The organism is Streptomyces sp. NPDC028928, assembly GCF_055564915.1.
Genome location: NZ_JBVHVI010000011.1, coordinates 57,672 through 159,019, shown reverse-complemented (window position 1 = coordinate 159,019; position 101,348 = coordinate 57,672). Strand labels below are relative to the sequence as shown.

The 101,348-nt window shown below is 71.6% G+C and carries 89 protein-coding genes (1 of these 89 only partly in view); 30 read left to right on the top strand and 59 right to left on the bottom strand.

Translation table 11 applies throughout. From position 1 onward, the window contains the following. Window positions 1-136: 136 nt before the first annotated feature. Entirely contained in the window at window positions 137-331 is a 195-nt protein-coding gene (locus ACZ4U1_RS26075; protein ID WP_467906422.1) for a hypothetical protein, read from the bottom strand. A gap of 569 nt (window positions 332-900) precedes the next feature. Here ACZ4U1_RS26075 and ACZ4U1_RS26070 point away from each other — a divergent pair. The 10 genes from ACZ4U1_RS26070 to ACZ4U1_RS26025 all read left to right on the top strand — a co-directional run bounded on the left by ACZ4U1_RS26070 (window position 901) and on the right by ACZ4U1_RS26025 (window position 14,625). Beyond that, window positions 901-4,692 (top strand): sensor histidine kinase, encoded by a 3,792-nt coding sequence (locus ACZ4U1_RS26070; protein WP_467906421.1) that lies wholly within the window; start codon window positions 901-903, stop codon window positions 4,690-4,692. 9 nt (window positions 4,693-4,701) lie between these two features. Continuing rightward, window positions 4,702-5,115: a roadblock/LC7 domain-containing protein gene (locus ACZ4U1_RS26065; RefSeq protein WP_014675212.1), complete on the top strand. Its 414-nt coding sequence runs from the start codon at window positions 4,702-4,704 to the stop codon at window positions 5,113-5,115. A 111-nt stretch (window positions 5,116-5,226) separates the two neighbouring features. Next, window positions 5,227-5,625, top strand: a complete 399-nt coding sequence (locus ACZ4U1_RS26060) for a DUF742 domain-containing protein (RefSeq protein WP_009190816.1) — start codon at window positions 5,227-5,229, stop codon at window positions 5,623-5,625. Continuing rightward, window positions 5,606-6,181: a GTP-binding protein gene (locus tag ACZ4U1_RS26055; RefSeq protein WP_184970470.1), complete on the top strand. Its 576-nt coding sequence runs from the start codon at window positions 5,606-5,608 to the stop codon at window positions 6,179-6,181. Before ACZ4U1_RS26060 ends, ACZ4U1_RS26055 begins: the two co-directional genes overlap by 20 nt. Window positions 6,182-6,580: 399 nt before the next feature. Beyond that, complete coding sequence (locus ACZ4U1_RS26050) at window positions 6,581-9,793, top strand: nitrate- and nitrite sensing domain-containing protein (protein ID WP_467906419.1); 3,213 nt, start codon at window positions 6,581-6,583, stop codon at window positions 9,791-9,793. A 10-nt stretch (window positions 9,794-9,803) separates the two neighbouring features. After that, a complete protein-coding gene (locus tag ACZ4U1_RS26045) occupies window positions 9,804-10,217 on the top strand; it encodes a roadblock/LC7 domain-containing protein (protein ID WP_004983065.1) in 414 nt (137 codons plus the stop codon). A gap of 94 nt (window positions 10,218-10,311) precedes the next feature. Further along, on the top strand, window positions 10,312-10,881 hold the full coding sequence (locus ACZ4U1_RS26040) for a DUF742 domain-containing protein (protein WP_467906417.1): 570 nt from the start codon (window positions 10,312-10,314) through the stop codon (window positions 10,879-10,881). Further along, complete coding sequence (locus tag ACZ4U1_RS26035; protein ID WP_093769009.1) at window positions 10,862-11,443, top strand: GTP-binding protein; 582 nt, start codon at window positions 10,862-10,864, stop codon at window positions 11,441-11,443. Before ACZ4U1_RS26040 ends, ACZ4U1_RS26035 begins: the two co-directional genes overlap by 20 nt. A 99-nt stretch (window positions 11,444-11,542) precedes the next feature. After that, window positions 11,543-12,031 (top strand): NACHT N-terminal Helical domain 1-containing protein, encoded by a 489-nt coding sequence (locus tag ACZ4U1_RS26030; protein ID WP_467906415.1) that lies wholly within the window; start codon window positions 11,543-11,545, stop codon window positions 12,029-12,031. A 26-nt stretch (window positions 12,032-12,057) separates the two neighbouring features. Then, entirely contained in the window at window positions 12,058-14,625 is a 2,568-nt protein-coding gene (locus tag ACZ4U1_RS26025) for an NACHT domain-containing protein (protein ID WP_467906413.1), read from the top strand. A 60-nt stretch (window positions 14,626-14,685) separates the two neighbouring features. On the opposite strand, the gene ACZ4U1_RS26020 is transcribed toward ACZ4U1_RS26025, so the two are convergent. From ACZ4U1_RS26020 to ACZ4U1_RS26010, 3 genes are all read right to left on the bottom strand, one after another. After that, a complete protein-coding gene (locus ACZ4U1_RS26020; protein WP_030346572.1) occupies window positions 14,686-14,877 on the bottom strand; it encodes an acyl-CoA carboxylase subunit epsilon in 192 nt (63 codons plus the stop codon). Window positions 14,878-14,934: 57 nt separating this feature from the next. Beyond that, entirely contained in the window at window positions 14,935-16,530 is a 1,596-nt protein-coding gene (locus ACZ4U1_RS26015; RefSeq protein WP_467906411.1) for an acyl-CoA carboxylase subunit beta, read from the bottom strand. 154 nt (window positions 16,531-16,684) lie between these two features. Beyond that, the gene (locus ACZ4U1_RS26010) at window positions 16,685-18,985 is read right to left on the bottom strand and encodes a polysaccharide lyase 8 family protein (RefSeq protein WP_467906409.1); all 2,301 of its coding nucleotides are present in this window, start codon (window positions 18,983-18,985) and stop codon (window positions 16,685-16,687) included. Window positions 18,986-19,155: 170 nt separating this feature from the next. Between ACZ4U1_RS26010 and ACZ4U1_RS26005 the strand changes: the two genes are divergently transcribed. Continuing rightward, window positions 19,156-19,764: a YceI family protein gene (locus tag ACZ4U1_RS26005; protein ID WP_467906408.1), complete on the top strand. Its 609-nt coding sequence runs from the start codon at window positions 19,156-19,158 to the stop codon at window positions 19,762-19,764. 726 nt (window positions 19,765-20,490) lie between these two features. On the opposite strand, the gene ACZ4U1_RS26000 is transcribed toward ACZ4U1_RS26005, so the two are convergent. Further along, window positions 20,491-20,928, bottom strand: coding sequence for an ATP-binding protein (locus ACZ4U1_RS26000; RefSeq protein WP_467906406.1), 438 nt, complete (start codon window positions 20,926-20,928; stop codon window positions 20,491-20,493). A 112-nt stretch (window positions 20,929-21,040) separates the two neighbouring features. On the opposite strand from ACZ4U1_RS26000, the gene ACZ4U1_RS25995 reads away from it, so the two are divergent. The 3 genes from ACZ4U1_RS25995 to ACZ4U1_RS25985 all read left to right on the top strand — a co-directional run bounded on the left by ACZ4U1_RS25995 (window position 21,041) and on the right by ACZ4U1_RS25985 (window position 22,417). Beyond that, on the top strand, window positions 21,041-21,862 hold the full coding sequence (locus tag ACZ4U1_RS25995; RefSeq protein ID WP_467906404.1) for a helix-turn-helix domain-containing protein: 822 nt from the start codon (window positions 21,041-21,043) through the stop codon (window positions 21,860-21,862). Beyond that, window positions 21,859-22,104, top strand: a complete 246-nt coding sequence (locus ACZ4U1_RS25990) for a DUF397 domain-containing protein (RefSeq protein ID WP_467906402.1) — start codon at window positions 21,859-21,861, stop codon at window positions 22,102-22,104. The genes ACZ4U1_RS25995 and ACZ4U1_RS25990 overlap by 4 nt, the downstream gene beginning before the upstream one ends. A 100-nt stretch (window positions 22,105-22,204) precedes the next feature. Further along, complete coding sequence (locus ACZ4U1_RS25985; RefSeq protein ID WP_388322356.1) at window positions 22,205-22,417, top strand: hypothetical protein; 213 nt, start codon at window positions 22,205-22,207, stop codon at window positions 22,415-22,417. Between the two features lie 18 nt (window positions 22,418-22,435). Here the strand turns inward: ACZ4U1_RS25985 and ACZ4U1_RS25980 are convergent, their stop codons facing one another. Then, window positions 22,436-23,818, bottom strand: coding sequence for a hypothetical protein (locus ACZ4U1_RS25980; protein WP_467906400.1), 1,383 nt, complete (start codon window positions 23,816-23,818; stop codon window positions 22,436-22,438). A 70-nt stretch (window positions 23,819-23,888) separates the two neighbouring features. Next, window positions 23,889-26,903 carry a glycoside hydrolase family 3 protein gene (locus tag ACZ4U1_RS25975; protein ID WP_467906398.1) on the bottom strand — a complete coding sequence of 1,005 codons (3,015 nt, stop codon included), beginning with the start codon at window positions 26,901-26,903 and terminating at the stop codon, window positions 23,889-23,891. Window positions 26,904-27,047: 144 nt separating this feature from the next. On the opposite strand from ACZ4U1_RS25975, the gene ACZ4U1_RS25970 reads away from it, so the two are divergent. The 3 genes from ACZ4U1_RS25970 to ACZ4U1_RS25960 are packed head-to-tail and all read left to right on the top strand — an operon-like array spanning window position 27,048 to window position 30,080. Further along, window positions 27,048-28,913 (top strand): ricin-type beta-trefoil lectin domain protein, encoded by a 1,866-nt coding sequence (locus tag ACZ4U1_RS25970; RefSeq protein WP_467906397.1) that lies wholly within the window; start codon window positions 27,048-27,050, stop codon window positions 28,911-28,913. A gap of 8 nt (window positions 28,914-28,921) precedes the next feature. Beyond that, entirely contained in the window at window positions 28,922-29,410 is a 489-nt protein-coding gene (locus ACZ4U1_RS25965; protein WP_467906395.1) for a hypothetical protein, read from the top strand. Window positions 29,411-29,465: 55 nt separating this feature from the next. Next, window positions 29,466-30,080 (top strand): GPP34 family phosphoprotein, encoded by a 615-nt coding sequence (locus ACZ4U1_RS25960; protein WP_467906393.1) that lies wholly within the window; start codon window positions 29,466-29,468, stop codon window positions 30,078-30,080. Window positions 30,081-30,137: 57 nt separating this feature from the next. Here the strand turns inward: ACZ4U1_RS25960 and ACZ4U1_RS25955 are convergent, their stop codons facing one another. The 7 genes from ACZ4U1_RS25955 to ureA all read right to left on the bottom strand — a co-directional run bounded on the left by ACZ4U1_RS25955 (window position 30,138) and on the right by ureA (window position 37,896). Next, a complete protein-coding gene (locus ACZ4U1_RS25955) occupies window positions 30,138-30,563 on the bottom strand; it encodes a VOC family protein (protein WP_467906392.1) in 426 nt (141 codons plus the stop codon). 13 nt (window positions 30,564-30,576) lie between these two features. Beyond that, window positions 30,577-32,187, bottom strand: coding sequence for a citramalate synthase (gene cimA, locus ACZ4U1_RS25950; protein ID WP_467906390.1), 1,611 nt, complete (start codon window positions 32,185-32,187; stop codon window positions 30,577-30,579). A gap of 287 nt (window positions 32,188-32,474) precedes the next feature. Then, window positions 32,475-33,785, bottom strand: coding sequence for an MFS transporter (locus ACZ4U1_RS25945; RefSeq protein WP_467906389.1), 1,311 nt, complete (start codon window positions 33,783-33,785; stop codon window positions 32,475-32,477). Window positions 33,786-33,791: 6 nt separating this feature from the next. Next, the gene (locus tag ACZ4U1_RS25940; RefSeq protein ID WP_467906388.1) at window positions 33,792-34,409 is read right to left on the bottom strand and encodes a TetR/AcrR family transcriptional regulator; all 618 of its coding nucleotides are present in this window, start codon (window positions 34,407-34,409) and stop codon (window positions 33,792-33,794) included. A gap of 18 nt (window positions 34,410-34,427) precedes the next feature. After that, window positions 34,428-35,465 carry an agmatine deiminase family protein gene (locus ACZ4U1_RS25935; protein WP_467906387.1) on the bottom strand — a complete coding sequence of 346 codons (1,038 nt, stop codon included), beginning with the start codon at window positions 35,463-35,465 and terminating at the stop codon, window positions 34,428-34,430. Window positions 35,466-35,482: 17 nt separating this feature from the next. After that, a complete protein-coding gene (locus ACZ4U1_RS25930; RefSeq protein WP_467906386.1) occupies window positions 35,483-37,204 on the bottom strand; it encodes an urease subunit alpha in 1,722 nt (573 codons plus the stop codon). Further along, entirely contained in the window at window positions 37,201-37,896 is a 696-nt protein-coding gene (gene ureA / locus ACZ4U1_RS25925) for an urease subunit gamma (protein ID WP_467906384.1), read from the bottom strand. The genes ACZ4U1_RS25930 and ureA overlap by 4 nt, the downstream gene beginning before the upstream one ends. Before the next feature lie 146 nt (window positions 37,897-38,042). On the opposite strand from ureA, the gene ACZ4U1_RS25920 reads away from it, so the two are divergent. Continuing rightward, the gene (locus ACZ4U1_RS25920; protein ID WP_467906382.1) at window positions 38,043-39,506 is read left to right on the top strand and encodes a cytosine permease; all 1,464 of its coding nucleotides are present in this window, start codon (window positions 38,043-38,045) and stop codon (window positions 39,504-39,506) included. Window positions 39,507-39,510: 4 nt separating this feature from the next. Here ACZ4U1_RS25920 and ACZ4U1_RS25915 read toward each other — a convergent pair whose 3' ends face one another. The 4 genes from ACZ4U1_RS25915 to ACZ4U1_RS25900 form a co-directional block, all read right to left on the bottom strand. Beyond that, window positions 39,511-40,599, bottom strand: a complete 1,089-nt coding sequence (locus ACZ4U1_RS25915; RefSeq protein ID WP_467906381.1) for a branched-chain amino acid aminotransferase — start codon at window positions 40,597-40,599, stop codon at window positions 39,511-39,513. Between the two features lie 238 nt (window positions 40,600-40,837). Continuing rightward, entirely contained in the window at window positions 40,838-41,881 is a 1,044-nt protein-coding gene (locus tag ACZ4U1_RS25910) for a 3-isopropylmalate dehydrogenase (protein WP_467906379.1), read from the bottom strand. Window positions 41,882-42,018: 137 nt separating this feature from the next. Next, the gene (locus tag ACZ4U1_RS25905) at window positions 42,019-42,150 is read right to left on the bottom strand and encodes a hypothetical protein (RefSeq protein ID WP_103782913.1); all 132 of its coding nucleotides are present in this window, start codon (window positions 42,148-42,150) and stop codon (window positions 42,019-42,021) included. A gap of 225 nt (window positions 42,151-42,375) precedes the next feature. After that, entirely contained in the window at window positions 42,376-43,290 is a 915-nt protein-coding gene (locus tag ACZ4U1_RS25900) for a LysR family transcriptional regulator (RefSeq protein ID WP_467906377.1), read from the bottom strand. Window positions 43,291-43,394: 104 nt separating this feature from the next. Here ACZ4U1_RS25900 and ACZ4U1_RS25895 point away from each other — a divergent pair, with 104 nt between their 5' ends. After that, window positions 43,395-44,387: an NADP-dependent oxidoreductase gene (locus tag ACZ4U1_RS25895; protein WP_467906376.1), complete on the top strand. Its 993-nt coding sequence runs from the start codon at window positions 43,395-43,397 to the stop codon at window positions 44,385-44,387. Window positions 44,388-44,394: 7 nt separating this feature from the next. On the opposite strand, the gene ACZ4U1_RS25890 is transcribed toward ACZ4U1_RS25895, so the two are convergent. The 3 genes from ACZ4U1_RS25890 to ACZ4U1_RS25880 all read right to left on the bottom strand — a co-directional run bounded on the left by ACZ4U1_RS25890 (window position 44,395) and on the right by ACZ4U1_RS25880 (window position 47,651). Then, entirely contained in the window at window positions 44,395-44,922 is a 528-nt protein-coding gene (locus ACZ4U1_RS25890; RefSeq protein WP_467906374.1) for a GNAT family N-acetyltransferase, read from the bottom strand. Between the two features lie 131 nt (window positions 44,923-45,053). Beyond that, window positions 45,054-46,685, bottom strand: coding sequence for an L-glutamate gamma-semialdehyde dehydrogenase (pruA, locus tag ACZ4U1_RS25885; protein WP_467906373.1), 1,632 nt, complete (start codon window positions 46,683-46,685; stop codon window positions 45,054-45,056). Between the two features lie 39 nt (window positions 46,686-46,724). After that, window positions 46,725-47,651 carry a proline dehydrogenase family protein gene (locus ACZ4U1_RS25880; RefSeq protein ID WP_467906372.1) on the bottom strand — a complete coding sequence of 309 codons (927 nt, stop codon included), beginning with the start codon at window positions 47,649-47,651 and terminating at the stop codon, window positions 46,725-46,727. Window positions 47,652-47,795: 144 nt separating this feature from the next. Between ACZ4U1_RS25880 and ACZ4U1_RS25875 the strand changes: the two genes are divergently transcribed. After that, window positions 47,796-49,097, top strand: coding sequence for a PucR family transcriptional regulator (locus tag ACZ4U1_RS25875; RefSeq protein ID WP_467906370.1), 1,302 nt, complete (start codon window positions 47,796-47,798; stop codon window positions 49,095-49,097). A 208-nt stretch (window positions 49,098-49,305) separates the two neighbouring features. Here ACZ4U1_RS25875 and ACZ4U1_RS25870 read toward each other — a convergent pair whose 3' ends face one another. After that, complete coding sequence (locus ACZ4U1_RS25870; RefSeq protein WP_467906368.1) at window positions 49,306-49,890, bottom strand: TetR/AcrR family transcriptional regulator; 585 nt, start codon at window positions 49,888-49,890, stop codon at window positions 49,306-49,308. A gap of 97 nt (window positions 49,891-49,987) precedes the next feature. Between ACZ4U1_RS25870 and ACZ4U1_RS25865 the strand changes: the two genes are divergently transcribed. Then, window positions 49,988-51,502 carry an MFS transporter gene (locus tag ACZ4U1_RS25865; RefSeq protein ID WP_467906366.1) on the top strand — a complete coding sequence of 505 codons (1,515 nt, stop codon included), beginning with the start codon at window positions 49,988-49,990 and terminating at the stop codon, window positions 51,500-51,502. A gap of 71 nt (window positions 51,503-51,573) precedes the next feature. Here the strand turns inward: ACZ4U1_RS25865 and serA are convergent, their stop codons facing one another. The 6 genes from serA to ACZ4U1_RS25835 form a co-directional block, all read right to left on the bottom strand. Continuing rightward, window positions 51,574-53,163, bottom strand: coding sequence for a phosphoglycerate dehydrogenase (gene serA / locus ACZ4U1_RS25860; protein WP_467906365.1), 1,590 nt, complete (start codon window positions 53,161-53,163; stop codon window positions 51,574-51,576). A gap of 227 nt (window positions 53,164-53,390) precedes the next feature. Beyond that, window positions 53,391-54,389: a ketol-acid reductoisomerase gene (ilvC, locus tag ACZ4U1_RS25855; RefSeq protein WP_059252752.1), complete on the bottom strand. Its 999-nt coding sequence runs from the start codon at window positions 54,387-54,389 to the stop codon at window positions 53,391-53,393. 118 nt (window positions 54,390-54,507) lie between these two features. Beyond that, window positions 54,508-55,032, bottom strand: a complete 525-nt coding sequence (gene ilvN, locus ACZ4U1_RS25850; protein ID WP_030654216.1) for an acetolactate synthase small subunit — start codon at window positions 55,030-55,032, stop codon at window positions 54,508-54,510. 19 nt (window positions 55,033-55,051) lie between these two features. After that, window positions 55,052-56,902, bottom strand: coding sequence for an acetolactate synthase large subunit (locus ACZ4U1_RS25845; RefSeq protein WP_467906363.1), 1,851 nt, complete (start codon window positions 56,900-56,902; stop codon window positions 55,052-55,054). Between the two features lie 243 nt (window positions 56,903-57,145). Further along, window positions 57,146-60,160 (bottom strand): putative bifunctional diguanylate cyclase/phosphodiesterase, encoded by a 3,015-nt coding sequence (locus tag ACZ4U1_RS25840; RefSeq protein WP_467906362.1) that lies wholly within the window; start codon window positions 60,158-60,160, stop codon window positions 57,146-57,148. 386 nt (window positions 60,161-60,546) lie between these two features. Beyond that, window positions 60,547-61,524: a 2-hydroxyacid dehydrogenase gene (locus ACZ4U1_RS25835; protein WP_467906360.1), complete on the bottom strand. Its 978-nt coding sequence runs from the start codon at window positions 61,522-61,524 to the stop codon at window positions 60,547-60,549. 75 nt (window positions 61,525-61,599) lie between these two features. On the opposite strand from ACZ4U1_RS25835, the gene ACZ4U1_RS25830 reads away from it, so the two are divergent. After that, entirely contained in the window at window positions 61,600-62,598 is a 999-nt protein-coding gene (locus ACZ4U1_RS25830; protein ID WP_467906359.1) for an aldo/keto reductase, read from the top strand. A gap of 100 nt (window positions 62,599-62,698) precedes the next feature. After that, on the top strand, window positions 62,699-63,862 hold the full coding sequence (locus ACZ4U1_RS25825) for a PQQ-dependent sugar dehydrogenase (protein WP_467906676.1): 1,164 nt from the start codon (window positions 62,699-62,701) through the stop codon (window positions 63,860-63,862). A 15-nt stretch (window positions 63,863-63,877) separates the two neighbouring features. Here the strand turns inward: ACZ4U1_RS25825 and ACZ4U1_RS25820 are convergent, their stop codons facing one another. From ACZ4U1_RS25820 to ACZ4U1_RS25790, 7 genes are all read right to left on the bottom strand, one after another. Beyond that, window positions 63,878-64,096, bottom strand: coding sequence for a DUF6191 domain-containing protein (locus ACZ4U1_RS25820; protein ID WP_467906358.1), 219 nt, complete (start codon window positions 64,094-64,096; stop codon window positions 63,878-63,880). Between the two features lie 37 nt (window positions 64,097-64,133). Beyond that, window positions 64,134-67,172, bottom strand: coding sequence for a helix-turn-helix transcriptional regulator (locus ACZ4U1_RS25815; RefSeq protein WP_467906674.1), 3,039 nt, complete (start codon window positions 67,170-67,172; stop codon window positions 64,134-64,136). 197 nt (window positions 67,173-67,369) lie between these two features. Further along, window positions 67,370-67,558, bottom strand: coding sequence for a hypothetical protein (locus ACZ4U1_RS25810; protein ID WP_467906357.1), 189 nt, complete (start codon window positions 67,556-67,558; stop codon window positions 67,370-67,372). Between the two features lie 242 nt (window positions 67,559-67,800). Next, window positions 67,801-68,358, bottom strand: coding sequence for a hypothetical protein (locus ACZ4U1_RS25805; protein WP_467906356.1), 558 nt, complete (start codon window positions 68,356-68,358; stop codon window positions 67,801-67,803). A gap of 35 nt (window positions 68,359-68,393) precedes the next feature. Continuing rightward, complete coding sequence (locus ACZ4U1_RS25800) at window positions 68,394-68,969, bottom strand: GNAT family N-acetyltransferase (RefSeq protein ID WP_467906354.1); 576 nt, start codon at window positions 68,967-68,969, stop codon at window positions 68,394-68,396. Then, entirely contained in the window at window positions 68,947-71,178 is a 2,232-nt protein-coding gene (locus ACZ4U1_RS25795; protein WP_467906672.1) for an MMPL family transporter, read from the bottom strand. Before ACZ4U1_RS25795 ends, ACZ4U1_RS25800 begins: the two co-directional genes overlap by 23 nt. A gap of 112 nt (window positions 71,179-71,290) precedes the next feature. Then, window positions 71,291-71,644 carry a hypothetical protein gene (locus ACZ4U1_RS25790; RefSeq protein WP_467906352.1) on the bottom strand — a complete coding sequence of 118 codons (354 nt, stop codon included), beginning with the start codon at window positions 71,642-71,644 and terminating at the stop codon, window positions 71,291-71,293. A gap of 75 nt (window positions 71,645-71,719) precedes the next feature. On the opposite strand from ACZ4U1_RS25790, the gene ACZ4U1_RS25785 reads away from it, so the two are divergent. Beyond that, window positions 71,720-72,517, top strand: a complete 798-nt coding sequence (locus tag ACZ4U1_RS25785; RefSeq protein ID WP_467906350.1) for an SAM-dependent methyltransferase — start codon at window positions 71,720-71,722, stop codon at window positions 72,515-72,517. A 54-nt stretch (window positions 72,518-72,571) separates the two neighbouring features. On the opposite strand, the gene gatB is transcribed toward ACZ4U1_RS25785, so the two are convergent. The 11 genes from gatB to ACZ4U1_RS25730 form a co-directional block, all read right to left on the bottom strand. Continuing rightward, complete coding sequence (gene gatB, locus ACZ4U1_RS25780; RefSeq protein WP_467906348.1) at window positions 72,572-74,086, bottom strand: Asp-tRNA(Asn)/Glu-tRNA(Gln) amidotransferase subunit GatB; 1,515 nt, start codon at window positions 74,084-74,086, stop codon at window positions 72,572-72,574. A 16-nt stretch (window positions 74,087-74,102) separates the two neighbouring features. Further along, window positions 74,103-74,342 carry a hypothetical protein gene (locus ACZ4U1_RS25775; protein ID WP_467906346.1) on the bottom strand — a complete coding sequence of 80 codons (240 nt, stop codon included), beginning with the start codon at window positions 74,340-74,342 and terminating at the stop codon, window positions 74,103-74,105. Then, entirely contained in the window at window positions 74,339-75,832 is a 1,494-nt protein-coding gene (gene gatA, locus ACZ4U1_RS25770) for an Asp-tRNA(Asn)/Glu-tRNA(Gln) amidotransferase subunit GatA (protein WP_467906344.1), read from the bottom strand. Before gatA ends, ACZ4U1_RS25775 begins: the two co-directional genes overlap by 4 nt. A 4-nt stretch (window positions 75,833-75,836) precedes the next feature. Then, window positions 75,837-76,133 carry an Asp-tRNA(Asn)/Glu-tRNA(Gln) amidotransferase subunit GatC gene (gatC, locus tag ACZ4U1_RS25765; protein WP_031117542.1) on the bottom strand — a complete coding sequence of 99 codons (297 nt, stop codon included), beginning with the start codon at window positions 76,131-76,133 and terminating at the stop codon, window positions 75,837-75,839. Between the two features lie 94 nt (window positions 76,134-76,227). Next, window positions 76,228-76,722 (bottom strand): cupin domain-containing protein, encoded by a 495-nt coding sequence (locus ACZ4U1_RS25760; RefSeq protein WP_467906342.1) that lies wholly within the window; start codon window positions 76,720-76,722, stop codon window positions 76,228-76,230. Between the two features lie 39 nt (window positions 76,723-76,761). Beyond that, window positions 76,762-78,999, bottom strand: coding sequence for a putative bifunctional diguanylate cyclase/phosphodiesterase (locus tag ACZ4U1_RS25755; RefSeq protein ID WP_467906340.1), 2,238 nt, complete (start codon window positions 78,997-78,999; stop codon window positions 76,762-76,764). 283 nt (window positions 79,000-79,282) lie between these two features. Continuing rightward, window positions 79,283-81,478, bottom strand: a complete 2,196-nt coding sequence (gene ligA, locus ACZ4U1_RS25750) for an NAD-dependent DNA ligase LigA (protein ID WP_467906338.1) — start codon at window positions 81,476-81,478, stop codon at window positions 79,283-79,285. A gap of 15 nt (window positions 81,479-81,493) precedes the next feature. Continuing rightward, window positions 81,494-82,501: a methionine synthase gene (locus ACZ4U1_RS25745; protein ID WP_467906336.1), complete on the bottom strand. Its 1,008-nt coding sequence runs from the start codon at window positions 82,499-82,501 to the stop codon at window positions 81,494-81,496. A gap of 32 nt (window positions 82,502-82,533) precedes the next feature. After that, window positions 82,534-82,917 carry a hypothetical protein gene (locus ACZ4U1_RS25740; protein WP_467906335.1) on the bottom strand — a complete coding sequence of 128 codons (384 nt, stop codon included), beginning with the start codon at window positions 82,915-82,917 and terminating at the stop codon, window positions 82,534-82,536. Further along, the gene (locus ACZ4U1_RS25735) at window positions 82,914-83,612 is read right to left on the bottom strand and encodes an SDR family oxidoreductase (RefSeq protein ID WP_467906333.1); all 699 of its coding nucleotides are present in this window, start codon (window positions 83,610-83,612) and stop codon (window positions 82,914-82,916) included. Before ACZ4U1_RS25735 ends, ACZ4U1_RS25740 begins: the two co-directional genes overlap by 4 nt. A 7-nt stretch (window positions 83,613-83,619) precedes the next feature. Further along, window positions 83,620-84,159: an LOG family protein gene (locus tag ACZ4U1_RS25730; RefSeq protein WP_467906332.1), complete on the bottom strand. Its 540-nt coding sequence runs from the start codon at window positions 84,157-84,159 to the stop codon at window positions 83,620-83,622. Between the two features lie 67 nt (window positions 84,160-84,226). Here ACZ4U1_RS25730 and ACZ4U1_RS25725 point away from each other — a divergent pair, with 67 nt between their 5' ends. Then, entirely contained in the window at window positions 84,227-84,550 is a 324-nt protein-coding gene (locus tag ACZ4U1_RS25725; protein ID WP_467906331.1) for a DUF427 domain-containing protein, read from the top strand. A gap of 37 nt (window positions 84,551-84,587) precedes the next feature. Then, window positions 84,588-85,370, top strand: coding sequence for an alpha/beta fold hydrolase (locus tag ACZ4U1_RS25720; RefSeq protein WP_467906329.1), 783 nt, complete (start codon window positions 84,588-84,590; stop codon window positions 85,368-85,370). Window positions 85,371-85,410: 40 nt separating this feature from the next. On the opposite strand, the gene mnmA is transcribed toward ACZ4U1_RS25720, so the two are convergent. Then, on the bottom strand, window positions 85,411-86,538 hold the full coding sequence (mnmA, locus tag ACZ4U1_RS25715) for a tRNA 2-thiouridine(34) synthase MnmA (protein WP_467906327.1): 1,128 nt from the start codon (window positions 86,536-86,538) through the stop codon (window positions 85,411-85,413). A gap of 60 nt (window positions 86,539-86,598) precedes the next feature. On the opposite strand from mnmA, the gene ACZ4U1_RS25710 reads away from it, so the two are divergent. Next, window positions 86,599-87,291: an N-acetylmuramoyl-L-alanine amidase gene (locus ACZ4U1_RS25710; protein WP_467906326.1), complete on the top strand. Its 693-nt coding sequence runs from the start codon at window positions 86,599-86,601 to the stop codon at window positions 87,289-87,291. Here ACZ4U1_RS25710 and ACZ4U1_RS25705 read toward each other — a convergent pair. The 3 genes from ACZ4U1_RS25705 to ACZ4U1_RS25695 form a co-directional block, all read right to left on the bottom strand. Continuing rightward, entirely contained in the window at window positions 87,284-88,453 is a 1,170-nt protein-coding gene (locus ACZ4U1_RS25705) for a cysteine desulfurase family protein (protein ID WP_467906325.1), read from the bottom strand. The two genes, ACZ4U1_RS25710 and ACZ4U1_RS25705, sit on opposite strands and share 8 nt — an antisense overlap. Window positions 88,454-88,625: 172 nt before the next feature. Beyond that, window positions 88,626-88,904, bottom strand: a complete 279-nt coding sequence (locus ACZ4U1_RS25700; protein ID WP_467906323.1) for a DUF4190 domain-containing protein — start codon at window positions 88,902-88,904, stop codon at window positions 88,626-88,628. Window positions 88,905-88,950: 46 nt separating this feature from the next. Further along, window positions 88,951-89,118 carry a hypothetical protein gene (locus tag ACZ4U1_RS25695; protein ID WP_014675136.1) on the bottom strand — a complete coding sequence of 56 codons (168 nt, stop codon included), beginning with the start codon at window positions 89,116-89,118 and terminating at the stop codon, window positions 88,951-88,953. Between the two features lie 146 nt (window positions 89,119-89,264). On the opposite strand from ACZ4U1_RS25695, the gene ACZ4U1_RS25690 reads away from it, so the two are divergent. Next, window positions 89,265-89,891, top strand: coding sequence for a TetR family transcriptional regulator (locus ACZ4U1_RS25690; RefSeq protein ID WP_467906322.1), 627 nt, complete (start codon window positions 89,265-89,267; stop codon window positions 89,889-89,891). Window positions 89,892-89,898: 7 nt separating this feature from the next. On the opposite strand, the gene ACZ4U1_RS25685 is transcribed toward ACZ4U1_RS25690, so the two are convergent. Both ACZ4U1_RS25685 and ACZ4U1_RS25680 read right to left on the bottom strand, forming a co-directional pair. Then, window positions 89,899-90,213, bottom strand: a complete 315-nt coding sequence (locus ACZ4U1_RS25685; RefSeq protein WP_467906321.1) for a hypothetical protein — start codon at window positions 90,211-90,213, stop codon at window positions 89,899-89,901. A gap of 87 nt (window positions 90,214-90,300) precedes the next feature. Further along, complete coding sequence (locus ACZ4U1_RS25680) at window positions 90,301-91,281, bottom strand: helix-turn-helix transcriptional regulator (protein WP_467906319.1); 981 nt, start codon at window positions 91,279-91,281, stop codon at window positions 90,301-90,303. Window positions 91,282-91,393: 112 nt separating this feature from the next. Here ACZ4U1_RS25680 and ACZ4U1_RS25675 point away from each other — a divergent pair, with 112 nt between their 5' ends. Next, window positions 91,394-91,993 carry a TIGR03086 family metal-binding protein gene (locus ACZ4U1_RS25675; protein ID WP_467906317.1) on the top strand — a complete coding sequence of 200 codons (600 nt, stop codon included), beginning with the start codon at window positions 91,394-91,396 and terminating at the stop codon, window positions 91,991-91,993. Here the strand turns inward: ACZ4U1_RS25675 and ACZ4U1_RS25670 are convergent. Next, window positions 91,980-92,840 carry a thioesterase family protein gene (locus ACZ4U1_RS25670; protein ID WP_467906316.1) on the bottom strand — a complete coding sequence of 287 codons (861 nt, stop codon included), beginning with the start codon at window positions 92,838-92,840 and terminating at the stop codon, window positions 91,980-91,982. The two genes, ACZ4U1_RS25675 and ACZ4U1_RS25670, sit on opposite strands and share 14 nt — an antisense overlap. Window positions 92,841-92,992: 152 nt before the next feature. On the opposite strand from ACZ4U1_RS25670, the gene ACZ4U1_RS25665 reads away from it, so the two are divergent. Further along, window positions 92,993-94,252: an alpha/beta hydrolase gene (locus ACZ4U1_RS25665; RefSeq protein WP_467906671.1), complete on the top strand. Its 1,260-nt coding sequence runs from the start codon at window positions 92,993-92,995 to the stop codon at window positions 94,250-94,252. Here ACZ4U1_RS25665 and ACZ4U1_RS25660 read toward each other — a convergent pair. From ACZ4U1_RS25660 to ACZ4U1_RS25635, 6 genes are all read right to left on the bottom strand, one after another. Beyond that, window positions 94,161-94,820: a trimeric intracellular cation channel family protein gene (locus ACZ4U1_RS25660; protein ID WP_467906315.1), complete on the bottom strand. Its 660-nt coding sequence runs from the start codon at window positions 94,818-94,820 to the stop codon at window positions 94,161-94,163. The two genes, ACZ4U1_RS25665 and ACZ4U1_RS25660, sit on opposite strands and share 92 nt — an antisense overlap. Window positions 94,821-94,867: 47 nt before the next feature. Beyond that, complete coding sequence (locus ACZ4U1_RS25655) at window positions 94,868-96,259, bottom strand: M1 family metallopeptidase (RefSeq protein WP_467906313.1); 1,392 nt, start codon at window positions 96,257-96,259, stop codon at window positions 94,868-94,870. A 98-nt stretch (window positions 96,260-96,357) separates the two neighbouring features. Beyond that, window positions 96,358-97,863: an ABC transporter ATP-binding protein gene (locus tag ACZ4U1_RS25650; protein ID WP_467906312.1), complete on the bottom strand. Its 1,506-nt coding sequence runs from the start codon at window positions 97,861-97,863 to the stop codon at window positions 96,358-96,360. Continuing rightward, on the bottom strand, window positions 97,860-98,954 hold the full coding sequence (locus ACZ4U1_RS25645) for an ABC transporter ATP-binding protein (protein WP_467906310.1): 1,095 nt from the start codon (window positions 98,952-98,954) through the stop codon (window positions 97,860-97,862). Before ACZ4U1_RS25645 ends, ACZ4U1_RS25650 begins: the two co-directional genes overlap by 4 nt. Next, window positions 98,951-99,958 carry an ABC transporter permease gene (locus tag ACZ4U1_RS25640; RefSeq protein WP_467906308.1) on the bottom strand — a complete coding sequence of 336 codons (1,008 nt, stop codon included), beginning with the start codon at window positions 99,956-99,958 and terminating at the stop codon, window positions 98,951-98,953. The genes ACZ4U1_RS25645 and ACZ4U1_RS25640 overlap by 4 nt, the downstream gene beginning before the upstream one ends. 72 nt (window positions 99,959-100,030) lie before the next feature. Further along, a protein-coding gene (locus ACZ4U1_RS25635; RefSeq protein ID WP_467906306.1) for an ABC transporter substrate-binding protein crosses the window boundary here: on the bottom strand, window positions 100,031-101,348 show its 3' portion. Its footprint extends 434 nt past the window's final position; only the last 1,318 of its 1,752 coding nucleotides appear in the window; its start codon lies beyond the right edge, outside the window; the stop codon is at window positions 100,031-100,033.

Below are 101,348 nucleotides of genomic sequence, written 5' to 3'. Positions count from 1 at the left end.
TTTCTTGGGGGGGCGTAGCGGGGGTGGGGGTTGGGTCGCCTTGTGTTGGTGTTTTTTTTGGGGGGAGGGGGGGGAGTGGAGCAGCCGGACGCCCCCCCCCCCCCCCCCCCCCCCCCCCCCCCGCGGGAAGCGTCGGTCACTCGCCGGCCGCGGCACCCACGCCGGCCGGGACGTCCACGAGGATGGTGCGCCGGGGGTTGGCCGTCTGGGCGGGGAGGTCGACGGAGTGCTCCGGCAGCTCGGGCGTGTGCAGCTCGCCGGCGTCCTTGAGGTGCGCCAGGGTCGTGCGTCGCGGGTTGGCTATCTTGCGGAACATCATCGTCGTCTTCACGGTTGTACGAGTCCTCAGGTCTGTGTCGGCGGGTCGACAGATACGACGACCTTGTAAAGCGTCAGGCTAAACATCCGATTCCCCGACGAAGTCGCCAACTCCTCACGATGAGCGTGTGAGTTTGCTCACGAACTCACGGGCAAACCGGTCAATTCCGGCCGACAACCCGCCTCAGGGAAACGGACATTGACCCCCTGAAGCCATCATTCCGCTCCTGATCATGGCGACTGGGACACCGAGCACCGAGGGGCGACTCGCCGGGATGTGCCCGTTATGCCCCGGAACCGGCTCCACGGCCGGTAACTCACCCCTCACACCCCGTCACCTAGGTCACAGCTCGGCGCACTGGCCTTGTTGGAGATCCTGCACTGTGCTGGAATTCCACGGACCGCCGCAGGATCGAGCCGGCGCGCAGGGGGCGCAACAGCGCCGAGTGGCGGCGAGATAGGGGGGAACCAGCGCCGGTCACTCCAGACCACGGGGGGCGTATTCAGGGCGCTCTCCACGACGCCGACACCGTGTCCCTCCGTTTGCGCGGAGGGGCGCCTGGTCCAGAGGTTGCGACGCTAGTGCAGGGACGTTTCAAGAGGGATGGCAGCGCTTCGGCGGAGCCGGAGCCGCACGGCGGGACTGGCCCCATGGCCGTCAGCTCCTCGCCCCAGCACGCCCAGAACCCGGGGCAGGCCCCGGCCGGGGACGGCGGTGAGCGCGGCGGTCGTCCGGGCGCGTCCGGCGCGACGGCCTCCACGACCGCGGCCCCCTCGGGCAACCCCAAGCCGACGGTGAAGCCCTCCCAGGCGCCGACCGGCACGGGCTCGCGGCTGGCCCTGCGCAACTGGCGCATCTCCACCCGTCTGGTCTCGCTGCTCGCGCTGCCCGTGGTCGCGGCGACCTCGCTGGGCGCGCTGCGCATCAACGAGAACATGGACGACATCCAGCAGCTCGACAACATGAAGCTGCTGACGGACATGACCAAGCAGGCCACCGAGCTGGCCCACGCGCTCCAGGACGAGCGCGACCAGTCGGCCGGTCCCATGGCGCACGGCCTGAAGGCCAGCGACTACACGATCAAGGGCTACCAGGACAAGACCGACCGGGCCCGCGACAACTTCCTCGACGCCTCCGAGCAGATCGACGCGGCCAGCAAGGACGGCAACCTCCAGGGTGTCCGCGACGCGCTGGTCGGTCTCGCCAACCAGCTGGACGACCTGGCCAAGATCCGGAAGTCCGCGTACACGTCCAAGGACAACTCGACCCAGACGGTCGAGTCGTACCACCGACTCATCACCCAGCTCATCGGCCTCTCCCAGGACATGGCCGAGGCGTCCAGCAACCCGGAGATGATCTCCCGCACCCGCGCCCTGGCGGCCTTCTCCACCGCCAAGGAGTACGCGTCCGAGCAGCGCGCCCTGATCGCCGCCGCTCTGCCCGCGACCACCGACACCAAGGGCGACCTCTCCGAGAACGACCGCCTCTACGGCCAGTCGGCGTACGAGAGCGAAGGCTCCGAGCTGGCGATCTTCCGGAAGATCTACGCCAACCACGACGCCGAGGACCTGCTCAAGCCGATCTCCGAGGGCAACGCGACGATCCAGTCCGCGGACACCTACGCCAAGCGCTCCTTCGACTCCCCGGACGGCCTGCAGCAGCTGCCCGCGCGGTCGTACAAGGACTGGATGGACGACAGCTCGACCAAGATCGAGCAGATGAAGAAGATCGAGCGCACGCTGCTCGAAGAGATGGAGCAGAAGGCGCGCGAGCTGAAGAGCGAGACGCAGCGCGACGCCATCATCTCCGGTGCGCTGATCCTCCTCGTGCTCGGTGTGTCGCTGGTCGGCGCGTTCGTCGTGGCCCGGTCCATGATCCGCTCGCTGCGCCGGCTCCAGGAGACCGCGACCAAGGTCGCCCAGGACCGTCTGCCCGAGCTGGTCAAGCAGCTGTCGGAGTCGGACCCGCAGGACGTCGACACCTCCGTGGAGTCGGTCGGTGTGCACTCCCGGGACGAGATCGGCCAGGTGGCCGCGGCCTTCGATGACGTGCACCGCGAGGCGGTCCGCCTCGCCGCCGAGCAGGCCCTGCTGCGGGGCAACGTCAACGCGATGTTCACCAACCTCTCGCGCCGCTCCCAGGGTCTGATCCAGCGCCAGCTGTCGCTGATCTCGGAGCTGGAGTCCCGCGAGGCCGACCCGGACCAGCTGTCCTCGCTGTTCAAGCTCGACCACCTCGCGACGCGTATGCGCCGTAACGGTGAGAACCTCCTCGTCCTCGCCGGTGAAGAGCCCGGCCGCCGCTGGACCCGCCCGGTCCCGCTGGTCGACGTGCTCCGCGCCGCCGCGTCCGAGGTGGAGCAGTACGAGCGCATCGAGCTGGCCGCCGTGCCGACCACCGAAGTGGCCGGCCGTGTGGTCAACGACCTCGTGCACCTGCTCGCCGAGTTGCTGGAGAACGCGACCTCGTTCTCCTCGCCGCAGACCAAGGTCAAGGTCACCGGTCACGCGCTGCCCGACGGCCGTGTGCTGATCGAGATCCACGACACCGGTATCGGCCTCTCCCCCGAGGACCTCGCGGCGATCAACGAGCGGCTCGCCTCGCCGCCCACCGTGGACGTCTCCGTCTCCCGCCGCATGGGCCTCTTCGTGGTCGGCCGGCTGTCCCAGCGGCACGGCATCCGCATCCAGCTGCGCCCCTCCGACTCCGGTGGTACGACTGCGCTGGTCATGCTGCCCGTCGACGTCGCCCAGGGCGGCAAGAAGCCCGCTCCGGGCAAGCCCGGCGGGCCCGGCATGACCGGTGGCCCCGCCGCCGCGCAGGCCGCCGCCGGTGCGGCCGCGGCCAGGCGGCAGAACGGCAACAACGGCGGTGGCCTCGGTGCCGGTCCGGCCGGCGGCGGTCTGCTCGGCTCCGGTCCGGGCCCGCGCGGCCAGGTCGGCTCCGGCCAGGGCCCCCGGGCCGCGCTGCCCGGTGCGGGCCAGGGCGGCCGTCCCGGTGCGCCGGGCGGAGCACGTGGTCCGCAGGGCGGCCTCGGCGGTCTCCAGCAGAACCGTCCCGCACCGGCCGGTTTCGGCGGTCAGGCGCCCGGCGCCCCGCAGGGCCTGCAGGCCGCCCAGCCGGGCGGGCCGCAGCAGGACGCCTTCGGCGGCCGTGCCCCGAAGCACTCCGGCGCCTCCTCGGACCAGGGCCGCCAGCCCCAGCTGCCGCCGCGCGGCGGCCCGCGGGCCGAGCTGCCCGGCGGTGACCCGCAGTCCCGCACCCCCGACTGGAGCGACGACCGGTCCCCGCTGTCGCGCGCCTCGCTGGACACCCCGCGCGGCCACGACGAGCAGGACCCGGCGCGGACCGCGCACATGCCGCGCGTGGACGACCGGCAGGGTCCGGGCTCGACCGCGGAGATACCCCGGATCGACGCCCAGGGACCGGCCGCGACCGGCGAGTTCCCGCGCGCGGAGCTGAACGGCGCCTCGCACACGGGCCAGTTCGCCCGCCCGGACGACGCCCAGCACACAGGCCAGTTCGCGCGCCCCGACAACGCCCAGCAGACCGGCCAGTTCGCGCGCCCCGACCACGACCAGCAGCAGGGCCGCTTCGACGGTCCCGGCGGCCGGCAGGACACCGGCTCCTTCGTCCGCCCCGACGTGTTCGGCACGCAGGCGCCCGGGCGGCAGGACAACGGCGCCCAGAACACGGGCCAGTTCCCGGCCCCGCAGGCCCCGCAGGCGTACGACAACAACGGTTACGACGGCGGTTACGACGGCGGCTCCACCGGGCAGCACGCCCTGCCCGGCCGCCAGAACCCCGGCCACACCGGCCAGTTCGAGCGCCCGCAGCCGCCCGCCCGTGACGACTTCGGCGCCCCGCGTCAGCCCGCGCCGCAGCAGCAGCGCCCCACCCGCCAGCAGCCGGAGGCCCTGCCGCCGGCCAGCGGCCCGGGTGACGGCCGTACCCCGCTGTACGACACACTGGAGACCAACTGGTTCCACGGCAGTCAGCAGCAGGAGAACGCACCCGCGCCGCAGCAGCCCCAGGCGCCCGCGCCGGCTGCTCCGCAGCGGTCCGCGTCGAACAACACCGGCTCCTGGCGCACCTCGCCGAACGACGAACTCGTCCGGCAGGCGGAGCGCGTCCGGCAGCCCGCGGCGGGCGGGGTCACCACCTCCGGCCTGCCGCGCCGGGTGCCCCGGGCCAACCTCGTGCCCGGCACCGCCCAGCAGCAACAGCACCAAACCGGTCCGCAGGTCTCGCGTGCGCCTGACGACGTGCGCGGACGGCTGACCAATCTCCGTCGGGGCATCGCTCAGGGCCGTCAGGCCGGCAGCGGCCAGACCGGCAGCTTCCCGAGCCCCACTCACCAGCAGGAGCGTTAGTTGAGTCCGATGAGCCAGGCGGCACAGAACCTGAACTGGTTGATCACCAACTTTGTGGACAACACCCCCGGGGTGTCCCACACCGTGGTGGTCTCCGCCGACGGCCTTCTGCTGGCGATGTCCGAAGGTTTCCCGCGGGACCGCGCCGACCAGCTGGCGGCCGTCGCGTCCGGGCTGACCTCCCTGACGGCCGGGGCATCCCGGATCTTCGAGGGTGGCACGGTGGCGCAGACGGTCGTGGAGATGGAGCGCGGGTTCCTCTTCCTGATGTCCATCTCGGACGGGTCGTCCCTCGCGGTCCTGGCCCATCCCGAGGCGGACATCGGCCTCGTCGGCTACGAGATGGCACTGCTCGTCGACCGCGCAGGGGCGGTACTCACCCCGGACCTGCGCGCCGAACTCCAGGGCAGTCTGCTGCACTGACCGCCCCCGGCACCACCCACCTCACGAAAACACCGTCCGGCCGCCACAATCCCCCCACCGGCCCCGTCAGACGGCTTGACTGACCGACTTGCTGTCCCGCCCGGAGGATTCATGACCCCGCCCACCGCCCATCATGATCCGTACGCGGAGCCGTACGGGGACGAGGGCGACCAGCCGCTGGTGAGGCCCTACGCCATGACCGGCGGCCGGACCAGGCCCCGCTACCAGCTGGCCATCGAGGCGCTGATCAGCACCACGGCCGACCCGGCAGCGCTCATGGGGCTGCTTCCCGAGCACCAGCGCATCTGCCACCTGTGCCGTGAGGTCAAGTCGGTCGCGGAGGTCTCGGCTCTGCTGGCCATGCCGCTCGGTGTGGCCCGGATCCTGGTGGCCGACCTCGCCGAGGCCGGCCTGGTCGCCATCCACCAGCCGGGTGGCGACGAGAACAACGGCGGCGCTCCGGATGTGACGCTGCTCGAAAGGGTGCTCAGTGGACTTCGCAAGCTCTGACGCGGGCCGGGCCACCACCTCCGCGAAGATCGTGGTGGCGGGCGGCTTCGGCGTGGGCAAGACCACGTTCGTCGGCGCCGTCTCGGAGATCAACCCGCTGCGCACAGAGGCCGTCATGACGTCCGCCTCGGCCGGCATCGACGACCTCACCCACACCGGAGACAAGACGACCACGACGGTCGCCATGGACTTCGGCCGTATCACCCTCGACCAGGACCTGATCCTCTACCTCTTCGGTACGCCGGGCCAGGACCGCTTCTGGTTCATGTGGGACGACCTGGTGCGCGGCGCCATCGGCGCGGTGGTGCTCGTGGACACCCGGCGCCTGGCCGACTGCTTCCCCGCGGTCGACTACTTCGAGAACAGCGGCCTGCCCTTCGTCGTCGCCCTCAACGGTTTCGACGGCCAGCAGCCCTACGCCCCCGAGGAAGTACGGGAAGCGCTGCAGATCGGACCGGACACCCCGATCATCACGACGGACGCCCGCCATCGCGCGGACGCCAAGAGCGCGCTGATCACGCTGGTGGAACACGCCCTGATGGCGCGGCTGAAGTAGAACCCAAGTACGACGGGTCGTACGGCAGTTGTCGTAAAGGATTCGGGAGCCGACTGTGGCCTTTGACACGGTCGGCTCCGGCGTTCATAACAGTTCGGCAGAGGAATCGCCCGGCATCACCACGCGACGCGGTCGCGCGGTACCGCTGTGCGCACAAACGCCCCGCCTTTTGGCGGGGCTCGCTCTTTATGACCGTTTTATCTGGCGCTTACAAGTGTGCGCTCCGCCGGTTTCCGCTGTTTGGAAGTGCGCTGGTCCACGTGCTGGAATGCCTGAACTGCCCAATGGTCAACGACGTACTGAGGACGTACCGCGTACGCACTGGTGGTCGATGACGAACCGGGCTCTGAGAGACTGCGGCACGACGTAGGTGCCGACCGCCGAGAGGTTGTTGGTCGAGTGAGGCGAAGCAAGAACGGTCCCGAGCCGTCGGCGCGGGGCAACTTCACCCCGCCGCCGCGCGCTGCGGCGCCCACCCCCGTTCCCGGTGCGGAACCGGCGGCCACTCCCGCGCCCAGCGGCGGCCGTCTCTCCCCGCGGAACTGGCGGGTGCCGACCCGGCTGAACGCGATCCTGCTCATACCCGTGGCGGTCGGTCTCGTCATGGGCGGCTTCCAGGTGAAGAGCTCGATCGACACCTGGCAGGAAGCCCGCGACGCCGAGAACACCGCCCGTCTGGTGCGCGCCGCCCTCACCTACGCCGACGCGCTGGAGAGCGAGCGCGACGTCACCGCGGCCCCGCTGCTGCTGAAGAAGAAGGACGCGACCAGCAAGCAGACGGTCGAGGACGCCCGCAAGGCCACGGACCAGGCCGCCGCCGCCTTCAAGGAGGCGACGAACAGCATGCCGTCCGACGCGGGTCTGGAGCGCCGGCTGAAGCTCTTCCACGAGGTCGAGCCCGACCTGGCGGAGCTGCGACAGACCGCGTACACCTCCAAGAAGATCGGCGTGCAGACCGAAGAGGGCTACGTCGACATCAGCCACCCCCTGATGGAGTTCGCCAACGAGCTCGGTCTGGGCACCGGCAACATCACCTCCTACGGCCGTACCGTCTACGCCATCTCGCTGACCAAGGCGGCGCTGTCGCTGGAGCGGTCGATCGGCACGCACCTGCTGGTCAAGCCCGGTCCGGACGACCCGAACCTGACGACCCAGCGGACCTCCCTCGCCTCGTACGCCTACCTGGAGCGCATCGCCCGCGAGGAGTACCTCGGCGGTGGCACCGAGGCCGACGCGCAGAAGCTGACCGACGCCGAGAACAAGATCAAGACGGACGCCGCCGGCATGGCCGCGAAGGCCAAGGCGAGCAACCCCAAGTACGTCCCGCCGCCGTCCGACCCGGTCAAGATGGTGGCCGCGATCGCCACCATGAAGGACACCAGCACGCTCACCCGTGAGCAGCTCGCCGCGGGCGGGGTCACCGCCGAGAACTGGTGGGCGCTCAACACGCTGAAGTACAAGGCCTACCGCCAGATCGAGTCGGACATGGCCGACAAGGCGGTGAGCGAGGCGTCGAGCATTGCCGACGACGCCAAGACCTCGGCGTTCATCACCGGTGCCGTCGTCGTCATCGCCCTGCTGGCCGCGTTCCTCCTGGCCGGCCTGGTGGCCCGCCAGATGAGCCGCGCGATGCGCCAGCTGCGCAACGCCGCCTTCGGCATCGCCGAGCAGCGGCTGCCGATGCTGGTCGACCAGCTGTCCCGCACCGACCCCGGCCGGGTCGACACCCGGGTCACGCCGATCCCGATCACCACCAAGGACGAGATCGGCGAGGTCGCCCGCGCCTTCGACCAGGTCCACCGCGAGGCGGTCCGGCTCGCCTCCGAGCAGGCGCTGCTGCGGGGCAACATCAACGCGATCTTCACCAACCTGTCGCGCCGCAACCAGTCGCTGATCGAGGGCCAGCTGACCCTGATCACCGACCTGGAGAACAACGAGGCCGACCCGGACCAGCTGGAGAACCTCTTCAAGCTGGACCACCTGGCGACCCGTATGCGCCGCAACGGCGAGAACCTCCTGGTCCTCGCCGGCGAGGAACCCGGCCGCCGCTGGGACCAGCCGGTCCCGCTGGTCGACGTGCTGCGCGCCGCCTCCTCCGAGGTGGAGCAGTACGAGCGCATCGAGCTGTCCGGCGTCCCGGAGGCCGAGATCCACGGCCGCGCGGTCACCGACCTCGTGCACCTGCTGGCCGAGCTGCTGGAGAACGCCACCACGTTCTCCTCCCCGCAGACCAAGGTCCGCGTCACCGCGACCCGTCTGCCGGACGGCCGCATCATGATCGAGATCCACGACAAGGGCATCGGTCTGACCGCCGAGGACTTCGCGGACATCAACCACAAGCTGGCCAACCCGCCGACCGTGGACGCCGCGATCTCCCAGCGCATGGGCCTGTTCGTGGTCGGCCGGCTGTCCGACCGGCACGGCATCCGGGTCCAGCTGCGCCCCTCGGGCGAGCAGGCGGGCACGACCTCCCTGGTCATGCTGCCGGACGCGATCACGCACGGCGGTGGCGGCGACGGCCCGCTGGACCGCGAGGAGTTCACCGTCTCGCAGATCATTCCGGAACAGCAGTTCCGGGGTGAGGACTTCGGCCAGGTGCAGCAGCCGCTGCGCACCGCCGCCGAACTCGGCTTCGACGACAGCCGGTACACGGAGGTCCCCGACGACATCCGTGAGCTGGACCCCGTCGGCCGCTCCCTGATGCGCGAGGAGCGCCGCGCCGCCCTGGAGGCCCAGACCCACGGCCAGCAGCCCGACGAGCAGCAGGGGTACCAGGAGCAGCAGCCCCAGCAGGCGTACGAGGCGCCGTCGTACCAGGAACAGCAGCAGCAGACGTACGAGGAGCAGCCCCGGCAGGCGTACGAGGCGCCCGCGTACGAGGAGCCGCAGCACGCCTCGTACGAGCAGCAGTACGACGAGCAGTACTACGCGCCGAACGGCGAGCAGCCGCAGGCCGACGGCTACCTGGGCCAGGGCGGCTACCCGGAGTCCGCGTCCGCGTATGCGGAGCCTGCCCAGACGCCGTCCTACCAGGACGACTGGCCCCAGCAGGACGGCTACCAGAACGGCTATCCGGCCCAGTACGCTCCGGAAGCGGAATCCTCGCAGGCCGCTGACGCGAGTGAGCGGAACCGCGTAGGCTTCGACCGTCCGGAAACGGCATCTCCCGCCGCACACGAGCTGACCGACGCCGGGCTGCCCCGCCGCGGGTCCCCCGCGAGCGGTTCCCACGGCGCCGGCTCCCCCAACGGCACGGCGCGCGTGCGGCAGGAAACGCCGGCTCCCGCACCGGGCAACGCGCCGGGGGCGAGCGGCGACAGCAGCTGGCGCTCGGCCAACGACGAGCGGTGGCAGCAGGCCGCCCAGCTCCGGAAGCCCAAGGCAGGCGGGGTCACCGCCTCCGGCCTGCCGCGGCGGGTACCCAAGGCCAACCTGGTCGAGGGTTCCGCCGAGACCACCCCCCAGGGAGGCCCACAGGTCTCCCGCGCCCCGGAGGACGTCCGGGGCAGGCTGAGCAACCTGCGCCGGGGCGTCCAGCGCGGACGCAGCGCAGGCAGTGAAACGAACGGCCAGGGCTTCGGTCCTGACAGCACCTACAACCAGGAGCGTTAGTGTGAGCCCGATGAGCCAGGCGGCACAGAACCTGAACTGGTTGATCACCAACTTCGTGGACAACACCCCGGGGGTGTCCCACACGGTGGTGGTCTCCGCCGACGGACTCCTTCTGGCGATGTCCGAAGGCTTCCCCCGCGACCGCGCCGACCAGCTCGCGGCCGTCGCCTCCGGTCTGACGTCTCTGACGGCAGGCGCCTCCCGGATCTTCGAGGGAGGCAGCGTGAATCAGACGGTTGTGGAGATGGAGCGTGGATTCCTCTTCATCATGTCCATCTCCGACGGTTCGTCGCTCGCGGTCCTGGCCCACCCGGAGGCGGACATCGGCCTCATCGGGTACGAGATGGCCCTTCTGGTGGACCGCGCGGGCACGGTCCTGACCCCGGATCTCCGCGCGGAGCTCCAGGGAAGCCTTCTCAACTAATCAACGGACGGTGCGTATTCGCGTCCCGGGGCCGTAAGGTTTCGGGACGCGGCTCCACACGGATGGGTGCCCGGCGCAGTCGGAGGAGGAGAAAGTGGCAACACCCCCAGGCGGTTCGTCTTCGGGTAACTGGTCGTACGGCCCTGCCCAGGGTCAGGGCGATGGTTCGGCGAACCGGTACAACTTCCCCTCCGCCCCCAGCCACCGGCAGCCGTACGCCCCGCAGGGCCCCGGCCCGTCGCCGTACGACCAGCCGTCGGCCCCGCGCATCCAGCCGGTCCAGCCGCAGCGCCGACCGGAGCCGGCCCCCGCCTCGGCGTCCAACAACCCCTTGGTGCGTCCGTACGCCATGACCGGCGGCCGGACCCGCCCGCGCTACCAGCTCGCCATCGAGGCACTGGTGCACACCACCGCGCAGCCGCACCAGATGCAGGGCCAGCTGCCCGAGCATCAGCGGATCTGCAACCTCTGCCGGGAGATCAAGTCAGTGGCCGAGATCTCGGCCCTCCTCACGATCCCCCTCGGCGTGGCCAGGATCCTCGTCGCCGACTTGGCGGAGGCGGGCCTGGTCGCCATCCATCAGCCCGGCGGCGACGAGAACGCCGGTGGCCAGCCAGACGTGACACTGCTCGAAAGGGTGCTCAGTGGACTTCGCAAGCTCTAGCGGCGGTCCTTCCCGCTCCACCACCTCCGCGAAGATCGTGGTGGCGGGCGGCTTCGGCGTGGGCAAGACCACGTTCGTCGGCGCCGTCTCGGAGATCAACCCGCTGCGCACAGAGGCCGTCATGACGTCCGCTTCGGCCGGCATCGACGACCTCACCCACACCGGAGACAAGACGACCACGACGGTCGCCATGGACTTCGGCCGTATCACCCTCGACCAGGACCTGATCCTCTACCTCTTCGGTACGCCGGGCCAGGACCGCTTCTGGTTCATGTGGGACGACCTGGTGCGCGGCGCCATCGGCGCGATCGTGCTGGTCGACACGAGGAGGCTCGCCGACTGCTTCCCCGCCGTCGACTACTTCGAGAACTCGGGTCTCCCCTTCGTCATCGCCCTCAACGGCTTCGACGGCCAGCAGCCGTACTCGCCGGACGAGGTCCGCGAGGCGCTCCAGATCGGCCCCGACACCCCGATCATCACGACGGACGCCCGCCATCGCGCGGACGCCAAGAGCGCGCTGATCACGCTGGTGGAGCACGCGCTGATGGCGCGCCTGCGGTAGCCGATCCCCGCTTGGCGAGGGGCCCTTTCCTACGGGAGAGGGCCCCTTTGTCGTACCCCGGTGCCAGACTGGATCCGGACGTGACCGAGGGGGCGGACGATGAGTGCTGAGGCGGCGGCATTACGGCTGGGGACGACCGTGGCGAAGGTCGCGGCCCAGACCTGGCTCGGGGGCAGGCGGCGGGAGCAGGAGCGCCGGATGGACATGGCCGAGCTGGTGCGCTTGCGCGTGTCCGGCCTCCGCTTCCAGCGCAGTGTGGAGCGGCAGTTCGAGGAGATCGCGGACGCGGTGTACGACCGGCTGGCGCCGTTCCTGGAGCGGGAGTTCCCCGGGCTGGAGGACAGCAGCCGGCAGGCGGTGATCGACGGGGTGTGCGACACGTTCGCGGCGGCTGATCTGTCGGATGCGGCGGTGCTGGCGGCGGACGTGAATCCGGCGGAGATCGTGCGCCGGGTGACCGCCTCGGTTCGGCCGCCCGTGGGCCTGGGCGAGGCGGAAAGCAGGCTGTACGAGCGGCTGTTCGTGGAGTGCGTCGAGTACTACGTGCGGATCGTGCGGGGGCTGCCGTTTTCGAGGAGCGGGCGCTGAGCGAGTTGCTGGCGCGTACCACGTCCTTGGGCACGGAGATCGCCCGGCTCCTGGAACGGCTGCCCGACCGCTCCCTGTTCGCGCCGGAGGGGAGGGACCGGGACGGGGATTTCCGACGCCGCTATCTGGAGTTGGTCAGCACCACCCTGGACGAGGTGGAGCTGTTCCGGCGCACGTCCGACCGGGCGGGGGCGCAGGTACGGCTGTCGGTGGCGTACGTGAGTCTGCGCGCGACGGGTGACGACGGGAGCCGGCGCCGGCCGGCCCGCTCCCTGCCGATGCTGCGGCCCGACATGAGCGACTGGGAGGAGGCCGGAGGCGAGGGCGGCGGAATGCGGGTGGAAGCGGCCCTGGGCGGCGCCACCCGGGTGCTGCTGCGCGGCGAGGCGGGCTCCGGCAAGACGACGCTGCTGCGGTGGCTGGCGGTGACGGCGGCACGCGGTGCGTTCACCGGTGAGCTGACGGCCTGGAACGGCCTGACACCGGTGTTCGTGAAGCTGCGGGAGTACAGCGGACGGGAGCTGCCGAGGCCGGAGGCGATGCTGGACTCGGTGGCCGGGCAGATCACCGGGGTCATGCCGAAGGCGTGGGTGGAACGACAGCTCGCCGACGGCAACGCCCTGCTGCTGATCGACGGGGTGGACGAGCTGCTGGACGGCGAGCGGCGGGGGGTACGGGAGTGGCTGCGCAAGCTGCTGACCGCTTACGGGGACGTGCGGGTGGTCGTCACCTCGCGTCCCGCCGCCGCGCGTGCCGACTGGCTGCGCCGCGAGGGCTTCACGGCGCTCCACCTGGACCGCATGACACCGCCCGACCTGGCGGCCTTCGTACGGCAGTGGCACCAGGCGGTGCGGGAGCTGGGCGAGGACCTGCCGTGCACGGTGGAGGAACTCCCGCGCTACGAGCAGTCGTTGCTGACCAGCCTGAAGGACCGGCCTCATCTGCAGTCCCTCGCCGGTACCCCGCTGCTGGCGGCCATGCTGTGCGCGATGCACCTCAACCGGGGCAGTCAGCTCCCGCGGGACCGGATGGAGCTGTACCGCAATGCCCTGCACACGCTGGTCCACGAACGGGACGCGGACCGGAACGTGCCGAGCGCGGTGGACGGCCGGCTGAGCCTCGGCGACAAGCTCGTACTGCTCCGGGACCTGGCGTGGCGGTTGTCCGACAACAACCGCAGCGAGATCGCGCTGGAGCAGGCGGCGGTGCATGTCGGCAAGAGGCTCGCGGGGATGCGCCATCTGGATGAACAGGACGGCGGCAAGGTGCTGGAGCAGCTCCGGGACCGCTCGGGGATCCTCCGCTCCCCCGCCGAGAGCCGCCTGGACTTCGTCCACCGGACCTTCCAGGAGTACCTGGCCGCCGAGGAGGCCACGGAGGAGGACCGCATCGGCAACCTGGTCGAGCGGGCGCACCTGGACATGTGGCGCGAGACGATCATCATGGCGGCCGGCCACGCGAACCGGCCCCAGCGGGAGGAACTGCTGGGCGGCATCCTGGACCGGGCGCGGGAGGAGCCCCGGTACGGCAGGAAGCTGCGGTTGCTGGCGGCGGCCTGTCAGGAGACGGTGCCGGAGGTCTCCGACGGGCTGGCGGGGCGGCTGGAGGAGGCGGTGTCCGCGCTGCTGCCGCCACGGCGGACAACGGATCCGCCGGCGCTGGCGGCGGTCGGTACGGGCCTGCTGCGGAGACTGCCGCGCTCCTTGGGCGAACTGACGTCGAAGGCGGCGGTGCAGACAGTACGCACTGCGGCGCTGATCGGCGGGGCGGAGGCGCTGGGGCTGCTGGAAGGGTACGTGGAGGACCCGCGCCGGGACGTGGTGTCCGCGCTCATCGACGCGTGGGTGTATTTCGACGCGGACGCTTACGCCGATCGAGTGATGGGTGGGCTTCCGTTGGACCGGCACGTCGTGGTTTTGACGCACTCGGGGCAACTGCGGGCGGTAGCGCGGCTGAGGTCGCTGACCTCGTTGAGGATCACGTTCAAGCTCCCGGACCTGTCCATCCTTACAGAGCTTTCTCCGCTCCATGAACTGCACTGCAAGGTGGACGGCACGGCCGACCTGTCCCTGCTGAAGGCGCATCCTCAGCTCGTAGCTTTCCAGTTGTTCGGTGATGCGTCGCTCCGGCGTCCTGGTGCTCTGACAGATTTGCCTGCCCTGCGCCACTTGCACTTACCGCTCGCCGGTCCGGACGGCGTCGCGGGCCTCCCAGCCCTGCCGAAGCTCTCGTGGCTGGCCCTCTCGGGCATCACAGCGGAGACCAAGCTGGGCTTCCTGGCCCCGTTCAGCAGAGTTGCACATCTACACCTCCTCGCTGGCCAGCGTAGCCACGTACCCGACCTCACCTCTCTGTCCCAACTAATCGGTCTCCGGCACCTGGGGCTCTACAGCTTCGACGCCCTAGACCTTCCCCGACGGCTAGCACTCGTCCGCCCCGAGCTTATTGAGCTGACCCTGCACCGCTGCCTCCTTCACGACGCACTCGACGGCCTGCGCACATTGACCCAGCTAAGGCGGCTGAACCTGTACGACTGCGAGACGGACGTAGGACCCATCACCGAGCTGCACCTCCCCGGCGCCACCACCCACTGAACACACCGCAGCCCCGCCCTCCAGAAGGGAGCGGCGGGGCTGCGGTCGATGTGAAAAGCCTCAGTGCCAGCTGTGCGGCGCCCGGAAGCCGGGCTCGCGCTCCAGGCGGCGCCAGCCGGCCTTCGCGCGGATCCGGTGAGTCGCCGAAGGCTCGGGGCGGGCGGCGGCGCGGGCCATGAGGATCGCCGTGATGGCGGCGACTTCCTCGGGCTCGGCGTGGCCCTTCTCGACGCGGATGTCAGGAGTGCTCATGGGTGTCAGTCTCCGTGAGAGAGAGGTCCGCGGGGTTGCCGCGGCGGGTCCGCGGGGTTACTGCGGGGGGTTGCCGTGCTTCCGGGAGGGCAGGTCGGCGTGCTTGGTGTGCAGCATCGCCAGGGACTTGACCAGGACCTCGCGGGTCTCGGCGGGGTCGATGACGTCGTCCACGAGGCCCCGCTCGGCCGCGTAGTAGGGGTGCATCAGCTCGGACTTGTACTCCTTGACCATGCGGGCCCGCATGGCCTCGGGGTCCTCCGCGTCGGCGATCTGGCGGCGGAAGATGACGTTGGCCGCGCCCTCCGCGCCCATCACGGCGATCTCGTTCGTCGGCCACGCGTAGGTGAGGTCGGCGCCGATCGACTGGGAGTCCATGACGATGTAAGCACCTCCGTACGCCTTGCGCAGGATGAGCGAAATCCTCGGCACGGTCGCGTTGCAGTAGGCGTACAGCAGCTTCGCGCCGTGGCGGATGATTCCGCCGTGTTCCTGGTCGACACCCGGGAGGAACCCGGGCACGTCCAGGAAGGTGACGATCGGGATATTGAAAGCGTCACACATCTGGACAAAGCGCGCAGCTTTTTCCGACGCCTCGATGTCCAGGACGCCGGCGAGGACCTGCGGCTGGTTGGCGATGATGCCGACCACCTGGCCGTCCAGACGGGCGAGGGCGCAGATGATGTTGCGCGCCCAGCGCTCGTGGACCTCCAGGTACTCGCCGTCGTCGACGATCTCCTCGATGACCTTGGCCATGTCGTACGGCCGGTTGCCGTCCGCGGGGACCAGGTCCAGCAGCACGTCGCTGCGGCGGTCGACCGGGTCCGCGCTCTCCACCCGGGGCGGGTTCTCGCGGTTGTTCTGCGGGAGGAGGGACAGGAGGTAGCGCACCTCGGCGATGCACGTCTCCTCGTCGTCGTACGCGAAGTGGCAGACGCCGCTCGTCTCCGCGTGGACGTCCGCGCCGCCCAGGCCGTTCTGGGTGATCTCCTCGCCCGTCACGGCCTTGACCACGTCCGGGCCGGTGATGAACATCTGGGAGGTCTCGCGGACCATGAAGACGAAGTCCGTCAGGGCGGGGCTGTAGGCCGCGCCGCCGGCGCACGGGCCGAGCATCACCGAGATCTGCGGGATGACACCCGACGCCTTGGTGTTGCGCTGGAAGATGCCGCCGTAGCCGGCGAGGGCCGAGACACCCTCCTGGATACGGGCGCCCGCGCCGTCGTTCAGCGACACCAGCGGGGCCCCGGCCGCGATGGCCATGTCCATGATCTTGTGGATCTTCGTGGCGTGGGCCTCGCCGAGGGCGCCGCCGAAGATCCGGAAGTCGTGGGCGTAGACGAAGACCGTGCGGCCCTCCACCGTGCCCCAGCCGGTGATGACACCGTCGGTGTACGGCTTCTTCGCCTCCAGGCCGAAGCCGGTCGCCCGGTGCCGGCGCAGCTGCTCGACCTCCTGGAAGGACCCCGGGTCGAGGAGCAGCTCGATCCGCTCCCGTGCCGTCAGCTTGCCCTTGGCGTGCTGCGCCTCGGTCGCCTTCTCGCTCGGGCCCGCTACGGCCTGGGCGCGGATCTCGTGCAGTTCGGCGACCCGTCCGCGTGCGTCCGTCGGCTCACCGGTCGGCTCACCCGTCGTCTCTTCCAAAACGGTCATGTAGTGACCTTACGAAGGACACGAAGAAAAGCGAGCCGTCGACTCTGTACAGTCTCCGGCCCGTTTTCCTGGTACCAGTGAACAGAACCATGGCGGCATGCAGCCGTTCCGACTGCTCAGAAGGCCAAGCTGTTGTAGGAGGGCCACAAAGCCGTCAGCTGAGAGCCACCTCACATTCATGGGTGGAGCATGCCATCCCCGGAGTGACACGGAGCCTCAGACGGCGGTCAGCCGAAAGGACCTCGACACCTTCGCCGGTCCGGGTCACCGCGCGTACCGGATGGTCCCAGACCAGCTCCAGCGGGGCTCCGGTGCGGGGCGGCTCGCTCACGCAGATCGTGGCGGTACGGCCCCGGCGGGCGACGAGCACGCTCGCGCCGGCCGAGACGGTGAGGCCTCCCACCGTACCGGCCCGCCAGAAGGTGCACGCCGTCAGCCCCAGGCCGGGTACGGCGACGGCCTGGGCGTCCGTGCCGTTGGCGAGGACGGACAGCCATTTCCGGTCGGCGGCCCGCAGCGCGGTCTCGGCGCGGGTGGCGCCGGGCAGCAGGACGTAGGCGTAGCGGGCGGCCAGCGGGTCGGTGCCGTGGTCGAGCCAGAGGGTCTGCCAGCGGCGGGTGCGCCGCTCGTCGGTGCCGGTGGTGTTGATGTCGGACCAGGCGCCGGTGCGGTCCTCGCGGAGGGTGTGCAGCTCACCGCCGTACGGCAGGACCCATCCGCCGTGCCCCTCCAGGTGGGCCCAGCGCGCGGCCCGTACGAAGGTCTGCCCGCCGTTCTCGCCCAGGTTCCGGTTGTCCACGACCGTCTCGACCGGGACGCCGTCCGCGCAGCTGATCCCGGCGCCCAGGCAGACGACGGCGTCGGCGAGGAAGAACCAGGACTTCCGCGCCTCCAGGGTGGAGTCGAGACCCTTCAGATGCTGGCCGACCGCCGCATAGGTGCCGTCCGTCGTCCCGCCGACCCAGCGGACGTCCGGTTTGGCGGCGCCCCACTCGCCGCCGGCGCGGTCGGCGAGGCGCTTGGTGGACACAGTCGTGCCGGGCAGCCGGTACCAGTCGACGGCGGGCCAGTACCAGTCGGTGTACTGGTCGCCGCGCCCCCGTGGCCACCAGGAGAGCATGCCGGATCCGGTGTGCCAGCCGCGCGGGTTCTCGCCGTTGCCGCACTCGTAGTGGGCGATGCGGTCGCTGGCCATGGCGAGGGCGGCGGTGAAGCGGGGGGTGCGGTGGACGGCGCGGTCCATGGCCGGGAAGAGCCGGTGGCCGAGGGGTTCGGGGGCGGAGGGCACGGGCGAGGCGGCGATGGCATGCAGGCGCGCCAGATCGGCGACCCCGAACTGACGTGACGTCAGTATCGGCACGACGGTGTCCCGTTCGATCCACCCCTTGATCCGCCCGTACCACCGCTCCCGCTCCGCCGCGCTCGCGCCGCCCGCGAGGAGGGCGACGGCGGCGATCAGCGCCTGCCCGTGGTAGTGGTCGGAGCGCAGGACGTGCAGGTCGTCGGAGCGCAGGTGACCCCGGCTGACGGCACGGCCGTTGACGCAGTCCATCACCAGCCCGTCATGGATCAGCGGCGCGTAGGCGTGCTCGACACTGTCCAGGACGTTCTGCCGGGCTGGGTCCACGACCTCCCACTCGGACCCCGCGAGCAGCGCGAACAATCGCCCGAGGCCGTCGAGGAGGACCTGGCCGTACGTGCCCGAGTAGGCGACCCAGGTGTGCTGGACGAAGGAGCCGTCGGCGTAGAGCCCGTCGCCCTTGGTGACGTACGGGAAGACCGGCGAGAGGGCGTCACGGGCGAGGGAGATCTTCTCCGGGCTCCGGCCGAGGATGCCGCGCAGGGCGACCGAGCGGCACAGGTCGACGCGGTTGGCGCCGGTGGAGGTGCCGGAGTAGTCGGTGAGCATGGCGTCCGGCACGAAGTGGTCCACGGCCGCGCAGGCCGCCGCGATCCGGTCGGGGCCGAGCCGCTCGTACAGGGCGGCGGTGATGTCCATGAGCAGCCGGGGGCTGCCGATCTGCCACTCCCACCAGTTGCCGTAGCGGGTGGTGGCCGGGTTGTAGACGGTGGCGGAGAGATGGTCGAGCCCGCGCAGTACGTCGGCGAGGAGCCCGGGATCACCCGTGGCACCGGTGCCGCCCTGCACGTACGCCTGGGTCATGGCCCACAGGCGGCCGTAGCTGAAGGTGATGCCGGCGGGCGGGTCGAAGGGGTGCCCCGGCCAGAGGGAGGCCGGGGCGGGGGCCATGGCGGCCTGGAACTCCCGTGCGCGCTGCCCGAGTTGGGCGAGCCGGGAGGCGTACGGCTCGACGCCCGGGTCGTAGCCCGCGCCCAGGGTGATGCCGAGCCAGCGGAGGCGCAGCGCGTCGTACGGGTCGCCGGCCGCCCGGGCTCCCGGCGCGGCGGCGGCGAGGGCGGCGGCCAGCAGCAGTGCGCGTCGGGTCAGACCCATAGGGGAGCTTGTAGCGGCTCTGAGGGACGAACGCCAGAGAGCGGACGGATGGTAACCGTACGTAAGCAGGGAAACACACTCCGGATGATGTTGAAAACCGAACTGAATGGGGCTACCTTCGGAGTCACGGGGTTCGTTTAACGTTCAACAGTTCATCAAGGAGCACGATCATGGGCATCTTCGGCCGCAAGAACACCACCACCCCCGCCCCTGCCGCACCGACCGCCGCGGGCCCCGACCTGACCGCGCTGACCGGCGACTACAGCATCGACCCGGCCCACAGCACGATCGGCTTCGTCGCCCGGCACGCCATGGTCACGAACGTCAAGGGCGGCTTCGAGGACTTCACCGGCACCCTTCACCTGGACGGCGCGGACCCCGCCAGTTCCACCGCCGAGATCGACGTCCAGATGGCGAGCATCGAGACCGGCAACGCCGACCGCGACGGTCACCTGAAGTCCTCCGACTTCTTCAAGATCGACGAGTTCCCGACGATGACGTTCCGCTCCACCAAGGCGGAGGCCCTGGGCGGCGACGAGTTCCGCATCACCGGCGACCTCTCCCTGCTCGGCGTCACCAAGCCGCTCACCATCGACCTGGAGTTCAACGGCGCCGCCAAGGACCCCTTCGGCAACGAGCGCGTCGGCTTCGAGGGCAAGGCGGAGATCCTGCGCTCGGAGTGGGGCCTGACCTGGAACGCGGCGCTGGAGACGGGCGGCGTGCTCGTCTCGGACAAGATCAAGCTCGTCTTCGACATCTCGGCCATCAAGCAGGCCTGAGCCTTCACGGACGGGGCGGAGCCGCTGCGAGCGGCGTTCACCGGTGACCGTGGGGCCGCTCGCTTCTCGGCCAGTGTCGGGCTTCCACGGTCCGCGTCAAGGGCGCTGCGCGTCGCCTTCGGCGATGGGCCTCCGGCCCACCCTTGACCCGGCCCGCTCCAGCCCGGGGAAGAAGCGAGCGAGCGGCCCGGAAAGGCAGTGGCCCAGGCCGGTACTGGGCCCCGGCGTCGGCTGCGCGGGGGCGTGGGTGAGGAGCGCGGTCGCGCCTCACATGCACACCGGGCCGGCCAAGCGGCTTCCGGGTTGTGGGCCTGGTGATTGGCGTATTTGTGCCAAGGAGTGGGAGCAGAAGGCCAGGTAAGCGGGGTGCGGCAGGCAGCAGGGTGGCACAAATACGCCAATCACCGATCCGGTGTGACCAGAGGGACTCACGGGGCGTCCCGCCCACCGGGCCGGAAGCCGCCAAGCCCACCCCGCGTCCGTGTCAGGCGCGGTCGCGTCCGTCGGCCGACGGGGTGGCGCGACTCCGGTGGACCGCGAACCCCGCCGGGGCCACCGTCCTTCCGGGGCGCCCGCTCGCTTCCGACCCGGGGTGGAGCGAGGGGTGTCAAGGGTGGGCCGGAGGCCCATCGCCGAAGGCGACGCGCAGCGCCCTTGACTCACCTCGCGGAGGCCCGACACTGACCGGGAAGCGGGCGGCCCGACAGCCACGTCATCGGCGGACAGTCACCGCAGCCGACCCGGGACGGCCACCTCGCCACCCCGCACCGCGAACTCGCACCACACGATCTTGCCGGGGTTCCGCTCCCCCACGCCCCACTTGTCGGCGAGGGCGGCGACGAGGAGCAAACCCCGGCCGTGTTCCGAGTCCGGGGGCGTCTCCGGGGCGCGGACCTCGCCCGGGCCGCTGTCGTGCACCTCCACGCGCAGGGCGCCGTCGCCGTGCAACTCCAGCCGGAGGAGGAAGCCCCGGCCGGCGGGGACGCCGTGGAGGAGGGCGTTGGTCGCCAACTCGCTCACGCAGAGCAGTACGTCGTCGCTGCGCTCGGCCGTGGCCCAGTCCGTCAGCGTCCGGCGCACGAACTCCCGTGCGAGCCGTACCGACCTGCGGTCCCGGCGGTAGAACGCCTGGCGCGTGTGGGGGTGTCGGGGTTCTGCGTTCATGAGGCGAGTGTCACTGTGCGTCACTACAGTGGGTCAGTGAGTGAACTCGTAGTCCTCATCACTACGAGTCCACTACGAGAGCTTGGCGTGCATACGGGGGAAAGGAACGGCCATGCACGACGCAGCGAGGCCCAAGAAGGTCGGTTCGTGGTACGCGGTCGGTGCGCTCGTGGCGCACTTCAGGAGGAAGGCCCGTCTCACGCAGGAACAGTTCGCGGAGAGGGCGAACCTCGCCGTGGACACGGTGAGGTCGATCGAGCAGGGGAGGTTAACTCTTCAACCGGATCGTGCCGAGCAGTTTGACGAACTGCTTGACACGGGCGGCGCGTTGGCGGTTGTGGTGGCCAAGCTGCCGGTGCGGGACCGGATCGTGCAGTTCGCACAGGGGCTGGTGGATCACGAGCAGGAGGCGGTGAGCATCCTCTCGTACGAGACACAGATGGTGCCGGGATTGCTTCAGACCCGGGAGTACTGCCTGGCCGCCTTCGACTCTCGCTATCCCGCGCTCGGGAGCGAGACGGCCGAGCAGTGGGTGAACGCGCGCATGGATCGGCAGATGATCTGGCAGCGGGACCGGCCGCCCGTGGGTCACTTCGTCCTGGAGGAGAGCATCCTGCGGCGGGAGGTCGGCGGACCGGAGGTCATGCGGGCGCAGATTCGTCAGATCCTGGAGTACACCGCACCGATTCACATGAGCGTGCAGATCATGCCCATGGATCTCATGCCGCACGCCGGGCTCGCGGGTCCCATGACTCTGCTGGAAACCCCCGAGCACGAGCGCCTGGTCTACCTGGAAGTGCAGCGCGCCAGCTTCCTCGTCGACGACCCAGACGAGGTCAGCGATTATCACCTGAAGTATGGAATGCTGCGGTCACAAGCCCTCTCACCCGACAAGAGCGTGCGCCTCCTGAACGGACTGCTAGGAGAGTCATGAAGACCGCAGCGCCACTGGCATGGTTCAAATCCAGCTACAGCAGCAACGAGGGCGGCAACTGCCTCGAACTCGCCTACACCTGGCGCAAGTCCACCTACAGCGGCAGCGAGGGCGGCGACTGCGTGGAAGTAGCCACCCACCCCACCGCCATCCACATCCGCGACTCCAAGAACACCACCGGCCCCGTCCTCACCCTCTCCCCCACCACCTGGAGCGAGTTCCTTGACGGCATCAACCGCTGAAGCGGAATGGGTCCACATCACCTCGTACGAGAACGTGCCGGGCCGCCCCCACCCCCTCCACGTCCTCCTCGGTTGACTGCGTGAGCGCGGCATCGACTGGATGCCGTTCGCCGAGGACGAGGTGCGGATCGACCTGATGTGCCGGGTCGGCGACGACGGGCACTGGCACGGCACGCTCGGTGTGAACGTCGAGGCCGGTGCCCTGTGGCGGCTCGGGCTGCATCCCGATCAGCCGACCTCGGTCGTGGCCGGGCCGTCGCCGCCGGCCTGGTGGCACGCAGCCGGTGAGCGTTATGCGGGACGACGGCGGTGAGAGCCGCGCCCGACCGCGTCAGAAGCTGCCCCCGCCGAAGTCCCCACCCCCACCCCCGTCGAACCCGCCGCCGCCCCCGTCCCCGAACCCGCCCCCGAAGTCCCCGGCATCGAAATCCGTCCCGGAGACATCGCCACCCTCGTACTCGCCGCCGTACCCGCCCCCGTAATCCCCACCGAAGTCCCCGTACCCGCTCCCATAGTCGGCGGCATACGTGGGCGTCGCCATCAGGCCACCCAGCACCGTGCCGACGAGAAGCCCGGGCAGGAGGCCGCCGCTGAAGTAGCCGCCTGCCCAGGGGCCGTAGGCGGGGCCGGCGTCCCAGTAGGGGCGGCGGCCGTAGTCGGTGTCGACCTCGCGGATCACGGGGTCGCGGCCGTCGGCCAGGCGGGTGGCGTCGGCGGCGCAGACGGGGACCTGGCGCGGGGCGCCGCCGGGCGGGGTCCAGGTGGCGTCGGAGACCGAGGGGCCGTGGCGGGGGTCGAAGAAGCACGGCGGGCGGCGTTCCGGGAGGGGGCGGTGCTCGCGGCGGGCGGCCAGCTGGGCGAGGGAGAAGCGGCCGTCCTCCAGCGTCTCGGTGACCGTCCGGACGTCCTCCGGTTTCCGTGCCTCGGCCATGCGCTGCTTGGCGGCCTCGTAGGCGTCCAGGGCACGCTCGTAGTCGGCGCGCATCGCGTCGTCGGCACCCGGTTCCGAGGGGTGGAAGTCCAGGCGGTCGAGTTCCTCGCCGAACGCGGTGATGTCCTCGTCCACGACCACCCGCAGCCGGTCCAGGGTGGCCCGCTGTTCTTCCTCGCGGCGCCGGCGGCTGCGTCGGACCAGCGCGTACGCGCCGGTGCCGGCGATCACGAGGACCGCGACCGTGGTGATCAGCCCGGTGGTGGACATGCCGTGGCCGTCCCCCGCCGAGCCGCCCCAGCTGCGCGGCGCGTGGCCGCCCATGTTGGCCAGGGCGCGGTCGGTGAAGTCCGCCAGCTGGGACTTGGCGTCCTCGCCCTGGACGCTGCGGACCAGGTTCTGCCGGGCCGTGGACGACATGACGGAGGAGTCGGCGCGGGCGTCGAAGCGGTCGCCGAGCCGGATGCCGTACAGGCCGGTGACGCCGGTCGCGGAGCGGAGGTCGGAGAAGAGGTTCGCGGTGGGGTAGCCGGCCGGGAGGACCGCGATGAACAGGGGTCTGTCCGCGTCCTTGATGCGGTCGGCGAGGGTGTCGGCGTCCGCGGCGGACAGCTGGTCGCGGGCCGCCGGGTCGACGTAGACCGGGCTCTGGCGCAGGGCGCGGGCGATCATGGAGACGCTGGTGTCCGCGCTCGCCCCGGGCGCGAAGAGGGTCGCCAGCGCCAGGGCGAGGGCGGCCAGGAGCAGAGCGGGGAGGCTTCGGGTCCGCGGGACGGCCTTCATACTTCGACGCTACCCGAAGCCTCCCCAAACCGGTCATTTCTGGACCTTCCGAAGGTTGTCCCTCCGGGGGTCAGGCCGCCCGGTAGGCCTCCGCCAGCTTCGCCACCGCCTTTCCGTACCTGCCGGTCAGGAGAAGGTGGTCGGCGTCGGCGAAGGGGCCCGCCACCGCCTCCGTCATGTGTCCGGCCGTCTTCTGCTGGACGAGCAGCCGGGCCTTGGTCACCAGGGTGCGTCCGGTGCGGTCGTCGCCGTGCCGCTCGGCCGCCGCCGCCCGGGCGGCGAGGGCGCGCAGGGTGGCCGTACCGCCCTTGGGGACCTCGGTGAGGGTGGTCAGGCCCCAGCCGTACGGGAACTGCGGGTCGTACGCCTTGTCGCCGACGTTGATCGGCAGCTGGGACTCGGACTTCGGCCAGGTGACCGGGAGCTGTCCGGTGAAGGGGCGCCTGCCGTAGAGGACGTCGGCGACGCCCTCGCCCTCGGTGCCGGGCAGCCAGGAGGCCACCAGGGCGTCGATCTCGTCCAGCCGGTCCCCGATCAGCTGGGGGCGGCCGGAGACGATCAGCACCGCGCACCTCATGGCCGCGCACACCTTGTCCACGGCGGCCTGGTCGGCGGCGGACAGCTTCAGGTCGTGGCCGTTGCCGACGTCTCCGACGCCCTCGGCGTACGGGGTCTCGCCCACGACGACCACACCCACGTCGTGACCGGCCAGGGGTGCCGAGGCGTCCTTCGAGTAGGTGACGTCCCCGCCCGCCTTCCGCAGGCCCTGGAGGATGGTCGTGCCGGGCACGGTGTTACCGGAGGCGCCCTGCCAGGTGAGGGTCCAGCCGCCGGTCTGGTTGCCGATGTCGTCGGCGTCGGACCCGGCGACGTACACCTTCTCGCTCTTCTTCAGCGGCAGCACTCCGCCCGCGTTCTTCAGCAGCACCTGTGATGCGGCGGCGGCCCGGCGGGCGACCTCGCGGTGGTCCGGGGAGCCGATGGCGGCGGCGCCGCGGGTGTCGGCGTACGGGTGCTCGAAGAGGCCCAGCCGGAACTTCTCGGTGAGGATGCGGGAGACCGCGTCGTCGATCCGCCGCTCGCTGATCCGGCCCGCCCTCACCTCGTCGGCGAGCGTGGTGCTGAACTCCTTGTAGCCGTACGGCACCATCATCATGTCCACGCCCGCGTTCACCGAGGCGCGGACGTGGGCGGCGTAGTCGCCGGGGAGCTGGTCGATGGCGTTCCAGTCGCTGATCACGAAGCCGGAGAAGCCCATGCGCTCCTTGAGGACCCCGTTGATCATGTCGCCGCGGGCGTGCATCTTCACCGCGCCCTTGCCGTCGCCGGTGATGTCCAGGGAGGAGTACGACGGCATGACCGTGCCGATGCCCCGCGCGACGGCCTCCTGGTACGGCGCCAGGTGGATGTCCTCCAGCTGCTCGCGGGTGACCTTGGTGATGCCCTGGTCGATGGTGTACGTCCCGGTGGTGGAGGAGCCGTAGGCGGTGCCGCCGTCGCCGACGAAGTGCTTGGCCGTGGCGAGCACCTTGTCGTTCCGGCTCAGGTCTTGGCCGTTCGCGCGGCCCTGGAGGCCCTGGATCACCGTCTCCATGGACTCGACCAGCGCCGGGTCCTCGCCGAAGGACTCGTAGGAACGGCCCCAGCGTTCGTCGCGGCTCACGCACAGGCAGGGCGCGAAGTCCCAGGGGACTCCGGTGGCGCGGACCTCGGCGGCCGTCACCGCGCCTGTCCGGTAGGCGAGTCGGGGGTCACGGGTGGCGCCGATGCCGATGTTGTGCGGCATGATCGTGGCGCCGGAGAGGTTGTTGTGGCCGTGGACCGCGTCGACTCCGTAGAGCAGCGGGATCTGGAAGCGGGTCGCCTGCGTGCGGAGCTGGAAGGCGTCGATCATCTTCGCCCAGGCCTCGGGCGTGTTGGGGGTGGGGGTCGAGCCGCCGCCGGAGAGCAGGGAGCCGAGGGCGTAGGCGGCGATGTCGTCCGGCCGGGTCATCGCGCCGCGCTCGGCCTGGGTCATCTGGCCGGCCTTCTCCGCCAGGGACATCCGGCCCAGCAGGTCCGCGACGCGCCTGCGGATCGGCAACTCGGCGTTCAGGTACGGCAGTCCGTGGGCGTCGATCACGATCTGCGGGGTCTCGGCGGGGGCCTTCGCGCCGGTGGCGGTGAGCTTCAGGGGGATGGTCTCGGCGGGTTCGGCCGTCCGGTCCCGGCGGGTGGGCACCTCGATGGTCCGGACGGTGCCGGAGGCGGTGCCGGCCGGGAAGGTGAGGGTGCCGGAGACGGGGGTGTAGTCCGTGCCGGATGCCGCGGTGCCGTCGGCCGTGGCGTAGGTGACGGTCACCGGGTCGGTCAGCGGCTGGTCGCCGGTGGTGGCGAGGGTGACCTTCACCCGGGCCGTGCCGCCCTCCTCGACCGGGACCACGGGGGCGTCGGTGGTGACGGAGGCGCGCAGGGCCTGGTCGGCCCCGCCGTACAGCTCCACGCGGTCCATGGCGAAGTCGCCCTTGGCGCCCGGTGGGAGGGTGACGGCGTAGCCCCACATCTCCTTCAGGCCGAGGACGTGGTCGATGCCGCCGACGGGCTGGTAGTCGGTGCGGTAGGTGAAGTCGGTGAAGGGGAGGCTGATCTGCTTCCAGCCGGTGAAGTCGTCGGTGAAGGAGGTGGTCCAGAGTTCGGAGGCCTCGCCGTGGGAGCCGCCGTCCTTGATCTCGAAGGTGATCTTCCTGCCGTTGTTCCGGCCCTCCCACCACAGCCGGATGCCCTGGTGGGCGGACCAGTCGTGGGCGGGTGCGGTGGCGGCGAAGTCGTGGGTGAAGCCGCCGTAGCCGCTGATGTCGTAGCCGCCGGTGAGCACCTTGGCGCCCTGGGGGGCGTCGGCGCGGTCGGCGAGGCGGAGCGTGGGCGGGTCGTCGGCGTCGCCGCCCCAGGGGAAGATGCCCTCGGCGGGCTGGGCGGCGAAGGGCACCTCGCCTTCGAAGCGGTCGACGGGGACGGGGGACGGTTCGTCGGCGGCGCTCGCGGTCGCCGCCCAGGGCAGCAGACCGGCGAGGAGTGCGGCGGAGGCGAGCAGGGCGGTTCTTCGCATGGACCTTCCCTCGGCTCTCGTGGTTCACTCAGTTCACTCAGGACTTAGCTCACGACGTGAGTTAACTAGGGGCACTCACCCCCGTCAAGACGACCCGTCAGCTCCGCCGATCCACGAGGGATCCGAGAGGAAGGGCGACGCACCATGAGGAGATCCCCCCGCACCGTCCGGCTGCTGCTCGCCGGGCTGCTCTCCGCCGCCGGTGTCAGCGTGGCCGCACCCCCCGCGCACGCGGCCGGTGAGCAGGTCACCGCCTGGCTCACCACCACCGACGACTCCGCCGGCCGGCACGTCGTGCGCGGCCTGCAACCGCAGACGCCGTTCGCCTTCCAGTCCGGGACGGGCGGTGGCGGCGAGAACATCACCGTGGACGAGAACACCCGCTACCAGACCTTCACCGGCGGCGGCGCGTCCTTCACGGACACCGCCGCCTGGCTGATGAACAGCAGCGGGGCACTGTCACCGGCGACCCGGGACGCGACCATGCGCAAGCTGTTCTCGCCGACGGACGGCATCGGCCTGTCGTTCCTGCGCAACCCGATGGGCGCCTCCGACCTCGCGCGCTACGGCTACACCTACGACGACGTGCCGGCCGGCCAGACCGACCCGTCCCTGGCGAAGTTCTCCATCGCCCACGACTTGGCCGACGTCGTCCCGCTCACCAGGCAGGCGCTCCGGCTGAACCCCGCTCTGACTGTCATGGCCTCGCCATGGACGGCGCCGGCCTGGATGAAGGACAGCGGCTCCCTCAACGGCGGCTGGCTGAAGGCCGAGGACTACGGGGCGTACGCCTCCTACTTCGTGAAGTACCTCCAGGCCTACAAGGACCAGGGCATCGACGTCCGCTACGTCACCGCGCAGAACGAGCCGACCTGTTGTTCCGGCTACCCGTCGATGAGCTGGAACGCGAGCGGTCTCGCCTACTTCACGAAGAACGAGCTGCTGCCGAAGCTCCAGGCGGCCGGCCTGACCACCAAGGTGCTGGCGCACGACTGGAACTGGGACGTCTACGACTCCTACGCCGCCCAGACCGTGGACGACCCGGCGATCCGCAACCACCCCAACTTCGGCGGCATCGCCTGGCACGGCTACGGCGGTGACGTCGGCAAGCAGACGACCGTGCACAACCAGTACCCGGCGCTGGACGCCTTCGGCACCGAGCACTCCGGCGGCACCTGGATCGCCAACCAGCAGCGCGAGGACATGAACAACATCATCGACTACACCCGCAACTGGGCGAAGTCGGTGACCAAGTGGTCGCTGGCCGTGGACCAGGACAGGGGCCCGCACAACGGCGGCTGCGGCACCTGCACCGGCCTGGTCACCGTGCACAACGGCGACGGCGCGAGCGGGACCGTGGACTACACCGTCGAGTACTACGACATGGGCCACCTGACCAAGTTCGTCCGCCCCGGCGCCCAGCGGATCGCCTCCACCGCGTCCACCGCCGTGCCCAACGTGGCCTGGCGCAACCCGGACGGCAGCAAGGCGCTGATCGCCTACAACGACTCGTCGTCGGCCCGGACCGTGACGATCAACTGGGGTGCCCAGCACGCCACTTACTCGCTGCCCGGCAAGACCTCGGCCACCTTCACCTGGTCCGGCACCCAGTCCGGCGGCGGCGGACGGACCGGCGCGTTCGTCGGGATCGCCGGCAAGTGCCTGGACGTGGCGGGCGGTTCGAGCGCCAACGGTACGGCGGTGCAGCTCTACGACTGCAACGGCACCGCCGCCCAGCAGTGGACCGTCCAGGCCGACGGATCGGTCCAGGCGCTCGGCAAGTGCCTGGACGTGACCTCCGGTTCGACCGCCGACGGGGCCAAGGCGCAGTTGTACGACTGCAACGGAACCGGTGCCCAACGGTGGTCGTACAACGCGTCCACCGGTGATGTGGTGAACACGGCGGCGGACAAGTGCCTCGACGTCACGGACAACTCGTCCGCGAACGGGACCCGGATCCAGATCTGGTCGTGCACCGGGGCCGCCAACCAGAAGTGGGCACTGAGGTAGGGCGGAGCATGAGACGTACGGGGGCCGTGACGGCAGGGGTCGTCGGCGGGATGCTGCTGCTGAGCGGCTGCGGCGCCGTCGACCTGCCGCTCGCGGGGGTGCGGGTCGCGGCGGACGGGACACCGTACGCGGTGGTGCGGCCGTGCGGGGACGACAGCTACCAGAGCCTGTACCTGGACGGGCGGCCCCGCGCCGGTGAGGAGGGCCCCGTCACCACCGGGTGGCACGCGAAGAAGGAAGGGCTGCGCGGCGACGCCGACTTCCCCCTCTTCGACCCGCCCGCCCGCTGGCAGGCCCGGCACCGGGGGACCCAGCGGCTGCTCCCCCGGCACCACTACGTCCTGGGATTCGGGCACTACACCGGCGACGACTCCTACAACGGGACCGTGGAGTTCACCGGCGAGCAGATCGGTCGGCTGAAGCCCGGGCAGGTGTGGGCGGACGGCCGGGCGATGAGCCCCGGCGCGTTCGAGCGACTCGCCGGCGACTCGTGCTGAGCGCGGGACGGTGTGGCGTGCTGCGGATCGGCCGTCCGGGGACCAAGGTGGGGGTATGACCACACCGCAGGATCTGTTCCTCGTGAGCCTCGACGTCTCCGGTGAGCGTCCCGTCGAGCAGGGTGATCTGGCGCTGGCGCTCGCCGGGGCCGAGCTGATCGACCTCCTCGGCATGCGGGCGCTCACGCTGGAGGGCGAGCGCATCGTGCCCGGGCCGGTGCTGACCACGGGTGACCGGATGCTGGACGAGGCCGGGGCGCGGCTCGTCCGCGAGGAGCCGTACGAGAGGGTCGAGGACTGGCTGTGGCGGCGCGGCGAGGGGCTGGCCGTGGCCTACCGCGACGTGCTGGAGGCCGAGGGGCAGATCACCGGCAAGCGCCGGCACTGGTGGCCGGTCGGGGGCGGCGGTGACACCTCGGCCGGTACCCCGGCCGACACGCCCGCGCGGCGGCACGCGGCCGACCGTTGGGAGTCCCGGGACCCGGTCCTCACCGGCCTCGCCGGCACCCTGGGTATCCAGCCCGACCCGCCGGCCGACGCGGAGCCCGACGACCAGGCGGCGCTCACCGTGCTGCTGGCGGTCGGCGACGCGGTCACCGAGCTGGAGGCCGTCCGCGAGCGGCGCCGCATCGAGAACATCGCCTTCGACAACATCTGGCGGGCCCCCTGAGCCTCCCGGCCGCCGCCGGCCGCAAGGGATCAGCCGGCCGCAAGGGAACAGCCGGCCTCACAGGATCAGCTGGCCGATGCCCAGGAGGTTGCCCTCGCTGTCGCGGAACCACGCGCCGCGCTCCCCGCGCGCGCCCTTGCTCGGGTAGTTGCCGTCGATGTCGGCGATGCCCTCCCGGGTGCGGAAACCGGGCACGTCGACCTCCTCGAAGGCCACGCCCCGGCGGCGCAGCTCGGTCACGACCCCCTCGATGTCGTCCACCTCGAAGGCCATCTGGGTGAAGGTGCCGGGCGAGGCCCCCGTCGAGCGGAACACGACGAAGTCCGCGCCCGCGCACCGGTACAGCAGCCCGCCGGGCCGCTCGTCCACCGGGTACAGGCCGAGCTTCTCGGCGTAGAAGCGCCGGGCCCGGTCCAGGTCCCGCGCGGGCAGCCGGGTCGCGACACGGGCCCCGGACAGCACGTCACTCGTGTGTGAGGTCATACCTCCACTGTGGCTACTCGGCCGGTTCCACGCCCGCGCGGAGTAGGCCGTACGTGTACGCGTCCTCCAGGGCCTGCCAGGAGGCGGCGATGACGTTCTCGGCCACACCGACCGTGGACCACTCGCCGGAGCCGTCCGAGGTGGAGATCAGCACGCGGGTGGTGGAGGAGGTGCCGTGCTTGCCCTCCAGGATGCGGACCTTGTAGTCGACCAGCTCCAGCTTGGCGAGCTGCGGGTAGATCTTCTCCAGCGCCACGCGCAGGGCCCGGTCCAGGGCGTTGACCGGGCCGTTCCCCTCGGCGGTGGCGACGATCCGCTCGCTCTTGGCCCACAGCTTGACCGTGGCCTCGTTGGCGTGGGTGCCGTCGGGCCGGTCCTCCACGATGGCCCGCCAGGACTCGACGTCGAAGTACTTCAGCGGCCGGCCCTCGACCTCGGCGCGCAGCAGCAGCTCGAAGGAGGCGTCGGCGGCTTCGTAGGTGTAGCCCTTCAGCTCCCGTTCCTTGACCCGCTCGACCACCCGGCCGACCAGCTCGCGGTCGCCGCCCAGGTCGATGCCGAGTTCCTTGCCCTTCAGCTCGACCGAGGCGCGGCCCGCCATGTCGGAGACCAGCATGCGCATGGTGTTGCCGACCAGCTCGGGGTCGATGTGCTGGTACAGGTCCGGGTCGACCTTGATGGCGGAGGCGTGCAGACCGGCCTTGTGCGCGAAGGCGGACACGCCGACGTACGGCTGGTGGGTGGAGGGGGTGAGGTTGACGACCTCGGCGATGGCGTGGGAGATGCGGGTCATCTCGCGCAGCCGGCCCTCGGGCAGCACCTTCTTGCCGTACTTCAGCTCCAGGGCCGCGACCACCGGGAACAGGTTGGCGTTGCCGACGCGCTCGCCGTAGCCGTTGGCCGTGCACTGCACGTGGGTGGCGCCGGCGTCGACGGCGGCCAGGGTGTTGGCGACCGCGCAGCCGGTGTCGTCCTGGGCGTGGATGCCGAGCCGGGCGCCGGTGTCGGCGAGGACGGTGGAGACGACCGCGTGGACCTGGGCGGGGAGCATGCCGCCGTTGGTGTCGCAGAGGATGACGACGTCGGCGCCGGCCTCGGAGGCCGTGCGGACGACAGCCTTGGCGTACTCGGGGTTGGCGCGGTAGCCGTCGAAGAAGTGCTCGCAGTCCACGAAGACCCGGCGGCCCTGGTCCTTCAGGTACGACACGGTGTCGCGGACCATCTCCAGGTTCTCGTCCAGGGTGGTGCGCAGCGCCAGCTCCACGTGCCGGTCGTGCGACTTGGCGACCAGGGTGATCACCGGGGCGCCGGACTCCAGCAGCGCGTTGACCTGCGGGTCGTCGGCGGCTTTCGCGCCGGCGCGGCGGGTGGCGCCGAAGGCGACCAGCTGGGCGTGCCGGAAGTCGATCTCCGCCTGCGCGCGGGCGAAGAACTCGGTGTCGCGGGGGTTGGCGCCGGGCCAGCCGCCCTCGATGAAGCCGACGCCGAAGTCGTCCAGGTGCCGGGCGATGGCGAGCTTGTCCGCGACGGTGAGGTTGATGCCCTCGCGCTGCGCGCCGTCGCGCAGCGTGGTGTCGAAGACGTGGAACGAGTCGTCCAGCTCGTTGGTTGCCGTCTCGGTCATGGTGTCAAGGCTCCTGTTGTGGATCTTCGGTCTTTACCGGAATGACCGGCTCCACCGTTCCTCCCATGCTCCCTCGCGCTCCGTCTCACGGCTGTGGGTGGGCCGGAAAACGAAAAAACCCCTCGCGGGTGCGAGAGGTCTGCGCGCGGGTCGAGGACGACGGTGGCCACCCGCACCTGGTCGTACGAGGTGGTCACTGCGGACCGGCGCGCCTGCTGCCCATAATCATGGCGAACGAGAGCACGGGGGCAGTCTGGCACAGCACCGCCCCCCGCTCACCGACCGTCTCAGGATGCGGGCGTCAGGCTGGACTCCCCGGAGTCCTGGGCGGCCTTCACCCGGGCCAGATCAAGGTCCTTCGTCTCGCGCATGGTGACGTACACCACGAGGGAGACGGCGGCACAGGCGGCCACGTACCAGTAGAAACCCGACTCGATGCCGCCCTTCTTGAACCACAGCGCGACGTATTCCGCGGTGCCGCCGAAGAGGGCGTTGGCGATGGCGTACGGCAGGGCGACACCGAGCGCGCGCACCCCGGTCGGGAACAGCTCGGCCTTCACACAGGCGTTGATGGAGGTGTAGCCGGTGACCACCACCAGCGCGAGCAGGGCCAGGCCGAGGGCGGGCCAGTAGCCGTCCGCATGCTTGAGGAGCGTCATGATCGGCACCGTGAGGAAGGTGGAGCCGACGGCGAAGGTGATCAGCAGCGGGCGGCGGCCGATCCGGTCGGAGAGGGCGCCCGCGAGCGGCTGGAGGCAGGCGAAGACGATCAGCGCGGTGAAGGAGACCAGGGTCGCGGTCTGCTTGGACAGGCCCGCCGAGTTGGACAGGTACTTGGTGAGGTAGGTGGTGTACGTGTAGTACGCCACCGTGCCGCCCATGGTGAGGGCGATGACCAGGAACGCCTCCCGCTTGTGCTGCCACAGCGCGCGCAGCGTGCCGCGCTCCCCGGCGTGCGAGGTGTCCTCCTCGTAGACCTCGGTCTCCAGCATGTTCCGGCGCAGGTAGAAGATGACGGCCGCGCCGAGCGCGCCGACCACGAACGGGATCCGCCAGCCGTAGCTGTGCAGGGCGTCGTCGGACATGGTGCGCTGCAGGACGATCTGGAGGCCGAGGCCGACGATCTGGCCGGCCGTCATGGACACGTACTGGAAGCTGGAGGCGAAGCCGCGCCGCTTGGGGTCCGAGGCCTCGGTGAGGTAGGTGGCGCTGGCCGCGTACTCGCCGCCCACCGACAGGCCCTGGAGCAGGCGGGCGACGAGCAGCACGAGGGCTCCGCCGTAGCCGGCCACCGCGTAGGTCGGGGCGACGGCGATGAGGACCGCCGAGGCAGACATCAGCGTGACGGTCATGGTCAGCGCGGCCTTGCGGCCCTTGCGGTCACCGACCCTGCCCAGCAGCCAGCCGCCCACGGGGCGCATGAAGAAGCCGACGGCGAAGATGCCGGCGGTGTTCATCAGCTGGGCCGTGGGGTTGCCGCTCGGGAAGAACGCGCCGGCGAAGTACGTGGCGAAGCTCGCGTACACGAACCAGTCGAACCACTCGACCATGTTGCCCGCCGAGCCGACCCAGATCTTCTTCCAGTGTTGTCGTCCCATGGGACGTTACCTGCCCGGTGGCACGACCAGCAACGCATCCCCGATGAACTCCCGCACATGCCGGAGCACTTGTTCACGGTCGGTACCCCGCAACCCGATGGCCACGTGGATGGAGAAGCCGTCGAGCAGCGCGCGCAGCCTCGCGGCGAAGCGGTCCGCGTCCACCCGGCGGAACTCCCCGCGGGAGATGCCCTCGGCGATCAGTGCGACCAGGTCGCGGTGCCAGGCGCCCTCGATCGCGGCCTGCCGGGCGCGGGCGTCGTCGTCCGCGTTCTGCGAGCGGTTCCAGACCTCCAGCCAGAGGGTCCAGTGCGGGTCGCGGTGCCCGTCGGGTACGTACAGGTCGACGTAGTCGGACAGCCGCTCGCGGGCGGTTCCCGGCGCCGCGAGGAGGCGGCCCCGCTCCGCGCCCAGCCGGCCCTCGCTCCACTCCAGGGTCTGGAGCAGCAGTTCGTCCTTGGAGTGGAAGTAGTACAGCAGATGGCCGCTGCTCATGCCGACCTCGCGGCCGAGCCCCGCCATGGTGAGCTTCTCCAGACCGCGCTCGGCGATCATGTCCATGGCGGCGGCGAGAACCTCCTCGCGCGGCGGCGCGTTCCTGCGCGCCCGGCCCGCACCGGCCATCTGCTGCTCCTGTACGTGTCAGACCTTCGGCTGCTGTTGCGTGATGCAGTGGATACCGCCTCCGCCTGCGAAGATCGTACGCGCGTCCACCAGGGTCACGGTCCGCTCCGGGAACAGCCGGCGGAAGATCCCGGCGGCGATCTCGTCGCGCGGGTCCTCGAAGCCGCACAGCACCAGGCCGCCGTTGCAGATGTAGTGGTTGATGTAGGAGTAGTCGGCCCAGTGGCCGTCGGCCTCCAGGACGGTCGGCGCGGGTACCTCCACGACCTCCAGGCGGCGGCCCCGGGCGTCGGTCGCCGACTTCAGCAGGCCGATGACCTCCTTGGTGACCTCGTGGTCGGGGTGCGCCGGGTCCGGCTGGTGGTGCGCGACGACGACACCGGGGCGGGCGAAGGCGGCGACGATGTCGACGTGGCCGAGGGTGCCGAAGCCGTAGGGAGGGTAGTCGCCGGTCAGGCCGCGCGGCAGCCAGATGGCCTTCTCCGTGCCGAGCTGGGCGTGGATCTCCGCCTCGACCTCCGCCTTCGTCCAGTGCGGGTTGCGTTCGGGGCCGAGCTGCACGGTCTCGGTGAGCAGCACGGTGCCCTCGCCGTCGACGTGGATCGCACCGCCCTCGTTGACCAGCGCCGAGGCGTACGTCTTCGCGCCCGCGAGGTCGGAGACGTACGCGCCGATCTTGGAGTCGTGCTCCCAGCGGGCCCAGTCCTGGGCGCCCCAGCCGTTGAAGGTCCAGTCGACGGCGGCCAGGTGGCCCTTGCCGTCGGTGAGGAAGGTGGGGCCGATGTCCCGCATCCAGGCGTCGTCCAGCTCCCGCTCGACGGTGTCGATGCCGGGGCCGAGGAGGGCCTGCGCCTCGGTGGACTGGCCGGGCCCGCACACGACGGTCACCGGCTCGAAGCGGCGGATCGCGCGGGCGACGGACGCCCAGGCGATCCGGGCGGCGGCCAGGTCGTCCGGGTCGTCGAAGGTGGGGTTGGGGCCGGGCCAGGCCATCCAGGTGCGCTCGTGCGGGGTCCACTCGGCGGGCATGCGGAAGCCGTCGGCGGCAGCAGACATGGTGATCCTTGTGATGCTCAGAGGAAGTACAGGCGGTTGAGGGAGACGGAGTCGGCGGGCTCGGAGCGCAGCGGGTCGCCGTCGAGGGTGACCAGTCCGGTGCGCTGGTCGACGTCGACCGCTCCGGTACGGGAGTTCAGGCGCAGGTCGGCGGGGCCGATGCCCCGGGTGCCGCGCACGGCGACCCGGCGGCGCCGGGTGGGCATCGTGTCGCTGCCCTGGTCGACGGCGGCCTGGGCGACGAACGCCACCGAGATGTCGGCGGCCGTCGCGCCGTACGAGCCGAACTGCGGGCCCAGCACGAGGGGTTCGCAGGTGTCGGTGGCCGCGTTCGGGTCGCCGACCACGCCGTACGCCGGGAAGCCGGCCTTGAGCACGAGCTGCGGCTTGGCGCCGAAGTACTCCGGGCGCCACAGCACGATGTCGGCGAGCTTGCCGACCTCGATCGAGCCGACCTCGTGGGCGAGGCCGTGGGCGATGGCCGGGTTGATGGTCAGCTTGGCCATGTAGCGCAGGACGCGGGCGTTGTCGTCGCCGTCGCCGTCGCCGTCCAGGGGGCCCAGCTCGGCCTTCATCTTGCCGGCCATGGCGAAGGTACGGCGGACCGTCTCGCCGGCCCGGCCCATGCCCTGGGCGTCGGAGGAGGTGATGCCGATCGCGCCCAGGTCGTGCAGCACGTCCTCGGCGCCCATGGTGCCGGCCCGGATCCGGTCGCGGGCCATGGCAGCGTCGCCGGGCAGGTCGGGCTTGAGGTCGTGGACGGAGACGATCATGCCGTAGTGCTCGGCGACCGCGTCCCGGCCGAAGGGCAGGGTGGGGTTGGTGGAGGAGCCGATGACGTTCGGGACGCCGGCCATCTTCAGCACGTTCGGTACGTGTCCGCCGCCGCAGCCCTCGATGTGGAAGGCGTGGATCGTGCGGCCCTCCAGGACGCGCAGGGTGTCCTCGACCGACAGGCACTCGTTCAGGCCGTCGCTGTGCAGGGCCACCTGGACGTCGTGCTCCTCGGCGACCCGGAGCGCGGTGTCCAGCGCGCGCGTGTGGGCGCCCATGTCCTCGTGCACCTTGAAGCCGCTGGCCCCGCCCTCGGCCAGGGCCTCGATCAGCGGCGCCGCGTGGGAGGACGAACCCCGGCCGAGGAAGCCGATGTTGACCGGCCAGGCGTCGAAGGCGTTGAAGGCGTGCCGGAGCGCCCAGGGCGAGTTGACGCCGACGCCCCACACCGGGCCGAACTCCTGCCCGATGACCGTGGTGACGCCGGAGGCGAGGGACGCCTCCATGATGCGCGGTGACAGCAGGTGGACGTGGGTGTCGACGGCACCGGCGGTGGCGATCAGTCCCTCGCCGGAGACGATCGAGGTGCCGGTGCCGACGACGACGTCCACACCGTCGAGGGTGTCCGGGTTGCCGGCCCGCCCGATGGCGTGGATGCGGCCCTCGCGGATGCCGATGGACACCTTGCGGATGCCCTGGACCGGGTCGATGACGACGACGTTGCTGATCACGACGTCACAGGTGTCGCGGACGGCGGCGGCCTTGAGGTGCAGTCCGTCGCGGGCGGTCTTGCCGAAGCCGGCGAGGAATTCGTCGCCGTACTTCTGGGCGTCGGACTCCACCCGGACGGTCAGCCCGCTGTCGCCCAGGCGGATGCGGTCGCCGGCGCGGGGGCCGTGGGTGGCGGCGTACTCGTAGGGGGTGAGACGGCGGGCTTCGGCGGGGTGCCCTCCGGGTCGGCTCATCGGTTGCCCTCCTCACGGGGAACTCCCAGGTATCCGCAGGCGGCGGCCCTGCGCAGCGCTTCCTCCCTGGCTCCGGGCGCGTCCAGCGGCCCGTCGACCAGACCGGCGAAACCGATCGCGATCCGGTCGCCGCCGATCGGGACGAGCCCGACCTCGGCGCTCTCCCCCGGTCCGAAGCGCACCGAGGACCCGGCGGGCACGGCGAGCCGCATGCCGTAGGCCTGCCGGCGGTCGAAGTCGAGCCGCGGGTTGGCCTCGAAGAAGTGGAAGTGGGAGGTGACGGATACCGGCACGGTCGCGGTGTTGGTGACGGTGAGGTGCAGGGCGGGCCCGGGCTCGGGGTGCTCAGGGCCCGGCAGCAGTGCGCCGGGACCCTCCGGGCCCGAGCCGCCGCCGATGGGGTCGGAGACGACCGCGAGCCGGGAGCCGTCGTCGAAGACGGCCTCGACCATCACCTCGGTGACGACGTCGGCGACGCCCGGCAGGACGTCCTCGGGGCCGAGCACCGAGCGGGCCGCCTCGATCGCCTCGGCGAGCCGCCTGCCGTCCCGCGCGGCCTCGCAGACGGTGTCCGCGATCAGCGCGGTGGCCTCGGGCACGTTCAGCCGGAGACCGCGTGCCCGGCGGGCCCGGGCCAGCTCCGCGGCTCCGAAGAGCAGCAGCCGGTCACGTTCCGTGGGGGTCAGTCTCACGACCCGGCACCTCCTTGCCTTCACCAGATTAGAGCAACACTCTAAACACAGATTTCTTGAAACAGAAGCATTGACCCGGGCCGACGCTTCACGTCACATTGAACGTCGCTCTAAACCAGTGAGGCGGCCGTCGAAGGAGACCAGCCATGCCGATTGAACAGCGCGGTGTCGACACCATCCCGGACGAGGAACGGACCAGCGGGCCACGCGACCTCGTGTCGATCCTGCTCGGCTCCAACCTCTGCCTCGGGGTGATCATCTTCGGCTGGCTGCCGCCGTCCTTCGGGCTCGGCTGGTGGGCGTCGGTGAGCTCGATCGTGGCGGGCACGGTGATCGGCACCGGGTTCACCGCCCCGCTCGCTCTGGTCTCCCTGCGCACCGCGACCAACCTGTCCACCTCCTCCGGTGCCCAGTTCGGCGTGCGCGGCCGGCTCGTCGGCTCCGTGGTCGGACTGCTGCTGGCCCTCGGCTACACCGCGCTGACGGTGTGGATCGGCGGGGACGTGATGCTGATGGTCCTCGGCCGGCTCTTCGGGGTGCCGGCGGGCGGGGTGTCGTACGCCCTCGTCTACGCGGTGCTCGCCGCGGCGACCGTCGCGGGCGCGGTCTACGGCTACCGGGTGCTGCTCGCCATGTCCCGGGTGCTGGCCGTGGGCATGACGGCCCTGCTGCTGCTCGGCGTCCTCGCCTACGCCCCGCACTTCACCACCGCCGCGCTGCCGGACGCGGGCGGCTATCTGCTGGGCTCCTTCTGGCCCACCTGGTTCCTGGCGGCGGTGGCGGCGGGCCTGTCCGGCCCCATCGCCTTCATCACCCTGCTCGGCGACTACACCCGCTACATCTCGCCGGCCCGGCACTCCTCGCGCCGGGTGCTGCACGCCACCTGGCTCGGCCTGATCCTCGGCCTGCTGGTCCCCCAGCTCTTCGGCACCTTCACGGCGTACGCGGCACGCGCGGCCACCGACTACGCGGGCCCGCTGGTCGCGGCCTCCCCCACCTGGTACCTGGTCCCGCTGCTGCTGTCCGCGTCGGCCGGCTCGGTCGGCAACGCGGGTCTGATGCTGTACTCCATGGGTCTGGACCTGGACGCGATCCTGCCCCGCGCCTCCCGCGCCCGCGCCACCTACACGGTCGCCGTCGTGGCCACGGCCTGCGTCTTCGCCGGCCACTACGCCTGGGACGCGCAGTCGGCGATGACGTCCTTCGTGCTCCTCCTCACCGCCATCGGCACCCCCTGGGCGGTCATCACCCTCATCGGCTTCGCCCGCTGCCGCGGTGTGTACGACGCCGACGCCCTCCAGGTCTTCAACCGCCGCTCGCGGGGCGGGATCTACTGGTACCGGGCGGGCTGGAACCCGCGGGCGACCGTGTCCTGGGCGCTGGGCGCCGTGGTCGGCCTGCTGGCGGTGTCCCTGCCGTCGTACGAGGGCCCGCTGCTGGCCTGGACGGGCGGGGTGGACTGCAGCTTCCTGCTGTCGGGGCTGGTCGGCGGAGTGGCGTACCTGCTGCTGACGCTCACCGAGGAGCGCCCCGAAGGGGCACGGGGAACTGCGCGACGAGCCACGGCCGACCCGCAGACGATCGACGGCCTGTCACGCAGTTCCCGCTGAGTCGTCAGCCGACGCGGTGCATCCAGCCGTGCTTGTCCTCGGCCGTACCGCGCTGGAGGTCGAGGAGGGCCTGGCGCAGGCGCAGGGTGACCTCGCCGGGCTCTCCGCCGGACTGCTGCCACTCCCCGCCGGCCCGCTTGACGGTGCCGACCGGGGTGATCACGGCGGCGGTGCCGCAGGCGAAGACCTCGGTGAGGGTGCCGTTCTCGGAGTCGCGCTGCCACTGGTCGACGGAGACGCGGCCCTCCTCGGACTCGTAGCCGAGGTCACGGGCGACGGCCAGCAGGGAGTCGCGGGTGACGCCCTCCAGGATGGAGCCGGTCAGGGTGGGCGTGATGATCTTGTTGCCGTACACGAAGTACAGGTTCATCCCGCCCAGTTCCTCGACCCACTTGTGCTCGACCGCGTCGAGGTAGCAGACCTGGTCGCAGCCCTTGGCGGCGGCCTCGGCCTGGGCGAGCAGGGACGCGGCGTAGTTGCCGCCGGTCTTGGCGTCGCCCATGCCGCCGGGGACGGCGCGGACGCGGTCCTCGGAGACCCAGATGGAGACCGGCTTGACGCCGCCCGGGAAGTAGGCGCCGGCCGGGGAGGCGATGACGATGAACAGGTACTCGTTGGCGGGCTTGACGCCGAGGCCGACCTCGGTGCCGATCATGAACGGGCGCAGGTACAGCGACTGCTCGCCGCCGTGCGCGGGCACCCAGTCGACGTCCTGCCGGACCAGGGCGTCGCAGGCCTCGATGAACGTCTCGACCGGCAGCTCGGGCATGGCGAGGCGGCGGGCGGAGCGCTGGAAGCGCTTGGCGTTCTGGTCCGGGCGGAACATGGCCACCGAGCCGTCGGGCTGGCGGTAGGCCTTCAGGCCCTCGAAGATCTCCTGGGCGTAGTGGAGGACGTTGGTGGCCGGGTCGAGGGGGATCGGCGCGTACGGAACGAGCTGGCCGTCGTGCCAGCCCCGGCCCTCCGTCCACTTGATCGTCACCATGTGGTCGGTGAAGTGGCGGCCGAACCCGGGGTTGGCCAGGATCGCCTCGCGCTCTGCGGCGGCGAGCGGGCTGGCGGAGGGCTTGAGCTCGATCGTGGGCGTCGTCATGTGTTGTCCTTCACCGGTTGTAGTGACGGGCCGCGCTCACGCCTGTACTGCTGGTCGCCAGTGCTAGGACGTCCGAGCATTCCCTCATATCGCGGCTCCGCGTTCGATTATCGCGCGGGGGCGGTAGCGGACGGAATCGGGGTGAAGCGGCCCAGGGGTTGATGGTGGCACCCGGCGAGGCACAGGAAAAGCCGCCGGGTGCGGTTGCGACCCGGCGGCTCGTTGGTAGCGCGGCGGGTCAGCCGGCTACGCGTACGGCGAGCGCGTCGCCGATCTCGGAGGTGGAACGGGCCGGCTTCCCGGCGCGCTCGGTGAGGTCGGCGGCGACCGCCGTGTCGATGCGGTCGGCCTCGTCGTCGTAGCCGAGGTGGCGCAGCAGCAGGGCGACGGACAGCACCGTGGCGGTCGGGTCGGCCTTGCCCTGGCCGGCGATGTCGGGCGCGGAACCGTGGACCGGCTCGAACATCGAGGGGAACTCGCGGGAGGGGTTGATGTTCCCGCTCGCGGCCACGCCGATGCCGCCGGAGACGGCCGCGGCGAGGTCGGTGATGATGTCGCCGAAGAGGTTGTCGGTGACGATGACGTCGAAGCGGGCCGGGTCGGTGACCAGGTAGATGGTGGCCGCGTCGACGTGGATGTAGTCGGTGGTGACCTCGGGGTACTCCTGGGCCACCTTGTTGAAGACGTTCGTCCACAGGTGCCCGGCGAAGCTCAGCACGTTGTTCTTGTGGACCAGCGTGAGCTTCTTGCGCGGGCGGGCCTGGGCGCGCTCGAAGGCGTCGCGGACCACGCGCTCGACACCGAAGGCGGTGTTGACGGACACCTCGGTGGCGACCTCGTGCTCGGTGCCCTTGCGGATGGTGCCGCCGTTGCCGGTGTACGGGCCCTCGGTGCCCTCGCGGACCACGACGAAGTCGATCTCCGGCTGGCCGGCGAGCGGGGTGGCGACGCCGGGGAGCAGCTTCGACGGGCGCAGGTTGACGTGGTGGTCGAAGGCGAAGCGGAGCTTGAGCAGGAAGCCGCGCTCCAGGACGCCGGACGGCACCGACGGGTCGCCGATCGCGCCGAGCAGGATGGCGTCGTGCTGCTTGAGCCGCTCCAGGTCGGCGTCGGTGAGGGTCTCACCGGTCGCGTGGTAGCGCCGGGCGCCGAAGTCGTACTCCTTGGTCTCCAGCTTCACATCCTGCGGCAGGACGGCGGAGAGGACCTTGAGACCCTCGGCCACGACCTCCTGGCCGATGCCGTCACCGGGGATCACTGCGAGATTGATGCTGCGAGACATGCCGGGCACCCTACTCCTCGTCCCATGGGATGACACGCACTGTCCGGCATACGGACACCCGGACGGGCTGCGGGTGTCATCCCGTCGGCCGCCGTTCGCCCTTGCGCGGCAGGGGTGTTGGCGGCCGGCGGTCCGGCTCAGTGGCCGGTCGCACCGCCGTTGTCCCGGCGGTCGAGGGCGCGCTGGAGGGCGGCGGCGGCGTTCTTGCGGTCGGACTCGCTCGTGCGGGACACGTGGCGGACTCGGCGGCGGACGGTCGTCTCGGCCATGGCAATCGACTCCTTGGGCGTACGTGGAGCACGGCAGTGAGGGTGTGCGAGACGCCGGAAGGGGCGGGGAGCGCTCGGCCGCAGGGGTTGCCTGCACGGGGCCCGGCTCACGACCGCCATTCGCTGGATCGAGCGAGACGTTCGGCTCCTACAAAGCTAAGGGAGTCGCGCGCCTGTGTCTGCACAATTACTCGGACTTCCTACTATCTGAGACGGTAGACCGGGTCACACCGCCCTGAGCTGGGCTTTCGTGCGTTCGGGGGTACTCCGGCCGAGGGAGCGCAGGATGCGGACGAGGGCTCGTACGGGGGTGGTGGCGGCCAGTTCCGCAGTGGTCGCGTAGCCGACGCAGCGGTACGGCCGTCCCGGCCCGAGGTCGGTGATCCGTACCGAGGGCGGGGCGGCGGTGAGCGACAGCGCGGGCATGATCGCCATCCCGAGACCGCTGCCCACCATGGACAGCACCGCCCCGTCGTCCTCAGCGGTGACGGTCGCCGCGGGGATCCAGTCCTGGGCGGCCCACCAGTCCCGGGTGTAGGAGCCGCAGTTCTCCGCCCAGTCGACCAGCGGCAGGGAGCGCGGTGCCGGGTGCCCGGCCGGGCGCACCAGGGAGTACGGCTCCTCCAGCAGCACCCCGCCGACCAGCCCGGCGGGCAGTTCCGCCCGGTCGCCGAGGGTGGCGATGCCGAGGTCGGCCCGGCCGGCGGCGACCTCGCCCGCGGTGCCCGGGCCCAGTTCCCGTACGACGGTGACGGTCACCTCGACGCCGGGGTGCAGGGCGGCCAGCCGGTCCAGGGCGGGCGGCAGCAGATGCAGGGCCGCGCTGCGGAACGCGGCGATCCGCAGCCGGCCGGCGACCTCGCCGGTGTCCGCGCGCCGGACGTCGGCGGCCATCGCCTCCAGCAGGCGCAGCACCCGCCGGGCATGGACGGCGGCCCGCTCCCCGGCGGGCGTCGGCCGGGCGCCGAACCGCCCGCGCTCGAACAGCACGGCACCCAGCTTCCGTTCGATGCCGCGCACGGCGTGGGAGACCGCGGACTGGGTGGCCCCGAGCCGGACGGCGGCGCTGGAGAAACCGCCCTCCTCGGCGACGGCGACGAGGATGCGAAGCTCCTGCGGGGCAAGATCGGATGCGCTCATTCGGGGTCTCCCACCTGCTGCCATGAGCCGGTTTCATGGATCGGCACGTTCCATGAGCCCAACTGCCTGCCCGGGCCGGGGATTCCTCCGTACGGTCCCCTGCCATGACCGACACCGCGATCACCGTGCACCAGACCGCCCGCCCCGCCGGCTTCCCGACCGCCGCCCACTTCCGTTTCACCGAGTCCCCGGTCCCCGCACCGGCGCCCGGCACGGCCCTGGTGGAGAACCTGTACTGGTCGGTGGACCCGTACCACCGCGAACTGATGGACGGCGGCTTCGCGTTGGACGCCCCGCTGGAGGGCCGCACGCTGGGCCGGGTGACGGCCTCCCGCACCCCGTCCCTGGCCGAGGGTGAGATCGTCCTCCACCGGCAGGGCTGGCGCACCCACGCGGTGGTCGGCCCCGAGGAGGTCCGCCGGATCCCCCGGCACCCGGGCGTCCCGCTCTCGGCGTACCTGAGCGTGCTCGGCGGCACCGGCCTGACCGCCTACATCGCCCTCACCCGGATCGCCCGGCTGCGGGAGGGCGAGGACCTGTTCGTCTCCGGCGCGGCGGGCGGGGTCGGCACGGCGACCGGCCGCTTCGCCCGGCTGCTCGGCGCGGGCCGGGTGACCGGCAGCGCGGGCAGCCCGGACAAGGCGGCGTACCTGACGGAGCACGCCGGTTACGACGCGGCCTTCGACTACCGCTCCGGCCCGGTCGCCGACCTGCTCGCCCAGCACGCCCCCACGGGCATCGACGTCTTCGTGGACAACGTCGGCGGGGACCACCTCGGTGCCGCGGTCGGCGCGCTGCGCGAGCGGGGCCGGGTGGTGCGGGTCGGCACGATCAGTCAGTACAACACCCCGGACGCGCCCGCGGTGCTGTTCGACCACGCCGACGTGGTGGAGAAGAGCCTGCGCATCGAGGGCTTCCTGGTGCGGGACCACCAGGACGCGCAGGAGGAGCTGTACGACTTCGCCGTACCGCATCTGCGGAGCGGGGCGCTGGTGGCGGACGAGACCGTGGTCGACGGGTTCGAGCGGATCGTGGAGGCGTTCCTGCTGATGCTGCGCGGCGGCAACACCGGGAAGATCCTGGTGCGCGCGGCCTGAGCGGCCGTCAGGTGACGTCGCCGTCCCGCCAGTCGAGGACCAGTTCCCCGGCCGGGTCGAGCGCGCCCCGCACGTACACACCGCCTTCCTCCTCCGGCAGCCGTACGATCCCGTCCGGCGAGAGGGCGTGCACCCGGCCGGGCCACTGCTGCCAGCCGCGGGCGGCGTACAGCAGGGCGCCCTCGTCGCTCGCGGAGAGCGCGCCGAGGTCGTAGGCCCGGTCGAGAACCCGCTCCAGCTCGCCCATCACCCGCCCGCCGAGCCCCGTCCGCCGCACGTCGGCCCGTACCGCGACGGCCTCCACGTACCCCGTGCGCAGCCAGCGCCCTCCGTGCCGCACCCGGCGCATCACGAGGGCCCCGTGGGCGGCGAGCCCGTCCCCGTCCTGGAGCAGCACATGTATCCCGCCGAGGCCGTGCTCCCAGTCCTCGTCGGAGAAGTCCCCGTCGAACGCGTCGTCCAACAGGGCACGCGCGGAACGCAGTTCGGCGGGCTCCAGGTCGGCGGTGTGCGCGAGGCGAAGGCGAGTGGTCATGCCTCCAGTATCACACCTAACCACTGAGTTCACCTTGGCTGGTTAGCGAACGACGCGGCCTCCGACATGGCGACGGGCCGGGAAGCCTGCTCGGCGGCAGGCTTCCCGGCCCGTGTTCGGGGGGCTGGGGGTCAGCCCATGTGCGGGTACGTGTAGTCGGTCGGCGGGACCAGGGTCTCCTTGATGGCGCGGGTCAGCGTCCAGCGCAGGAGGTTCTGGGGGGCACCGGCCTTGTCGTTGGTGCCGGAGGCGCGGCCGCCGCCGAAGGGCTGCTGGCCGACGACGGCGCCGGTCGACTTGTCGTTGATGTAGAAGTTGCCGGCCGCGTAGCGGAGCTTCTCCATCGTGTAGGCCGCCGCCGCGCGGTCGTTGGCGATGACCGAGCCGGTGAGGGCGTAGTCCGAGACCGACTCCATCTGGGTCAGCATCTCGTCGTACTTGTCGTCCTCGTAGACGTGCACGGCGAGGATCGGGCCGAAGTACTCGGTCGTGAAGACCTCGTTCTCCGGGTCGGTGCACTCGATGACGGTCGGGCGGACGAAGTAGCCCACCGAGTCGTCGTAGCTGCCGCCCGCGACGATCGTGCAGGCCGGGTCCTGCTTGGCGCGGTCGATCGCGGCCTTGTTCTTGGCGAACGCGCGGTCGTCGATGACGGCGCCGAGGAAGTTCGACAGGTCGGTGACGTCCCCCATGGTCAGGTAGTCGACCTCGGCCGCGAACTCCTCCTTGAAGCCCGAGTTCCAGATGGAGGCCGGGATGTAGGCGCGGGAGGTGGCGCTGCACTTCTGGCCCTGGTACTCGAAGGCGCCCCGGGTGAGGGCCGTCTTCAGGATCGCGCGGTCGGCCGACGGGTGCGCGACGAGGAAGTCCTTGCCGCCGGTCTCGCCGACCAGACGCGGGTAGGAACGGTACTTCTCGATGTTGTTGCCGACCGTCTTCCACAGGTACTGGAAGGTCTTGGTCGAACCGGTGAAGTGGATGCCGGCCAGGTCGCGGTGCTCGAGGGCGACCTTGGAGACCTCGATGCCGTCACCGGTGACGAGGTTGATGACGCCCTTGGGCAGGCCCGCCTCCTCCAGCAGCCGCATGAGGAGCACGGCCGCGTGGGTCTGGGTCGGGGACGGCTTCCAGACCACCACGTTGCCCATCAGGGCGGGGGCGGTGGGCAGGTTGCCGGCGATCGCCGAGAAGTTGAACGGCGTGATCGCGTAGACGAAGCCCTCCAGCGGGCGGTGGTCCAGGCGGTTCCACACGCCCGGGGAGTTCGCCGGGGGCTGCTCGGCCAGGATCTGCCGGGCGTAGTGGACGTTGAAGCGCCAGAAGTCGACCAGCTCACAGGGCGTGTCGATCTCGGCCTGCTGGACGGTCTTGGACTGGCCCAGCATGGTAGAGGCGGCGATCGTCTCGCGCCACGGGCCGGCCAGCAGCTCGGCGGCGCGCAGGATGATCGCGGCACGGTCGTCGAAGGACATCGCGCGCCAGGCCGGCGCGGCGGCCAGGGCCGCGTCGATGGCGTCCTTCGCGTCCTGCTGGGTGGCGTGGCGGCCGGTGCCGATGACGGCCTTGTGGTTGTGCGGCTGCACGACCTCGAACGGCTCGCCGCCGCCCATCCGCTTCTCCCCGCCGATGGTCATCGGCAGGTCGATCGGGTTCTCGGCCAGCTCCTTGAGCTTGACCTCCAGCCGGGCGCGCTCCGGCGAGCCGGGGGCGTAGCCGTGCACCGGCTCGTTGACGGGGGTGGGGACCTGGGTCACAGCGTCCATGAGATCCGTAACTCCTTGTACGTGAGCGGGTGTTCGGGCTCAGCCCTTGCTGACCATGGAACGGAGGAAGAACCGGAGGTTGGCCGGCTTCTCCGCCAGGCGGCGCATGAAGTAGCCGTACCAGTCGGTGCCGTAGGCGGTGTAGACGCGCATGCGGTGGCCCTCGGCGGCCAGCCGCAGGTGCTCCTCGCCGCGGATGCCGTACAGCATCTGGAACTCGTACTCGTCGAGCTTACGACCGGCCTTGTGGGCCAGCTCCTGGGCGATGGCGATCAGTCGCGGGTCGTGCGACCCGATCATCGGGTAGCCCTCGCCCTCCATCAGGATGCGCAGGACCCGGACGTACGCCTTGTCGATCTCGTGCTTCTGCTGGTAGGCGACCTCGGCGGGCTCCTTGTAGGCACCCTTGACCAGGCGGACGCGGCTGCCGGACTCGGCGAGGCGGCGGGCGTCGGCCTCGGTGCGGAAGAGGTAGGCCTGGATGACACAGCCGGTCTGCGGGAAGTCCTTCCGCAGCTCCTCGTGGATGGCGAACATCGAGTCGAGGGTGGTGTGGTCCTCGGCGTCGAGGGTCACCGTCGTACCGATGGCGGCAGCGGCCTCGACCACCGGGCGGACGTTCGCGAGGGCCAGCTCGTGGCCGCCGGGGAGCGCCTGGCCGAACATCGACAGCTTCACCGACATCTCGACCCGCTCGCCCAGCTCCAGCTGCTTGAGGTGGCCGATCAGCTCCAGGTAGGCGTCCCGGGCGGCACAGGCCTGCTCGGGGGTGGTGATGTCCTCGCCGACGACGTCCATCGTCAGCTCCAGGCCCTTGGCCGTCAGGTCCTTGATGATCGGGACGATGTCGGCCACGGTCTCGCCGGGGATGAAGCGGTCGACGACCTGCTTGGTCACCGGGGCCGCCGAGATCAGGCGTCGCATCCGGTCGCTGCGCGACGCGGCGAGAATCACGGGACCCAGCACGGGGCACCTCCACAGACAAGCACCAAATACGGCCATCACCCGACGATTCGGGTACGGCACGGAGAACCACCGTGAAACCTAAGGATCTCTCCGATCGTCGGCCATCGACAGCTGTCACGCATCCGTGCCCGGGATCTCAGACAGATGTATGAAGGCGGCCGGGAAATGGGGGAGAATGCCCGAGTGGCGGCTGAATTCAAGGCGGACTACCAGGAGCTGGTGGACGAGATCTCCGAGTTGCTGGGCGTGCCCGCGACCCTGGAGAACCGCGACTTCGAGCTGATCGCCTTCGGGGCGTACGACAGCGAGGGCGAGCTGGACCCGTCCGCGCTGGACCCGGTCCGCACCCGCTCGATCCTGACCCGGCGCTCCACGGCCACGGTCCGGGCCTGGTTCGAGGGCTTCGGCATCACCCGCGCGACCGGACCGGTCCGCATCCCGCCGAGCACCGAGGCCGGTGTCTACCGCGGCCGGATCTGCCTGCCCGTCCGGCACCGGGGCGTGGTCCTCGGCTACGTCTGGCTGCTGGACGGCGACCCCGGGCCGACCGACGCCCAGCTGACCGCCGCCATGCGGGTCGCCGGCCGGATCGGCGCGCTGCTCGCCGACGAGGCGGAGGCCGGGGCGGGGCTGAGCCGGGAGCTGCGGGCGGTGCTCACCGCGGAGAGCGGCTGGCAGCGGGACATGGCGGTGGCCGACCTGCGCACCGCGCTGGGACCCCGCGCGGACGGCCCGCACACCCTGGTCTGTGTCGCGCCCTGGCCGTCGGCCGACCCGGACGACGCCCCGGCCGCCCGTACGATCCCGCACGCCACGGCGCTGTGCACGCTGCCGTGGGGAGCGGCCGGGCAGAGCCTCGCCCTGCTGGTGCGGCTGCGGACCACGGAGACGAGCACCCCCGCGGTGGCGGCGGCCACGCGGCTGCTGAAGGAGGCCGGGACGGCGCGCGGTGCGGCGGGGAGCGTGGCCCGCGGGACCGGGGCACGGGTGGCGGCGGCGGTCGCCGCGGGGTTCACCGCGGGGGCCGGGGGCACGTGCTGCGCGGCCGGTGTCGGCGAGCCCCGCACCGGCCTCGCCGAGCTGGGCACGGTCTGGCAGGAGGCCGCGGCCGCGGCGCGGGCCGCGCTGGCCGAGCCGCGGTTCGGGCCGGTCGCCGAGTGGGCGCGGATCGGGGCGTACCGGCTGCTGACCGCGCTGCCGCCGGAGGCCGCGCACGACCGCGTGGTCGGCCCGCTCCTCTCCCCCGCGCACCGGGAGCTGGCCCGCACGGCCGAGGTCTATCTCGACTGCGCGGGCCAGGCCGGCCGCACGGCGTCCGAGCTGGGCATCCACCGCCAGACGCTGTACTACCGCCTGTCCCGGGTGGAACAGCTGACCGGCCTGGACCTGGACGACGGCGAGGACCGCCTGCTGCTGCACATGGCCCTGAAACGCGCACGCCTCTGACCGGCTCACGGCTCACCGCCCGGCGGACGCGCTGGCCGGCCGGGGAGGCGCGCTGGCCGGCCGGCGGCGATGCGGCAGCGGGCGGCAGCCGTCGGTCCGGCTGGAGCCGGCCGGTGCGGATCGCGTCCCTCAGCTGCCGTTCCAGCTGGGCAGCTTGTCACGCCGGCGGTGCGGGGCCGGCCGGTGTCGGGTGGGCGCGGGGACCGGGTCAGTCCGCGGTGACGCCCTTGATCAGCCGCCGCAGCCCCTCGGTGAGCTGCTCGGCGGTGGTCGCCGAGTCCGGGTCGAAGAGCCACTGGACCATCAGCCCGTTGAGGAGGGTCTGGTAGAGCCGGCCCTCGGTCTCGACGGCCTCCGGGTCGAGGTCCGCCTCGGGGACGCCGGCGAACATGGCGGCGAGCCCCGCGCGGCCCTCCCGCTGTGCCTCCGCGAGGAGCTTGCGCACCTCCTCCAGCCGCTCGTCCTGGAACATCAACTCGAAGCTGAGCAGCCAGATCGGCCGCGACTCGGGCACCGTGCGAATGACCGCGGCCCAGACCTCCTGGAAGCGCTCCAGTGAGCCCGGAGGCTGCGTCACCTCCCCGCCGAGCCCCGGGTCGAACCGCTCCCCCACGCCCTCGATCAGCGAGATGTACGCCTGCACCAGCAGGGCGTCCTTCGAGCCGTAGTGGTAGCCGATCGAGGCCAGGTTGGTGCCCGACTCCTTGACGACGTCCCGCGCGGTCGTGCGCAGGAAGCCCTTCTCCAGCAGGCAGCGCTTGGCGCCTTCGAGCAGATCCTCACGGTGTCCCATGCCGCCCACCTTACCCAGGATCCATACGACCGTCCTAGACGGACGACTTATACATCCGTCCTAGACAATCGTTTAAGACGTCCGTACAGTCCTCGGCATGACGATGAACTCGACGAGCACCGCCACCCCCGTCCGCGCCGGAGGCCGCGCGTGGACCGCGCTCGGCGTGCTGATGCTGCCGCTGCTGCTGGTCTCGATGGACGTCTCGGTCCTGTACTTCGCGACCCCCGCGATCAGCGCCGACCTGCGGCCCAGCGGCACCCAGCAGCTGTGGATCTTCGATGTCTACGGCTTCGTGCTGGCCGGCCTGCTGATGACGATGGGCTCGCTCGGCGACCGCATCGGCCGCCGCAGGCTCCTCCTCATGGGAGCCGCGGCCTTCGGCGGAGCCTCGCTCCTCGCGGCCTACGCCGACAGCGCCGAGACCCTGATCGCGGCCCGCGCGATCCTCGGCATCGGCGGCGCCACCCTGATGCCCTCCACGATGGCCCTGCTGCGCACGATGTTCACCGACCCGGCCCAGCGGGCCAAGGCGATCGGACTCTGGTCCGGCGTGATGACCGGCGGCATCGCCCTCGGCTCGGTGATGAGCGGCATCCTGGTCGAGCACTTCTGGTGGGGCTCGGTCTTCCTGGTGAACCTGCCCGCGATGGCGCTGCTGCTCGTCCTCGGCCCGGTGCTGCTGCCCGAGTCGAAGAACCCCGCGCCCGGCCGCTTCGACTGGCCGAGCGTCCCGCTGTCCCTGGCCGCCGTGCTCCCCGTGATCTACGGCCTGAAGGAGATCCCGTCCGAGGGCTGGCACCCGCAGTACGTCCTCTGCATCACCGTCGGCCTGCTGTTCGCGGCCCTCTTCGCCCACCGCCAGCGCACCGGCACCTCCCCGCTGATCCCGCCGGCCCTCTTCCGCGGCCACGGCTTCACCCCGGCGCTGGTGCTGACCCTGGTCTGCGCGTTCGGGATGATGGGCTCGGCCGTCTTCACCACGCAGTACCTGCAGTCGGTCCTCGGCAAGAGCCCGCTGGAGGCGGCGCTGTGGAGCCTGCTCCCGTCGGTGCTCATCGGGGTCGCGGGTCCCGTCACCGCCCAGCTCGTCCAGCGGGGCGTCCACCGCGGGTACGTCGTCGCCGCGGGCTTCGCGGTCAGCGCCGCCGGTTACGCCCTGCTGTCCCTCGCCGGCACCGACTCCCTGTGGCTGGTGCTGGCCGCGGCCGGCGTTCTCGCCTGCGGGGCGGTCATGGTGATGTCCCAGCTGACCGACCTGGCGATGAGCGGCGCGCCGGTGGAGCGGGCGGGCACGGCCTCCTCCCTGCTGGAGACCGGCACCGAGTTCGGCGGCGCGCTGGGCATGGCGGTCCTGGGCTCCGTCGGTACGGCCCTCTACCGCCACGAGATGCCGGCCACGGCTCCGGCGGAGGCCCGCGAGACCCTGGGCGGGGCGCTCGCGGAGGCGGTTCGGCTGCCCGGCCGGGGCGGTGAGTCCCTTCTGGCCGCGGCGCGGGAGGCGTTCACCGGCGGTATGCAGGGGGCTGCCGTCGCGGGCGCGGTGACGCTGGCGCTGGCGGCGGTGGGTGCGGCGGTGACGCTGCGCAGGATCGAGGTCAGGGAGAAGTAGGGAGAGGCGAGGGCGCAGAAAACGCCGGGCGGGCTGACCGAGGTCAGCCCGCCCGGCGTCTCAGGACGGAACTAGACGAGGTTCACCGAGCGGGCGGACGTCGCGCCGATCTCGGAAGCCACCTCGGCCAGAACGGCGGAGCCCACGGTGTCGTCCACGGTCAGCACGGCGAGCGCCTCGCCGCCCACCGCCGCGCGGGCGACCTGCATGCCGGCGATGTTGATGCCCGCCTCGCCGAGGATGCGGCCGACGGTGCCGACGACACCCGGACGGTCCTCGTAACGCAGCACGACCATGTGGTCGGCGAGGGCCAGGTCGACGTCGTAGTCACCGACCGCGACGATCTTCTGGACGTGCTTCGGGCCGGCCAGCGTGCCGGAGACCGACACCTCCTCGCCGGTGCCCAGCGTGCCGCGCACGGTCACCACGTTGCGGTGGTCGGCGGACTCGGAGCTGGTGGTCAGGCGGACCTCGACCCCGCGCTCCTGCGCGAACAGCGGGGCGTTGACGTAGGACACGGTCTCGTCGACGACGTCCTCGAAGACACCCTTGAGCGCGGACAGCTCCAGCACCTTCACATCGTGCTGGGTGATCTCGCCGTAGACCTCGACGTCGAGGCGGACCGCGACCTCACCGGCGAGCGCGGTGAAGATCCGGCCGAGGCGCTCGGCGAGCGGCAGGCCCGGCTTGACGTCCTCGGCGATGACACCGCCCTGGACGTTGACGGCGTCCGGCACCAGCTCGCCGGCGAGGGCGAGGCGGACGGACTTGGCGACGGCGATACCGGCCTTCTCCTGCGCCTCGTCCGTCGACGCGCCCAGGTGCGGGGTGCACACGACCTGGTCCAGCTCGAAGAGCGGGGAGTCGGTGCAGGGCTCCTTGGCGTACACGTCGAGGCCGGCGCCGGCGACCCGGCCCTCCTTCAGCGCCGCGTACAGCGCCGCCTCGTCCACGATGCCGCCGCGGGCGGCGTTGACGACACGCACGGTCGGCTTGACCTTGCGCAGCGCCTCGTCGCCGATGAGGCCGAGGGTCTCGGGGGTCTTGGGCAGGTGGACGGTGATGAAGTCGGAGACCTCCAGCAGCTCGTCCAGGGAGAGCACCTTGACGCCCATCTGCGCGGCCCGCGCGGGCTGCACGTAGGGGTCGTAGGCGACGACCTTCATGCCGAAGGCGGACATGCGCTGCGCGACGAGGGCACCGATGCGGCCCAGGCCCACGACGCCCAGCGTCTTCTCGGCCAGCTCGACGCCCGTGTACTTGCTGCGCTTCCACTCGCCGTTCTTGAGCGCGGCGTTGGCCTGCGGGATGTTGCGGGCGGTGGCGAGGATGAGACCGCAGGCCAGCTCGGCGGCGGTCACGATGTTGGAGGTGGGGGCGTTGACGACCATCACGCCGGCCTTGGTGGCGGCGGAGACGTCGACGTTGTCCAGGCCGACACCGGCCCGGGCGACGACCTTGAGCTTCTTCGCGGCGGAGATGGCCTCGGCGTCGACCTTGGTGGCGGAGCGGATCAGGATCGCGTCCACGTCGGCGATGGCCGGAAGCAGCTCGCCGCGGTCCGCTCCGTTGCAGTGCCGGATCTCGAAGTCCGGACCAAGTGCGTCGACGGTGGCGGGCGACAGCTCTTCAGCGATGAGTACGACGGGTTTCGAGCTCACGTGAGTCCTCACATGTGCGATGCGGACGGCCGTCCCGACGGCCGCAGGCGGAGGAGGGGGGCTAGCCGCGGAAGACGCACGACGCTGTGGGCCTGACGCGTGTTGTGCAGAAGTGTAGTGGTGTGGCGGGGGACGCATTGCGCCTCCGCGGAAGGATCACCCGTCCGGGGCTGGACGGGGTGGACAACAGGGGCCGGAGCAGTGCGCCCCGGCCCCTGTCGGAAGGCTTACGCCTCCTCGTTCACCCAGCTCATCAGCTTGCGCAGCTCCTTGCCGGTGGTCTCCAGCAGGTGCTCGGAGTCCTGCTGCTTGTACTCGTTGTACTTCTTCAGACCGCCGTGGTACTCGTCCATCCAGTTCTTGGCGAAGGTGCCGTCCTGGATCTCGGCGAGCACCTTCTTCATCTCGGCCTTGGTGGCGTCCGTGATGATGCGCGGGCCCGTGACGTAGTCGCCCCACTCGGCGGTCTCGGAGACCGACCAGCGCATCTTCTCCAGGCCGCCCTCGTACATGAGGTCCACGATCAGCTTCAGCTCGTGCAGGCACTCGAAGTAGGCGATCTCCGGCTGGTAGCCGGCCTCGGTCAGGGTCTCGAAGCCCGCCTTGACCAGAGCCGCGGTGCCACCGCACAGGACGGCCTGCTCGCCGAAGAGGTCGGTCTCGGTCTCCTCGGTGAAGGTCGTCTTGATGACGCCGGCACGGGTGCCGCCGATGCCCTTGGCGTACGACAGGGCCAGCGCGAAGGCGTTGCCGGAGGCGTCCTGCTCGACGGCGGCGATGCAGGGAACGCCGCGGCCCTCCTCGTACTGGCGGCGGACCAGGTGGCCCGGGCCCTTCGGGGCGACCATGGCGACGTCGACGCCGGCCGGGGGCTTGATGAAGCCGAAGCGGATGTTGAAACCGTGGCCGAAGAACAGCGCGTCGCCGTCCTTCAGGTTCGGGGCGATGGACTCCTCGTAGACCTGGGCCTGGATCGGGTCCGGGACGAGGATCATGATGACGTCGGCCTCGGCGGCGGCCTCGGCCGGGGTCACCACGCGCAGGCCCTGCTCCTCGGCCTTGGCCTTGGACTTCGAGCCCTCGTGCAGACCGACACGCACGTCCACACCGGAGTCACGCAGCGACAGGGCGTGGGCGTGGCCCTGGCTGCCGTAGCCGATGACCGCGACCTTGCGGCCCTGGATGATGGACAGGTCGGCGTCGGCGTCGTAGAACAGCTCGGCCACTTTGGGTTCTCTCCTTGTGTGCAGGTGGTGCGTCCCACCGTATGACGGCGGGCGGGAAGGAAGTTCGGGGGTCTCGGCATACGGGCGGCCGTTGTTCGCCGGCCGCCCGTTCTCAGTCTTACGCCGTCCGGTCGAGAGCGCGCAGGGACCGGTCCGTGATCGAACGGGCGCCGCGGCCGATCGCGATCGTGCCGGACTGCACCAGCTCCTTGATGCCGTACGGCTCCAGCATCTTGAGCATGGCGGACAGCTTCTCGCTGGACCCGGTGGCCTCGATGGTCACGGCCTCCGGGGAGACGTCGACGGTCTTGGCGCGGAACAGCTGGACGATCTCCACGATCTGGGAGCGGGTCTCGTTGTCGGCGCGGACCTTCACCAGAACGAGTTCGCGCTGCACGGCCTGACCGGGCTCCAGCTCCACGATCTTCAGCACGTTGACGAGCTTGTTGAGCTGCTTGGTGACCTGCTCCAGCGGCAGGTCCTCGACGCCCACCACGATGGTGATGCGGGAGATGTCGGGGTGCTCGGTGACGCCGACCGCGAGCGAGTCGATGTTGAAGCCGCGCCGGGAGAACAAGGCGGCGATACGGGCGAGGATGCCCGGCGTGTTCTCCACCAGGACGGAGAGCGTGTGCTTGGACATGTTCAGGGATCTCTCTCGCTCAGTCGTCTTCGTTGTCGCCGAAGTCGGGGCGGACGTCCCGGGCGGCCATGATCTCGTCGTTGGAGGTGCCGGCGGCGACCATCGGCCAGACCATCGCGTCCTCGTGGACGATGAAGTCGATGACGACCGGGCGGTCGTTGATGGAGTTCGCCTCCTCGATGACCTTGTCCAGGTCCTCCGGGCGCTCGCAGCGCAGGCCCACGCAGCCCATCGCCTCCGACAGCTTCACGAAGTCCGGCACCCGCGTGCCCTTGGCCTCCGGGTTGACGTCGTCGGGGCCGCTGTGCAGCACGGTGTTGGAGTAGCGCTGGTTGTAGAAGAGGGTCTGCCACTGGCGGACCATCCCGAGGGCGCCGTTGTTGATGATGGCGACCTTGATCGGGATGTTGTTCAGGGCGCAGGTGGTCAGCTCCTGATTGGTCATCTGGAAGCAGCCGTCGCCGTCGATCGCCCAGACCGTCTGCTCCGGCCGGCCCGCCTTGGCGCCCATCGCGGCCGGGACCGCGTAGCCCATCGTCCCGGCGCCGCCGGAGTTCAGCCAGGTGGCGGGCTTGTCGTACTGGATGAAGTGCGCGGCCCACATCTGGTGCTGGCCGACGCCCGCCGCGAAGATCGTGCCCTCGGGGGCGAGCTGCCCGATCCGCTCGATGACCTGCTGCGGGGAGAGCGAGCCGTCCTCCGGCTGGTCGTAGCCGAGCGGGTAGGTCTCGCGCCAGCGGTTGAGGTCGCTCCACCAGGCGGTGTAGTCGCCCTGGTGGCCCTCGCTGTGCTCCTTCTGCACGGCCTGGACCAGGTCGGCGATGACCTCGCGGGCGTCACCGACGATCGGCACGTCCGCGGCGCGGTTCTTGCCGATCTCCGCCGGGTCGATGTCCGCGTGGACGATCTTGGCGTAGGGGGCGAAGCTGTCCAGCTTGCCGGTGACGCGGTCGTCGAAGCGGGCGCCGAGGGCCACGATCAGGTCGGCCTTCTGCAGCGCGGTGACCGCGGCGACCGCACCGTGCATGCCCGGCATTCCCACGTGCAGCGGGTGGCTGTCGGGGAACGCGCCGAGCGCCATCAGGGTGGTGGTGACGGGCGCGCCGGTGAGTTCGGCGAGGACCTTCAGCTCGGCGGTGGCCTGCGCCTTGAGGACGCCGCCGCCGACGTAGAGGACGGGACGCTTGGCGGCGGTGATCAGCTTGGCGGCCTCGCGGATCTGCTTGGCGTGCGGCTTGGTCACCGGGCGGTAGCCGGGCAGGTCCATCACCGGCGGCCAGGAGAAGGTCGTCTTCGCCTGGAGCGCGTCCTTGGAGATGTCGACCAGAACCGGGCCCGGGCGGCCGGTGGAGGCGATGTGGAACGCCTGCGCGATCGTCCGCGGGATGTCCTCGGCCTTGGTGACGAGGAAGTTGTGCTTGGTGATCGGCATGGTGATGCCGACGATGTCCGCTTCCTGGAAGGCGTCCGTGCCGATCGCCTTCGAGGCGACCTGGCCGGTGATCGCGACCAGCGGCACCGAGTCCATGTGCGCGTCGGCGATCGGCGTGACCAGGTTGGTGGCGCCCGGTCCGGAGGTGGCCATGCAGACGCCGACCTTGCCGGTGGCCTGCGCGTAGCCGGTGGCCGCGTGGCCGGCGCCCTGCTCGTGCCGGACCAGGACGTGGCGCACCCGGGTGGAGTCCATCAGCGGGTCGTAGGCGGGGAGGATCGCGCCGCCGGGAATGCCGAATACCGTGTCCGCGCCGACCTCCTCGAGGGAGCGGATGAGGGACTGCGCACCCGTGACGTGCTCGACGGGGGCGGACTGCTGTCCTCCGGAACGGGGCCGCGGCTGCGGATGGTGGGCCCCGGTGGCCTGCTCGGTCATCGGCATTCTCTTCTCGATGCTGAGGGTTTTTGCGAGGTTCGGGCGGATTTCACGTGCTGCACGCAAGGCACTCGTGCAACAAAAAACCCCTCGTGCCGCAAGGCAAGCGAGGGGAGCGCGCCGGTGAGGTCGCTGGGGATTCCGGATCGTCCTCCGGTGGGTCCCAGCTCAGCCGACGCGCTGTCCAAGTACGAGAATTCGGGTGCGCATGGCACTGACCCTCCCCCCGGCACGCACCACGTGTCAAGTGGGTGGGACGGGCGTCTCAGAATGTGAACGAAGGGCACTCCCGCCTCCGATGACAGCCGACACACCCCCTGTGTACACCCGTGATCCCTTCCCCGCGAACGCCGGTTCGGCCGGGGCGTGCGGCACCGGATAGTGGCCGGATCCGAGCGCCCGGCGCAGCCGGTACTCGTCCAGCGGACCGGCGAACGCCATGCCCTGTCCGTGGGTGCAGCCCATCGCGCGCAGCGCGACCACCTGCTCGGGCAGGTCCACGCCCTCGGCGACCGACTGGAGCCCGAGATCGTCGGCGATCCGCAGCAGACCACTGGTGATCTTGTGCAGTCGCGCGGACTCCACCACGCCCTCGACCAGGCTGCGGTCGAGCTTGAGGATGTCCACGGGGAGCCTGCGCAGGGCCGTGATGGCCGCGTAGCCGCTGCCGAAGCCGTCCAGCGCGATCCGCACCCCGAGCCGGCTGAGCGCGGTCAACCGCCGCTCCAGCTCGTCCAGACAGACCCGGGGATCGGTGTCGGACAGTTCGATGACCAGCGCGCCGGGCGGCAGCCCGTGCCGGGTCAGCAGCGCCTCCACCGAGCCGAGCGGCGTCGAGCGGTCCAGCAGCCGCCGGGCGCTCATCCGGACCGCCACCGGTGCGGCGAGCCCGGTCGCGGCCCGCTCGGCCGCCTGCTCCACGGCCTCCTGCAGGATCCAGCGGTCCAGCTCGGCGGTCTTGTCGCCGTCCTCGGCCACCCGCAGGAACTCGGCCGGGGTGAACAGCACACCCTGCGAGGAGCGCCAGCGCGCCTGTGCGGAGACCGCCGTGATCCGGCCGTTCTGCAAGCACACCACGGGCTGGTGCAGCAGCGCGAACTCGCCGTCGTGCAGCGCGGCACGCAGGCGCGTGGCCAGCTCCGCCTTGCGCACGACGTCCTGCTGCATCTGCGGCTTGTACAGCTCGACCCGGCCCTTTCCGGCCGACTTCGCGCGGTACATCGCCAGGTCGGCGTTGCGCAGCAACTCGCCCGCGCCGAGGCCCGGTTCGGCGAAGGCGACGCCGATGGAGGCGTTGACCCGGACGTCGTTGCCGTCGATGGCGTACGGCTGGGAGAGGGTGCCCCTGAGGCGGTCGGCCAGCTCCAGGATGTTCCGCTCCCGGGCGGCCCGGTCCCGGGTGCCGTCCCCGACGATCAGGGCCGCGAACTCGTCACCGCCCAGCCGGGAAGCGGTGTCGCCCTGGCGGACCGCGTCCTGGAGTCTGCGGGCGGCCTGGATGAGCAGCTCGTCCCCGGCTTGGTGGCCGATCGTGTCGTTGACGGCCTTGAAGCCGTCCAGGTCGATGAAGAGCACCGCCGTACCGCGCAGGGCGGCGCCCCGGTCGGTGGCGCGGCGGCCGGACAGGGCCTGCTGCACGCGCTTGGTGAACAGCGCGCGGTTGGGCAGGTCGGTCAGTGGGTCGTGCTCGGCGTTGTGCTGCAACTGTGCCTGGAGACGCACCCTCTCGGTGACGTCCCGGCTGTTGAAGATGAGGCCGCCGTGGTGCCGGTTGACGGTCGACTCGACGTTGAGCCAGCCGCCGTCGCCGGAGCGGAACCGGCACTCGATGCGGGTGGTGGGCTCCTCCAGGGGGCTGGCGGCGAGGAAGCGGCGCACCTCGTGCACCACACAGCCCAGGTCCTCGGGGTGGATGAGAGCGGCCAGCTCGCTGCCCACCAGCTCCTCGGCGGGCCGGCCGTACACCCCGGCGGCGGCCGGGGAGACGTACCGCAGGATGCCGTTGGGGGCGGCGATCATGATGACGTCGCTGGAGCCCTGCACCAGGGAGCGGAAGTGGTTCTCCTTCTGGGCCAGTTCCTGGGTGAGGGTGATGTTGTCCAGCAGCATGATGCCCTGCCGGATGACGAGCGCCAGCACCACGGCGCCCGCGGTGATCAGCACCACGTGGTCGGGCCTGCGGCCGTTGAGGACGTTGTACAGGATGCCCAGGGTGCACACGGCTGCGGCGAGGTACGGGGTGAGGGCGGCGAGGGAGCCGGTGAGCGGCCGGCCGGAGGGGTACCGGCTGAGTTCGCCGCCCGGCGCCGGCAGGGGCGGCAGCGGGTGGTGGCCCGTGCTCCGCTGGCCCGGCACGTGCTCGTGGACCACGCGCGTGTGCCCCTCCGCCGCGCGTGCCTCCTGCGCGCTCCCGCGCCGCGGGGCGGCCCAGGGGGCGTAGGCGAGCAGCAGCGAACCGGCGAACCAGCCCGCGTCCAGCAGCTGCCCGGAGCGGTAGCTGCTGTGCAGCAGCGGGGAGGTGAACAGGGCGTCGCACATCACGGTGAGCGCGAGCGCGCCGATCGCGGTGTTCACCGCCGTACGGTTGCCCGGGGCGCGGCGGAAGTGCAGCGCGAGGACCATGCTGACGAGCGCGATGTCGAGCAGCGGGTACGCCAGCGACAGCGCGGCGTGCGCCACGCTCGACCCGTCGATGCGGGCCGCCTGGGCGAGCGCGAGGCTCCAGGAGAGGGTGAGCAGCGAGCCGCCGATCAGCCAGGCGTCCAGGCCCAGGCAGATCCAGCCCGCCCGGCTCACCGGCCGCTTGGCGAGCACCAGCAGGCCGACGATGGCGGGCGGGGCGAAGCACAGGAAGAACAGGTCGGCGTAGCTGGGACTGGGCACGGGCCGGTCCAGCACCACCTCGTACCATCCCCAGACCGCGTTGCCCAGCGCGGCCATGGTCGAGGAGAGAGCGAACAGCAGCCAGGCGGAGCGGAAGCGGACGCGCCGGCTGCGGGCGTAGAGGAAGCAGGAGACGGCGGCGGTGCCCGCCGCGCCGGTCAGTCCGAAGTCGCCCATGATGAGCGCGACTTCCTTCGTACCCCAGTCGAACGCGGCTCCGACGGCGTAGGCCGCGCAGATCAGGGCGAGGACGAGTTGCTCCGCGAACCGGGTGCCGTCACCGGCGGCCGGCCGGCGGGGCGGCGGCGCCTCGTGCGGGTGCGGTGCGCGCACCGCTCCGTCGAGGGGGGTCGTCACCGAGGGCGGGGCGCTCACCGGGGCCTCCCGGTCCGCGCCGCTCCCGGGTCCCGACGGTCCCGGTGCGCTGGGTGCGCATGCCGGCGACGGCCGCTGTGCCTGCGCTGCTGGTGGCTGTGGTGGCTGGTGTGGTGGCCGCGCCTGCGTGCGGCCGTGCGCCAGGGTCGCCGTCGGCGGCTCCGCCGCGTCGGATCGTTCGTCCATAGGCCGTGCATCGCCCGTCGCCCCCCTCACAAATCTGAAATGTCCATCCCCGGCGCCGAACGGTCAGCGGCGCAGCCCCTGTCCGGGACGATACACCAGGATCGTCACTCAGGGACATAGCTTCTCTACGCTCCGTGACGACCAGCGAGGATGCGGGTACGGGCCGCGTCCGAAAGGTTGCGGAGGGTGCCGGAAGCCGCTTACCGCCCGGTTGATCCCGCCGTTCCTGGTCCGGTCGTAAGGATCACGTTGCGCAGCGGCTCCTGGTTCACGTACCGGCTCAACTGGTCGGCCAGCAGCCGCTTGGCGCGCGGCAGGAAGGCCGAGGAGGGCCCGCCGACATGCGGGCTGATCAGCACTCCGGGCGCCTGCCACAGGGGGTGGCCCGGGGGCAGCGGCTCGGGGTCCGTGACGTCCAGGGCGGCGGTGATCCGGCCCCGGTCCAGCTCGGCGAGGAGCGCCTTGGTGTCCACGACGGCTCCGCGCGCGACGTTCACGAGCAGCGCGCCGTCCTTCATCCGGGCCAGGAAGTCGGCGTCGACGAGCCCCCTGGTGGCCTCCGTGAGCGGGGTGCAGAGGATCACGACGTCCGCGTCCGGAAGCAGGGAGAGCACATCGGTGATCGGGTGCACAAGACCGCGCGCCGTGGTGCGCTGGGAGCGCGCGACGCGCGCCACCCGCGCCACCTCGAACGGCGCGAGCCGGTCCTCGATGGCGGCACCGATGGCCCCGTAACCGACGATCAGGACGTTCTTGTCGGCGAGCGAGGGGTGGAAACCGCCGGTCCAGCGCTCCTGTTGCTGGTCCCGGACGAACTGCGGGATGCCGCGCAGCGCGGCGAGGGTCAGGGTGAGCGCCAGTTCGGCGGTGCTCGTCTCGTGCACCCCGCGCGCGTTGCACAGCCGTACCCCCGGCGGGATCACCGACAGCTGGGAAGTGATGTCGTCCACGCCGGCGGTGAGCGTCTGGATGACCCGGACGTTCGTCAGGTGCTCCAGCGGTCCCACCCGGACCGGGAGCCGCTTCATGTACGGCACCACGTACACGGCGCACTCCGCCGGGTCGCCGGGAAAGGGCTGGTGGCCGTCGTCTCCCCCGTCCCAGAACAGGTACCGGGGCCCCTCGGGCAGCCCTTCGATCTCCTCGGGCGGAATGGGAAGCCAGACGTCTGAAGTCATGCGAGGAGGCTATGTCAGGCACGCGCGCGTGCAGAGGTTAGGTTGGGGGCCGGGCAGAGGGAGGTTCACGAGCAGGTGGAGCGCAGGACGATCGGCGCGGGGGGACTCGCGGTGGGGGCCGTCGGACTCGGGTGCATGCCGATGAGCTGGGCGTACAGCGGTTCCCGGCAGCGGGGGGAGGAGTCGCTCAGAACCGTGCACCGGGCCCTCGACCTCGGTTCGGACCTCCTGGACACCGCGGACATGTACGGCCCGTTCACCAACGAGCTGCTGCTGGGCCGGGTGCTGAGGGAGCGGCGCCGGGAGGCCTTCGTGTCCACGAAGGTGGGGCTGCTGGTGGGCGAGCAGCACATCGTGGCCAACGGCCGCCCCGGCTATGTGCGGCGGGCCTGCGACGCCTCGCTGCGCCGGCTGCAGACGGACGTGATCGACCTGTACCAGCTGCACCGCGCCGACCCGGAGGTGCCCGTCGAGGAGACCTGGGGCGCGATGGCGGACCTGGTGCGGGCCGGGAAGGTGCGGGCGCTGGGCCTGTGCGCGGTCGGCGCGCGCGGCGGGCGCCGCACGGGTTCGGGGCTGTACGACGCGACGCTGCGCCAGTTGCAGCGGGTGCAGCAGGTGTTCCCGGTGAGCGCCGTGCAGGCGGAGCTGTCGGTGTGGTCGCCGGAGGCACTGCGGTCGCTGCTGCCGTGGTGCGAGGCGCGGGGCGTGGGCTTCCTGGCGGCGATGCCGCTGGGCAACGGCTTCCTCACCGGCACGCTGACGCCGGGCGAGGGCTTCGAGCCGGACGACGTACGGGCCCGGCACCCCCGGTTCACCGCCGAGATGATGGCGGCGAACCAGCCGATCGTCGTGGGGCTGCGGCGCATCGCCCGCCGGCACGGCGAGGACGTCACCCCGGCCCAGGTGGCGCTGGCCTGGGTGCTGGCGCAGGGCCGCCATGTGATCGCGCTGCCGGGCACCAAGCGGGAGCGGTGGGCCGCGCAGAACGCGGCGGCCGCGGGGCTGCGGCTGACCGCGCAGGACCTGGCGGAGGTGGCCCGGCTGCCGGCGGCCCAGGGGTCGTGGGACTGAAGGTTCCCTCCAACGGGTGCCGCGGTCCGGGAACCCGCGGGGGTACGGGCGGTGTTGGACAGGGAGAGCATGCCGTGCGGACCGCCGCGTCGAAGGGACCCTGATCGTGCGACGTCGAGCTGTACCGGCCGTCCTGGCCGCGACCGCCCTCCTGCTGACGGCCGGCTGCTCCTCCGGCGGGGAGGGCCGGACGGACGGGAGCGGGCGGACGGCGACCGGGAGCGCTCCGGGCGCCTCCGCCCCGCGGGCCACCGGGTCCGTACCCCCGGCCAAGGGCTCGGTGCGGGTGCTGCGCACGGTGGCCGAGGGGCTGAAGACACCGTGGGGGCTGGCTCCGCTGCCCGGTGGCGGGCTGCTGGTGTCCTCCCGGGACGAGGCCACGATCAGCAGGATCGACGAGAAGACGGGCCGGACCACCGAACTGGGCACGGTCTCCGGGGTCTCGCCGGCCGGCGAGGGCGGACTGCTGGGCATCGCCCTCTCCCCCGGCTTCGCCTCCGACCACATGGTCTACGCCTACTTCACCTCCGTCTCGGACAACCGCATCGTGCGCATGCTGTACGACGCGAAGAAACCGGCCGGTGAGCAACTGGGCGCCCCGGACACGGTGTTCAAGGGCATCCCGAAGGGCTTCATCCACAACGGCGGCCGGATCGCCTTCGGCCCGGACGGCATGCTGTACGCGGGCACCGGTGAGAGCGGGCAGAAGGGCCTCGCGCAGGACAGGAAGTCGCTGGGCGGCAAGATCCTCCGGCTGACCCCGGACGGCGAACCGGCGCCGGGCAACCCGTTCCCCGGCTCGCCGGTCTACTCGTACGGCCACCGGAACGTGCAGGGCCTGGCCTGGGACGACCGGCAGCGGCTGTTCGCCTCGGAGTTCGGCCAGGACACCTGGGACGAGCTGAACGCGATCAAGCCCGGCGGGAACTACGGCTGGCCGGACGCCGAGGGCAGGTCGGCCGACACCCGCTTCCAGAACCCGCTGGCCCAGTGGCGCACCGACGACGCCTCCCCCAGCGGGATCGCCTGCGTGGACGGGGTGATCTGGATGGCGGGTCTGAAGGGCAAGCGCCTGTGGCGCATCCCGCTGAACGGCACCTCGGCCTCGGCAGCCCCGCAGGCCTTCCTCACGGGCACCTACGGCCGCCTCCGCACGGTCGTCCCGGCGGGCGGCGACAGGCTCTGGCTGGTGACGAGCAACACGGACGGCCGGGGCACCCCGGAGAAGGGGGACGACCGGGTGCTGGAGGTGCGGGTGCGGTGAGCCCGGCTTCCCCGTTCAGCCCGCTTCCGGAGCCGTGGGCCGGCCTTCGTCCGGTTCCGGCTCGGCCGGCGCCGGTCCCGGCAGACGTATCACCGCCTTGCCTGACGCAAGGTCTATGGGACCGCGGCCGGGGTCGTTGTCACCGACGTCCTCGCGGGTCAGTTCCAGTCGCTTCTGCTCGTCCCGGGTGTGTTTACGGCCGGGTGCGAACAGTTCCTCGAACACGTTGAACACGGCTCCCCCTCACTGCCGGTTTCCTCCAGCGTAGGTCTCAGTCCCGCGCTTCGGCAGTGAGCGTCCCGGCCGGGAACAGTCCCAGCCGGTGTGCCACCGCCGCCGCCTCGCCGCGGCCGGAGACGCCGAGCTTGCTCAGGATGTTGGAGACGTGGACGCTCGCGGTCTTCGGTGAGATGAACAGCTCCTCGGCTATCTGGCGGTTGGTGCGTCCGGCCGCGACCAGGCCGAGGACGTCCCGCTCCCGGCTGGTCAGACCGAGCGCCGTGGCCGGGTCGGCGGGGGCCTCGCGGGCGGCACCGGTCAGGGTGAGGCGGGCGCGCTGGGCGAGCCGGGCGACGGCGTCGGCCAGGGGGCGGGCGCCGAGGTGGGCGGCGACCGCCGCGGCCAGCCGGAGCAGCTCGCCCGCGCGGTCGCGCTCGTCGTCGCCGCCCTCGGCCAGCAGCGCCCCGGCGAGCCGGTGGCGGAGCCGGGCGAGGTCGTAGGGCCGGTCCAGGCACTCGAAGGCGGCGACGACCGGGGACCAGGTGCCCGGGGTGTCCCGGCCCTCGGCGCGGAGCAGTTCGGCCCGGGTCCACTGGCCGTAGGCCTGCCAGAGCGGCACGCCGGTGGTGAGGGTGCGTACGGCGGCCGAGAGGCGGTCGAGGATCTCGGCGCGGCCGGGCCGGGCGGCGGGCAGGGTGCGGGCGTCGGCCTCCGCGGTGGCGGCGGCCAGCAGCAGCGGCCAGCCGTAGCGGTGGGTGCCGGTCGGGAATCCGGCGTCCAGGGCCGGGAGCAGGGCCGCTCGGACGTCGGCGATCCGGCCCTCGGCGGCGGCGATCCCGAGGCTGATGCGGGCCAGGGGCAGCAAGTGGTGGGGCATCGGGTCGTGCGTGCCGTACCGGGCGCGGGCGGCGGCCAGGTGCCGGCCGGCCTCGGCGAGGTCGCCTCGGCCCAGGGCGAGGTGGGCCAGGCGCAGGGCGCCCGCGCCGCGGGGCTTGGCGCTGTGGCCGATCCTGGCCGCGTGCGCGGCGGCCTCGGCGGCCTCCGCCCACTGGCCGAGCGAGTACAGCGCCTCGGACAGGTTGGCCCACGCCCAGGCCCCGGAGTCCAGCAGTCCGTACCCGCGGCAGAACTCGATGCCCTCGCGCAGCAGGGGGACGGCCTCCCGGTCCCGGCCGATGCTCTGCAGCGCGGACGGCAGGTTCACATAGGCGCGGCCCGCGACGTGGTGCACGCCCTCCGCGCGGGTGTCCCGCAGGACCTGCCGCATCTGCGCGAGACCGGCCTCCGGGTCGCCGGACTCCACCGTCAGCCCGCCCAGGGTGAGGCGGGCGTGCAGCTCGGTCTCGCGGGCGCCCACCATCCGCGCGTACTCCACGGCGCGCTCGGCGGCGGCGAGGGCGTCGGGGCCGGGACGGCGCTGCATGGACCAGCTGGCGGCGACCGCCAGCACCTCGGCGTGCACCTCGGACGGCGGCAGGCCGCGCACCAGGTCCTGGGCGGTGCCCAGCTCCTGCCAGCCGTCGCCGCGCGCCAGGGCCTGCACCAGCCGGGCGCGCTGCACCCAGAACCAGGCGGCGCGCAGGGGGTCGGGCTCCTCCGCCAGGAGGCGCAGGGCCCGCTTGGTGATCTTCAGTGCGCGTTCGCGTTCCCCGCCGAAGCGGCCCGCGACGGCCGCCTCGGCCATCAGGTCGAGGTAGCGCAGCGGGGTGGTGGCCGGGTCGCAGCCGCACGGGGGGTAGACCTCGGTGTAGTCGACCGGGCGCAGGGCGGAGCGCACCTCCTCCGGGGCGCTGTCCCACAGCTCCATCGCCCGTTCCAGCAGCCCGAGTTGCTCGGTGTAGGCGTGCCGGCGGCGGGCGACGACGGCGGCGGCCAGGACGGCGGGCAGGGCCTTGGCGGCGTCGTGGGCGTGGTACCAGTAGCTGGCCAGGCGCATCACGCGGGCGTCGGCGGGGACCAGCGTGGGGTCGGACTCCAGGGCCTCGGCGTAGCGCCGGTTGAGCCGGGAGCGTTCGCCGGGCAGCAGGTCGTCGGCGACGGCCTCGCGGACCAGGGAGTGCCGGAAGCGGTAGCCGTCGCCGGAGCGGGTGACGGTGAGGAGGTTGGCGCCGACGGCGGCCCGCAGCGCCTCGATGAGGTCGTCCTCGGTGAGCTGGGCCACGGCGGCGATCAGCCGGTACTCCACCGTGGAGCCGCCCTCGGCGACGATGCGGGCGACCCGCTGGGCGCTCTCGGGCAGTGCCTCGACCCGGACCAGGAGCAGGTCGCGCAGGGAGTCGGTGAGGCCGGTGCAGTCGCCCTGGGCCGCGGCGACGGCGAGTTCCTCGATGAAGAAGGCGTTGCCGTCGGAGCGTGCGTAGATCTCGTCCACCTGGGCCGGGTCGGGTTCGGCGGCGAGGATGCCCGCGATCTGGCGGCCGGCCTCCTCGCGGGTGAAGCGGGCGAGTTCGATCCGGCGGACGGTGCGCAGCCGGTCCAGTTCGGCGAGCAGGGGGCGCAGCGGGTGGCGGCGGTGGATGTCGTCGGAGCGGTAGGTGGCCAGGACGAGGAGGCGGCCGGTGCGCAGGGTGCGGAAGAGATAGGCGAGGAGGTGTCGGGTCGAGGCGTCGGCCCAGTGGAGGTCTTCCAGGACGAGGACGACGGGGTGTTCGGCGGCGACGCGCTCCAGCAGCCGGGCGGTGAGTTCGAAGAGGCGGGCCATGCCCTGTTCGTCGTGGCAGCCGGCGCCGGCCTCGCCGAGGTCGGGCAGCAGCCGGGCCAGTTCCTCCTCCTGGCCGGCCGCGGCGGCGGCGAACTCCTCGGGCAGGGCGTCGCGGAGGGCGCGCAGCGCGGTGGAGAAGGGGGCGAAGGGCAGCCCGTCGGCGCCGATCTCCACGCAGCCGCCGACGGCGACGACGGCACCCTGCCGGGCCGCGGCCGTGGCGAACTCCTCCACGAGGCGGGTCTTGCCGACGCCTGCCTCGCCGCCGAGCAGCAGCGCCTGCGGCTCGGCCGCGGCGGCACGGGCGAGCGCGTCGTTCAGCGTGTCCAACTCGTCGGTGCGGCCGACGAACACGGGACTGACGGACCTGGTCTCCACGGGCCCGAGCATCGCACGGGGCGGGGACGGCGGGTCACCGGTTTTCCACAGCCTCGGTGTGATCGTCGTACCGGCGGGCGGAGGAGACGTACCGGTGGCGGGCGGAGTCGTCCCCACGGCCGAAAGGGCCGTACGGCTCCGCTGGGGAGCCGTACGACCCCGGGCCGTGGAGCGGCCGACCCCCGTACGGCCGCCCCGCGCCCCCGTGGTCATGCGGTGCGCGGCGACCGGAGCCGGCGGGGACGGTCCGTATGGGACTCGGCGGCCGGCGCGTCGTGGCCGGCATCCGCGCGACGGGCGGCGCGGCGGGCGCGGACGGCCTCGCGGGCCAGGCGGTGCTGCTGGGCCTCGCGGCGCAGGTCCGCGGACCGCATCCGGTGGAGTTCGAACTCGTGCATGGCAGGTCCTTCCGGGGAGACGCTGTCGTGGTGGTCGTGCCTCGCGTTCTGCGATGACTCCACCTTCGTCTCCCAGGGGGGTCCGCCACATCGGGAGAGTTCCGCATCTTCGGCCGGTCGGCGCCCCGTACACGCGCGTAAGGGGCCTTAGGCGGCCCGTGAGGTGCTCACGTACTCCCTAAGGCCCCTGTGACCTGCGGTTTTTCGTCCGGTCTGCGGTCTCTCAGCCGGCTTGCGGTCTCTCAGCCGGCCGAGGGCAGGCCGAGGAGGGCGTCGGAGTACTTCAGGACGGCCAGGAGCAGGCCGATGACGCCGAGCGAGACACCCGCCCAGGCGACCGACTTGATCCACGGGGCCTGCGGGCGGCCGGGGGCGCCGAACGCGGGCCGGGCCAGCACGACCACGCCGGTGACCAGCGCGGCCAGCGCGAACAGGCCGGCCCACAGGGCGGTGGTGTGCCACGCGTCGCCGTAGACCTCCTTGAGCTGCGTGGCGACGCCGGCGCTCGTGGAGGTGCGCAGCTGGCCGACGAGCTGTTCCCGGGCGCCGGCGACGGTGCCGATCCAGCCGCCGGTGAGCGAGACCAGGCCCAGGGCCGCGGAGACGACCGCTCCGGCACCCTGGCCGACCCCGGAGGGCACCCGGTCACCGGCCCCTTCCCGCTCGGCGCCCTCTTCGGTCTCCTCGGCCGCCGGGGCCTGTGCCTCGGTCTCCTCCTCGGTGGTGCCGGCCGCCACCGTCTCGTCGTCCTTGCGCGCCTCGGTACCGGCCTCGGCGCCTTCCGCTGTCTTCGTTGCCATGCCCGGCACCGTACGGACGCTGTCTGAGAGGTCTCTTAATGATCGTTGTGCGCGGTACGCGCGCGTGCCGCACGCCACTCGGGTGCGAGCACCGCCCAGATCTCCGTGCTGGCGCGCACCCCCCGGTGCGGGTAGTTCTCACGGAGCACGCCCTCGCGGGTCATGCCGAGCCGCCGGGCGACGTTGATGCTCGCTTCGTTGGCCGAGGACACGCGCCACTCCACCCGGTGCATGCCGCGCTCCTCGAAGGCCCAGTCGAGCAGCACCCGCAGCCCGCGCGTGACCAGTCCACGCCCGGCCGCCGCCGGCTCCAGCCAGCAGCCGGCCTCGCAGACCCCGCTCGGGGTGTCCCAGACGCGGAACAGCAGCCCTCCGACGAGCTTGCCGTCCAGCCAGATCCCGTGCAGGCTGCCTGCGTCGGCGCCGCGCTTGTCTGCGTACGACTTGATCCAGGCACGGGCGCCGTCCAGGTCGGACACCGCGTCCGCCAGGCCGATGTGCCGGCCGATGAACTCCCGCCCCCGGTCTATGTTGGCCAGCACCTCCTCGGCGTGCCAGACCTCCAGGGGCCGCAGTTCGGCGCCGTCCTCACCGAGCGATGTCGCGTACATCGTGCCGTTCTTCCTTCCGCAGTTCGTGCACCGGAACCCGGCCGAGCCTCTCATGCGCGGCGCGGCACTCGGGCGGCTCGATGCTGACGCGCGGCAGGCGGCGCTCCAGCCAGCGGGGCAGCCACCAGTTGGCGGCGCCGAGCAGATGCATCAGGGCGGGCACGAGCAGCGTACGCAGGACGAAGGCGTCGAGGGCGACGGCGGAGGCGAGCGCGATGCCGAACATGGCGATCACGCGGTCACCGCTGAGCACGAAGGCGAGGAACACCGAGATCATGATGACCGCGGCGGAGTTGATCACCCGGCTGGTCTCGGCGAGGCCGACGCGGACGGCGCGCCGGTTGTCGCCGGTCTCCAGCCATTCCTCGTACATCCGGCCGACCAGGAAGACCTGGTAGTCCATCGAGAGCCCGAAGAGCACCGAGACCATGATCACGGGCAGGAAGGGCTCGATGGGGCCCGCGCGGCCGAGGCCGAGGGGTTCGCCGCCCCAGCCCCACTGGAAGACGGCGACGACGATGCCGAACGCGGCGGCGACGGCGGCGACGTTCATCGCGGCGGCCTTCAGCGGGATGCCGAGCGAGCGGAACGCGACCAGCAGCAGGAGGCAGCCGAGTCCGACCACCCCGCCGACGAACAGCGGCAGTTTGCCTACGATCACATCCGCGAAGTCGTCGTAGCCGGCGGTGACCCCGCCCACCCGCACGTCCAGCGAGGTGCCGCGCTGCACGCGCGGGAGCACGCGGGTGCGCAGCCGGTCCACCAGCTCGCTGGTCGCCTCCGACTGCGGCGCGGACTCGGGGACGACGGTGAGGTACGCGGTGTCCCCGCCGGTGGCGTAGGTGACCGGGGTGACCGAGGCGACGCCCGGGGTGGCCCGCAGGGTGGCGTCGAGGTTGTCCAGGGCGAGTTTGTCGTCGCCGCCGTCCACCCGGGTCACCAGCGTCAGCGGCCCGTTCACGCCGGGTCCGAAGCCCTCGGCGAGCAGGTCGTAGGCCTTGCGGGTGGTGGCGGTGCGAGGGTCGTTGCCCTGGTCGGAGGTGCCGAGGCGGAGCGAGAGGGCCGGCAGGGCGAGCACCGCCACCACCGCGAGGGCGAGCGAGCCGAGCAGCTTGGGACGGCGTTCGACCAGCGCCGACCAGCGGGCGGCGAGACCGGTGGGCAGCTCCGGGCGCGGCCCCTCCTCGGCGAGCCGGCGCCGCTCGCGGCGGCTGAGGGCGCGCGTGCCCAGGTACGACAGCAGGGCGGGCAGCAGGGTCACGGAGGCGGCGACGGTGAGCGCCACCGTCAGACAGGCGGCGACGGCGACCCCGTTGAGGAAGCCCAGCCGCAGTATCAGCATCCCCAGCAGGGCGATGCACACCGTCGCACCCGCGAAGACGACGGCGCGTCCGGTGGTGGCGACGGCGTGCTCGGCGGCCTCGGCGACGCTCAGGCCGCGTTTCAGGCCGCGCCGGTGTCTGGTCACGATGAACAGCGCGTAGTCGATGCCGACGCCGAGTCCGATCAGCGTGCCGAGCACGGGCGCGAAGTCGGCGACCGTCATGACGTGTCCGAGCAGCCCGGTGCCGGCGTACGCGGTGCCGACGCCGACCAGGGCGGTGGCGATCGGCAGCAGCGAGGCGGCGAGCGAGCCGAAGGCGAGGTAGAGGACGACGGCGGCGACGAGCACCCCGACCACTTCGGCGGTGTGCCCGCGCGGGGCCTCGGTGAGCACGATCGCGCCGCCGCCCAGCTCCACTTGGAGCTCCTCGCCCGCGGCGGCCCTGGCGGTGCGCACGACGGCCCGCGCCTCGGCCGGGTCGATGTCCTCGGCCGGCCGTGCGAAGGTGACGGTGGCGTAGGCGGTGCGGCCGTCGGCGCTGATCCGGTGGGTGTCCTGGTCGCCGTACGGACCGGCCACCGAGGCCACGCCGGGCAGGGCGGCGATCCGGCGCAGGGTGCGGGTCATGGTCTGCTCGACGTCGGGGGCGCGGACCGTGCCGCTGACGGTGTGCCAGACGACGGTGTCACTGTCGCCGCCCAGGCCCGGGAAGGCGTCCTGAAGCAGCCGGGCCGCGCTGCCGGACTCTGTGCCGGGGACCTCGTAGTCGTCGGTGTACGCCGAACCGGCCAGGGTCGCGCCCGCGGTGACCCCGCCGAAGGCGAGGAGCCACAGCAGGACGGTGGTCAGGCGGTGCCGGACACACCAACGCGCGAGGTCTGCCACGGGCATGCTCCCAGAAGACGATGTGTGATCTTTGGCCGGGAACAATCGCCCATAAACCGGATATAGCCCGCAAAGAGCGCCGGATCCAGTCGCACCGCGCGTCCGCGGGGCGTCAGTCGAACTGGTCTCCGAGTGCCATGACCATCGTCCCGGCGATCAGCAGCCACAGGGCCCTGCGGGTACGGCCCTTGGCGCCGAGCCCCGCCGCGAGGGCGCAGACGGCGGCACCGAGGGCGTAGGCGGCGGGCACGAGCGCCGGGGCGGAACCGGCGGCCCGGAGCAGCGCGGCGGCCAGTCCGGCCAGCGTCAGCAGCACCCCGGCACCGGCCGCGGTCCACCGGGCCCGCCTGGCGTCCCCGGCATCCTCCTCGAACTCGTCGAGCTCCTCGCACTCCTCGTACTCCTCAGGGTCCTCGCCGGCCGCGGTTATCGGAGGCTCGGTGTCGGAATCGGTGCGTCCACTCATGGCGCGCGAGCGTACCTCCTCCGGTGGGGAAAACCTGGTGCGGGTCGGCGCCTTCGGCTGCTAGGCAGGTCGTCCGTGACCGACTCATCCCTCACCCCCGACACGCTCACCCGCCGCCTCACCCATCCGCGTTACCCCCGCAGCAACGGCTACGACGCCCGCTGGACCATCGAGAACCAGATGGGCCCGCACGCGCTGTGGCTGCTGGAGTGGCTGGCGCCCGCGCTCGGCCTCGACCGGCTGCCGCCCGGTGCCCGGGTGCTCGACCTCGGCTGCGGACGTGCCATGACCTCCGTCTTCCTGGCCAGGGAGTACGGCCTCCAGGTCACCGCCGCCGACCTGTGGGTGAAGCCCGACGACAACGCCGTACGCATCGCCGAGGCGGGCGTGGCCGACCGGGTGCTGCCCGTCCACGCGGAGGCGCACGACCTGCCGTTCGCCGAAGGCTCGTTCGACGCGATCGTGTCCGTCGACGCCTACCAGTACTTCGGCACCGACGACCTGTATCTGCCGTCCCTGACCCGGCTGCTGAAGCCCGGCGGGCGGATCGGGATCGTCGTACCGGCACTGCGCGAGGAGCCGGCGGGCATCGAGCCTCCGGAGCATCTGAAGCCCTGGTGGGAGCCCGCGTTCTGGTGCTTCCACTCGGCGGGCTGGTGGCGGCGCCACTGGGCCCGCAGCGGTGCGGTGCGGGTCGAGACGGCCGACTGGCTGGAGGACGGCTGGCGCGACTGGCTGCTGTGGTGCGACGTGGTCGCCGAGGAGAGCACGGACGACTTCCACATCCGTATGTCGCGCCGGTCCGCGCAGATGCTCCGCGCGGACGAGGGGCGCGCGCTGGGATTCGTACGGGCCGTGGGGCGCCGCAGTTGAACCCGTACGGCCCCGGAGGGCATGCCTCCGGGGCCGTACGGCTGTGCTCGGGGCTCAGCCCTCGCTGACGCCCAGCTTCTCCAGGATCAGCTCCTTGACGCGGGCCGCGTCGGCCTGGCCGCGGGTGGCCTTCATGACCGCGCCGACCAGGGCGCCGGCCGCGGCCACCTTGCCGCCGCGGATCTTGTCCGCGATGGCCGGGTTGCCGGCGATGGCCTCCTCGACGGCCGCGGTCAGCGCGCCCTCGTCGGAGACGACCTTCAGACCGCGCTTCTCCACGACCTCGTCCGGGCTGCCCTCGCCCGCGAGGACGCCCTCGATGACCTGACGGGCCAGCTTGTCGTTCAGGTCACCCTTCGCGACCAGCTCGGTGACCCGGGCCACCTGCGCCGGGGTGATCGCCAGCTCGTCCAGCGCCTTGCCGGACTCGTTGGCGGTGCGCGCCAGCTCGCCCATCCACCACTTGCGGGCGGCGGCCGCGTCGGCACCGGCCTCGATGGTGGCGACGATCGGCTCCAGCGCGCCGGCGTTCAGGATCGCCTGCATGTCGGTGGCGGAGATGCCCCACTCGGCCAGCAGCCGGGTGCGGCGGGCCAGCGGCAGCTCGGGCAGCGCCGCGCGGATCTCCTCGACCCACTCCCGGGACGGGGCGACCGGCACCAGGTCGGGCTCCGGGAAGTACCGGTAGTCCTCGGCCTCCTCCTTCACCCGGCCCGAGGTCGTGGACCCCGTGTCCTCGTGGAAGTGGCGGGTCTCCTGGACGATCGTGCCGCCGCCGCTCAGCACAGCCGCGTGCCGCTGGATCTCGTAACGGCAGGCCCGCTCCACGGAACGCAGCGAGTTGACGTTCTTCGTCTCCGAGCGCGTGCCGAACTTCTCGCTGCCCTTGGGCATCAGCGAGAGGTTGACGTCGCAGCGCATCTGGCCCATCTCCATGCGGGCCTCGGACACACCGAGGGCACGGATCAGCTCGCGCAGCTCACGGACGTACGCCTTCGCCACCTCGGGGGCGCGCTCGCCGGCGCCCACGATCGGCTTGGTGACGATCTCGATCAGCGGGATGCCGGCGCGGTTGTAGTCCAGCAGGGAGTGGGACGCGCCGTGGATACGGCCTGTGGCGCCGCCGACGTGCGTCGACTTGCCGGTGTCCTCCTCCATGTGGGCGCGCTCGATCTCCACGCGGAAGGTTTCGCCGTCCTCCAGCTGCACGTCGAGGTAGCCGTTGAAGGCGATCGGCTCGTCGTACTGGGAGGTCTGGAAGTTCTTCGGCATGTCCGGATAGAAGTAGTTCTTCCGGGCGAAGCGGCACCACTCGGCGATCTCGCAGTTCAACGCGAGACCGATCTTGATCGCGGACTCGACGCCGGTCGCGTTGACGACCGGGAGCGCGCCGGGCAGGCCGAGGCAGACCGGGCAGGTCTGGGTGTTCGGGTCGGCGCCGAGCGAGGTCGAACAGCCGCAGAACATCTTGGTCTTGGTGCCGAGTTCGACATGGACCTCAAGGCCCATGACGGGGTCGTACGACGCCAGCGCGTCCTCGTACGACACCAGGTCGGTCATGGTGGTCACGGTGAAAACTTCCCTCTCAGCCCAGCAGGACGTCGTCGTCGCCCAGCCGCTTCAGCTCGCGGTAGAGGATGGCGAGGCCGGTGACGATGCCGGCGGCGGTGACGACCGCGTCGACGAGCCGCAGCGTGTCGTTGTCGGCGCGGGCCTTCTTGATCTGCTTCATGGCGCCGACCGCGCCGAACGCGGTGGCGGCCATGGACAGGTACGTACCGGACTTGGACTTCTTGAAGCCCTTGGCCTTGGTCAGTGCGCTCACAGCGACGGAGCCTCCTCCAGCAGCGGGTGACCCCACTTTTCCACGAAGGCGGCCTCGACGGCGGCGCCCACCTTGTACAGCCGGTCGTCCTTCATCACCGGGGCGATGATCTGCAGACCGACCGGGAGGTTGTCCTCCGGGGCGAGACCGCAGGGCAGCGACATGGCCGCGTTGCCCGCCAGGTTGGTCGGGATGGTGCACAGGTCCGCGAGGTACATCGCCATCGGGTCGTCGGCGCGCTCGCCGATCGCGAAGGCGGTGGTCGGGGTCGTCGGGGAGACGATCACGTCGACCTGCTCGAAGGCCTTGTCGAAGTCCTGCTTGATCAGCGTGCGGACCTTCTGGGCGGAGCCGTAGTACGCGTCGTAGTAGCCGCTCGACAGGGCGTACGTGCCGAGCATGATGCGCCGCTTCACCTCGGGGCCGAAGCCCGCCTCACGGGTGAGGGAGGTGACCTCCTCGGCCGAGTGGGTGCCGTCGTCGCCGGTCCGCAGGCCGTAGCGCAGGCCGTCGAAGCGGGCGAGGTTGGAGGAGCACTCGGACGGCGCGATCAGGTAGTACGCCGACAGCGCGAGGTCGAAGGACGGGCAGTCCAGCTCGACGATCTCGGCGCCCAGCTCCTTGAGCAGCTCGACCGACTCGTCGAAGCGCTGGATGACGCCGGCCTGGTAGCCCTCGCCGCGGAACTGCTTGACCACGCCGACGCGCATGCCCTGGACACTGCCGTTGCGGGCGGCCTCGACCACCGGCGGGACCGGGGCGTCGATGGAGGTGGAGTCCAGCGGGTCGTGCCCGGCGATCACCTCGTGCAGCAGGGCCGCGTCCAGGACCGTACGGGCGCAGGGACCCCCCTGGTCGAGGGAGGAGGAGAACGCCACCATGCCGTAGCGGGACACCGCGCCGTACGTCGGCTTCACGCCGACCGTGCCGGTGACGGCGGCCGGCTGGCGGATGGAGCCGCCGGTGTCGGTGCCGATGGCGAGCGGGGCCATGTGCGCGGCCAGCGCCGCGGAGGAACCGCCGCCGGAGCCGCCGGGGATCTTGGTGAGGTCCCACGGGTTGCCGGTCGGGCCGTAGGCGCTGTTCTCGGTGGAGGAGCCCATGGCGAACTCGTCCATGTTGGTCTTGCCGAGGATGACCACGTCGGCGGCCTTCAGCCGCTTGGTGAGCGTCGCGTCGTACGGCGGGATCCAGCCCTCCAGGATCTTCGAGCCGACGGTCGTGGGCACGCCCTCGGTGGTGAAGATGTCCTTGAGCGCGAGCGGGACGCCGGCCAGCGGGCCGAGCTTCTCGCCGCGCTCGCGCTTCTCGTCCACGGCACGGGCCTGGGCGAGGGCGCCCTCACGGTCGACGTACAGGAAGGCGTGCACCTTCTCGTCGACCGCTTCGATGCGGGCGAGGTGGGCCTCGGTGACCTCGACGGCCGTCAGCTCGCCGGAGGCGATCTTCTCGGCGGTCTCGGCGGCCGTGAGCTTGATGATGTCCGTCATGGGATCAGTCCTCCCCCAGGATCTGCGGCACCTTGAAACGCTGCTGCTCCTGGGCCGGGGCGCCGGAGAGCGCCTGCTCGGGGGTGAGCGAGGGACGGACCTCGTCCGGGCGCATGACGTTCGTCAGCGGGAGCGGGTGCGAGGTCGGCGGTACGTCTTGGTCGGCGACCTCGCTGACGCGGGCCACCGCGCCGATGATGTCGTCCAGCTGTCCCGCGAAGTGATCGAGTTCTTCGGGCTTCAGCTCCAGACGCGCCAGCCGGGCGAGGTGGGCGACCTCCTCGCGCGTGATGCCAGGCATGCAGCGATCCTCTGGGGTGAGAGTGTGTGGTTTGGGCCCAATCCTATGGGGCGGGGACCCATGCCCGTGAAACGGTTTCCCCAGGACCTGCGCCTCAGCGGCGCCGCCCGTCCCAGGCCTCGCTCTTCAGGAAGTGGTTGTCGTACAGCTCCTGCACGTCGAGGATGCTCTCCGGGGTGGCCTCGCCGAGGCGGATGCGCTGGAGGTGGCGGAAGTACTCGAAGCGCTCGACGCCCGGGGCGATGACGATGAGCAGGTCCGCGGTGCTGCCGGGGGTGGCGGCGAAGGCGTGGGGGCGGTCCGGCGGGACGATGACCAGGTCGCCGCGGCCGGCGGTCACCACGTCGTCGCCGGAGAGGACCTCCGCCTCGCCGTCGAGCAGGTAGAACATCTCGGCCGAGTTGTGGTGGACGTGCGGACGGGCGCCGTCGGCGCCCTCGGCGAGCGTGACCCGCACGGTGGACAGCGCGCCGCCGCTGGCGCTGCTGTCGGCCAGCAGCCTGACCCCGACGGGCGCTCCGCCGACGACCTCGGCCTCGGCGTCCCTGACCAGCACGGTGTCGTCGAACCGGGGTACGAACAGTGACATGACAGGTCCCCTCGGGCCACGGGCGGGCGGGTGGGAAGACTACTCGGCGGCCGGCAGCGCGGCGGGCGGGCGTTGCCACCCGCGGGAGCCCCGGGCCAGCAGCCACGCCGTCGCCTCGTCCGGGGGCATGGCGGCGGCGACCAGCCACCCCTGCACGGCGTCACAGCCCAGGTCCCGCAGCCGCTCCCAGGTCTCGTCGTCCTCCACGCCCTCGGCGACGACCAGCAGACCCAGCGAATGCGCCAGGTCCACCGTGCAGCGCACGATCTCGGCGTCCTCGGCGTCGACCGCCAGCCGGGCCACGAAGGAGCGGTCGATCTTCAGCTCGCTGACCGGCAGCCGCCGCAGGTGCACCAGGGAGGAGTAGCCGGTGCCGAAGTCGTCCAGGGACATCTTCACGCCGTGCGCGGTGAGGCCGGCGAGGGTGTCGGCGGCGCGCTGGGGGTCCTCCAGGAGGACGTGTTCCGTTATCTCCAGCTGGAGCGCTCCGGCGGGGACCCCGTGCCGGGCGAGGCGTGCGGCGACGGATCCGGCGAAGCCGGGCGTGTGGACGTCGCGCGGGGAGACGTTGACGGCGACCGGCACCCTCAGGCCCTGTGCGCGCCACCGGGCGACCTGCGCGAGGGCCGTCTCCAGCACGTACTCGGTGAGGTGGGGCATCAGCCCGGAGGACTCGGCTATCGCTATGAACTCGTCCGGCGGCACCTTGCCGCGCTCCGGGTGCACCCAGCGGACCAGCGCCTCCAGGCCGGCCACCTGTCCGTCGAAGCGGACCTTGGGCTGGTAGTGCAGCTGCACCTCGTGCGCGTCCAGCGCCCGGCGCAGGTCGCCCAGCAGACCGAGGCGGTCCGGGGTGTTGGAGTCCCGCTTGGACTCGTAGACCTCGACGCCCGTACGGTCCCGCTTCGCCTGGTACATCGCGACGTCGGCGCGGCGCAGCAGCCCCTCGGCGTCGAGGGCGTGATCGGGGAAGACGGCGACGCCGGCGCTGGCCTCCAGGACGAGGGTGAGTCCGTCCAGGTCGAGCGGGGAGCTGAGGGCGGCGACGAGGCCGCGGGCGACGCGCGTGGCCGACGTGGTGGAGTCGGCGACGGGCAGTAAGACGGCGAACTCGTCGCCGCCGAGCCGGGCGGCCTCGGCTCCGCGCGGCAGGGCGAGCCGCAGCCGGTCGGCGATCTGGAGCAGCAGCCGGTCGCCGGCCAGATGACCGAGGGTGTCGTTCACCGAACGGAAACGATCGAGGTCGATCAGCATGAGGGCGGCGCGGGCCCCGATGCGCTCGGCGTCGTCCAGGGCGGTCCAGATCCGCTCCAGCAGCCACTGCCGGTTGGGCAGCCCGGTCAGCGGGTCGCGCAGCTGCTCCTCGGCGCGGGCGCGGGCCATCCACAGCGTGGAGTCCAGGGCGATGAGCGGGATGGCGAACAGCGGCAGCAGGATCGGCTGGGCGTCGGCGACGACGCACAGCAGGGGCGCGATGCCGAGCAGCGCCACGGCGAGCAGTCCCTGCCTGACCAGGGCGGTGCGGGCGACGGTGGGCACGCCGCCGCCGCGCGGGGCGTGCAGGTACCACAGCAGGCCGCGGCTGACGGCGAGGTAGGCGACCGCGACCAGGACGAACTGGGGGGCCGTGGCGACGGTCCAGCTGTCGGGCCGCCAGGGCTCCTCGACGCTCGGCACCCGGCCGAAGGCGCCGAGCAGCAGGGCGCCGACGCCGATGCCGAGGATGTCCACCGCGCCGTGCAGCACTCCCTGCCGCCAGCGGTGCCGGCGGGCGATGCCGACCAGGACGACGACGGTGAGGCTGACCAGGCCGGCGGGCACCCAGCCGTACAGCAGCAGGACGGCGAGGGTGAGGGCGGCGCCCGATCCGGTGCCGCCCCACCAGCGGGCGCGGCCCAGCATGACGAGGTGGCCGACGATGACGCCGGTCAGCAGGGCCAGCGCCCAGCCGACCGTGCCGCCGGGGAAGAGGGCGTGGTGGCCGGTGTAGGCGCGGTAGAAGCCGGCGCCCAGGGCGAGTCCCGCGGCGGCGACGAGGGCCGCGGGCAGCGCCGGCCAGGACAGGTGCCGTTCGGTGTCGGCGTCGGCCAGGCCGGGGGCGGGCTCGATGGCCGGCAGAGGGGCGTGGGCCTCGGCGGCGGTGCCCGGCGCGGCCGGGCGGTGCTGCGCTCCCGGCCGCGCGTCGGCCCGCCCGGTCCACCGGTACCCCCGCCACGCGACCGCGCGGCGGCGCAGGCGCAGCCGTGAGTCCGTCGCGGCGCTCTCGGTCGGTTCCATTCCCGTCCCTCTCACAGCCGGCGGTGCCCACGCCACGCGGCCCGATGCCCGACAACCATCAGCAGCTCCGCGTCGAAGAAACCTTCCCCGTGCCCCCGCAGGGCACGAGACCCGCGCCCCCGGAGGGCACGGAGATGCCCCAGCCGCAGCTGGGCACGGCAGGCGCACACCTCAACAGTAGGCCGCGGAAGGCTTCCACGGGCAGCGGTCTCCGACGGTTGCCCGAATGCGCCCGGGCCACCCGTATGCAACTGATATGCGCCGATCGGGTGGCCTTCAACCGCTACTCCCCGGTCGGAAGCGCGACTTCGGCCGCCGCTTCGGGGCCCTGCTCCAAAAGGACGTTGAAACCGTCCTCGTTCAGAACGGGAACCTTCAGTTGCATCGCCTTGTCGTACTTCGATCCGGGGTTGTCACCCACTACGACGAACGAGGTCTTCTTCGAAACCGAACCGGTCACCTTCGCACCCTGACCCTGCAGCGCCTCCTTGGCGCCGTCCCGGGTGAAGTTCTCCAGCGTTCCGGTGACGACCACCGTGAGCCCCTCCAGCGGGCGCGGCCCCTCGTCCTCGCCGGAGGACTCGTCCTCCAGCGGGACGCCCGCGGCCTTCCACTTGCGGACGATCTCGCGGTGCCAGTCCTCGGCGAACCACTCCTTGAGCGCGGCGGCGATGATCGGGCCGACGCCGTCGGTGGCCGCCAGCTCCTCCTCGGTCGCCTGTTCGATGCGGTCGATGGACCGGAACTCGCGCGCGAGGGCCTGCGCGGCGACCGGGCCCACATGCCGGATCGACAGCCCGTTCAGGAAGCGGGCCAGCGGGCGGGACTTGGCCGCCTCGATGTTCGCCAGCAGGGCGAGGGTGTTCTTCTTCGGCTCGCCCTTCTGGTTGGCGAAGACCGTGACGACCTTCTCCTCGCCGGTCTTGGGGTCGTGCTTGGGCAGGCCGCTGTCCGGGTCGAGGACGTAGGCCTTGATGGGCAGCAGCTTCTCCACCGTCAGGTCGAACAGGTCGCCCTCGTCCACCAGCGGCGGGTCGGCCGGCTCCAGCGGGCGGGTGAGCGCGGCGGCGGCCACCGCGCCGAAGTGCTCGATGTCCAGGCACTCACGGCCGGCGAGATAGGAGACGCGCTCGCGCAACTGGGCCGGACAGGTGCGGGCGTTGGGGCAGCGGAGGTCGATGTCGCCCTCCTTCATGGGCCTGAGCGCCGTCCCGCACTCGGGACACTCGCTCGGCATCACGAACTCCCGCTCGGTGCCGTCCCGCAGGTCGACCACCGGGCCGAGGATCTCCGGGATGACGTCACCGGCCTTGCGCAGCACCACGGTGTCGCCGATGAGGACGCCCTTGGCCTTGACGACCTCCTGGTTGTGCAGGGTGGCGAACTCCACCTCGCTGCCCGCGACCGTGACCGGCTCGACCTGCGCGTACGGCGTGACACGGCCGGTGCGGCCGACGCCCACCTTGATGTCGACCAGCTTGGTGTTGACCTCCTCCGGCGCGTACTTGTAGGCGATGGCCCAGCGGGGAGCGCGCGCGGTGGAGCCGAGCCGCCCCTGGAGGCGGATCTCGTCCAGCTTGACCACGACGCCGTCGATCTCGTGCTCGACGGAGTGGCGGTTCTCGCCGTAGTGGGCGATGAACTCCCGTACGCCGTCGAGGTCGTCCACCACCCGGTTGTGGCGGGAGGTGGGCAGGCCCCAGGTCTTCAGCAGGTCGTAGGCCTGGGAGAGGCGGGTCAGGCCCGTGAAGCCCTCCAGGGCGCCGATGCCGTGGACCACCATGTGCAGCGGGCGGGTGGCGGTGACCCGCGGGTCCTTCTGGCGCAGCGAACCGGCGGCGGCGTTGCGGGGGTTGGCGAAGGGCTTGTCGCCGGCCGCGACCAGGCGTTCGTTGAGTTCGAGGAACTTCTCCATCGGGAAGTAGACCTCGCCGCGGATCTCCACCAGGTCGGGCACCTTGTCGCCCGCCAGGCGGTCCGGGATCTCCGCGATGGTCCGCACGTTCGGCGTGATGTCCTCGCCGGTGCGGCCGTCGCCGCGGGTGGCCGCGCGCGTGAGACGGCCCTTCTCGTAGGTGAGGTTGACGGCGAGGCCGTCCACCTTCAGCTCGCACAGGAAGTAGTACGTCTGGTCGCCGAGTTCGCGCGCGATGCGGTCGGCCCAGGCGGCCAGCTCGTCGTCGTTGAAGGTGTTGTCCAGGGACATCATCCGCTGGCGGTGCTCGACAGCGGTGAACTCCGTCTCGTACGACCCCGCGACCTTCTGGGTGGGCGAGTCCGGGGTGCGCAGCTCCGGGTACTGCTCCTCCAGGGCCTCCAGGGACTTCAGGAGCTGGTCGAACTCCGCGTCGCTGACGACGGGAGCGTCCTTCACGTAGTACCGGAAGCGGTGCTCCTCGACCTGCTCCGCCAGCTGCGCGTGCTTGTCGCGGGCCTCGGCGGGCACCGCCGTCGTCTCCGCTTGCTTGTCGCCGGCCACCGTGTTGTCCTCCCGTTACTCTGGGTTGTCCGCGAGGGATCTCGCCGCCCGGACGCAGTGGGCGAGCACCTGGCGTGCGTAGGCGGGGGAAGCCCCCGCCAGACCGCACGCCGGGGTCACCGTGACCGCTTCGGCGAGCAGCCCCGGATGCAGGCCCAGCCTGCGCCACAGCGTCCTGACACCCCTGACGCTACCGGCAGGGTCTGACAACGGGCCGTCCGTGCCCGGCACGACACCGGCGAACAGCCTGGTGCCGCCCTCCACGGCCTCGCCGATCGTGTCGTCGTCACGCTCGGTGAGAAGGGCGAAGTCGAAGGAGACGGCCGCCGCGCCGGCCCGGCGCAGCAACGCGAACGGGACGTCCGGGGCACAGGAGTGCACCACCACGGGTCCGCCGGCGTGCGCGCCGACGACGTCCCGGAGCGTGGCCTCCACGATCTGCCGGTCCACGGCCCGGTGGGTGCGGTAGCCGCTGGCGGTCCTCACCTGTCCGCGCAGTACGGCGGTGAGGGAGGGCTCGTCGAGCTGGAGCACGAGCCGGGCGCCGGGCACGCGCCGCCGCACCTCGTCCAGGTGCAGGCGCAGGCCCTCGGCGAGCGAGGCGGCGAGGTCCCGGCAGGCGCCGGGGTCCGACAGGGCGGCCTCGCCGTTCTTCAGCTCCAGGGCGGCGGCCAGCGTCCAGGGGCCGACCGCCTGGACCTTCAGATCGCCCTCGTAGCCCTGGGTGAACTCCTCCAGGGCGTCCAGGTCCTCCCCCAGCCAGGACCGCGCCCGCTTGGTGTCCCGCCCGGGCCGGTCCCCGATCCGCCACCCGCTGGGCTCCACGCGCGCGTACAGCTCGACCAGCATCCCGGCGGTACGGCCGATCATGTCGGCACCGGGCCCGCGCGCGGGCAGCTCCGGCAGGAACGGAAAGTCCTCGAAGGATCCGGTGGCGGTCTTGGCGGCCTCGCGGGCATCGCCACCGGGCAGGGACCCGACACCGGTGGCTCCTGGGAACCTGAACTGGCTGTTTTCGCTCACCCCCGCAGGGTACGTAACGCCGGCCGGTGACCTCACAGCCAGTGAGCGCCGTACCGGCGCAACAGGGCGCGCAGACCCGGCGGATCGGCCACGGCGAGATTGTTCCGGAAGCGGCCCCGCTCCCAGGCGAGGTCCGTGCCCCCGTGGAGGCTCGCGGTGCCGATGACCAGGCCCCGGGCATCGAGCAGGGCCACCGTCAGGCTTCCGGGGCACCGGCAGATGTCACCGGTGAAGTCGCCCTCGGTGCCGAGCCCGCGCAGCTCCGCGAGGCCGGCGTCGTCGAAGACCTCGCCGAGGACCGGCCGCTCGGCGAGCGGTGCGCCGGCGTCCCCGCCCGCCAGGACCAGCGCGGCCTCGGTCCGCGGCCACACCTGCGCCAGCCAGAGCCGGATCTCGGCCCCGCTCGCCCGCGTCACCGCCCCGGCCGCACCGTCACGTCGTTGACCTCCGCGTCCCTCGGCAGGTCCAGGGCCATGAGGATGGTCGTGGCGACGGACTCCGGGTCGATCCACTTCGACGGGTCGTACTCCTTGCCCTCCTGCTGGTGGACCTTGGCCTGCATGGGGCTGGCGGTGCGGCCGGGGTAGACGGAGGTGACGCGGACGCCGCCCGCGTGCTCCTCCTGGCGCAGGGAGTCGGCGAGGGCCTTCAGGCCGTGCTTGGAGGCGGCGTAGGCGGACCAGCCGGCGTGGGCGTTGAGGCCGGCGCCGGAGTTGACGAAGATCACATGACCGCGGGCGGCCCGCAGCTGCGGCAGGAAGTGCCGGGTCAGCTCGGCGGGCGCGATCAGGTTGACGCTGAGCTGGTGGCGCCAGGACTTCGGGGTCAGGTCGCCGACGTCGCCGAGGTCGACGACCCCGGCGATGTGCATCAGGGAGTCCACCCGGTCCGGGAGCGTCTGGTGGGAGAACGCCCAGGACAGCCTGTCCGGGTCCGCCAGGTCGCCGACCAGGGTGCGCGCGCCGGGGAACTCGGCCGCCAGCTCCTTCGCGCGGCCCGCGTCGCGCGCGTGCAGCACGAGTTCGTCCCCGCGCGCGTGCAGCCGGCGCGCCACGGCCGCGCCGATGCCGGAACCGGCCCCGGTGATCACATGAGTAGCCATGCCTGCCATGCTCGCATCACCGGACGCCGAGCTGCTCCTCCAGGTAGGCCAGCGCCCCGACCGGCTCGTCCGCGAAGAAGACCAGGTCGGCCAGCGGGCGGGGCAGGAAGCCCTCGTCCTCCATGCGGCGGAACTGCTGCTTCAGGCCGTCGTAGAAGCCCGCCGTGTTCAGCAGCACCACCGGCTTCTCGGTGCGGCCGTGCTTCTTCAGCTCCAGGATCTCGGTGGCCTCGTCCAGCGTGCCGGTGCCGCCCACCATGATCACCACGGCGTCGGCCTTCTCCAGCAGCAGCTTCTTGCGCTCGGCGAGGTCGGCCGCGATGACCATCTCGTCGGCGCCGGGCCGCGCCTTGTTCGCCAGGAACTCCACGGAGACGCCCAGCAGCCTGCCGCCGGCCTCCTGCACGCCGTCGGCGACCACCTTCATCAGACCGGCGTCGGAGCCGCCCCAGACCAGCGTGTGGCCGCCCTTGCCGATCAGTTCCGCGAACTCGCGCGCGGGGCGCGTGTAGCGCTCGTCGAGATCGGCGGCGGACAGGAAGACGCAGATGTTCATGGCCACTACCGTACGGTGCCCGTCCCGGGCGGGAAGAAGGACGACCCGTCCGGACGCTGAACCGGTCATGACCCAAGGACACACGATCACCATCGAGAAGAGCACGCGGCACGTGCGCGTGGTGTACGGCGGCCGGGTGCTCGCCGAGTCCGACCGTCCCCTGGAGCTGCGCGAGACGGGCTGCCCGGTGCGGTACTACATCCCGGCCGAGGACGTACGCCTGGACCTGCTGACTCCCTCCGACACGCACACCGTCTGCCCCTTCAAGGGCACGGCGTCCTACTGGTCGCTGCCGGACGCGCCCGACCTCGTCTGGGCGTACCCGGACCCCAAGCCGGAGGTGGCGGAGATCAAGGACCACTACTGCTTCTACGACACCGACGTGTCCTGACCGGTGAGTCCCCTGTCGTACGGCAGTCTGCACGGCCATGGACAAGAAGACGACTTCACGCGACGGCACCTCCCTCGCGTACCACGTGACCGGCCAGGGGCCCACGGTGATCCTGGTGAGCGGCGCGATGTCCACCGGCGGCACCGTAATGCCCCTGGCGCAGCGCCTCGCGGACAGCTGCACGGCCGTCGTCTACGACCGCCGGGGCCGCGGCGAGAGCGGCGACACGCCGCCGTACGAGGTCGACCGTGAGGTGGAGGACCTGGCCGCGCTGCTCGACGCGGTGGGCGGCGACGCGGCGCTGTTCGGGGTCTCCTCCGGCGGCGCCCTGGTCCTGCACGCGGCGGCGAGCGGGCTGCCGGTCAGCCGGGCGGCGGTGTACGAGGTGCCGTACGCCGACCACCTGACGGACGGTGCCGCGCGGGAGGCCGTCTACAAGGAGCAGCTGAACACGGCGCTCGCCGAGGGCCGGCGCGGGGACGCGGTGGAGCTGTTCCTGCGCCTGACGGGCCTCGCCGAGGAGATGATCCTGCGCGCCCGCCAGTCCCCGATGTGGGCCGGCATGGAGGCCCTCGCCCCCAGCCTCGCCCACGACGACGCCGTCATGGGCGACGGCCTGCTCCCCCGGGACCGGCTCGCCGCGGTCCGGGTCCCCGTGCTCGCGGTCGCGGGCGGCGCGAGCCCGGAGTGGATGCACCGGGCGAACCAGGCGGTCGCCCAGGCCGTCCCGCAGGGCACCTACCGGGTCCTGCCGGGCCAGACCCACATGGTGGAGCCGGAGGTACTGGGGCCGGTGCTGGCGGAGTTCTTCACGGGCTAGGCGGGCGGAGTTCCTCGCCGAGCGGGCGGGCCGGGCGGGCTCAGACCGACGCCGTCGCGCGCGTGGTGGACGCGATCGTCGCCGAGCCCACCACGCGCGTGCCGTCGTACAGCACGATCGCCTGGCCGGGGGCGACGCCGCGGACCGGCTCCGTGAAGGTCACGCGCAGCTCGCCGTCCACGAGTTCGGCGGTCACCTCGGTCTCGCCGCCGTGGGCGCGCAGCTGGGCGGTGTAGGTGCCGGGGCCGGTGGGGGCGGTGCCGCACCAGCGGGGCTTGATCGCGGTGAGCGCGGTGACGTCCAGGGCGGCGGCCGGGCCGACGGTGACCGTGTTGGTGACCGGGGAGATGTCGAGGACGTAGCGCGGCTTGCCGTCGGGGGCCGGGGTGCCGATCCGCAGGCCCTTGCGCTGGCCGATGGTGAAGCCGTACGCGCCCTCGTGGGTGCCCAGCTTGGCGCCGGACTCGTCCACGATGTCGCCCTCGGCCTTGCCGAGGCGCTTCGCCAGGAAGCCCTGGGTGTCGCCGTCGGCGATGAAGCAGATGTCGTGGGAGTCGGGCTTCTTGGCCACGGCCAGGCCCCGGCGCTCGGCCTCCGCGCGGATCTCCTCCTTGGTGGTGACCGTGTCGCCGAGCGGGAACAGCGCGTGCGCGAGCTGCTTCTCGTCCAGCACGCCGAGGACGTACGACTGGTCCTTCGCCATGTCGGAGGCGCGGTGCAGCTCGCGGGAGCCGTCCGGGTTCACGATCACCTTGGCGTAGTGACCGGTGCAGACGGCGTCGAAGCCGAGGGCCAGCGCCTTGTCCAGCAGCGCGGCGAACTTGATCTTCTCGTTGCAGCGCAGGCACGGGTTCGGGGTGCGGCCGGCCTCGTACTCGGCGACGAAGTCCTCCACCACGTCCTCGCGGAAGCGGTCGGCGAGGTCCCAGACGTAGAACGGGATGCCGATGACGTCGGCGGCGCGGCGGGCGTCGCGCGAGTCCTCGATGGTGCAACAGCCCCGCGCGCCGGTTCGGAAGGACTGCGGGTTCGCGGAGAGCGCGAGGTGGACGCCGGTGACGTCGTGGCCTGCTTCCGCGGCCCGCGCGGCGGCGACGGCGGAGTCGACCCCGCCGGACATGGCGGCGAGGACGCGGAGGGGGCGGGTGCGCTGCGGGGTGTCAGTCATAACCCTTCCAGAGTACGGGGGCGCGGGAACCTGGACGGCCGCATATCCGTTGACGATCACATGGGGGCGACGACAGGGGCGACCACGGGGTCGCCGGCGGGCGACGGGGACCGGCGGCTGGGGCGGCGGGCCCTGCTGGCGGGCGGCCTCGCGGCGGCCGTGGGGACGGCGGTGCTGGCCCGGGACGAGCTGTCCCGGCTGTGGTGGCGGCTGCCCGGCGTGGACAGGCCGCGGGTGGCGGGCGCGGTGGACTTCCGGGGTGCGCGCTGGGTGGCGGCCTCGGCGGCGAACTACCGGCGGGCGGACCGGCCGTCCGACTACCGGGTGGACCGGGTGGTCGTCCATGTCACCCAGGGCGGCTACGCGTCGGCCGTGAAGGTGTTCCAGGACCCCGCGCACGGCGCCGCGGCGCACTACATCGTCCGCAAGGACGGGCGGGTCACCCAGCTGATCCGCGAGCTGGACGTCGCCTTCCACGCGGGCAACCGGGAGTACAACGAACGCAGTGTCGGCATCGAGCACGAGGGCTTCGTGGAGGACGCCGCGTCGTTCACGGACGCGATGTACGCGGCCTCGGCCCGGCTGACGGCGGCGATATGCGGGCGGTACGGGATACCCGTGGACCGGGAGCACATCATCGGGCACGTGGAGGTGCCGGGCACGGACCACACGGATCCGGGGCGGTTCTGGGACTGGGAGCGGTACATACGGCTGGTCCGCGCCGAGCGCGCCAAGTCCCCCGCGGCTAGGTGAGCCCGGCCGCCCGGGCGCGTTCCACGGCCGGGCCGATCGCCTTCGCCACGGCCTCGACGTCGGCCTCGGTGGAGGTGTGGCCCAGGGAGAAGCGCAGGGTGCCGCGGGCCAGCTCCGGGTCGGCGCCGGTGGCGAGGAGGACGTGGCTGGGCTGGGCGACGCCCGCGGTGCAGGCGGAGCCGGTGGAGCACTCGATGCCCTGGGCGTCCAGCAGGAGCAGCAGGGAGTCGCCCTCGCAGCCGGGGAAGGTGAAGTGCGCGTTGGCCGGGAGCCGGCCCTCGGGTGCCGGGTCGCCGCCGAGGATCGCGTCCGGTACGGCCGTACGGACGGCGTCGACCAGCTGGTCGCGCAGGGCGCCGATCTCCCGCGCGAACCACGCGCGGTGCTCGGCGGCGAGCCGGCCGGCGACGGCGAAGGAGGCGATGGCCGGGACGTCGAGCGTGCCGGAGCGGACGTGCCGCTCCTGGCCGCCGCCGTGCAGGACGGGTACGGGGGTGTACTCGCGGCCGAGGACCAGGGCGCCGATGCCGTAGGGGCCGCCGATCTTGTGGCCGGAGACGGTCATGGCGGCGAGGCCCGAGGCCCCGAAGTCGACCGGGACCTGACCGAAGGCCTGGACCGCGTCGGCGTGCAGCGGGACGCCGAACTCGGCGGTGACGTCGGCGAGTTCGCGGATCGGCATGACCGTGCCGATCTCGTTGTTGGCCCACATCACGGTGGCCAGGGCGACGTCGTCGGGGTTGCGGGCGATGGCCTCGCGCAGCGCCTCGGGGTGGACGCGGCCGTAGGAGTCGACGGGGAGGTACTCGACGGTGGCGCCCTCCTGCTCGCCGAGCCAGTGCACGGCGTCCAGGACGGCGTGGTGCTCGACGGGGCTGGCGAGGACGCGGGTGCGGGCCGGGTCGGCGGAGCGGCGGGACCAGTACAGGCCCTTGACGGCCAGGTTGTCGGCCTCGGTGCCGCCCGAGGTGAAGACGACCTCGCTGGGGCGGGCGCCGAGCGCTTCGGCGAGGGTCTCGCGGGATTCCTCGACCGTGCGGCGGGCCTGCCGGCCGGATGCGTGGAGGGAGGAGGCGTTGCCCGTGATGCTCAACTGGGCGGTGAGTGCCTCTGCCGCCTCCGGGAGCATCGGGGTGGTCGCGGCGTGGTCGAGGTAAGCCATGGTGACGCCGATTCTACGGCGCCGGGTCCCTGCGGTCGGCCTCGGCCGGGATCAGGTGCCGTTCGCCGGTGGGCGCCTTGAGTTGAGTTGGTTGCGCCTGGGCTTGGCCGCGGCGCACCCGGCACTGCGGGCCGTGCCCGACCTCCCCCCGTTCTCGGGGCTCAGTCGCTGGTCACAGGCTCCAGGAGACCGTGCCCGAGATCTGCATGGCTGCGATCAGGACCACGAGGTCGGCGATGCCGAGGGTGAGGCCCAGGTAGGCACGGCCCCGGCGGGTGGTGCCGCGCCAGAGGGAGACCGCGGCGAGGACGATGGCGACCGGGCCGAGGAAGAGGTTGAGGACGAGCAGGCCGAGGAGGCCGAGGATGAAGGACGCGACGGCCATGCCGTCCGCGTCGCGGGCGCGCGGGCGGGTGTCGGTGCGGCCGGTGGCCGGTGCGGTGAGTTGCATGGTGCTCAGCTCCTTGGGTCCGTAGGTGCTCGGGTCCTGCGTGCGGTCAGTTCGCCGAGGTGTGGCGGCGACGTCCGTGGCGCTCGCGGATCGCGAAGACGCCGAGCCAGACGGCGATGACGGCGGCCAGGACGGCGGTGACGGTCAACGGTGCGTGGGCGACGGTGCCCAGCACGACTCCGAGCAGCATGAGCGCGGCGACGAGGAACAGCATGGGATCGGATCCCCCCTCCTAGGTGCCTCGTGTTTCGGCCGGTGTGAAGTTTGGGTGAACAGTTGTAGTAACAGTTGTTCACTGACTTCGAGTCTAGCGCTCCCGACGGCTTTAAAATTCCAGAGAACAGTTGTTAACTGGATGACATGAGTCACACCCTCGGCATCCGGCAGGCCCAGAAGCAGAAGACCCGGCAGGCGTTCCTCGACGCGGCGCTCGCCCTGCTGGAGGAGCAGAGCCTGAGCAGTCTGGGCCTGCGCGAGGTCACCCGGGCCGTCGGGGTCGCCCCGACCGCCTTCTACCGGCACTTCCGCTCGACCGCCGACCTCGGTGTGGCCCTGGTCGACGAGGCGCTGGGCAGCCTGCATCCGATGGTGCGGACGACGGTGTCCACCACGGGCGACAGCGAGGAACGCATCACGCGCGCCATCGAGCTGATCGCCCGTCACGTAGACGCGTACCCCGCACACGTCCGCTTTATCGCCCGGGAACGGCACGGCGGGGTGCAGCCGGTGCGCGAGGCCATCCGGGCGCAACTGGTCCGGTTCGCCGAGGAGGTGAAGGTCGAGCTGGCCAAGGACCCGGAGGCGGCGGGCTGGAGCGAGGACGACCTGCTGATGCTCGCGCACCTCTACGTCGACCAGATGCTCATCACCGCCTCCCTGTTCCTGGAGGCGCTGGAGGCCCCGGAGGAGGAGCGGGAGCGGGTGACGCAGCTCGCCACCCGCCAGCTGCGGCTCATCAGCATCGGCCGCAGCCACTGGCTCGACTGAGCCGCCCTCAGCCCTGCCGGGCCCCTCCCGGACCGCCACAGCCCCCGCCCTGGCCGCCGCCGGGTCCGCCCTGACCACCCTGACCGCCGGGCGCGCCGCTCGGCACCCCCGTGGGCATGCCGCTCGGCACACCCGACGGCGCTCCGCTCGGCCGGTGGCCCCCGGTACCGCCCGTGGGCATGCCGGACGGCGCCTCACAGCCCTGCTGCTGACCGGGGTTGCCGCTGCCGGAGGAGGACGAGTCACCCGAGCCGCACGCGGTCAACAGCAGCGGGGACAGCGCCAGCAGGGCCGCGGCGCGGACGAGACGGGCACGCTTCATGAGAATCAGCTCCGGTGAGGATGAGAAAGTCCTGAGGGCCGCACTCAACCAACCTCGCCTTGGCGCCACTTGAGCCCGTCCTGTCCGTCAGCTGTCAGTTCCCGGGCCGGACCCCTCGTACAGCGCCGTGACCGAACGCACCGCCGCCAGCAGTTCCGCGCGCGCCTCGGGCGGGTCCAGGACCTCCACCTGGTCGGAGAGTCCGAGGAGTTGCCGTACGGCGCGGAGGTTCGGGTAGGCCAGCCGCGCGGTGGCCCACTCGCCCGTGCCGCCGTCGTCGGGCGGAGCCGTCAGCTGGGCGGCGACCAGCCGCTGGAACAGGTCGAGTCGGTCGCGCCGCACCCGCACGGTGACCTCGACCGTGTTCTCCCGTTCCTCCACCTGCCGGCGCAACACCTCCCAGGCGTCGGCGAGTTCGATGCCGGGCCGGCGCCGTACGGGCTCGTCCAGCGGCCGGGCCGAGCGGATCCGGTCGGCGCGGAACAACCGGGGCAGGCCGCGCCGGTCGGCGACCAGGTACCAGACCCCGGCCTTGGCGACGAGGCCGTACGGATCCACGGTGTACGTCCGCGGCTCGCGCTGCCCGCTGTGCCGGTAGCGCAGCTTCAGGCGCCGGTCGGAGAAGACCGCGTCCTGGAGCACCTCCAGGTCGACGGCCTGCTGCGGGCCGCTCTTCCAGCGGGTGGCGTCGACCAGGATGCGGCGGCTGGTCACCTCGGCGGCGGGCCGGTGCGGCGCCGGGAGCGCGGCCATCACCTTGCGCAGGGCCGAGCCGAGGGCCGCGTCCAGGCCGAGCGCGGCATGGGCGCCCTGGGCGGCCAGGATGAACAGGGCCCGGGACTCGTCGGCGGTCAGTCCCGTGACGTCGGTGCGGAAGCCGGGGAGGAGTTCGATGCCGCCGTGCCGGCCGCGCTCGGCGTACACCGGAACCCCGGCGGCGGACAGCGCCTCGACGTCCCGGTAGATGGTGCGGACCGACACCTCCAGCCGGTCGGCGAGTTCGGGCGCGGGGACGCGGCCCCGGGTCTGCAGGAGCAGCAGGATCGACAGCAGCCGGTCGGACTTCACGCGGCCAGGATCCCGCCCTGGCGAAGCGCCGCGCAAATGCTGACGGCAGGTGTCAGGTTATCCGCGCATCCTCTTCTCACCGACCCCGAGTACGACCACCGGAGAGGCACACATGACCAGCACCGAGTTCATCGACCCGCGCCCCCTCTACGTCCGCGCCACCGAGCAGGCGGCCGCCCTGATCAAGGCCGTACGACCCGAGGACCTGGACCGGCCGACCCCCTGTACCGAGTTCGACGTACGCGGTCTGCTGAGCCACGTCGTCGGCGGCACCCGGCGGATCGCGGTGGTGGGCGAGGGCGGCGACGGGCTCGCCGTGCACCCGTCCGCCGAGGGTGTGCCGGACGACGGCTGGGCCGCGGCCTACGACGAGGTGCGGGTCCGGGTCCTGAAGGCCTGGGAGAGCGACGAGCGGATGACGACGCCGGTACGGGTTCCCTGGGGCGAGGTCCCGGGCCACGCGGCGCTCTCGGGCTACGTCATGGAGATCGTGACACACACCTGGGACCTCGCCGAGGCGGTCGGCCACCGGGGTGAACTCGACCCGGAGCCGGCCGAGTTCGCGCTCGCGACAGCCCGCGCGGTACTGCCGGACTCCCGTCCCCGCGACGCGGAGACGCCCTTCGCCGCCCGCCGCGAGACGCCGGAGGGTGCCGGCGTCTACGAGCGGCTGGCGGCCTGGCTGGGCCGCGAGCCGCTCAGCCGAGCCTGACCCGGGCCAGCTGGCGGGACTGGGCGACCAGACGGTCCTCGCTGTCCCAGACCTCGGCGTCCTCCTCCAGGAAGCCGCCGGCCAGGTTGCGGGTGGTGATCGACACCCGCAGCGGGCCGGGGGCCGGGCGGTGGCGGACGTGGACGGTGAGTTCCACGGTCGGCACCCAGCCCTTCAGACCCATCTCGAAGGCGGTGGGCGGGAGGGCGTCCACGGCGAGGAGCAGCGAGAGCGGGTCGGCGTCGCGGCCGTCGGCGAGGCCGAACCAGGCGCGCATCTCGCCCTTGCCGGAGGGCGCGCCGAGCGCCCAGCCGAGGGTGGCGGGGTCCAGCTTGAGCATCAGCCGGTCGGCGATGGCGGAGCTGCCGTCGACCGGGGCCGGCCCGTCCTCGGGGCCGAAGCACTGCTCCAGCGGCGGCATCGCGGGCGGGGTGGCCGTCGTACGGACGTCGTCGGGGAGGGCGGCGAGGTCGCCGTAGGAGGCGAGGACGCGGATGCGTTCGACCTCGTTGCCCTCGTCGTCGTACTGGTAGAGCGAGGCCTGGCCGGTGGAGAGGGTGCGGCCGGTGCGCACGGTCTCGGTGCGGACGACCGCCGGGCCGGGCTGGGAGGCGGTCAGGTAGTGCGCGGAGACGGTGAACGGGTCCGGGTGCGGCAGGGTGTCCGCGAGGGCCCGGCCGAGCACGGCCAGCAGGTAGCCGCCGTTGACGGCGCTGATGATGGTCCAGCCGGCCGAGATGTCGATGTCGTAGACCCCGGGCTCGCGCCGGGTGACCGCGGTGTCGCGGTCGAACTCGCTGTCGCCGATCAGGGCCCGCGTGGCAGGGACGGAAGCTGCTTCTGGCATGGGTGAACGGTACAGCAGGAAACTACTAAGCGGTAGCTTTTCTCGGGTGAGCGGAGGGCGTGCACCGGCCGCCAGGTGAGGTTCCGGCAATTTCTCGGTAAGTGTCCGGACTCGTCCTCAACCCCGGGCCGCCGTTCTCCCTCTATGGGGACATGAGCCTCACCGGGACTCCGTTCCTCTACACGACCATCGTGCTGTCCGTGGTCGCCCTGATCCTGCCGCTCGTCCTGTGGTCACGGATGCGCGGACCCAGGCCGCTGCGCGCCGTGGCCCGGGTGCTGATGCTGCTGTTCGCCCAGGGCACGGCCGTCACGCTGGTCTTCGTGCTGGTCAACAACCAGAACAACCTGTACGACGACTGGGCCGACCTGCTCGGCACCGGCAACCACGTCCAGCAGGCCGCCGACCTCGGCCGGGACGGCACCGGCGGGATCGCGGTGAAACGATTGCCCAAGGTGAGACAGACCTTCACGGACGCCCAGGGACCCGGCATGCGCGCGGCCGGCGGGGTGCGCGTCACCCAGCTCAAGGGCCGGGTCTCCGGCGTGAACGCCGAGGTCTACGTCTGGCTGCCGCCGCAGTACGACGACCCGGCCTACCGGCACAGGAAGTTCCCGGTGGTGGAGGTGCTGCCGGGCTACCCCGGCTCCGCCAAGGCCTGGTTCGGCTCGCTGAAGGCCCATGAGCAGCTGCTGCCGCTGATGGAGAGCGGCCGGGTGGCGCCGTTCATCCTGGTCGCCCCGCGCACCAACCTGCTGGCCGGTGTGGACACCGGCTGCGCCAACATCCCGGGCCAGGTCAACGCCGACACCTGGCTCAGCATCGACGTGCCGAAGATGGTCATGGACAACTTCCGGGCCGAGCCGGCTCCCCGGGGCTGGGCGGTGGCCGGGTACTCGGCGGGCGCGCACTGCGCGGTCAAGCTGGCCGTGGCCCACCCCGACCGGTACCGGGCCGCGGTGAGCATGTCCGGCTACAACGACCCGATCGGCGAACGCAACTCCCTCGCCGCCCAGACCCCCGCGTTGCGCGCCGCGAACAACCCCTGTCTGCTGCTGAAGCAGGCCGCCGCACCGCCCCCGGTCGCGCTGTACCTCTCCGGCCAGTCCGGCGACGGCTACCAGGCGGGCATGGCCCTGGAGGCGGTCGCCAAGGCGCCGACCACCGTGCGGGTGGTGTTCCTGCCGCGCAGCGCGGGCGGTCACACCATGGCGTTGTGGCGCCCGCAGGTGGACGCCGTCTTCCGCTGGCTGACCCTGCAGATGGGCGAGAGCCACGCCAAGGGGCAGGACACCTCCGTCGCCGGGGGCGCTCCCGGGACTACTCCTCGGTCACCGTCGACCGGCGGTTCCACGCACGCGGCGCTCGCCAGTGGAACCGCATCGCGAGCAGACGCAGAACGAAAGCCGTGACGACCGCGAGCCCGCTGGTGAGGGGGGTGAGGGCGTCGTAGCGGATGCACAGCACGACCATCGTGGCGCCGACGATCGCCGGGACCGCGTACAGGTCGCGGTCCCAGCGCAGCAGCGAGGGCACCTCGTTGGCCAGCACGTCCCGCAGGACGCCGCCGCCGACGGCGGTGGCGAGGCCCAGCGTCGCCGACGCGGTCAGGCCGAGGCCGAAGCTGTACGCCTTCGTCGTACCGCTGACACAGAACAGGCCGAGGCCGGCCGCGTCGAAGACGAGCACCGCCGCCTGGATGCGTTCGACGTGCGGGTGCAGGAAGAAGACGACGAGCGCGGCGAACAGCGGAGTGACGAAGTACCCGAGGTCGGTGAAGGCGGCCGGGGGCACGGCTCCGATGACCAGGTCGCGGAACAGTCCGCCGCCCAGCGCGGTGACCTCGGCGAGCACGGCGATGCCGAAGACGTCGAAGTTCTTGCGCACCGCCAGCAGGGCGCCGGAGATCGCGAACACGAAGATGCCGATCACATCGAGCGTGTGCTGGACGGACGGACTGAAGAGTTGCTGGAGCTGCACCCTGACATTCTCACCTGTCGGAGTGCGTGAACCTTACAAAGCCAGGCTCACAGGGCGGGTTTCCCTGTGGTGAACAGCCAGGTGTCGAAGAGATCGTCCAGCTGTCGCCCGCTGACCCGCTCGGCGAGGCGGATGAAGTCGTCGGTGTCCGCGTTGCCGTACCGGTGGAGCCGCGTCCAGGCGGGCAGCAGCTCGAAGAAGGCCTTGTCGCCGATGCGCTCGCGCAGCATCTGGAGGGTCATCGCGCCGCGCTGGTAGACGGCGGAGGCGAACATCGTGTCCCGCTGCGGGTCGGCGACCTTGATCTGCCAGAAGGCGGAGTCGGCGGGGCGGGCCTGGTAGCCGGCGAGGAAGGAGTCGTGGGCGGAGCGGGTGCCCTGGTGCTCGGCCCACAGCCACTGGGCGTAGGTGGCGAAGCCCTCGTTGAGCCAGATGTCCTTCCACCGCGCCACGCTCACCGAGTCGCCGAACCACTGGTGGGCCAGCTCGTGCACGATGGTCGTCTCGTTGCGCACGGCCGAGTAGGCGGGTTTGCTCTGCACCTCCAGCGAGAACCCGGCCTCCGGCATGTCGTCCACGATCGCGCCGGTCTCCTCGAAGGGGTACGGCCCGAAGACCTGCGACCAGTAGTCGGTGGCGGCGGCGGTGACGCCGTAGACGTCGACGTTGTTGCTGTTCTTCAGCGCGGGGTCGACGGCGACGTAGATCGGGATGCCGCCGGGGGTGCGCCCGGTGCGTACGTCGAACTTCCCGATGGTGGCGGTGGCGAGGTAGGTCGCCATCGGCTTCGACTCCCGCCAGTGGGTGTACGTCGAGCCGCCCTTGTCGTACGTCGACACCAGCCGGCCGTTGGAGACGGCGGTCAGGCCGCGCGGGGCCTTGATCCGGATGTCGTAGGTGGCCTTGTCGGCGGGGTGGTCGCTGGAGGGGAACCAGGTGGAGGCGGCGTTGGGCTCACAGGCGACGAAGACGCCGTCGCCGGTCTTCATCCAGCCGTAGGCCGAGCCGAAGACGATGGGGCCGCCGAGGGGCTCGGGTATGCCGCCGTAGGTGACGGAGACGGTGAACACGCGGCCCTCGGGGAGCGCCCGGCGCGGGGTGACGGTGATCTCGTCGCCGTCACGGGTGAACTCCGCCCGTCTGCCGTTGACCTCGACCCCGGTGACCTCCAGCCGCTGGAGGTCGAGGTCGAAGGAGGAGAGCTTCTGGGTGGCGCGCGCCGTGAGGGTCGTACGGCCGTCCAGGCGGCCGGTGTCCGGGGCGTAGGCGAGGGCGAGGTCGTAGTGGCGGGCGTCGTAGCCGCCGTTGCCGAGCTGCGGGAAGTAGGAGTCGCCGATGCCGGGGGCGCCGGGGGTGGGGGCGGAGGAGGCGGCGATGACGAGGAAGGAGGCCGCCGCGGTGGCCACGGCCCCCAGACGTGCCGAACGGGAGAGTGCCATGAATCGTCCCTTTCGAGCGTGCCGATCAGTGGTCGGACACGGAGGACTCTGCACTCTCCCGTTCGGGCATGTACATGACTTTGCCCAGTCGTCATGTGCTACTTGTCGGTCGACTCCTGGGTGTCGGCCTCGTTCGAGGTCTTGGCGCCGGGGCCGGTCTTCTTGCGGGAGGTCTCGACCGCTTCGGCGGCCTCGGCGGCCTCGGGAGCTTCGGCGGTCTCGGAGACCTCGTCGGACTCGGAAGCCTGGGCGGGCTCGGAAGCTTCCTCGGTCTCGGAAGCCTCGGCGGTCGCGGGGGCCTCCTCGGTCTCGGAAGCCTCGGCGGTCGCGGGGGCCTCCTCCGTCTCGGAAGCCTCGGCGGTCGCGGGGGCCTCCTCTGTGGCCTCGGTAGTCTCCGCAGCCTCGGAGGCCTCGGCGGTCTCCTCCGGCTCGGCAGCCTCCGCCGCCGCCGGCTCCTTCTCCGTCGCACCGCCGGAGGCCACCGCGTCCGGGACCAGTTCCGAGGCCTTCTTCGCCGCCGACAGCAGGACCGTGTCCTGCGGGGCCTGGTCGGCGAAGTTCTCCGGGTGGTGGCAGGCGACCCGCTGGCCCGGCTGCAGCTCGACGAGCTGCGGCTCGGTCGTCTTGCAGATCTGCGTCGCCTTCCAGCACCGGGTGTGGAAACGGCAGCCCGAGGGCGGGGCGATGGGCGAGGGCACGTCGCCGCGGAGCAGGATGCGCTCGCTCTTCTGGCCCCGGCGCTTCGGGTCCGGCACCGGTACCGCCGACATCAGCGCCTTGGTGTACGGGTGCATCGGCGTCTCGTACAGCGCGGTGCGGTCGGCCAGCTCCACGATCTTGCCGAGGTACATCACCGCGATCCGGTCCGAGACGTGCCGGACCACCGAGAGGTCGTGGGCGATGATCACGTAGGTCAGGCCCAGCTCCTGCTGGAGGTCGTCCATGAGGTTCACGACCTGTGCCTGGATCGACACGTCCAGCGCGGAGACCGGCTCGTCCGCCACGACCAGCTTCGGCTTCAGGGCGAGCGCGCGGGCGATGCCGATGCGCTGGCGCTGACCGCCGGAGAACTCGTGCGGGTAGCGGTTGTAGTGCTCGGGGCTGAGGCCGACCAGCGACAGCAGCCGCTGGACCTCCTTCTTCACCCCGCCCTCGGGCTCCACGCCCTGGAGCCGGAAGGGCGCCGAGACGATCGAGCCGATGGTGTGCCGGGGGTTGAGGGAGCCGTACGGGTCCTGGAAGATCATCTGGATGTCGCGGCGCAGCGGGCGCATCTGCCCCGTCTTCAGCCGCGTGATGTCCTGGCCCTCGAAGGTGATCTTCCCGCCGGTCGGGTCCTGGAGGCGGGTGATGACCCGGCCCATGGTCGACTTGCCGCAGCCCGACTCGCCGACCACGCCCAGGGTCTCGCCCTTGCGCACCTCGAAGTCGATGCCGTCGACGGCCTTCACGGCGCCGACCTGCCGCTGCAGGATGCCCTTCTTGATCGGGAAGTGCTTGGTCAGGCCCTCGACCCTGAGCAGCACCTCACGGTCCGCCGAGCCCTCGGAAGCCGACGCCTGCTGAGGGATCGCGGCCTCGTCCGTCTTCTTGGTCTCACTCACAGCTTGGGCGCAATCTCTTCGGTCCAGATCCGCTGGCGGTCCTCGGCCGAGAGGTGGCAGGCGGACCAGTGCCCGGTGCTCACCTGCTCCAGCTCGGGGCGCACCGTGCGGGTGACGTTCCCCTTGGGGATGTCCGCGTACGGGCAGCGCGGGTGGAAGGCGCAGCCCGAGGGGACGTTGATGAGGCTCGGCGGCGAGCCCTTGACCGGGATGAGCCGTTCGGAGGTCTCGCGGTCGATGCGGGGCATCGAGCCGAGCAGGCCCCAGGTGTAGGGGTGCTGCGGCTGTTCGAAGACCTCGTCGGCCGGCCCGCGCTCCACGCATCGGCCGCCGTACATCACGAGGACGTCGTCGGCGATCTCGGCGACCACACCGAGGTCGTGGGTGATCATGATGACCGCGGAGCCGAACTCCTTCTGCAGGTCCCGGATCAGGTCGAGGATCTGCGCCTGGACGGTCACGTCGAGGGCGGTGGTCGGCTCGTCCGCGATGAGCAGCTCGGGGTTGTTCACCAGCGCCATGGCGATCATCGCGCGCTGGCGCATACCGCCGGAGAACTCGTGCGGGTAGCCGTCGACGCGCTTGGCGGGTTCGGGGATGCCGACGCGGTCGAGCATCTCGATGGCCCGCGCGCGGGCGACCTTCTTGCTGACGTCGTGGTGCACCCGGTAGGCCTCGACGATCTGGTCGCCGACCTTGTAGTACGGGTGCATCGCGGACAGCGGGTCCTGGAAGATCATCGCCATCTCGCGGCCGCGGAGCTTGCGCACCTCGTCCGGGGCGGCGGAGACCAGTTCCTTGCCGTCCAGCCAGATCTCGCCGGACATCTGCACGTTCTTGCCGCGGGTGCCGAGCCGGTGCAGGCCCATGATGGCCTGCGAGGTGACCGACTTCCCGGAGCCGGACTCACCGACGATGGCGAGGGTCCTGCCCTTCTCCAGCGAGAAGCTGAGCCCGTCGACGGACTTGACCAGGCCGTCGTCGGTCGGGAAGTGCACCTTGAGGTCGCGGACCTCCAGGAAGGCGTCGGGCGTCTTGCCGGAGTCGGTGGGCTCGCCCACCGCGGCGCCGGTCTTGGAGAGTTCGGTCACGAGAGCCTCACCCGCGGGTCGGCGGCGGCGTAGAGCACGTCCACCACAAGGTTTGCGATCACGACGAAGAAGGCGGCGAGCAGGGTCACGCCGAGGATCTTGGGCAGGTCGTTGTCGGTGATGCCCTGCACCGCGTACTGGCCGACGCCGCCCAGCGAGAAGACGCTCTCGGTGATCACGGCGCCGCCGAGCAGCAGACCGAGGTCCATGCCGAACACGGTGATGATCGGGGTGAGGGCCGCGCGCAGACCGTGCCGGACCACGACGTTGCGCTCGCGCAGGCCCTTGGCGCGGGCCGTGCGGATGAAGTCCTCGTTCATCGTCTCCAGCATGCCCGAGCGGGTGAGCCGGGCGTAGATGGCGGAGTACAGCAGCGCCAGCGAACACCAGGCAGGGAAGAGGGTGTTGGCCCACTGCTCGGGGTTCTCGGTGAACGGGACGTAGTCGCGTCCGAAGATCGGCCAGTTGAAGACGAAGAGCAGGATCGCCAGGTTCCCCGTGAAGAACATGGGCAGCGAGACACCGGCGAGTGCGACGCCCATGAAGGTGCGGTCGAAGAACGAGCGCGGCTTCAGCGCGGAGATGACACCGATGACCACACCCGAGACGAGCCACATCACGGCGGCGCCCGCGGCCAGCGAGAGGGTGATCGGGATGCGCTGGGTGAGCTGCGGCCAGACCGCGACGTGGTCCTTGAAGGAGTAGCCGAAGCAGGGCACGTCGCAGTGCACCGTGGTGGGCCCGAGGTTGTAGTCGGCGCCGGCCACGATCCCCTTGATGAAGTGCCAGTACTGGACGTAGACGGGCTGGTCCAGACCGAGGTTGTGCTTGACCGCGGCGATGTCCGCCTTCGACGGGCTCTTGCCGATGTACTGCTGCGCCAGCTGGTCCGCTGTCTGGCCGGCGAGCCGTGGCAGCAGGAAGAAGATGGCAAAGGTGACCGCGGAGACGACCAGCAGCAGGATCACTGCCGCGAACGTCCGGCGGAGGATGTACGAGATCACGGGGATCGGCGCTGGTGCCCGCGGGCCGCGAAGCCCGCGGGCACCAATGCCTTCACCTGCCTTCCGGGGCTGCTACTTCGACGCGACGCCGATGTTGAGGTAGTCGTACTGACCGCTGAAGGCCGCCGTGGAAACCAGGTTGGTGTAGTTCTGCGGGCGGGCCAGCAGGACCTTGAAGTAGGTCAGCGGGACGAGGACGGCGTCGTCCATGGTCTTCTTGTCGATCTGCGTGTAGAGGCTGTTGCGCTCATTGTCGTCCTGAGTGCCGATCGCCTTGGACAGCAGGTCGTTGACGTCCTTGTTGTCGTACTGCGACAGGTTGGTGTTACCGGACTGGCTGATCGCCTTGCCGTTCAGGATCTGCTGCAGGAAGCCGTAGCCGGAGGGCCAGTCGGCACCCCACTGCATCATCTCCAGGCCGATGTTCTGCTTCTTGGTGAACTTCGGCACACCCGCGTAGTCGGTGAAGTACTTACCGGACGGGAACTGCTTGAGGGTGGCGTTGATGCCGACCTTCTTCAGCGAGTTGATGATCGCCGTGGCGGCGTCGATCTCCTGCGGACGGTCCGAACGGGCCGAGATGTTCGTCGAGATCGACGTCTTGCCGCAGGCCTTCAGCTGCTCCTTGGCCTTGGCGACGTCACCCTTGCTGTCCTTGGTGGCGTAGGCGTCGGCCTTGGCGTAGCCCGGGATGTCCGGCGGCAGGACCGTGGAGGCGATCTCACCGCGGATCGGGCCGCCCTCGGCGGTCTGCACCGAGACCTTGTCGATGGCGTACTGGACGGCCTTGCGGCACTCGACCTTGTCGAACGGCGCGACCGTGGTGTTGATCGCCATGTAGACCAGACGGCCACCGTAGGTGTTGTCCGTGTTGGCCTTCTTCGACGGGTCGGTGATGACCTGGGCCTGCGTCGCGGCCTGGACACCCGTGCCGCCGAGGTCGATCGCGTTGCCCGCGAGGACGTCCTTGTCGATCGTCTCCGGGTTGACCTTCAGCTTGACGACGATCTTGTCCGGCAGCTGCTTGCGCAGCGGGTCCGTCTTGGCGTCCCAGTTCTCGTTGCGGACCAGGACGGCCTGCTGGCCCTCCTGGTAGCTCTCGAACTTGTACGAGCCCGAGGAGACGATGTGCTTGACGTAGTCGACGCCCGTGTCCTTCGCCTTGGGCACCGGCGCCGTCTGCGGGGCGGCGACCAGGTAGTCGAACTCCTGGAAGGCCTGCTTCAGGTGGAAGACGATCGTGGTCTCGTCCGGCGTCTCGATGGAGGACAGGCCCTTGTCGCTCTTGTCCTTGTACGGGCCCTTGTACTTGTCGCCGCCGGCCAGGAACTGCTGGAAGTAGTTCGGGCCGAGGGAGAGCACGTCACGCGCGAAGTTCGAGCGCTCGACG

Bases quoted from the DNA above. Each gene is read 5' to 3' on its own strand.
- ACZ4U1_RS26065 (WP_014675212.1), top strand. From the start codon at position 4,702: ATGAGCCAGGCGGCACAGAACCTGAACTGGTTGATCACCAACTTTGTG.
- ACZ4U1_RS26060 (WP_009190816.1), top strand. From the start codon at position 5,227: ATGACCCCGCCCACCGCCCATCATGATCCGTACGCGGAGCCGTACGGG.
- ACZ4U1_RS26045 (WP_004983065.1), top strand. From the start codon at position 9,804: ATGAGCCAGGCGGCACAGAACCTGAACTGGTTGATCACCAACTTCGTG.
- ACZ4U1_RS26030 (WP_467906415.1), top strand. From the start codon at position 11,543: ATGAGTGCTGAGGCGGCGGCATTACGGCTGGGGACGACCGTGGCGAAG.
- ACZ4U1_RS26020 (WP_030346572.1), bottom strand. From the start codon at position 14,877: ATGAGCACTCCTGACATCCGCGTCGAGAAGGGCCACGCCGAGCCCGAG.
- ACZ4U1_RS26015 (WP_467906411.1), bottom strand. From the start codon at position 16,530: ATGACCGTTTTGGAAGAGACGACGGGTGAGCCGACCGGTGAGCCGACG.
- ACZ4U1_RS26010 (WP_467906409.1), bottom strand. From the start codon at position 18,985: ATGGGTCTGACCCGACGCGCACTGCTGCTGGCCGCCGCCCTCGCCGCC.
- ACZ4U1_RS26005 (WP_467906408.1), top strand. From the start codon at position 19,156: ATGGGCATCTTCGGCCGCAAGAACACCACCACCCCCGCCCCTGCCGCA.
- ACZ4U1_RS26000 (WP_467906406.1), bottom strand. From the start codon at position 20,928: ATGAACGCAGAACCCCGACACCCCCACACGCGCCAGGCGTTCTACCGC.
- ACZ4U1_RS25995 (WP_467906404.1), top strand. From the start codon at position 21,041: ATGCACGACGCAGCGAGGCCCAAGAAGGTCGGTTCGTGGTACGCGGTC.
- ACZ4U1_RS25990 (WP_467906402.1), top strand. From the start codon at position 21,859: ATGAAGACCGCAGCGCCACTGGCATGGTTCAAATCCAGCTACAGCAGC.
- ACZ4U1_RS25985 (WP_388322356.1), top strand. From the start codon at position 22,205: ATGCCGTTCGCCGAGGACGAGGTGCGGATCGACCTGATGTGCCGGGTC.
- ACZ4U1_RS25980 (WP_467906400.1), bottom strand. From the start codon at position 23,818: ATGAAGGCCGTCCCGCGGACCCGAAGCCTCCCCGCTCTGCTCCTGGCC.
- ACZ4U1_RS25975 (WP_467906398.1), bottom strand. From the start codon at position 26,903: ATGCGAAGAACCGCCCTGCTCGCCTCCGCCGCACTCCTCGCCGGTCTG.
- ACZ4U1_RS25970 (WP_467906397.1), top strand. From the start codon at position 27,048: ATGAGGAGATCCCCCCGCACCGTCCGGCTGCTGCTCGCCGGGCTGCTC.
- ACZ4U1_RS25965 (WP_467906395.1), top strand. From the start codon at position 28,922: ATGAGACGTACGGGGGCCGTGACGGCAGGGGTCGTCGGCGGGATGCTG.
- ACZ4U1_RS25960 (WP_467906393.1), top strand. From the start codon at position 29,466: ATGACCACACCGCAGGATCTGTTCCTCGTGAGCCTCGACGTCTCCGGT.
- ACZ4U1_RS25955 (WP_467906392.1), bottom strand. From the start codon at position 30,563: ATGACCTCACACACGAGTGACGTGCTGTCCGGGGCCCGTGTCGCGACC.
- cimA (WP_467906390.1), bottom strand. From the start codon at position 32,187: ATGACCGAGACGGCAACCAACGAGCTGGACGACTCGTTCCACGTCTTC.
- ACZ4U1_RS25945 (WP_467906389.1), bottom strand. From the start codon at position 33,785: ATGGGACGACAACACTGGAAGAAGATCTGGGTCGGCTCGGCGGGCAAC.
- ACZ4U1_RS25940 (WP_467906388.1), bottom strand. From the start codon at position 34,409: ATGGCCGGTGCGGGCCGGGCGCGCAGGAACGCGCCGCCGCGCGAGGAG.
- ACZ4U1_RS25935 (WP_467906387.1), bottom strand. From the start codon at position 35,465: ATGTCTGCTGCCGCCGACGGCTTCCGCATGCCCGCCGAGTGGACCCCG.
- ACZ4U1_RS25930 (WP_467906386.1), bottom strand. From the start codon at position 37,204: ATGAGCCGACCCGGAGGGCACCCCGCCGAAGCCCGCCGTCTCACCCCC.
- ACZ4U1_RS25920 (WP_467906382.1), top strand. From the start codon at position 38,043: ATGCCGATTGAACAGCGCGGTGTCGACACCATCCCGGACGAGGAACGG.
- ACZ4U1_RS25915 (WP_467906381.1), bottom strand. From the start codon at position 40,599: ATGACGACGCCCACGATCGAGCTCAAGCCCTCCGCCAGCCCGCTCGCC.
- ACZ4U1_RS25910 (WP_467906379.1), bottom strand. From the start codon at position 41,881: ATGTCTCGCAGCATCAATCTCGCAGTGATCCCCGGTGACGGCATCGGC.
- ACZ4U1_RS25905 (WP_103782913.1), bottom strand. From the start codon at position 42,150: ATGGCCGAGACGACCGTCCGCCGCCGAGTCCGCCACGTGTCCCGCACG.
- ACZ4U1_RS25900 (WP_467906377.1), bottom strand. From the start codon at position 43,290: ATGAGCGCATCCGATCTTGCCCCGCAGGAGCTTCGCATCCTCGTCGCC.
- ACZ4U1_RS25895 (WP_467906376.1), top strand. From the start codon at position 43,395: ATGACCGACACCGCGATCACCGTGCACCAGACCGCCCGCCCCGCCGGC.
- ACZ4U1_RS25890 (WP_467906374.1), bottom strand. From the start codon at position 44,922: ATGACCACTCGCCTTCGCCTCGCGCACACCGCCGACCTGGAGCCCGCC.
- pruA (WP_467906373.1), bottom strand. From the start codon at position 46,685: ATGGACGCTGTGACCCAGGTCCCCACCCCCGTCAACGAGCCGGTGCAC.
- ACZ4U1_RS25875 (WP_467906370.1), top strand. From the start codon at position 47,796: ATGTATGAAGGCGGCCGGGAAATGGGGGAGAATGCCCGAGTGGCGGCT.
- ACZ4U1_RS25870 (WP_467906368.1), bottom strand. From the start codon at position 49,890: ATGGGACACCGTGAGGATCTGCTCGAAGGCGCCAAGCGCTGCCTGCTG.
- ACZ4U1_RS25865 (WP_467906366.1), top strand. From the start codon at position 49,988: ATGACGATGAACTCGACGAGCACCGCCACCCCCGTCCGCGCCGGAGGC.
- ilvN (WP_030654216.1), bottom strand. From the start codon at position 55,032: ATGTCCAAGCACACGCTCTCCGTCCTGGTGGAGAACACGCCGGGCATC.
- ACZ4U1_RS25845 (WP_467906363.1), bottom strand. From the start codon at position 56,902: ATGACCGAGCAGGCCACCGGGGCCCACCATCCGCAGCCGCGGCCCCGT.
- ACZ4U1_RS25835 (WP_467906360.1), bottom strand. From the start codon at position 61,524: ATGACTTCAGACGTCTGGCTTCCCATTCCGCCCGAGGAGATCGAAGGG.
- ACZ4U1_RS25815 (WP_467906674.1), bottom strand. From the start codon at position 67,172: ATGCTCGGGCCCGTGGAGACCAGGTCCGTCAGTCCCGTGTTCGTCGGC.
- ACZ4U1_RS25810 (WP_467906357.1), bottom strand. From the start codon at position 67,558: ATGCACGAGTTCGAACTCCACCGGATGCGGTCCGCGGACCTGCGCCGC.
- ACZ4U1_RS25805 (WP_467906356.1), bottom strand. From the start codon at position 68,358: ATGGCAACGAAGACAGCGGAAGGCGCCGAGGCCGGTACCGAGGCGCGC.
- ACZ4U1_RS25800 (WP_467906354.1), bottom strand. From the start codon at position 68,969: ATGTACGCGACATCGCTCGGTGAGGACGGCGCCGAACTGCGGCCCCTG.
- ACZ4U1_RS25790 (WP_467906352.1), bottom strand. From the start codon at position 71,644: ATGAGTGGACGCACCGATTCCGACACCGAGCCTCCGATAACCGCGGCC.
- gatA (WP_467906344.1), bottom strand. From the start codon at position 75,832: ATGACGGACATCATCAAGCTCACGGCCGCCGAGACCGCCGAGAAGATC.
- gatC (WP_031117542.1), bottom strand. From the start codon at position 76,133: ATGCCTGGCATCACGCGCGAGGAGGTCGCCCACCTCGCCCGGCTGGCG.
- ACZ4U1_RS25760 (WP_467906342.1), bottom strand. From the start codon at position 76,722: ATGTCACTGTTCGTACCCCGGTTCGACGACACCGTGCTGGTCAGGGAC.
- ACZ4U1_RS25755 (WP_467906340.1), bottom strand. From the start codon at position 78,999: ATGGAACCGACCGAGAGCGCCGCGACGGACTCACGGCTGCGCCTGCGC.
- ACZ4U1_RS25735 (WP_467906333.1), bottom strand. From the start codon at position 83,612: ATGGCAGGCATGGCTACTCATGTGATCACCGGGGCCGGTTCCGGCATC.
- ACZ4U1_RS25730 (WP_467906332.1), bottom strand. From the start codon at position 84,159: ATGAACATCTGCGTCTTCCTGTCCGCCGCCGATCTCGACGAGCGCTAC.
- ACZ4U1_RS25725 (WP_467906331.1), top strand. From the start codon at position 84,227: ATGACCCAAGGACACACGATCACCATCGAGAAGAGCACGCGGCACGTG.
- ACZ4U1_RS25720 (WP_467906329.1), top strand. From the start codon at position 84,588: ATGGACAAGAAGACGACTTCACGCGACGGCACCTCCCTCGCGTACCAC.
- mnmA (WP_467906327.1), bottom strand. From the start codon at position 86,538: ATGACTGACACCCCGCAGCGCACCCGCCCCCTCCGCGTCCTCGCCGCC.
- ACZ4U1_RS25710 (WP_467906326.1), top strand. From the start codon at position 86,599: ATGGGGGCGACGACAGGGGCGACCACGGGGTCGCCGGCGGGCGACGGG.
- ACZ4U1_RS25705 (WP_467906325.1), bottom strand. From the start codon at position 88,453: ATGGCTTACCTCGACCACGCCGCGACCACCCCGATGCTCCCGGAGGCG.
- ACZ4U1_RS25700 (WP_467906323.1), bottom strand. From the start codon at position 88,904: ATGCAACTCACCGCACCGGCCACCGGCCGCACCGACACCCGCCCGCGC.
- ACZ4U1_RS25695 (WP_014675136.1), bottom strand. From the start codon at position 89,118: ATGCTGTTCCTCGTCGCCGCGCTCATGCTGCTCGGAGTCGTGCTGGGC.
- ACZ4U1_RS25690 (WP_467906322.1), top strand. From the start codon at position 89,265: ATGAGTCACACCCTCGGCATCCGGCAGGCCCAGAAGCAGAAGACCCGG.
- ACZ4U1_RS25685 (WP_467906321.1), bottom strand. From the start codon at position 90,213: ATGAAGCGTGCCCGTCTCGTCCGCGCCGCGGCCCTGCTGGCGCTGTCC.
- ACZ4U1_RS25675 (WP_467906317.1), top strand. From the start codon at position 91,394: ATGACCAGCACCGAGTTCATCGACCCGCGCCCCCTCTACGTCCGCGCC.
- ACZ4U1_RS25670 (WP_467906316.1), bottom strand. From the start codon at position 92,840: ATGCCAGAAGCAGCTTCCGTCCCTGCCACGCGGGCCCTGATCGGCGAC.
- ACZ4U1_RS25665 (WP_467906671.1), top strand. From the start codon at position 92,993: ATGAGCCTCACCGGGACTCCGTTCCTCTACACGACCATCGTGCTGTCC.
- ACZ4U1_RS25655 (WP_467906313.1), bottom strand. From the start codon at position 96,259: ATGGCACTCTCCCGTTCGGCACGTCTGGGGGCCGTGGCCACCGCGGCG.